Origin of the sequence: Pseudoalteromonas sp. SS15, from assembly GCF_049257195.1 — a bacterium.
In the GTDB taxonomy this organism is placed as follows: Bacteria; Pseudomonadota; Gammaproteobacteria; order Enterobacterales; family Alteromonadaceae; genus Pseudoalteromonas.
On sequence record NZ_JBMMUD010000001.1, the window covers coordinates 1 to 115,343 of the forward strand.

The 115,343-nt window shown below is 39.3% G+C and carries 99 protein-coding genes, 2 rRNA genes and 1 riboswitch (1 of these 102 running past the window's edge); of the genes, 49 read left to right on the top strand and 52 right to left on the bottom strand.

The genetic code is table 11. From position 1 onward, the window contains the following. The 4 genes from AAEU28_RS00005 to AAEU28_RS00020 all read left to right on the top strand — a co-directional run. Positions 1–2,354 (top strand): 23S ribosomal RNA (locus AAEU28_RS00005); the annotation flags it as partial. 117 nt (positions 2,355–2,471) lie between these two features. After that, positions 2,472–2,585 (top strand): 5S ribosomal RNA (rrf, locus tag AAEU28_RS00010). A gap of 430 nt (positions 2,586–3,015) precedes the next feature. Further along, on the top strand, positions 3,016–3,417 hold the full coding sequence (locus AAEU28_RS00015; protein WP_421962411.1) for a hypothetical protein: 402 nt from the start codon (positions 3,016–3,018) through the stop codon (positions 3,415–3,417). Between the two features lie 141 nt (positions 3,418–3,558). Beyond that, positions 3,559–4,221 carry a GntR family transcriptional regulator gene (locus AAEU28_RS00020; protein WP_421962412.1) on the top strand — a complete coding sequence of 221 codons (663 nt, stop codon included), beginning with the start codon at positions 3,559–3,561 and terminating at the stop codon, positions 4,219–4,221. Between the two features lie 26 nt (positions 4,222–4,247). Here the strand turns inward: AAEU28_RS00020 and AAEU28_RS00025 are convergent, their stop codons facing one another. The 7 genes from AAEU28_RS00025 to AAEU28_RS00055 all read right to left on the bottom strand — a co-directional run bounded on the left by AAEU28_RS00025 (position 4,248) and on the right by AAEU28_RS00055 (position 13,299). After that, on the bottom strand, positions 4,248–4,622 hold the full coding sequence (locus AAEU28_RS00025) for a PH domain-containing protein (RefSeq protein WP_421962413.1): 375 nt from the start codon (positions 4,620–4,622) through the stop codon (positions 4,248–4,250). Positions 4,623–4,624: 2 nt separating this feature from the next. Further along, positions 4,625–5,527, bottom strand: coding sequence for an ABC transporter ATP-binding protein (locus AAEU28_RS00030; RefSeq protein ID WP_421962414.1), 903 nt, complete (start codon positions 5,525–5,527; stop codon positions 4,625–4,627). Further along, positions 5,524–6,333, bottom strand: a complete 810-nt coding sequence (locus AAEU28_RS00035) for an ABC transporter permease (protein WP_421962415.1) — start codon at positions 6,331–6,333, stop codon at positions 5,524–5,526. The genes AAEU28_RS00030 and AAEU28_RS00035 overlap by 4 nt, the downstream gene beginning before the upstream one ends. Before the next feature lie 116 nt (positions 6,334–6,449). Next, a complete protein-coding gene (locus AAEU28_RS00040) occupies positions 6,450–8,264 on the bottom strand; it encodes a M2 family metallopeptidase (RefSeq protein ID WP_421962416.1) in 1,815 nt (604 codons plus the stop codon). Positions 8,265–8,393: 129 nt separating this feature from the next. Then, the gene (locus AAEU28_RS00045) at positions 8,394–8,831 is read right to left on the bottom strand and encodes a hypothetical protein (RefSeq protein WP_138482511.1); all 438 of its coding nucleotides are present in this window, start codon (positions 8,829–8,831) and stop codon (positions 8,394–8,396) included. Positions 8,832–8,962: 131 nt separating this feature from the next. After that, positions 8,963–12,121, bottom strand: a complete 3,159-nt coding sequence (locus AAEU28_RS00050; RefSeq protein WP_421962417.1) for an efflux RND transporter permease subunit — start codon at positions 12,119–12,121, stop codon at positions 8,963–8,965. Positions 12,122–12,123: 2 nt separating this feature from the next. Continuing rightward, positions 12,124–13,299, bottom strand: coding sequence for an efflux RND transporter periplasmic adaptor subunit (locus tag AAEU28_RS00055; protein WP_421962418.1), 1,176 nt, complete (start codon positions 13,297–13,299; stop codon positions 12,124–12,126). 270 nt (positions 13,300–13,569) lie between these two features. Here AAEU28_RS00055 and AAEU28_RS00060 point away from each other — a divergent pair, with 270 nt between their 5' ends. Then, a complete protein-coding gene (locus AAEU28_RS00060) occupies positions 13,570–13,821 on the top strand; it encodes a YkgJ family cysteine cluster protein (protein WP_421962419.1) in 252 nt (83 codons plus the stop codon). Here the strand turns inward: AAEU28_RS00060 and AAEU28_RS00065 are convergent, their stop codons facing one another. Beyond that, complete coding sequence (locus AAEU28_RS00065) at positions 13,822–14,574, bottom strand: SDR family oxidoreductase (protein WP_421962420.1); 753 nt, start codon at positions 14,572–14,574, stop codon at positions 13,822–13,824. A gap of 129 nt (positions 14,575–14,703) precedes the next feature. On the opposite strand from AAEU28_RS00065, the gene AAEU28_RS00070 reads away from it, so the two are divergent. The 6 genes from AAEU28_RS00070 to AAEU28_RS00095 all read left to right on the top strand — a co-directional run bounded on the left by AAEU28_RS00070 (position 14,704) and on the right by AAEU28_RS00095 (position 22,820). Next, on the top strand, positions 14,704–15,711 hold the full coding sequence (locus tag AAEU28_RS00070) for a tetratricopeptide repeat protein (RefSeq protein ID WP_421962421.1): 1,008 nt from the start codon (positions 14,704–14,706) through the stop codon (positions 15,709–15,711). Positions 15,712–15,840: 129 nt separating this feature from the next. After that, positions 15,841–18,642 (top strand): TonB-dependent receptor, encoded by a 2,802-nt coding sequence (locus AAEU28_RS00075; RefSeq protein ID WP_421962422.1) that lies wholly within the window; start codon positions 15,841–15,843, stop codon positions 18,640–18,642. Between the two features lie 90 nt (positions 18,643–18,732). Continuing rightward, the gene (locus AAEU28_RS00080) at positions 18,733–20,061 is read left to right on the top strand and encodes a DUF5690 family protein (protein WP_421962423.1); all 1,329 of its coding nucleotides are present in this window, start codon (positions 18,733–18,735) and stop codon (positions 20,059–20,061) included. Between the two features lie 17 nt (positions 20,062–20,078). Further along, positions 20,079–20,888, top strand: a complete 810-nt coding sequence (phnX, locus tag AAEU28_RS00085) for a phosphonoacetaldehyde hydrolase (protein ID WP_421962424.1) — start codon at positions 20,079–20,081, stop codon at positions 20,886–20,888. Beyond that, on the top strand, positions 20,888–22,291 hold the full coding sequence (locus tag AAEU28_RS00090) for an FAD-dependent oxidoreductase (protein ID WP_421962425.1): 1,404 nt from the start codon (positions 20,888–20,890) through the stop codon (positions 22,289–22,291). The genes phnX and AAEU28_RS00090 overlap by 1 nt, the downstream gene beginning before the upstream one ends. A 130-nt stretch (positions 22,292–22,421) precedes the next feature. Then, a complete protein-coding gene (locus AAEU28_RS00095; protein WP_421962426.1) occupies positions 22,422–22,820 on the top strand; it encodes a hypothetical protein in 399 nt (132 codons plus the stop codon). Here the strand turns inward: AAEU28_RS00095 and AAEU28_RS00100 are convergent. Then, on the bottom strand, positions 22,817–23,827 hold the full coding sequence (locus AAEU28_RS00100; RefSeq protein WP_421962427.1) for a substrate-binding domain-containing protein: 1,011 nt from the start codon (positions 23,825–23,827) through the stop codon (positions 22,817–22,819). The two genes, AAEU28_RS00095 and AAEU28_RS00100, sit on opposite strands and share 4 nt — an antisense overlap. A gap of 258 nt (positions 23,828–24,085) precedes the next feature. On the opposite strand from AAEU28_RS00100, the gene AAEU28_RS00105 reads away from it, so the two are divergent. Next, a complete protein-coding gene (locus AAEU28_RS00105; protein WP_421962428.1) occupies positions 24,086–24,778 on the top strand; it encodes a UTRA domain-containing protein in 693 nt (230 codons plus the stop codon). A 143-nt stretch (positions 24,779–24,921) separates the two neighbouring features. On the opposite strand, the gene phnW is transcribed toward AAEU28_RS00105, so the two are convergent. Further along, positions 24,922–26,016 (bottom strand): 2-aminoethylphosphonate--pyruvate transaminase, encoded by a 1,095-nt coding sequence (gene phnW, locus AAEU28_RS00110; RefSeq protein ID WP_421962429.1) that lies wholly within the window; start codon positions 26,014–26,016, stop codon positions 24,922–24,924. 170 nt (positions 26,017–26,186) lie between these two features. On the opposite strand from phnW, the gene AAEU28_RS00115 reads away from it, so the two are divergent. Then, a complete protein-coding gene (locus tag AAEU28_RS00115; RefSeq protein ID WP_421962430.1) occupies positions 26,187–26,927 on the top strand; it encodes a hypothetical protein in 741 nt (246 codons plus the stop codon). Here AAEU28_RS00115 and AAEU28_RS00120 read toward each other — a convergent pair. Together AAEU28_RS00120 and AAEU28_RS00125 are read right to left on the bottom strand one after the other, a co-directional pair. Beyond that, positions 26,924–27,283 carry a hypothetical protein gene (locus tag AAEU28_RS00120; RefSeq protein WP_421962431.1) on the bottom strand — a complete coding sequence of 120 codons (360 nt, stop codon included), beginning with the start codon at positions 27,281–27,283 and terminating at the stop codon, positions 26,924–26,926. The two genes, AAEU28_RS00115 and AAEU28_RS00120, sit on opposite strands and share 4 nt — an antisense overlap. A 94-nt stretch (positions 27,284–27,377) precedes the next feature. After that, on the bottom strand, positions 27,378–28,481 hold the full coding sequence (locus AAEU28_RS00125; RefSeq protein ID WP_421962432.1) for an EAL domain-containing protein: 1,104 nt from the start codon (positions 28,479–28,481) through the stop codon (positions 27,378–27,380). 451 nt (positions 28,482–28,932) lie between these two features. On the opposite strand from AAEU28_RS00125, the gene AAEU28_RS00130 reads away from it, so the two are divergent. Both AAEU28_RS00130 and AAEU28_RS00135 read left to right on the top strand, forming a co-directional pair. Further along, the gene (locus AAEU28_RS00130; RefSeq protein ID WP_421962433.1) at positions 28,933–29,976 is read left to right on the top strand and encodes a flavin reductase family protein; all 1,044 of its coding nucleotides are present in this window, start codon (positions 28,933–28,935) and stop codon (positions 29,974–29,976) included. Beyond that, positions 29,973–31,025 (top strand): fatty acid desaturase family protein, encoded by a 1,053-nt coding sequence (locus tag AAEU28_RS00135; RefSeq protein ID WP_421962434.1) that lies wholly within the window; start codon positions 29,973–29,975, stop codon positions 31,023–31,025. The genes AAEU28_RS00130 and AAEU28_RS00135 overlap by 4 nt, the downstream gene beginning before the upstream one ends. Positions 31,026–31,070: 45 nt before the next feature. Here AAEU28_RS00135 and AAEU28_RS00140 read toward each other — a convergent pair whose 3' ends face one another. The 7 genes from AAEU28_RS00140 to AAEU28_RS00170 form a co-directional block, all read right to left on the bottom strand. Further along, positions 31,071–31,325: a pirin-like C-terminal cupin domain-containing protein gene (locus tag AAEU28_RS00140; protein WP_421962435.1), complete on the bottom strand. Its 255-nt coding sequence runs from the start codon at positions 31,323–31,325 to the stop codon at positions 31,071–31,073. Between the two features lie 298 nt (positions 31,326–31,623). After that, positions 31,624–31,953 carry a DMT family transporter gene (locus AAEU28_RS00145; RefSeq protein ID WP_421962436.1) on the bottom strand — a complete coding sequence of 110 codons (330 nt, stop codon included), beginning with the start codon at positions 31,951–31,953 and terminating at the stop codon, positions 31,624–31,626. 63 nt (positions 31,954–32,016) lie between these two features. After that, positions 32,017–32,868 carry a DMT family transporter gene (locus AAEU28_RS00150; RefSeq protein ID WP_421962437.1) on the bottom strand — a complete coding sequence of 284 codons (852 nt, stop codon included), beginning with the start codon at positions 32,866–32,868 and terminating at the stop codon, positions 32,017–32,019. Positions 32,869–32,982: 114 nt separating this feature from the next. Then, the gene (locus AAEU28_RS00155; protein WP_421962438.1) at positions 32,983–33,411 is read right to left on the bottom strand and encodes a hypothetical protein; all 429 of its coding nucleotides are present in this window, start codon (positions 33,409–33,411) and stop codon (positions 32,983–32,985) included. A gap of 130 nt (positions 33,412–33,541) precedes the next feature. Beyond that, a complete protein-coding gene (locus AAEU28_RS00160) occupies positions 33,542–34,048 on the bottom strand; it encodes a GNAT family N-acetyltransferase (RefSeq protein WP_421962439.1) in 507 nt (168 codons plus the stop codon). After that, entirely contained in the window at positions 34,045–34,362 is a 318-nt protein-coding gene (locus AAEU28_RS00165; protein ID WP_421962440.1) for a heavy metal-binding domain-containing protein, read from the bottom strand. The genes AAEU28_RS00160 and AAEU28_RS00165 overlap by 4 nt, the downstream gene beginning before the upstream one ends. 191 nt (positions 34,363–34,553) lie before the next feature. Then, on the bottom strand, positions 34,554–36,506 hold the full coding sequence (locus AAEU28_RS00170; protein ID WP_421962441.1) for a methyl-accepting chemotaxis protein: 1,953 nt from the start codon (positions 36,504–36,506) through the stop codon (positions 34,554–34,556). Between the two features lie 263 nt (positions 36,507–36,769). Between AAEU28_RS00170 and AAEU28_RS00175 the strand changes: the two genes are divergently transcribed. Continuing rightward, positions 36,770–37,954: a MerR family transcriptional regulator gene (locus tag AAEU28_RS00175; protein WP_421962442.1), complete on the top strand. Its 1,185-nt coding sequence runs from the start codon at positions 36,770–36,772 to the stop codon at positions 37,952–37,954. Between the two features lie 28 nt (positions 37,955–37,982). Further along, the gene (locus tag AAEU28_RS00180; RefSeq protein ID WP_421962443.1) at positions 37,983–38,519 is read left to right on the top strand and encodes a DUF924 family protein; all 537 of its coding nucleotides are present in this window, start codon (positions 37,983–37,985) and stop codon (positions 38,517–38,519) included. A 40-nt stretch (positions 38,520–38,559) separates the two neighbouring features. Here AAEU28_RS00180 and AAEU28_RS00185 read toward each other — a convergent pair whose 3' ends face one another. Further along, positions 38,560–38,760: a hypothetical protein gene (locus AAEU28_RS00185; RefSeq protein ID WP_421962444.1), complete on the bottom strand. Its 201-nt coding sequence runs from the start codon at positions 38,758–38,760 to the stop codon at positions 38,560–38,562. Between the two features lie 202 nt (positions 38,761–38,962). On the opposite strand from AAEU28_RS00185, the gene AAEU28_RS00190 reads away from it, so the two are divergent. Further along, complete coding sequence (locus AAEU28_RS00190; RefSeq protein ID WP_421962445.1) at positions 38,963–40,288, top strand: leucine-rich repeat-containing protein kinase family protein; 1,326 nt, start codon at positions 38,963–38,965, stop codon at positions 40,286–40,288. Between the two features lie 55 nt (positions 40,289–40,343). Here the strand turns inward: AAEU28_RS00190 and AAEU28_RS00195 are convergent, their stop codons facing one another. Then, entirely contained in the window at positions 40,344–40,595 is a 252-nt protein-coding gene (locus tag AAEU28_RS00195; protein WP_421962446.1) for a TIGR03643 family protein, read from the bottom strand. 286 nt (positions 40,596–40,881) lie between these two features. On the opposite strand from AAEU28_RS00195, the gene AAEU28_RS00200 reads away from it, so the two are divergent. Beyond that, complete coding sequence (locus AAEU28_RS00200; protein WP_421962447.1) at positions 40,882–41,943, top strand: hypothetical protein; 1,062 nt, start codon at positions 40,882–40,884, stop codon at positions 41,941–41,943. Positions 41,944–42,006: 63 nt separating this feature from the next. Further along, on the top strand, positions 42,007–43,062 hold the full coding sequence (locus AAEU28_RS00205) for a hypothetical protein (protein WP_421962448.1): 1,056 nt from the start codon (positions 42,007–42,009) through the stop codon (positions 43,060–43,062). Between the two features lie 28 nt (positions 43,063–43,090). Here the strand turns inward: AAEU28_RS00205 and AAEU28_RS00210 are convergent, their stop codons facing one another. Further along, a complete protein-coding gene (locus AAEU28_RS00210) occupies positions 43,091–43,843 on the bottom strand; it encodes a substrate-binding periplasmic protein (protein WP_421962449.1) in 753 nt (250 codons plus the stop codon). 223 nt (positions 43,844–44,066) lie between these two features. Here AAEU28_RS00210 and AAEU28_RS00215 point away from each other — a divergent pair, with 223 nt between their 5' ends. Then, positions 44,067–44,906, top strand: coding sequence for a delta-class carbonic anhydrase (locus tag AAEU28_RS00215; protein WP_421962450.1), 840 nt, complete (start codon positions 44,067–44,069; stop codon positions 44,904–44,906). A gap of 62 nt (positions 44,907–44,968) precedes the next feature. Here the strand turns inward: AAEU28_RS00215 and htpX are convergent, their stop codons facing one another. Next, entirely contained in the window at positions 44,969–45,835 is an 867-nt protein-coding gene (htpX, locus tag AAEU28_RS00220; protein WP_421962451.1) for a protease HtpX, read from the bottom strand. Positions 45,836–46,059: 224 nt separating this feature from the next. Next, the gene (locus tag AAEU28_RS00225) at positions 46,060–47,499 is read right to left on the bottom strand and encodes a serine hydrolase domain-containing protein (protein ID WP_421962452.1); all 1,440 of its coding nucleotides are present in this window, start codon (positions 47,497–47,499) and stop codon (positions 46,060–46,062) included. A 153-nt stretch (positions 47,500–47,652) separates the two neighbouring features. On the opposite strand from AAEU28_RS00225, the gene AAEU28_RS00230 reads away from it, so the two are divergent. Beyond that, positions 47,653–49,737: a winged helix-turn-helix domain-containing protein gene (locus AAEU28_RS00230; RefSeq protein ID WP_421962453.1), complete on the top strand. Its 2,085-nt coding sequence runs from the start codon at positions 47,653–47,655 to the stop codon at positions 49,735–49,737. A 45-nt stretch (positions 49,738–49,782) separates the two neighbouring features. Continuing rightward, positions 49,783–50,232: a hypothetical protein gene (locus AAEU28_RS00235; protein WP_421962454.1), complete on the top strand. Its 450-nt coding sequence runs from the start codon at positions 49,783–49,785 to the stop codon at positions 50,230–50,232. A gap of 65 nt (positions 50,233–50,297) precedes the next feature. On the opposite strand, the gene AAEU28_RS00240 is transcribed toward AAEU28_RS00235, so the two are convergent. The 4 genes from AAEU28_RS00240 to AAEU28_RS00255 are packed head-to-tail and all read right to left on the bottom strand — an operon-like array spanning position 50,298 to position 55,492. After that, positions 50,298–50,849, bottom strand: coding sequence for a DUF4136 domain-containing protein (locus AAEU28_RS00240; RefSeq protein WP_421962455.1), 552 nt, complete (start codon positions 50,847–50,849; stop codon positions 50,298–50,300). Between the two features lie 59 nt (positions 50,850–50,908). Then, positions 50,909–53,695: an ATPase gene (locus tag AAEU28_RS00245; RefSeq protein WP_421962456.1), complete on the bottom strand. Its 2,787-nt coding sequence runs from the start codon at positions 53,693–53,695 to the stop codon at positions 50,909–50,911. Then, a complete protein-coding gene (locus AAEU28_RS00250) occupies positions 53,692–54,243 on the bottom strand; it encodes a condensin complex protein MksE (RefSeq protein WP_421962457.1) in 552 nt (183 codons plus the stop codon). The genes AAEU28_RS00245 and AAEU28_RS00250 overlap by 4 nt, the downstream gene beginning before the upstream one ends. Beyond that, a complete protein-coding gene (locus AAEU28_RS00255; protein WP_421962458.1) occupies positions 54,230–55,492 on the bottom strand; it encodes a hypothetical protein in 1,263 nt (420 codons plus the stop codon). The genes AAEU28_RS00250 and AAEU28_RS00255 overlap by 14 nt, the downstream gene beginning before the upstream one ends. 149 nt (positions 55,493–55,641) lie before the next feature. Here AAEU28_RS00255 and nhaD point away from each other — a divergent pair, with 149 nt between their 5' ends. Together nhaD and lysC are read left to right on the top strand one after the other, a co-directional pair. Further along, positions 55,642–56,889: a sodium:proton antiporter NhaD gene (nhaD, locus tag AAEU28_RS00260; protein ID WP_138482439.1), complete on the top strand. Its 1,248-nt coding sequence runs from the start codon at positions 55,642–55,644 to the stop codon at positions 56,887–56,889. Between the two features lie 130 nt (positions 56,890–57,019). Continuing rightward, positions 57,020–57,193: riboswitch (Lysine riboswitch) on the top strand. A gap of 81 nt (positions 57,194–57,274) precedes the next feature. Next, the gene (gene lysC / locus AAEU28_RS00265) at positions 57,275–58,621 is read left to right on the top strand and encodes a lysine-sensitive aspartokinase 3 (RefSeq protein ID WP_421962459.1); all 1,347 of its coding nucleotides are present in this window, start codon (positions 57,275–57,277) and stop codon (positions 58,619–58,621) included. A gap of 43 nt (positions 58,622–58,664) precedes the next feature. On the opposite strand, the gene AAEU28_RS00270 is transcribed toward lysC, so the two are convergent. Continuing rightward, positions 58,665–58,982, bottom strand: coding sequence for a hypothetical protein (locus tag AAEU28_RS00270; RefSeq protein WP_421962460.1), 318 nt, complete (start codon positions 58,980–58,982; stop codon positions 58,665–58,667). Positions 58,983–59,159: 177 nt separating this feature from the next. Here AAEU28_RS00270 and AAEU28_RS00275 point away from each other — a divergent pair, with 177 nt between their 5' ends. Further along, complete coding sequence (locus AAEU28_RS00275; RefSeq protein WP_421962461.1) at positions 59,160–60,482, top strand: sodium-dependent transporter; 1,323 nt, start codon at positions 59,160–59,162, stop codon at positions 60,480–60,482. 630 nt (positions 60,483–61,112) lie between these two features. On the opposite strand, the gene AAEU28_RS00280 is transcribed toward AAEU28_RS00275, so the two are convergent. Continuing rightward, positions 61,113–62,312: a DUF642 domain-containing protein gene (locus AAEU28_RS00280; protein ID WP_421962462.1), complete on the bottom strand. Its 1,200-nt coding sequence runs from the start codon at positions 62,310–62,312 to the stop codon at positions 61,113–61,115. 277 nt (positions 62,313–62,589) lie between these two features. Then, a complete protein-coding gene (locus tag AAEU28_RS00285; protein WP_421962463.1) occupies positions 62,590–64,242 on the bottom strand; it encodes a SulP family inorganic anion transporter in 1,653 nt (550 codons plus the stop codon). Between the two features lie 156 nt (positions 64,243–64,398). On the opposite strand from AAEU28_RS00285, the gene AAEU28_RS00290 reads away from it, so the two are divergent. From AAEU28_RS00290 to AAEU28_RS00305, 4 genes are all read left to right on the top strand, one after another. Next, positions 64,399–65,610 (top strand): lipoprotein-releasing ABC transporter permease subunit, encoded by a 1,212-nt coding sequence (locus tag AAEU28_RS00290; RefSeq protein ID WP_421962464.1) that lies wholly within the window; start codon positions 64,399–64,401, stop codon positions 65,608–65,610. Continuing rightward, positions 65,603–66,292 carry a lipoprotein-releasing ABC transporter ATP-binding protein LolD gene (lolD, locus tag AAEU28_RS00295; RefSeq protein ID WP_421962465.1) on the top strand — a complete coding sequence of 230 codons (690 nt, stop codon included), beginning with the start codon at positions 65,603–65,605 and terminating at the stop codon, positions 66,290–66,292. Before AAEU28_RS00290 ends, lolD begins: the two co-directional genes overlap by 8 nt. Further along, entirely contained in the window at positions 66,285–67,511 is a 1,227-nt protein-coding gene (locus tag AAEU28_RS00300) for a lipoprotein-releasing ABC transporter permease subunit (RefSeq protein ID WP_421962466.1), read from the top strand. Before lolD ends, AAEU28_RS00300 begins: the two co-directional genes overlap by 8 nt. 166 nt (positions 67,512–67,677) lie before the next feature. Continuing rightward, the gene (locus AAEU28_RS00305; protein WP_421962467.1) at positions 67,678–68,109 is read left to right on the top strand and encodes a DUF4826 family protein; all 432 of its coding nucleotides are present in this window, start codon (positions 67,678–67,680) and stop codon (positions 68,107–68,109) included. On the opposite strand, the gene AAEU28_RS00310 is transcribed toward AAEU28_RS00305, so the two are convergent. The 8 genes from AAEU28_RS00310 to cspD form a co-directional block, all read right to left on the bottom strand. Further along, positions 68,093–68,551, bottom strand: coding sequence for a GNAT family N-acetyltransferase (locus AAEU28_RS00310; RefSeq protein ID WP_421962468.1), 459 nt, complete (start codon positions 68,549–68,551; stop codon positions 68,093–68,095). The two genes, AAEU28_RS00305 and AAEU28_RS00310, sit on opposite strands and share 17 nt — an antisense overlap. An 87-nt stretch (positions 68,552–68,638) precedes the next feature. Next, on the bottom strand, positions 68,639–69,790 hold the full coding sequence (locus AAEU28_RS00315) for a JmjC domain-containing protein (protein ID WP_421962469.1): 1,152 nt from the start codon (positions 69,788–69,790) through the stop codon (positions 68,639–68,641). Between the two features lie 62 nt (positions 69,791–69,852). Continuing rightward, entirely contained in the window at positions 69,853–71,223 is a 1,371-nt protein-coding gene (gene purB / locus AAEU28_RS00320) for an adenylosuccinate lyase (RefSeq protein ID WP_421962470.1), read from the bottom strand. A 39-nt stretch (positions 71,224–71,262) separates the two neighbouring features. After that, a complete protein-coding gene (gene hflD, locus AAEU28_RS00325) occupies positions 71,263–71,865 on the bottom strand; it encodes a high frequency lysogenization protein HflD (protein WP_421962471.1) in 603 nt (200 codons plus the stop codon). Beyond that, positions 71,865–72,965 (bottom strand): tRNA 2-thiouridine(34) synthase MnmA, encoded by a 1,101-nt coding sequence (gene mnmA, locus AAEU28_RS00330; protein WP_058029681.1) that lies wholly within the window; start codon positions 72,963–72,965, stop codon positions 71,865–71,867. Before mnmA ends, hflD begins: the two co-directional genes overlap by 1 nt. Positions 72,966–73,052: 87 nt before the next feature. Further along, positions 73,053–73,694 carry a pseudouridine synthase gene (locus tag AAEU28_RS00335; RefSeq protein ID WP_421962472.1) on the bottom strand — a complete coding sequence of 214 codons (642 nt, stop codon included), beginning with the start codon at positions 73,692–73,694 and terminating at the stop codon, positions 73,053–73,055. 118 nt (positions 73,695–73,812) lie between these two features. Continuing rightward, complete coding sequence (locus AAEU28_RS00340; RefSeq protein ID WP_421962473.1) at positions 73,813–76,035, bottom strand: NADP-dependent isocitrate dehydrogenase; 2,223 nt, start codon at positions 76,033–76,035, stop codon at positions 73,813–73,815. A 320-nt stretch (positions 76,036–76,355) separates the two neighbouring features. Further along, positions 76,356–76,574 carry a cold shock domain-containing protein CspD gene (gene cspD, locus AAEU28_RS00345; RefSeq protein WP_138482390.1) on the bottom strand — a complete coding sequence of 73 codons (219 nt, stop codon included), beginning with the start codon at positions 76,572–76,574 and terminating at the stop codon, positions 76,356–76,358. Positions 76,575–76,775: 201 nt separating this feature from the next. Here cspD and clpS point away from each other — a divergent pair, with 201 nt between their 5' ends. Both clpS and clpA read left to right on the top strand, forming a co-directional pair. Beyond that, complete coding sequence (gene clpS, locus AAEU28_RS00350) at positions 76,776–77,093, top strand: ATP-dependent Clp protease adapter ClpS (RefSeq protein ID WP_138482388.1); 318 nt, start codon at positions 76,776–76,778, stop codon at positions 77,091–77,093. Between the two features lie 29 nt (positions 77,094–77,122). Beyond that, entirely contained in the window at positions 77,123–79,390 is a 2,268-nt protein-coding gene (clpA, locus tag AAEU28_RS00355; RefSeq protein ID WP_421962474.1) for an ATP-dependent Clp protease ATP-binding subunit ClpA, read from the top strand. Positions 79,391–79,542: 152 nt separating this feature from the next. Here the strand turns inward: clpA and infA are convergent, their stop codons facing one another. From infA to trxB, 4 genes are all read right to left on the bottom strand, one after another. Next, on the bottom strand, positions 79,543–79,761 hold the full coding sequence (gene infA, locus AAEU28_RS00360) for a translation initiation factor IF-1 (RefSeq protein ID WP_058029687.1): 219 nt from the start codon (positions 79,759–79,761) through the stop codon (positions 79,543–79,545). A gap of 95 nt (positions 79,762–79,856) precedes the next feature. After that, complete coding sequence (locus tag AAEU28_RS00365; protein ID WP_421962475.1) at positions 79,857–80,564, bottom strand: arginyltransferase; 708 nt, start codon at positions 80,562–80,564, stop codon at positions 79,857–79,859. Then, positions 80,557–81,276, bottom strand: coding sequence for a leucyl/phenylalanyl-tRNA--protein transferase (gene aat, locus AAEU28_RS00370; protein WP_421962476.1), 720 nt, complete (start codon positions 81,274–81,276; stop codon positions 80,557–80,559). The genes AAEU28_RS00365 and aat overlap by 8 nt, the downstream gene beginning before the upstream one ends. A 79-nt stretch (positions 81,277–81,355) precedes the next feature. After that, positions 81,356–82,306 carry a thioredoxin-disulfide reductase gene (trxB, locus tag AAEU28_RS00375; RefSeq protein ID WP_138482380.1) on the bottom strand — a complete coding sequence of 317 codons (951 nt, stop codon included), beginning with the start codon at positions 82,304–82,306 and terminating at the stop codon, positions 81,356–81,358. A gap of 252 nt (positions 82,307–82,558) precedes the next feature. Here trxB and pssA point away from each other — a divergent pair, with 252 nt between their 5' ends. The 6 genes from pssA (at position 82,559) to AAEU28_RS00405 (ending at position 90,569) form a co-directional block, all read left to right on the top strand. After that, a complete protein-coding gene (gene pssA / locus AAEU28_RS00380) occupies positions 82,559–83,884 on the top strand; it encodes a CDP-diacylglycerol--serine O-phosphatidyltransferase (protein WP_421962477.1) in 1,326 nt (441 codons plus the stop codon). 117 nt (positions 83,885–84,001) lie between these two features. Beyond that, positions 84,002–85,210 carry an ABC transporter substrate-binding protein gene (locus AAEU28_RS00385; protein ID WP_421962478.1) on the top strand — a complete coding sequence of 403 codons (1,209 nt, stop codon included), beginning with the start codon at positions 84,002–84,004 and terminating at the stop codon, positions 85,208–85,210. 3 nt (positions 85,211–85,213) lie between these two features. Then, complete coding sequence (locus tag AAEU28_RS00390) at positions 85,214–88,519, top strand: response regulator (RefSeq protein WP_421962479.1); 3,306 nt, start codon at positions 85,214–85,216, stop codon at positions 88,517–88,519. 12 nt (positions 88,520–88,531) lie between these two features. Further along, positions 88,532–88,894: a DUF1294 domain-containing protein gene (locus AAEU28_RS00395; RefSeq protein WP_421962480.1), complete on the top strand. Its 363-nt coding sequence runs from the start codon at positions 88,532–88,534 to the stop codon at positions 88,892–88,894. A gap of 88 nt (positions 88,895–88,982) precedes the next feature. Then, the gene (locus tag AAEU28_RS00400; RefSeq protein ID WP_421962481.1) at positions 88,983–89,738 is read left to right on the top strand and encodes a Nif3-like dinuclear metal center hexameric protein; all 756 of its coding nucleotides are present in this window, start codon (positions 88,983–88,985) and stop codon (positions 89,736–89,738) included. Positions 89,739–89,747: 9 nt separating this feature from the next. After that, positions 89,748–90,569, top strand: a complete 822-nt coding sequence (locus AAEU28_RS00405) for a methyltransferase domain-containing protein (protein ID WP_421962482.1) — start codon at positions 89,748–89,750, stop codon at positions 90,567–90,569. A 71-nt stretch (positions 90,570–90,640) separates the two neighbouring features. Here AAEU28_RS00405 and AAEU28_RS00410 read toward each other — a convergent pair whose 3' ends face one another. Together AAEU28_RS00410 and soxR are read right to left on the bottom strand one after the other, a co-directional pair. After that, on the bottom strand, positions 90,641–92,413 hold the full coding sequence (locus tag AAEU28_RS00410; RefSeq protein ID WP_421962483.1) for a DUF885 domain-containing protein: 1,773 nt from the start codon (positions 92,411–92,413) through the stop codon (positions 90,641–90,643). A gap of 12 nt (positions 92,414–92,425) precedes the next feature. Continuing rightward, positions 92,426–92,929: a redox-sensitive transcriptional activator SoxR gene (gene soxR / locus AAEU28_RS00415; RefSeq protein WP_421962484.1), complete on the bottom strand. Its 504-nt coding sequence runs from the start codon at positions 92,927–92,929 to the stop codon at positions 92,426–92,428. A gap of 112 nt (positions 92,930–93,041) precedes the next feature. On the opposite strand from soxR, the gene AAEU28_RS00420 reads away from it, so the two are divergent. After that, complete coding sequence (locus AAEU28_RS00420) at positions 93,042–94,478, top strand: sigma-54 interaction domain-containing protein (RefSeq protein ID WP_421962485.1); 1,437 nt, start codon at positions 93,042–93,044, stop codon at positions 94,476–94,478. 134 nt (positions 94,479–94,612) lie between these two features. After that, a complete protein-coding gene (gene ccoG / locus AAEU28_RS00425) occupies positions 94,613–95,995 on the top strand; it encodes a cytochrome c oxidase accessory protein CcoG (protein ID WP_421962486.1) in 1,383 nt (460 codons plus the stop codon). Between the two features lie 205 nt (positions 95,996–96,200). Here ccoG and AAEU28_RS00430 read toward each other — a convergent pair whose 3' ends face one another. After that, entirely contained in the window at positions 96,201–97,037 is an 837-nt protein-coding gene (locus tag AAEU28_RS00430; RefSeq protein ID WP_421962487.1) for a transporter substrate-binding domain-containing protein, read from the bottom strand. 188 nt (positions 97,038–97,225) lie between these two features. Between AAEU28_RS00430 and AAEU28_RS00435 the strand changes: the two genes are divergently transcribed. The 4 genes from AAEU28_RS00435 (at position 97,226) to AAEU28_RS00450 (ending at position 104,750) form a co-directional block, all read left to right on the top strand. Then, positions 97,226–97,822 carry a hypothetical protein gene (locus AAEU28_RS00435; RefSeq protein ID WP_421962488.1) on the top strand — a complete coding sequence of 199 codons (597 nt, stop codon included), beginning with the start codon at positions 97,226–97,228 and terminating at the stop codon, positions 97,820–97,822. Positions 97,823–97,944: 122 nt separating this feature from the next. Next, entirely contained in the window at positions 97,945–100,188 is a 2,244-nt protein-coding gene (locus AAEU28_RS00440; protein ID WP_421962489.1) for a TonB-dependent receptor, read from the top strand. A 42-nt stretch (positions 100,189–100,230) separates the two neighbouring features. Next, positions 100,231–102,900, top strand: coding sequence for a 7TM diverse intracellular signaling domain-containing protein (locus tag AAEU28_RS00445; RefSeq protein ID WP_421962490.1), 2,670 nt, complete (start codon positions 100,231–100,233; stop codon positions 102,898–102,900). Positions 102,901–103,082: 182 nt separating this feature from the next. Further along, the gene (locus AAEU28_RS00450; protein ID WP_421963084.1) at positions 103,083–104,750 is read left to right on the top strand and encodes an MFS transporter; all 1,668 of its coding nucleotides are present in this window, start codon (positions 103,083–103,085) and stop codon (positions 104,748–104,750) included. Between the two features lie 83 nt (positions 104,751–104,833). On the opposite strand, the gene AAEU28_RS00455 is transcribed toward AAEU28_RS00450, so the two are convergent. Both AAEU28_RS00455 and AAEU28_RS00460 read right to left on the bottom strand, forming a co-directional pair. Then, complete coding sequence (locus AAEU28_RS00455; protein WP_421962491.1) at positions 104,834–105,994, bottom strand: putative manganese transporter; 1,161 nt, start codon at positions 105,992–105,994, stop codon at positions 104,834–104,836. A 71-nt stretch (positions 105,995–106,065) separates the two neighbouring features. Further along, complete coding sequence (locus AAEU28_RS00460) at positions 106,066–107,691, bottom strand: M28 family peptidase (RefSeq protein WP_421962492.1); 1,626 nt, start codon at positions 107,689–107,691, stop codon at positions 106,066–106,068. Positions 107,692–107,832: 141 nt separating this feature from the next. On the opposite strand from AAEU28_RS00460, the gene AAEU28_RS00465 reads away from it, so the two are divergent. Continuing rightward, positions 107,833–108,633, top strand: a complete 801-nt coding sequence (locus AAEU28_RS00465) for a DUF3025 domain-containing protein (protein ID WP_421962493.1) — start codon at positions 107,833–107,835, stop codon at positions 108,631–108,633. A gap of 59 nt (positions 108,634–108,692) precedes the next feature. Here AAEU28_RS00465 and AAEU28_RS00470 read toward each other — a convergent pair whose 3' ends face one another. Together AAEU28_RS00470 and tsaA are read right to left on the bottom strand one after the other, a co-directional pair. Then, positions 108,693–110,417, bottom strand: a complete 1,725-nt coding sequence (locus AAEU28_RS00470) for a proline--tRNA ligase (protein ID WP_421962494.1) — start codon at positions 110,415–110,417, stop codon at positions 108,693–108,695. 83 nt (positions 110,418–110,500) lie between these two features. Next, entirely contained in the window at positions 110,501–111,205 is a 705-nt protein-coding gene (tsaA, locus tag AAEU28_RS00475) for a tRNA (N6-threonylcarbamoyladenosine(37)-N6)-methyltransferase TrmO (RefSeq protein ID WP_421962495.1), read from the bottom strand. 148 nt (positions 111,206–111,353) lie between these two features. Here tsaA and AAEU28_RS00480 point away from each other — a divergent pair, with 148 nt between their 5' ends. Next, positions 111,354–111,542 carry a hypothetical protein gene (locus AAEU28_RS00480; protein ID WP_421962496.1) on the top strand — a complete coding sequence of 63 codons (189 nt, stop codon included), beginning with the start codon at positions 111,354–111,356 and terminating at the stop codon, positions 111,540–111,542. Next, entirely contained in the window at positions 111,532–111,825 is a 294-nt protein-coding gene (locus tag AAEU28_RS00485) for a hypothetical protein (protein ID WP_421962497.1), read from the top strand. Before AAEU28_RS00480 ends, AAEU28_RS00485 begins: the two co-directional genes overlap by 11 nt. Positions 111,826–111,831: 6 nt before the next feature. On the opposite strand, the gene AAEU28_RS00490 is transcribed toward AAEU28_RS00485, so the two are convergent. After that, a complete protein-coding gene (locus tag AAEU28_RS00490) occupies positions 111,832–112,308 on the bottom strand; it encodes an acyl-CoA thioesterase (protein ID WP_421962498.1) in 477 nt (158 codons plus the stop codon). A gap of 105 nt (positions 112,309–112,413) precedes the next feature. Further along, on the bottom strand, positions 112,414–114,060 hold the full coding sequence (locus tag AAEU28_RS00495; RefSeq protein WP_421962499.1) for an electron transfer flavoprotein-ubiquinone oxidoreductase: 1,647 nt from the start codon (positions 114,058–114,060) through the stop codon (positions 112,414–112,416). A 284-nt stretch (positions 114,061–114,344) separates the two neighbouring features. Between AAEU28_RS00495 and AAEU28_RS00500 the strand changes: the two genes are divergently transcribed. Beyond that, a complete protein-coding gene (locus AAEU28_RS00500; RefSeq protein WP_138482334.1) occupies positions 114,345–115,097 on the top strand; it encodes an electron transfer flavoprotein subunit beta/FixA family protein in 753 nt (250 codons plus the stop codon). After that, positions 115,094–115,343, top strand: the start of a protein-coding gene (locus AAEU28_RS00505; protein ID WP_421962500.1) for an electron transfer flavoprotein subunit alpha/FixB family protein. 677 nt of this gene lie beyond the right edge of the window; only the first 250 of its 927 coding nucleotides appear in the window; its start codon is at positions 115,094–115,096; its stop codon lies beyond the right edge, outside the window. Before AAEU28_RS00500 ends, AAEU28_RS00505 begins: the two co-directional genes overlap by 4 nt.

The window sequence follows — 115,343 nt, forward strand, 5'->3', positions numbered from 1 at the left end:
TCGAGGGTGACTGCGTACCTTTTGTATAATGGGTCAGCGACTTATATTTTGTAGCGAGGTTAACCGTTTAGGGTAGCCGTAGCGAAAGCGAGTCTTAACTGGGCGTTGAGTTGCAAGGTATAGACCCGAAACCCGGTGATCTAGCCATGGGCAGGTTGAAGGTTGAGTAACATCAACTGGAGGACCGAACCCACTAACGTTGAAAAGTTAGGGGATGACCTGTGGCTTGGAGTGAAAGGCTAATCAAACCGGGAGATAGCTGGTTCTCCCCGAAATCTATTTAGGTAGAGCCTCGGACGAATACTTACGGGGGTAGAGCACTGTTAAGGCTAGGGGGTCATCCCGACTTACCAACCCTTTGCAAACTCCGAATACCGTAAAGTAATATCCGGGAGACACACGGTGGGTGCTAACGTCCATCGTGGAGAGGGAAACAACCCAGACCGTCAGCTAAGGTCCCAAAGTGTATGTTAAGTGGGAAACGATGTGGGAAGGCTAAAACAGCTAGGAGGTTGGCTTAGAAGCAGCCATCCTTTAAAGAAAGCGTAATAGCTCACTAGTCGAGTCGGCCTGCGCGGAAGATGTAACGGGGCTAAACATACCACCGAAGCTACGGCTGCATACATTAGTATGCGGGGTAGGGGAGCGTTCTGTAAGTGGCTGAAGGTGTGCCGGGAGGCATGCTGGACATATCAGAAGTGCGAATGCTGACATGAGTAACGATAATGCGGGTGAAAAACCCGCACGCCGGAAGACCAAGGGTTCCTATCCCATGTTAATCAGGGTAGGGTAAGTCGACCCCTAAGGCGAGGCTGAAGAGCGTAGTCGATGGGAAACGGGTTAATATTCCCGTACTTGGAATAATTGCGATGGGGGGACGGAGCAGGCTAATCAAGCATGGCGTTGGTTGTCCATGTGAAAGGCTGTAGGCTGGTGACTTAGGAAAATCCGGGTCGCTAAGGCTGAGAGTCGAGACGAGCTACTACGGTAGTGAAGTTGATGATGCCCTACTTCCAGGAAAAGCCTCTAAGCTTCAGATTATTTCGAATCGTACCCCAAACCGACACAGGTGGTCAGGTAGAGAATACTAAGGCGCTTGAGAGAACTCGGGTGAAGGAACTAGGCAAAATTGTACCGTAACTTCGGGAGAAGGTACGCTCCTATCTGTGATGAGATTTACTCTCTAAGCGGACGGGAGCCGCAGTGACCAGGTGGCTGGGACTGTTTATTAAAAACACAGCACTGTGCAAAATCGTAAGATGACGTATACGGTGTGACACCTGCCCGGTGCCGGAAGGTTAATTGATGGGGTTAGTCTTCGGACGAAGCTCTTGATCGAAGCCCCGGTAAACGGCGGCCGTAACTATAACGGTCCTAAGGTAGCGAAATTCCTTGTCGGGTAAGTTCCGACCTGCACGAATGGTGTAACCATGGCCACGCTGTCTCCACCCGAGACTCAGTGAAATTGAAATCGCAGTGAAGATGCTGTGTACCCGCGGCTAGACGGAAAGACCCCGTGAACCTTTACTACAGCTTGGCACTGAACATTGAGCCTACATGTGTAGGATAGGTGGGAGGCTTTGAAGTGGCGTCGCCAGATGTCATGGAGCCATCCTTGAAATACCACCCTTGTATGTTTGATGTTCTAACATAGGTCCCTTATCGGGATTGTGGACAGTGCCTGGTGGGTAGTTTGACTGGGGCGGTCTCCTCCCAAAGAGTAACGGAGGAGCACGAAGGTTGGCTAAGTACGGTCGGACATCGTACGGTTAGTGTAATGGTAGAAGCCAGCTTAACTGCGAGACAGACACGTCGAGCAGGTACGAAAGTAGGTCATAGTGATCCGGTGGTTCTGAATGGAAGGGCCATCGCTCAACGGATAAAAGGTACTCCGGGGATAACAGGCTGATACCGCCCAAGAGTTCATATCGACGGCGGTGTTTGGCACCTCGATGTCGGCTCATCACATCCTGGGGCTGAAGTCGGTCCCAAGGGTATGGCTGTTCGCCATTTAAAGTGGTACGCGAGCTGGGTTTAGAACGTCGTGAGACAGTTCGGTCCCTATCTGCCGTGGGCGTTTGAGAATTGAGAGGGGCTGCTCCTAGTACGAGAGGACCGGAGTGGACGAACCGCTGGTGTTCGGGTTGTGATGCCAATTGCATTGCCCGGTAGCTACGTTCGGAATCGATAACCGCTGAAAGCATCTAAGCGGGAAGCGAGCCTCGAGATGAGTTCTCACTTTAACTTTAAGTTAACTGAAGGGCCGTTGGAGACTACAACGTTGATAGGCTGGGTGTGGAAGTGTAGTGATACATTAAGCTAACCAGTACTAATTACCCGTGAGGCTTAACCATACAACGCCAAAGTGGTTTTAGCTCAGAAGCTAATATGAACTAGAGTAGAAAGTTTTAGAATTATCAGATTTTTCCAGATTTTAAGTTAATTGCGAAAGCGATTAGCGCACCGAATTTCCTGGTGACTATAGCGTTTTGGAACCACCTGACCCCATGCCGAACTCAGAAGTGAAACGAAACAGCGTCGATGATAGTGTGGGCTTCCCATGTGAAAGTAGAACATCGCCAGGGCCTAATTAGAGAAAGCCCGATTCGAAAGAGTCGGGCTTTTTTGCGTTTAAGTCCCTTTGCAATAGCTAAAATAGCTCACTTCACCTTGCGCAAAAGAAGCGCTCTCACTGCGTTCGCTGTCGCTAACTTTGCACTATAAGCGCAAGGTGAAGAGAGCAGCCTTCACAGTGGTTCGTCTTTTATTGTTGAATCAGTTTCCATGTAGATAAACCTCGTTTGCTAATTCATCCTTGAAGTAGTGCCCTTCGCGTATCCATGCGCTCACTTCCTCATGCTGCGAAACTTCGTTTCGGTCATTCGTCACCCTTGCGCAAAAGAACCGTACTCACTACGTTCGATGCCGGTAACCTTTTGCACTATGAAACATTCTCATGAGCTTTTATCTATCTAATATGCTGTAATGGTTAAACAATAATCATAAGGAACTCTAATGAAATCAATCTTGTATGTTTTTTTCCTAACTATTTCATTATCAGCTTTTGCTAATCCATTGAAGGGTACTTGGGAGTACGTCAGTGGTGAATATGCAACACCAGATGGAAATGTTAAAGCTGAAGCCCCGGCAGTAACTTCGACTCGAATCGTTTCAGATACGCACTTTAGTTATATTACACGACACTCAAATAAGTTTGCTTATGCAGGTGGAGGAACTTATGTTATCAAAGATAACTACTTTATTGAGACAGTGGAATATGGCAATTTAGAAGATTATATTGGTAGGACTATGGCCTTTACATTTAAAGTCGAAGGTGATCTTTGGTATCACACCCTGTATGAAAATGGTAAGTTCGTTGAGAGTGAAATCTGGAAAAGGGTACCGAGCAAACTTTAAAAATGCCTTTATTACTTTGAATCCTAGAAAGTTATTGAAAATGTTCTGTAATTAAGTAAAGTACACTATCGCTTTTTAGAAGTTATATTGTAAGCAGTATTTACGTGTATATTGAATGCCAAATGCTGTTCAGGGGTTAGTATGAGCATAGAGCATAAGACAAGAACTCAACTTGTTGCAGAAGCAATTAGAGAGAAAATACTTTCTGGTGAGATTAAAGCTGGTGAACCATTAAGACAAGCTGCTTTAGCAGAAGAATTGAACGTGAGCAGAATCCCTGTTCGAGAAGCTTTACTTCAATTAGAAGCTGAAGGGCTTGTTAATTTTGAAGCTCACAAAGGTGCAACAGCGACACAATTAAGTGCAGACCAAATAGATGAAATTTTTGATTTACGTGCTTTATTAGAGGCAGAGTTATTAAGCCACTCTATACAGAAGCTTACACCTCGTGATTTATTAGAAGCTGAAGCCATTTTGTATGACTTAGAAGAGGCTGTTGAGCGAGGTGATACGCAACTTGCCACTGGTAAGTTGAATGCAGAGTTTCACGGAAAACTATATTGTAAAGCTGAGAGACCGCAAACTGCTGAATTGGTAGATATGTATAGTAAGAACTCTGAACGTTATGTACGTATGCATATATTACTGGCAGGTGGTTTTGCAACTGCGCCTGAGGAGCACCGCACGTTATTAGATTTATGTAAGCAAAAAGACATAGATGCAGCTTGCGCCTTCTTGAAAAAACATATTCTAAGTGCAAAAGAAGACATTAAAGAGCTTCTTATTAAAATGGAACAAGAATAGAAAGAGCGGCTAGGCCGCTTTTTTTTTTACAATGTATATTTACTTATTATTCTGTAAACTTCGTTAATATTATCTCCGGCTTTAAATTCTTTAACAAGCGGCTCAGTCTCAGAGCCAATCCACAGTTTCAGTTCAGCATCCATGTCAAAATGACCCGCAGACTCTTTACTAAATTTAGTAATCTTGTTGTATGAGATAGTCAATATTTCCATTTTGGAACCAGTTACCCCTTGCTTATCAACTAATATCAAACGTTTATTAGTGAAAACAAACATATCGCGTATGACTTGATATGCTTTTTCTATTACTTCACCTTCGATCAAGCTATCTGCTAGTAACTCTTCTGTTTTACCACTATCTGCTTCACTTGCATTGCCTAATAAACCACTTAGTAAACCCATAGTTACTCCTTATTGAATAGTTCGTTTTCTAACGTGTTACCGTTAATTAACTGTCGGTATTGCCAATTTAGTTTATGACAATATTTTAGTAACTGTATATCGAATTGTTTATTTTCTGCTTTGTACTCAATGACAAACTCTTTAATTTGAGTTTGTTGTACATGGGTCACGTCTTGTAATTGTTTTAAGTAATCTAATGCCTGATGAGGTTCAGTTATTAGCTGTAGTGTTAAATAACTGTGTTCACCTTGATAGCTATGTGTTTTGTGTTCTGATAGAACGCCTTGCTCTAGATATAAGATATTTGAACACAGTCTTTCAAGTTCATTTAGGTCATGTGAGCTTAAGATAAAAGTTGCTTGGTCGCTCAAATCCGAAATTATATTTCTTATCTCTCTCGCATTTGCAGGATCTAAGCCTGCAGTTGCTTCATCAAGTAGAATAATTTCAGGTTTATTAATCAAGGCTTGTGCAATACAGACCCTTTTCCTCATACCATGAGACAACTCAGATACTCTGGCTGTGAGGTTATCTTTTAAACGTACTAATTCAAGTACTCTGTGGGTTTCACTGTTTGCATTGGATTTTGATAAGCCCTGGAGTCTGCCAAAGAAATTAAGCTGTTTTTCTAAAGAGAACCTTGGGTCTAATTGCGCATCTTGTGGCAAGGCTGAGAGTTTACTGAATAGTTTTGGATCTTCGAGGTCATAACCCAGTATTTCTACTTGCCCAGAGTCAGGTTTAAGGTATCCACACAGAATACTAAAAAGTGTTGTTTTCCCTGCACCATTTGGCCCTATAAGCGCCGTTGTTTTGCCTTTTTCTATTTCAAAAGAAACACCTTTCAAAGCGGCTTTTGATCCAAAACTTTTATTTAAATTTGTTACTTTTATTACTGAACTCATAATGCACGTTTCCTTAAAGCAACAATCGAAATGAGTAACCAACCCACACTTTGCACAACGGGTAATAGCCAATCAATAAAAGATGTATTCTTTTGTCCAGCTACATCTGTAATTTGCTCACCAGGAAAGACATAGAACAAAACATCAATAAACGGAATATAATGCGCAAGATAGGCAATGACAGCTGAGCCTAATGTGAATAACAAAATTGCCATTACGATACTCAATCTTGATGAGCTAGTGACTATGTTAAGAAATGCCATCAGTGCAATAAAAGGCATGCTTATTAAAGTTAACTGTATACTGAGTTTTAAACCGAGTAATAAGCCACTTGTAAAGAGAGACGAGTCTCTATACGACATTATGATCAAAGTGGCCAAGGCTGTTGCAGTAATTAAAGTAGCGATAATCAAAAGTTGACCAAGATAACGACCAAGCAGTATTTCTTCTCTTGTACTTCTTAATGATAAAAATCTGAGCGTGCCTCTCTGTCTGTCTCCTACAGTTTGATCTGAGCTTACAAACAATGAAAACAGTGGGAAGCAATAGAGTGAAATTACCCAATAAATTGAAAACTCGGCTTCAGGCCAAGATATTAGTTCCTGAAAGCCTATTCCGCCTGCAAGTTGCCTAGCAATATCTTTAAACATTGGGCCACTTAAAAAAGGTACGGCTTCGGCAATGAGATATTTAAAAATCATGAACCAAACCATTGCGAATGCGGCGAGGGCCAATAAGCCTCTTTTTGTTGCAAATAAACGCGTTAATTCAAATTGCGTAATTTGCCATACTCGAAACAATGACATAAATTCTCCTTTAACTTACGGTAACATTAGCTGTTACTCTAAGTAAATTAAAGACTTAAATTGTTTCAGAGTATGGCAGTTGTAACAAAGTTATCTATTCAAGAGTAACTTTGAAATTACCAGCCACACTGTCGGCCTTGGTTTTGCTCATCTAAATATTTTTGCAGTGGTGCAAAGTAATCTAGGATTGCAGTTGCATCCATTTGTTCGCTGCCCGTCAGGGTCGCTAATGCTTCTTGCCATGGGCGACTACTACCCATCTCAAGCATAGTATTTAAACGTTCACCAGCTTCTTTAGAGTTATAAACAGAGCAACGATGAATTGAACCTTTGTCACCGGCTATTTCACACAGTGCTTTATGGAACTCAAATTGTAAGATATGTGCTAAGAAGTAACGTGTGTAAGGTACATTACCTGGAACATGATACTTTGCACCTGGATCGAAATCGTTTTCAGTTCTGGCTATTGGCGCTTTAATTCCTTGATATTTTTCACGAAGCTCCCACCAAGCTTGGTTGTACTGTGCAGGGCTGATTTCACCATTGAATACTTTCCAACGCCATTGATCTACTAGTAATCCAAAAGGAATAAATGCAACTTTGTCTAGCGCCATCTTCATTAGTAAACCAATGTCTTTTGACTCGTCAGGTACTTCATCTAATAGACCAATTTCTTTTAAATACCCAGGTGTTACAGAAAGCGCAATTGTATCACCAATGGCTTCATGGAAACCGTCATTTGCACTTTCTTGGTAATATACTGGTTGTGTATTGTAAGCACGTTGATAGAAATTATGTCCTAACTCATGGTGAATAACTGAAAACTCTTCACCTGTACGTTGAATACACATCTTGATGCGTAAGTCATCCTTAGCATCTAGATTCCACGCCGAAGCATGGCATTGTACATCTCTATCTTTTGGCTTAGTGAATAGGGAGCGGCTATAAAATGTCTCAGGTAATGGAGCAAAGCCCATCGAAGTGAAAAACTTCTCAGCACCTTTAACCATAGTAAGCTCGTCATAATTATGTTTCGCTAATAGCTCTGTCACATCATAGCCAGGATCTGCATTTTCAGGTGCAACAACGTCGTATATATTGCCCCAAGTTTGTGCCCACATGTTACCTAGTAAATGAGCAGGAATAGGTTGATTTTGAGGTACTTTATCTTCTCCATATTTCTCACCAAGTTTGGCACGAACATGACAATGTAAAGAGTCATAAAGTGGCTTTACTTGGCCCCAAATTCTGTCTAGTTCATCTGCAAAATCATCTGCTGGCATATCATATTTGCTTCTCCACATAGCCCCTGTATCGGCATAGCCTAGTTCTTTTGCCCCTTCATTTGTTAGAGCAACTTGCTTTTCATAGAGGGGGCGCATTGGTTTTGCAACTTGTCGCCAACCTTGCCAGATATCTAACAACTCCTCGTAATCTCGAGACGTAGCCATTTTAGATGTCATTTCACCAAGGCTCATGCACTTTTCGCCCTTACAGTATTTGCCTTTACCGTACATGCCGTCTAACTCGGCTAGAATATTTGCCAACTCTTTAGATTTCTCTGCATTCTGAGGAGCTGGCAGGGTTAGAGCCAATTTTAGTTTGTCCATTTTTCGACGATTATCCTCACTTAGAGTAAGTGAGTCGAATTTTGCTGCTTCATTAGCCAAACGAACAACTACATCTGTATATTCACGATTAACATCTGCAGAGAGTGACGCTGTATCTTCAGTAATAAAGTTTGCATAAATCCAAGCTGCACGAGAAGCTCTGGCGTTAAGGTCTACTAATGTTTCAGCAGAGCTAGCTAGAAAGGTTTCTGCATCTTGCTCAGTGACTGTTTTATTTTGGCTTACGGTATTACAAGCTGTCAGGGCGAGTGTACTTGAAACGATTAACGCTCCGATACTCAATTTAAATTTTGTTGTCATTATTTTTTCTCAGTTGTATTTATTCGGAGGAATAATAGCAGTGGTTGTTTGGTGCGACAATGTGATGCTGTTGGGAAGTGAGGTAATGAAAAATAAAAAAGGCTGGATAACCAGCCATATGTTTAAGTCTTATCTTGCAAATGGGTCTGGGTTAATCTTATCGACGTACCATTTGCCTTTCTTACGTATCATTTGAACGCTGCGCATATCGTCAACCTGTTCACCTCGTAGCATACCAGTGAATACTAAATTGACTTTGGCATCATCGCCATATTGCTCTCGAAGGCTTTGATTGGTCATATCAACTTCAATTGTGACAGAGTCATACTGAAGGTTTACTAAGTTTCTTGCAAATTGTTTTGCTGTTCCATAAGAGCGCATGATCCTGCCCATTTTAGGCGTTGCAAGCTGTATCGCTGCATCAAAATCTTTTTTGTTATAGATGGCATCAAAATACATAGTCGCTGCATAACCGGGGCTACTTTTGTCGCCCCTTGCAGATTCATCCGAGCCACAGCCGAAAAATGTAACTAGAACAAGAAGAAGCAGTGTAGTGATTTTTGTCATAGTGAGAAAATATTTTTAAACAACTTAACTTAGTGTGTCTCGTTAAGTTTATTTTGTAAAGTGAATGAGAAAACTTTGAGAAACAAAAAAGCTCGGCATTTACAATGCCGAGCTTTTATCAGCCTTAAGACTTAGTTATTTAGCGAATTTTCTAAATTCGCATTTACTGTATTATCGGTTTGTTTGTTTTTCTTACGAAACAAACCTTTGATATCTTCTAACACTACATACTGACACGGTATTAATATCAAAGTAATGACTGTTGCAAACAAAACGCCAAACGCAAGAGATACTGCCATTGGAATAACAATTTGAGCTTGCAAACTCGTTTCTGTGATAATTGGGACTAAGCCAATAAATGTTGTTAAGGATGTAAGTAAAATAGCTCTGAAACGTTTACAGCCGGCCTCAACAACAGCTTGTTTTAGCGCAATACCTTCTTCTCTAGCTTTGTTAACAAAATCAACCATGACCAGTGAGTCATTTACTACCACACCTGCAACCGCGATGATCCCGAAGAAAGAGAGGCTACTCATTGTCATGCCCATCACAACATGACCAAAGACAGCGCCAACAACACCAAATGGGATCACAGACATGATCAATATAGGTTGTGAGTAAGAGCGAAGCGGAATAGCAAGTAGCGCAAAAATGATCATCATTGATAGCGCAAAATCACGAATTTGCTCAGCAACACTGTCCATTTCTTCTTGAATTCGACCAGCAACACTACTTTGTACACCAGGGTAGTTTTTCAACAAAGAAGGCAGGTATTCATCACGGATTTCTTCAGCAATTTTGAACGGCTCAGCTTGGTTTGTATCTACTGCTGCCCAAACATTAATAGTACGTTTCGCATTTTCACGACGAATACGACTCACACCATCGACTAGATTAATTTTAGCAACTTCTACAAGTGGTACTTCAGCACCCGCTGGAGTGATAATACGTACATTTTGTATATCACTGATAGAGTTACGAGACTCTTTAGGGTAGCGGATCATGACTTTTATTTCTTCACCTTCACGAAGAATACGTTGTGCTTCTAACCCGTAATAACTAAAGTTAACCTGAGATGCAACATCAGCCAGAGTTAAGCCCATACTATAAGCGAGTGGTTTTAATTCCAACTGTACTTCGTCTGTAGCACTTTGCATAGAGTCGTTCACGTCACCTACGCCAGCCATAGAGTTCAGTTTAGCTTTAAGTTGTTCAGCAACTTCTTTCAACTCATCTTTATTCTTACCTTCCAGTCTGAAGCTGATGTCGCCATCATCTCGGCCACCATTCATGATGCTATCTTCGATGTTAAGTGTTTTAACACCTGGTAAAGGCGGCATTTGTTCGCGCCACATGGCACTTAACGCGAAAGTGTCGATAGGGCGAAGGTCAGGTTCAACTAGGATTGCCATGATCTGAGCATTGGTTCTACCTCGTAGGCTAACCGACAGGTCACGTACCATTTTCTGGCCATACTTAGCTTCGATTTGTTTATCGACTTCTAAAATAAGCGCTTCAACTTTTTGCGCAGTTTCAAGTGTCGCAGTTTCAGAGCTTGAGAGGTTCATCTCTATTCTTACTTGAGGGAAGTCATGCGGAATTTTAGGATTTGCGACAAACTTCACTAATCCACCTGCAAACATACCTGCAGCGACTATAAGCACAGTTAAGAAACCAACAATTACGGTGTAACGGTAGTGAATACAGCGTTCAATAAATGGGCGGTAAAGGTTTTCGATAAAGTTCTTAAGACCTCCGTCTAAAATTTCACGTAAACGGTGGAATGGGTTTTTAGGGTTACTCGGCTTATCTTTCATCGCTGCTAAGTGAGCAGGTAAGATTAGCTTTGACTCAACTAGAGAGAAGAGTAGGCAAAGAATGATGACACCACCAATGGCCTTTGAAAATGCCGCTGCTGGGCCGGTCGCTAGTGTTTGTGGTAAAAACGCGGCAACCGTTGTCAAAACACCAAAAGTTGCTGGAATAGCAACGCGTTTTACACCACGTACTACGTTATCAAGGCTATGACCTTTCTTTTCTATTTCTGCATGGACAGATTCGCCGACCACAATGGCATCGTCAACCACAATTCCGAGCACTAGAATGAATGCGAATAATGAAGCGAGGTTAATGGTCACATCTAAAAAGCCCATCGGCATAAATAAAAATGCACCAAGGAACGAAACTGGCAAGCCCATCATTACCCAAAATGCTAAGCGTACACGCAAGAACAGCGCAAGCATTAACATAACCAGAATACCACCCCAAATCATATTCTCGATCATCATATTCAAACGACCATCTAGGTAGTAAGTTAAATCAATGAACGGTTCTATTTGAACGTCAGCTGGTAACGTTTTATTGCGTTCAGCTAGGTATCTCTTAACTGTATCAGCGACTTTGGTAATATCTTGATCTTTTGACGCTCTTAGCTCAAAAGTCAGTGAATTTTTGCCATTGTATTTTGAAAATTGTAAACCTTCTTCAAAGCCATCTTTAACTACTGCAACATCTCTTAAGAAAATCTGAGCGCCATCTTCTAGTGTCTTTAATGGTAAATTTTCAAATTCATGGCCCCGATATGCCTGATTTTCAACACGCATTGAAATGTAACCATTATCAGAGCGTATTTGACCTGCCGACATATTGGCTGAAAAGGCACGTACAGCTGAAGATATATCTCGGAAAGTTAAGCCATACTCGCGAAGCTTATCTGGGCTAACCTCGATACCAATTTCATAGTTTAAACCACTGAAAAAACTTAACAGGTTTACACCAGGAAGGGCTAACATTTCGTCATGTAAGGTATTGCCAAGCTCTTTTAGTTCGGCATTACTCAAGCTGCCACTCAGTGACATCCACATCACTTCTTGTTCGAACTTGTCGTATCGAACGATAGGGCGCTCCATGCCTATTGGAAAACTCGAAATCGAATCAACCTGCATTTTCACTTCATCAAGTACTTCCTGCGGGTTGTAACCTTCTTGAACTTGTATCCAAGTTTGCGAAAAACCACGGTTAGAATAGGTGATGAGTCGTTTGATCCCTTCAAGGCCTTCCATTGATTCTTCGACCTTAATGGTTATGCCTTCTTCAACCTCTTGTGGCGCCGCCCCAGGGTAAACTGCTTGAATACTTAACCATGGGCTTTCAAATTGCGGAAACATTTGTTTGCGAATAGAAAAAGCCGTTAAGATCCCGCCGACTAATATAAATATCATTAATAAATTTGCAGCAACGGGGTTGCGTGCAAACCAGGCAATTAAGCCTTTTTCAGTTGATGTACTCATGCTTATTCCTCCTTAAGCGCAAGCTGCGTTTCAGGAGAAGAAATAGGAGAGTCATCAGTACGAAGTTGCATTCCCTCTGTTGGATACTCTAGTGCAGACGTAATGATTTGAGCGCCATTCATCAGGCCTTGATCTATGATTGCCATGCCATTTGTTTCACGGATGATATTGACGCCCTTAAAGCTCAGGGTTAAATCATCATTTAGAACGGCAACCTTATTATCTTTAATTAAGTGTTGTGGTACTTGAATGGCATTTTCAACTAAAGCGCCCTCAATAGAGGCATTCAAGTAAGCACCAAAACGAAGTTGTTTTGAACTATCAGAATAAGGCTGCGAAACTTGTGCAACTAAATAAGTCATACGGCTGCGCTGATCAATGACACCTTCGCTACGCACCACTGTACCTTGCCAAGTAACAGTTTTACCCGCAACTTGTGCAGTTAAAGCGACATTTGCGTCAACACCTTGTTGAGGTAAGTATTGCAATTCATGATCAGCGACAGGAAGGCGAATTTCAGCTACTGAAGTAGAGTTCAGGGTACCAAATTTACTGCCAGGGTTTACAACACTACCTAAACTGACAACGCGGCTTTCAATAATTGAATCATATGGTGCTTTTATGTAAGTGCGTTCAAGGTTTCGTTTTGCGCGTTTTACACTTGCTTGAGCGGCCTTAAAGCGGGCAAGTTTTTCAGCAAGTTGAGGTTTACGCAAATAAAGTTCAGAAGGGATGGTCTCATTGGCATTATTCTTAATACGCTGCCACTCTTTTTTAGCAACATGTGCTTGAGCCTGTTCAATTTCAAGTGCAGAGCTTGCTTGTGCAAGGCTAGCCTCTGCTTCAATTAAAGCTGCTTCATAGTCGTTAGGATCTATGCGAGCTAAAATATCACCTTGTTGAACAAAGCCACCTTTCACAAATTTATCCGAAAGTTCGATAATTTGTCCGCTAACTTGCGCAACTAGCTCTGTTGTGTACTTAGGTTTAACAATTCCATAGGACTCTACGTTTAGTCTCATATCAGAGATTGTGATAGGCGCAGCCTGTACAAGAGGGTGAATGATTTTCTCTGGTTTCTTTTCAGGTGCTTGTTTCATAGATGAAAGTCCAATGAAAACAGCAACACCACCAGCTAAAACCGCTAAGGGTAAGAGAATTTGTTTTTTACTAGCCACAATAATAGTCCTTCCGACGGTAGAATGACGCTTCAGCATTCTATTTTATTAATCTACACAATGAGCATACTCGATCAGATGTTTCTAGGTATTTATATGCAGTAAGAAGATGTAACAATCCGTGTATTCATGACATAGTTATTTACATTTGCAGGTACAACCTAGATTGTAAATATAGTTGATATTTTCAGGATAATTGATTCAGTGATTAATAAGGCTTGTTTAGCGTGTTAAACTATCTTTCTTATCACTTTTAAAGGCCGTCTTAACGTGGAGTGTCGATTACACTGTGGGGCTTGTTGCATAGCGCCAAGCATAAGTACAAGTTTTCCGAATCACCCAAATGGTAAAAAAGCAGGGGAACGTTGTAAAAACTTGACCGATGATAACTTGTGTAAGTTATTTGGTCAGCCGGAACGCCCTCCTGTTTGCCATGATTTTAAGGCGGTGGAGTGGGCATGTGGTAAAAACCAAACTGAAGCATTTCAGATTCTAACTGAGCTTGAAACCCTGACAAGTTGATCACAATCCTCCTGCTAGATCTATGAAGTTTCCTGTTGCATAAGATGATTTGTCTGAAGCTAACCAATAAATGGCGTCAGCGACTTCTTCCGGCTTTCCACCGCGCTTCATAGGCAGTTTTTCTTTTAATCTATTTACTCGGTCTGGCTCTCCGCCGTCTGCATGAATGTCTGTGTAGATTAACCCAGGCCTGACACAATTAACGCGAATGCCATTTGCAGCAACTTCTTTTGCAAGGCCGACAGTGAGCGTATCAATAGCGCCTTTGCTTGCAGCATAATCTACATACTCGTTAGGGGAGCCCGTTCTTGATGCAGCCGAAGAGACATTAATAATACTGCCACCAATGCCGCCAAATTCTGTCGACATGAGCTTAACCGCGTATTTAGAGCAAAGAAAGTAACTCATGACGTTACTCGTCAATACATCTCTTACTCGCTCCTCAGTTAACTCAATGAGTTTTGCCTGAGGTTTTAAAATACCCGCATTATTCACCAGAACGTCGATTACGCCCAGCTGTTCGGTGGCAACTTCAAATAGTTTTTGTACTTCTTTTTCTTTATTGACGTCGGCTTGCACTGCTATGGCTGTTCCACCCATTGCTTTAATTTTGCAGACTACTTCATTCGCGGCATCAGCCTTGTTAAGGTAATTAACACAAACGGCATAATTGTTTTTAGCAAATAGCATAGCTGTAGCTGCACCAATACCACGGCTTGCACCTGTAATTAATACGACTTGTTTTTTTTCCATTATACTTCCATATAACTTATAAGCGCATGAAGAGTGTTTGTTTGAATTTTAGTCTTTATACAATTCATGCTGATGAACTAATGTAAATTTACTATTATTTATAGACTTTAGTAAATTTAAGCTTCTTACATGATACGTTTTATTTTCAGTGTTATTTTCATTCTGTCATTTGCTTCAGTAGCCAAGGTTAGTTTTGAAGAAAAGATCACTGAGGCTGAAGACTACTTGACGGTCAACCCAGCAACATCTTTGCTAAAATTAGAGAAAATAAACAAAGATGGAATAGCTGTCGAGCAATTGATCAGGTGGCATTTGATCAGAATGAGAGCCGCTGTACCTACAAACCAATTAGATAAACTTAGTGAGTCTTTAGAAACCGTATTTCACCACAAAGAGCATCCCTACTTTAAAGCCCATCTAACTTCGTTTCTGAGTGGAACTGGGATCTATCTTAGGAAAAAGCAATTTCTGGCCGATGCGCAAAAAAGTTTAGAGTGTGCTTATAAATATGCGCAAAATGGAACACAAAGGTTAACTTTAACGAATAGTTTGGCATTGGTTGCACGCCAACAAAGCGATTATCACAGCGCTAGGTTACTTTATAAAAAAGCCCGCGCATTGGCAGTAGAGACAAATCGAGGAAACATCATTGCAATGATAGATAATAACCTCGGAATGATTGAATTTGATGTAGGCAATATTAAAGAGGCTGAAGCGTATTACCGACAAGCATTAAAAGGCTATCAACTAATTGATAAGCGCTCAGGCATAGTGACAGCTAGCATTAATTTACTTTTTTCATTCTTACTACAAGACAAGTTTTTAGATTATCAGCGCTTGTATTCACCAACGGCAACCTTGACCCTCGCTTTTCCGAATCAATCTAAACAATCTCTTTTGTACTGGATCCATCAAAGGTATTTACAGCTTCAGGGAGGAAAAATTACCGCTCAGCAAATTCAAAAACTAAAAGAGGCATATTCGAATTTAGAAGACATTAAGGTCAAAATACACATATATAAGTATCTTGCCGAATTCATGAACATCTCTTTACAAGCACCAGAAAATAAAGCTAATCAAGAGTTTAATCGCCCATGGTTTGTGGCTGTTAAGCAGTGCGATTGGGTTTTGAATTAGTTTTACTCTACATATTTCTACAATAAAGCCTTAACTAAAGCGTCACGAGTTTGTAAGAAATCACGTTTACTCTATGCAAAATCAATCTGGACTAGACCAGATTTAAACCCAAAATTAGAGATAAATGTAATGAAAAAACTATCCTATGTAGCAGCTGCAATATTGCTGGCTCAAAGCGCACATTCTTTTGCATCAAATGGCAAACTTGTTGGTTCAGTAAAAGATCTGCATAGTCATTTGTCAGGTGTAATGATCACCGTGAAGGGGCAAAAAGCAACGGCGGTAACAGATTATCGCGGTCGATTTGAATTGCCGAATGTGAAAAGTGGCGAATATACACTTTTAGTGAGCTACATAGGATATGACAGCGCGGAAGTAAAAGTAAAAGTACTAGACTCTGAAATTACTTTACTCGAACCAATCACCTTAAACTCGCAACAACAAATAGAAGAGGTTGTGAGTGTGGGTCAAATTTTTCGGGGCGAAATGGCAGCTGCCAACAATCAAAAAAATGCCTCGAATATTATCAGTGTTATAGCCGCTGACGGTATCGGAAAGTTACCTGACAGAAATGCAGCAGAAGCGGTGCAACGTATTCCTGGTGTATCAATTGAACGTGATCAAGGGGAAGGGCGCTTTGTAGCAGTTCGTGGCTTACCATCGCAATGGAGCTCGGCAAGTATCAACGGCAATCGGCTTCCAACTGCAGAAGAAGAAACAACCAGTAGGGCAACGGCATTTGATTTTTTCCCGAGCGAGTTAATTGAGTTTGTTGAAGTATCTAAAGCCATCACCCCAGATATGGAAGGCGATGCAATTGGTGGCAGCGTTAATTTCATAACTAAAAAATCGGCGGATGACTTTGTGTTTAAAACAAACTTTGCATTAGGTCAGAACGAGCTAGCAGAGGGGACAAATTACTCGGCAAATGTGGTTTATGGAGACCGCTTACTTGATGACAAACTCGGTTTTATTGTCAATGCCACGGCTTGGAAGCGAGATTGGGCAACCGATAATTACGAACCAAGACGTCGAGGTGAAAGCGAAAGCTTCGGTATTTATCGACTAGAGCTGAGAGATTACACAGGAACCCGCGAAACATATGGTTTAAATGGTTCTATTGAATACGACTTGGAGAATGGCAGTATCAGTGCAAGTGCATTATATGGCACCTTGATTGATGATGAAACGCACTACAAACATCGACTTCGTTTTGATAAAGACAGAGTAGAACTGCAGCATATTCGCAATGAACTAATTACAGAAATGAATGGCTTAGAGTTCGCGGGTGTCCACAATATTGGCTTTGACAAAACCATAAACTGGCAGTTAGCGAGCTATGAAAATGAGTTCAAATATGGTGATAAACCAAATGGTAAAGATAACAGCTATTTTGTTATGCGTTTTGACCAGAAAAACGTTGGTTATGTTGGTTTGCAAGAAGCGCAAAATGGAAAAAACTACGCGTATAACTTAGTTGATGGGGGCGCAGATCCTTGGAATGCTATCAGTAACCATTTTGCAAATGGTTTCGCACTGGATGCAACTCAAGCAGGCTTGTCTTGGGTTGAGCTCTATAAAGTGTATGTTAAGGAAAAGGACAGACTGGTTGCTAACCTTGATTTTGAATGGCAAAGAGATTCAGACCTAACCTATCAATTCGGTGCTAAGTACAGAGATAAAGTACGTTATGCGGATTTTTCGGATGAGTTTTACGAGTGGAATAGTGATGAATTCGGTACAGCGCCAACACTTGCTGATTTTACACTTGTTGATCAACCCGGTCGAAGCGATTACCTATCAGAAGCTAATTTCAATTACCAAGCACAGTTTTCTCAAGTGGCCACAACTGAAGATGCAATGGCATTTTGGAATACAAACCGCGAGAAATTTAGATTGGTTGATGGTGAATCAGCACTCATCAGCAATGGTGGCGCACTCGGTCGAAATTTTGATGTAGACGAAACCCATACTTCACTCTACGGTATGGCAACGTATCAAATGAGCGCGCAGTTAGAAATACTCGCAGGACTCCGACTGACGCAAACTAAGACCAGTGTATCCGGCTACACCTACTTAGCTGACCAACAACAAACTGTAGAAACTATGCAGAGTAATGAATATCTTTCTGTGCTGCCAGCATTACATCTTACCTATCGTGCTGATGAGTCAACGAATTATCGTGTTGCATTAACAAGAAGCTTTGCTCGACCAGACTTTGGCTCATTGACTCCTGGGGCAACTTATCTAGAAGCAGACAACAAGCTTGATTCAGGTAACCCTGCGCTAGAGCCAACTTATTCTAACAACTTAGATTTAATGTTAGAGCACTACTTTGACAGAGTAGGTTTAGTGTCTGCAGGTGTGTTTTATAAAGACATTCAAGATCCAATTTTCGAAAAACGTTCGATTGGCAATTACAACGGCCGTGATGGCGTTAATATTGTTCGCCCAGAAAATGGCGACAGCGCGTGGCTTGCAGGAATAGAGTTTGCGTTTAATCGTGACCTTGGTTTCATTTCTCCACAGTTAGAAAACTTTGGTGTTATGACTAATGCTACATTTATGGACTCAGAAATGACCATTCCTGAGCGGGTAGGCAAGGTAGCAATTCCAAGACAAGCAAAAGAATTATATAACTTTACCCTTTATTACGATGACACAAAATTTGCAGCTCGTATCGCTTTGAATCATAAAGGTGCTTATATCGAAGAGCATGGCAAATCAGCACAAAGCGACAGTTATTATGGCGCAAATACCAGTGTTGATTTTACCACTTCTTATCAAATCAACGAACAAGCTTTGATTTATCTAGAGCTTAATAATCTCACCAATGAAGCACTTGAATACTACATGGGCGAAAAGGGCCGACCGCTGCAAGTTGAGTACTACGGTATGCGCGCAATGGTTGGCTTTAACTACCAATTTTAACGGTAACTTCAACGCCTAGTTTTAGTTTCTTTTATTTTTAAGCTGTTTTACGAGGTCAGAAACTGGCCTCTTAATTCTCAAGGTTTACTTATGAACTCTTTATCGCTTTGGCAAGTGCCGCCAAAATGGTTAAGGCCAACTCAAGGGCTCGCTTTTGTCGCATTTGCTGCCTGTAGTGCGTTTATGACGTATTTCTGTATGTATGCATTTCGAAAGCCCTTTTCGGTTAATAGTTATACTGAGCTGGATCAAGACAACTGGCTCGTGAGTTTCAAAATAGCTTTGATTTTATCGCAAGTATTTGGCTACTTAGTGGCTAAATTTATCGGTGTAAAAGTCATTGCTGAGATGCAGCATGCAAACCGAGCAAAAACCATTCTATGGATGATAGTGAGTGCCGAACTTGCCTTGATCTTATTTGCTATCTCACCTTCACCACTCAATGTGATTTGGTTATTTTTTAATGGCTTATCGCTTGGCATGATCTGGGGTCTGGTTTTTAGTTATCTAGAAGGACGTAAAACCACCGAGTTACTTGGTGCAGTGTTAAGTGTGACATTTATTCTTGCGTCGGGCTTAGTTCGTACTGTGGGGAAATGGCTTATGGTTGAAATACAGGTATCGGAAATGTGGATGCCTGCAGTAACCGGCGCCATTTTCTTACCTCTTTTGGTTATCTCTGTGTTGTGTTTGAACAGTTTACCGGCGCCTACAGAATCAGACGAGCAAGCCAGACAAAAAAGAGCCCCAATGAACGGCGCGCAAAGGTGGGCATTTTTCAAAGAGTACGGGGTTGGCATAACCTTACTGGTATTAAGCTTTTTACTCTTCACTGGGTTTCGAGATTTTCGAGATAACTTTTCTTCAGAAATTTGGCACGCACTTGGGTATGGACAAGAGCCTGCAATTTTTGCTTATGCAGGCGTTCGAATAGCTTTAATTGTCTTAATTGCGTTAGCGGCTTTGGTATTGATTAAAAATAACCGTATCGCATTTTTTGCCAATCACGGTTTTATATTACTGGGCACGGCTTTATTGGCAATAAGCACATGGGCGTTCGAGCAGAGTTTGCTGGATGCTAAAGCGTGGATGGTGCTGCTTGGCGCAGGACTTTACATCAGTTACATCCCCTATAATTGCTTTTTATTTGACCGAATGATCTCAGCAGTTGGTTCAACGGCTAACGCAGGTTTTTTACTTTATCTCGCCGATTCAGCAGGTTATGTCGGCTCAGTTGGCATTTTACTGTACAAAACTTTTGCATCACCAGAATTAAGCTGGTTGAACTTTTTTATTATGGCTTGTTACTGGGTAGCGGCTATTGCCAGTGTGCTGGTGGTGAGCTCTTTACTGTATTTCAGTTTCAAACTTAAACCTTTTAAGCCTGGTTACTCTCTACAACCAGCACATCAAAACTAACGAACAGGAACATCAAAATGAAACATATTGAAGCGCTAATTTTAGATTGGGCGGGCACCGTCGTGGATTATGGCTCAATCGCACCCACGAGTATTTTTGTTGAGGCTTTTAAGCAAGGCTTTGATTTTGAGATTAGTCTTGAAGAAGCTCGTGGCCCAATGGGAATGGGGAAGTGGGACCATATTCATACATTGTTAAATACAGGTTCAATTCGAGAGCGTTGGCAAAATCAATTCGGTCGTTTACCTAATAAAGAAGATGTCGACCACATTTACAATACATTTATGCCTTTACAGCAGGCTAAGGTAGCTGATCGTGCTGCACCAATCGAAGGTGTTCTACCTGTGATACATCGATTGCAATCTGATAACGTCAAAATAGGCAGTTGCTCAGGGTATCCAAAACCTGTGATGGATGTCTTGGTGCCTGCTGCGGCAGAATATGGTTATAAACCAGATTGTGTGGTTGCAAGTGATGAGTGCGAAGCTGGCTCTCGTCCTGGGCCTTGGATGGCATTAGAAAATGTGCAAAGACTGGGTATTTCTCGAGTAAGTGCCTGCGTAAAGGTAGATGATTCAATACATGGTATTAGTGAAGGGTTAAATGCAGGGATGTGGACAGTAGGCATAGCCGTTACAGGTAATGCCATTGGCTTGAGCGAGCAGGAATGGGCAAATGAGAGTGAAGCAACACTGGCGTCGCTTACTCGAAAAGCTTATGCGCAATTGGCTTCGGCGGGTGCCCATTATGTTATTGATTCGCTAGCTGATATTGAGCCGATTTTACATGCGATAGAAGCCAGAATAGCAAGAGGAGAAAGACCTTAATGCGATATGTGCCTTTTTGGTTCGATGAGGCGATAACTGAGGCAGATGAAAAATCTGCCTCACACTTGACTCATGATATAACCACAGATGTATGTATTATTGGTGGTGGTTTTACAGGGCTTTGGACAGCAATTAATCTGAAGCTTACAAAGCCCGAGCTTGATGTTGTGATTATCGAAAAGGACTTGTGCGGACAAGGTGCCTCAGGCAGAAATGGCGGTGCTATGCTCACTTGGTCTACAAAGTTTGGTAGCTTAATTAAGCAAGTTGGTTTAGAGCGGGCGATTAATTTGGTTAAAGCCTCTGAACAAGCAGTACATGAGATTAAAGCGTTCACTGAAAAATATGCCATTGACTGTGATTGTCGAGTCGATGGTACGTTTTATACGGCATCGAACGCCTCACAGCAAAATGCCTTTAAACCTGTGCTCGATTTACTTGCTACACATCAACTCAATGCTTGGCAAAGTGTTACACAAGATAAGCTTAAAATGACAGGCTCTAAAGCGAATTTATCTTCAATATTTTCACCTCATGCAGGCAGTGTTCAGCCTGCCAAATTAGTCCGAGGTTTATTTAGAGTGGCCAAGCAACTTGGAGTGAAAATATATGAACGGACCAAGTATATTCACTATCAGGGCGATGAAACTTTGAATATAAAAACCGACCGAGGCATGATCAAAGCCAATAAAATGGTGTTTGCAGTGAATGCTTGGCTCCCTAAACTTGAGCCACAATTTGCGCGTTCTGTGGTGTTAGTTTCAAGTGATATGGTTATCAGCAAAGCCAACCCAGAAGCCATTAAAGCAATGAGGCTGGATCATGGTGCTCCGATTATAGATAGCCGAATTTTCGTAAATTATTATCGAACCACGACATCTGGTAGACTAATGCTTGGCAAAGGCGGCAACTATTTTAGCTATGCAAATCATGTGTCAAAGAGGTTTGAACAGCCAAGTAGATATTTAGAAATGATGAAGCATTACTGGCACTATTTTTTTAATCATAGCGGCTTAGAAATCGAGAGAAGTTGGACAGGACCGTCTGATAGAAGTGTCAGTGGACTGCCTTTTTTTGGGCAATTAAAAACTCAGAAGAACATTTATTATGGCAGCGGATACTCAGGTAATGGCGTTGTGCAGAGCTACCTTGGCGGTAACATTTTGGCGAGTTTAATTCTGAACAAAGCAGATAAGTGGCGAGATTGTGGCTTAGTTAATCAACCTATTGCACAGTTTCCTGTTGAGCCTGTTAGAACCATAGGGGCATACATGGTGCGAAATGCTATTCGTCGAAAGGAATATGCCGAAGATTTGAATAAACAAGTGGCACCTTGGGACAATTATCTAAGTAAACTCAGTGGTTCAGCCGCTAAAGTGGATACTTCATTGAACAAGCGATAATACAAAGGGTTTTCATCAAGTGGTAGAACCTTGCATTTATAAATATGTACTTGTACCTTATTAGGTAAATTAAGAGAGGATTCATATATCATTGGTTATAAACACCATTTGATTTGAGGTGCATTAGGATATGTATAAATACGTTATTTCAATATTATTGCTGGTTGCGTGCTTTAGTTTAGCTGCAAATAATGATGTCTTGTCTTTGGATAGAGTTGATGTCAGCCAAGTTAAATTTGCTTTTGAAAACGACGCTAATGTGTATCCAGACGAGAGTGAATTTGCCATTGACCATTTTGTGTTAATGAGTAATGACAATGGAGAGCGTTGGGGAATTTTAACCATTACTAATCAATCGAGCGGCCGCAGAGAGTTACAAGCAAAACACATCATGGCGTTGTTCGCAGACGGTTCAAGGTATTCCCCCATAAACTTCAAACAGCCATTTAGTGGCAATGAAACACAGTCTATTACTTTGAGTTTTGGTGAAAATAAATTTCCAATTTTGTCGGTTTACACGAGAAATTAATAATTTACTGTACAGGTCTCAAAATTAGATTTATCGCACAAGTGATAATCTAAATAGTATTTGTCTAGTTCAGGTTTTGCGCCCTGCGTGAGGTAGTTGTACATTAGCTCGGCGCTTTTCCTGCCCATCTCGAATGGCTTTTGTCCTAAATTTACTGTCGAGAGGCCGTGCTTGAGCGCATCAAGTTGAATTTGCTCTGTGTCAGCTGAGATCATCACAAAGTTACCGTCGGCTATTTTATCCTTTGCTGCTTTCATCGTCTCTATATAGTCAGGGTTAAACTGAGCAAACCCTGCCACAGCCAAGAATATTGGCGGATTTTTTAGAGAAGAAAACCGCTTTACTTGTTCCAACGAAGCATGTCTTTTCCCCATGGTATAAAGCGGGCAGCGAGGGTGCTCTACCCAACCACTGTCACCAGACAGACGCTTTTTACTTTGACCAGATAAGGCATGACGCACCCCTGCAAGGCGGGCGTTCAGGTTTGGGGTAGTTTGATGCCCCGACTGTAGACAAATGCTTTGTTTTTCAGCTGTTTTGTATTTTATTGCCAACTTACCTAGGGCGACACCAAAATCAAAATTATTCGTGCCTATGTAAGCAAGCCTGTATTGTTGATGTTTGGACAATAAGTCAGAGTCGAATGTGATAACTGGAATATTTTTCTTTTTTAAGTTTTTGAGGGCATGCGTCACTAAATATTCAGAGTCAGTGGTTGAGACTAAAAAAGCATCGACACTTTGCTCAGCCAATTCACTAATCACTAAAGATTGAGTTCTTACATCTTGATAATCATCAGCGCCATCATAGATGCATTTTAGATTATTAACCTTGCTGGCGAAATTTAGGCATCCTTTAAAAGATTGCTCGTAAAATGAATCATTTTTGGTTTTACCTATCACTGCAATTGTGAATTGCTCGTTTGCATAAGCTGGGTTCAAAGTGCAACAAAATAAACTGAAAACACAGATAGGTAGGTAAATAAATTGACGAAAAGAAAATTTCATTAATCAGACTTCAATGATGTAAAAATGACGATACTGAAACAATTATACATAATAAAATCACTAAACCATTAAGGTACAAAATATTTATTTATGTAAGTTAATATTTCTGAATTGTTTCACGTTAAGATATCAGTTTAATTATTACAACTTAGACAACAAATTCGCTTTGTTCAAATTATCACTAGATTCTGTTTGTCATAAAACTGCAGTAAGCTAGCGCTGTTCAGTCAATTAAATAGTTAGTTAAATAAGTTGCTTATGTTGTTGTATCAAATCATCAGAAATCATATTCAAAATCTGGTCAATGAAGGGCGTTTAAAAGCCGGTTCTAAACTTCCTTCGGAGCGCAGTTTGCAAGAGCAGTTTAACTCTACAAGGATCACAGTGAGAGAAGCACTAGCCAGGTTAGAATCTGAAGGCGTGATCTACAGTCAAAAACGCAGAGGCTGGTTTGTTACCCCTGAAAAGTTAAAATGGCATCCAGCACGCAAAGTGAATTTTAACGCTTTATCTGAATCTCAAGGATTTACGCCCTCTACCAAAGTCATCGAGCTGGTGGCCCCCTCCAATGAGCACAGCATTGCATTTACTCACTTTGATGATAAGCCAATTTACAAATTGACCCGAACTAGATATTTAGATGGCAGAGGTGTACTAGTTGAAGAAATTCACTGTCTTGCTGCGCGTTTCACCCATCTCGAAAAACAAATTTTAAATGGCTCAATTACAGATGTTATGAAACAACATTATCAGGTTGATATTTCTCATGAGCAGTGCAATATCAGTGTCACGGTGCTCCCTGATTATGCGGCTGAATTGCTTGAAAAAAATAGCGGTACGCCTTGCTTAAAAGTGCAAAGGGCGCGTTATGATAACGAAGATAGCTTGGTCGACTTTAACATTGAATTCTGGCTACATGATTGTATTGAAATGGTAGTGGAAGGGTGTTGATGACCCACTTAAATTTTACACAGAACTTCTGAGCCCATACCGATTAGAAATTCGGATGATAAAAAAAGCAAAAGCGACTGGTCAGTTATACATAGGCTTTTGCTTTACTTTCCGGGAAATTTTTCATTTAAAGATAGTAAAAACTACCAGTATTTCGCTTCATTAACGGCGTATAATAAGCCTTCTATGTCTTTTTGATACACTTCACCAATATTGCCTATTCTAAAGCAGTCAGCGTCTGACACTTTTCCTGGATAGATAACAAAGCCAAGCGACTTTAGCTTTTCATAAAATTGTTTAAAGTCATATTCAGGTTCGTTTGGCGAATAAAACGAGGTAATTATTGGTGAATGCAACGGATCGGGCAAAAGTGTCTCAAAGCCAAGATCTCTCATTCCACTGATAAGTAAAGACTGGTTTGATTTATAACGGCTATACCTTGCATCAATCCCCCCTTCTTGTTCAAGTTCAATCAATGCTTGTGAAAATGCTCTCACTACGTGTGTAGGTGAAGTAAAGCGCCATTTACCATTATTCTGTTCCATAGTTTGCCATTGATCATACAGATCTAAAGATAGAGAGTGGGCATTGCCTTTGCACTGTGAAATTAATGCGTGTTTGCAGATCACAAAGCCAAAGCCAGGAACCCCTTGAATGCACTTATTCGAAGAGCTAATTAAAACATCAACACCTAGCTTTATCATATCGATGGGTATTCCACCAAAACTACTCATTGCATCTAAAATAAACGTTTTATTGTAATGGTTCACAAGCTCTGCCACTGCTTCTAGTGGGTTAAGCATGCCAGTCGTCGTTTCGCAATGAACCATGGCAACATGACTGATGTGAGGGTTATCTTTAAGCGTTTGCTCAATTTGACCAACGTCAGGATAGTGCGTCTCTGCAAAATCTAAACTAATGACGTTGAGGTTGAGATAGTCTGAGATTTGTTTAATACGCGCACCATAAGCGCCATTATTTATAACAAGTAAAGTGTCTTTTTTTGAGATAAAAGTGCCCAGGGCCGCTTCAACAGAAGCTGTGCCACTGCCTTGCATTAAAGTGGCAGTTAATAGTTCAGTGCTACCGGCAAGAGAACATAGCTGGGTTCTAATTTTTTCTACAATCCCAATGTTGTAATCGTCATCCCAAGTGCACCAATCTTGTAACATGGCTTCTTTCACTGTTTTTGATGTGCTGAGTGGGCCGGGGGTCAGTAATAAATAGTTATTTTTCATAAAAACTCCATCTGGTCTATACCAGCAATTAAAACATATGTTTTATGATGTTTTGATGATGTAAATGTGACAGTTTGCGATGCATTGAGTTAGATGAAAGGATTAAAAATAACTGTTCATTGTGAAATATAAGGCTAAAATTACGGTAATTGTCAAAGTTTAAAAATCATATGTTTCAACGTTTTTTGTATTTAATCTGTTTGACTGCTTGCGTAACTGCTCAGGCAACAACGCTCAAGTTTTGCTATGAGAGTAAAGAGCTTTTGCCTCATTATCGTGGTGAAGGTGTCTTAACACCTAGTGAAAAACCAGGCGCCGCAATCGAGATTATGCAAAAACTTGATGAAATGCTCTCCAATATACAAATTGAGTTTGTTCGTGAGCCATGGAAACGTTGTTTAAACGATTTAAAGCTTGGTAAAGTTGATGCCTTGATTGCAAGGCACTCAGTCAGCAGAGAGGCGTTTGCAAAGTACCCTAAAACTATAAACAATGAGCTCGATAATGAGCGAGCAATTTCAAGCACTGCAACTTGTTTTATCCATAAAAAAAATGTGCCCTTAAAATGGAATGGTCATGAATTATTAGTAGACATGCCACAAGGTATCTCTGTGCCAAGAGGCTATTCGCTTGTTGAAGATTTGAAGAAAAAAGGTTTTCAAATCTACGAAACCGTGTCGGTTAAGCAAGCCCACGAGTTACTTTTTAATGGTCGAGTAGGTATTTCACTGAGTGACTGCCAACATAAAAACCTGCCCATAAATTTTGTTGAAAATAGAATTCCTATCGTAGAAAATTATGGTTATTTAGTTTTCAGTCACCAGTTTTACTCGCTATATCCAAATCTATCTGAACAATTGTGGAACCAGCTAATGAAAATAGATGACAAAGTTTTCTATGATAAATACTAAAAATATCTCAATTGATCTTGTCTCACCAAGTGTGCAAGTTTACAAATAGTGATGTATTCGCTGTCATCTAAGATAACTGGCGATTCTTCTATAATTTGAAACTTAAAACTTTTTCTATTTTTATTGCATTCAATCCAAAATTCTTGTGTGCCATCATCATAAATGAATATGGTCTGTTTGTTGGTAACATTGATTTTTTCTATGTGGTTGTCGACCATATACTTTATTGATGCGTGAATAAAATCAACGCTCTTTAAGAATTTTTGAGGGTCTTTGCTATATAGCTGTTTTTGATGCTCGTCTAGCGAGTTTTCTGGGGGAATTGGTAGATTTAAAGTTTCTTTTTCTAAGTACATGTATCGCTCCAAATAGAGTCAATATGTACGATTGAAAGGAGTGAATGGATTGCTAATTATAAAATTTTAGCAATCCAATTTTTAAACATGTGTATTACTTAATTCCTCGTAAAATATTGTCTATTTCTTTGGATCTTTCATCACTGACATTAGATTCAAACAAAGCTGGTTTTTGTAGTAAAAAGCCTTGATAAAAGTCTGTGTTGTAAGACTTTAAAATCTCAAATTCGCCTTGGGTCTCGATTCCTTCCGCGATCACTTTGATGTTGTTGTCTTTTGCTATATGAACTAAATGTTTAACTATGGTTTGTTTGTAAGGTTCTGTATCTAAATCTCTTACTAAATCCATATCAATTTTTACATAATCAGGGCGGTATTTGTGCAGCATATTTAGCCCTGACCAGCCTGAGCCTATGTCATCTAGTGCAACACCGAATCCTGCATTTCTGTAAAAATTAAGTATGCCACGCATTACAGACTCGTCTTGAACACTATGAGTTTCGGTAATTTCAAACACTACGTCTTCGGGTTTTATGCCTAAAGCATTAATTGCTGAAGCGGTCGCTCGTAGGCAATATGAGGGGTCATAGATGCTTGATGGGTCAAAGTTTATAAAGAGTTTGCCATTTAATTGTGATTTACTGAAATGAGACACCGCTGAGCGTCTAGCAACTAAATCAACAGAGAATAACAGATCTGAGCTTTCAGCTAATTTAAAGACATGCGCAGGTGGCACTATGTTGTCAAATTCATCTTTGATCCTAAAAAGCCCCTCGAAGGCAAAAGGCTTTATCTCGTTATTCTCAAGTTTAAAAATCGGTTGAAAGTGCGTTTCATACTTTTCGTCATCAATAGATTGTGAGATCCACGTACTGTTGAAACGGTTGATAAGCACATCTGCCGTGACGATTTTCCCCATGTCACTAATTGAAAGTTCACTACCATCTGTCGTCGTTATTTTCGTGCAGGCCAGTTCAGAAGGTTCAAATTCACCATACAAACCAAAAAGAAAGCGTTTTATTTGCGCATGTTTAATGGCAATTGCAAGGCATTTTTCATCTTTTTGTACTGCTTGGTAATGATTTTGTCCGCAAAACACAATGGCTTTGTTGATGCTTTCTATTGTAGGGAAAAATATCCAAAAACATGTTTCGCTGTAAAAATAATTTTCTATCTTTTCGCAATCTGCACAGTACATCAGGTGTCTCCTTTAAGAATAACCTTAAAACCTTACGGTCTGATAATGAGTTTAGATCCATATAAAAGTTTTACTGTTCAAATTACAAAAAACAAATTTATTCCTTTAGAGTTATTAACCTGATCTTTGGATAATAAATCTATCTCCAGAGGCTACCTTCAACGTTAACTGCGTTGAATTTACTTGCAATAGACCAGCTATTGACGCGTAAATTCGCCTTGCCTACATGGATGTAGGTACCTTGGCGATAGCAGGACGCGTGAGCGGTGTTATCACTAAAAGTCTCCGGCTGCAGACTTGAAAAATCACTTACCATTTTCAGTATTAATACGTTAGTAAATCTCTTAACCAAAGCTCAGGTTAAATATTCAAAAAAATTTGCATTTAGAAAATTTGAGCTTACACTTGTGCGCTCAATGGGTGTACACGTGTAAGCTAAAATGGTTTGGACATGCAAAATATCTCACGATTTATTTCAAACAATTTATTTCATCACAGAGACTTATCAGGTTATTTCGAACCTGTGATACAAGTATTTAAGCCTGCTTGGAGAAGCGGATTTTTTCGGGCACAGGTTAAAGGTATTCGAGTGCTTAGCGAAAATGCACTTAAAATAACCTTAAAACCAGAGGGAAAATGGCCAATACATACAGCCGGCCAGCACATTTCTCTGACAATAGAGCAACATGGTCGGTTGGTTTCTCGGGTATTCACCATCGCGTCTGGCGCGAAAAAATTAAAAGAAACGGGCTTGATTGATCTGGTGATCCGCACTCACGATAAGGGGAGTTTCACTCCATACCTTGGAAAGTTAGCATTGAATTGCTGGGTTAATATTTCAAATCCCATAGGTGAATTCATATTTGATCAGCAAAGCAATCATACGACTTTTTTAGCTGGCGGCTCTGGTATTACCCCATTCATAGCAATGTTGGATGACCTACAGGCAAATACTCAGAATCACATTCATTTGTTGTATTACGCAAAGCCTAATGCGCATTTAATGGTGGAAGTTTTAGAGAAGTATTTAACTAGACTTCCTAATTTTAGTTTTGAACTACTTAATCGTAGTGAACACGGCGCGTTTACAAAGTATGTTTCAGTAGAACACACCGACGAGTTCTTCGTTTGTGGACCAGAAGAAATGTTCTTTGAAGCTGAGGAGTTTTGTAAGTCACGTCAAATACCCATCAGAGCAGAGCACTTTCAAGCAATTAAGCCAACTAAATCCTTAAATGAAGCTGCAAGATTCACAGTAAAACTCAATCATGGTGACTTAGAAGTCAGCAACCAAGATTCTTTATTAAGTGAATTTCAATCACAAAATAAGCCTGTGATATATGGCTGTGGTATGGGCATTTGCCATCAATGTCAGTGTTTGAAAAAGAAAGGTATTGTTCGAGATATGCGTGATGGCCGCTTATCAGATAACAGCGAAGAGTTGATCCAATTGTGTGTAACTCAAGCAGTGACAGATTTGGAGTTAGAGCTATGAAACAAGTGAATTTTGACCAGTTAGCCTTGCAACTTGATGAAGTAAAACAACAAGTAAAAGCAAAAGTCGGACAAGAAGATGCGAATTACATTCGTAAAGTTATTGTCTGGCAGAGAGTGTTTGAGTGGAGCGGCAGAATTTTACTGATGTTGGGATTCTGGCAGCCATTACTTTGGGTCGTGGGGGTCTTAAGTCTTGCAGTCGGCAAGATCTTAGACAACATGGAAATTGGTCATAACGTGATGCATGGCCAATATGACTGGATGAACGATAAGTTCATTAATTCTCGTGCCTATGAATGGGATATTGCCTGTGATGGCAGCAGTTGGAATAGGGTTCATAACTACGAACATCATACTTATACCAATATTATCGGCAAAGACAGAGATTTTGGTTATGGCCTTTTGAGGTTATCGAATGACTTCAGGTGGCGTGTGAAAAACCTTTGGCAGTTTATTACTTATGTTTTGTTGAGCGTGCTTTTTCAGTGGGGGGTGTCATATCATGAGATGGCAGCAGAGCGAGTTTTCTTTGGTAAAAAGAAAGACAACCGAGATAACAAAGTATCACACGCAGAGCTAAAAAAACGCTTCTTTAGCAAAGGGGCTAGGCAACTGGTTAAAGATTATGTCATTTTTCCACTTCTAGCAGGACCGCTCTTTCTATGGGTTTTTTGTGGCAACTTAATTGCAAACTTATTAAGAAATTTATGGACTTCAACCATTATCTTTTGCGGTCATTTTACGGAGCATGTTCATACTTTCACAGAAGAAGAGTGTAAAAACGAAAGCAAAGGGCAGTGGTATTATCGTCAAGCTTTAGGTTCATCTAATCTCAAGGGTCGCACATGGTTTCACATTTTAACAGGGCATTTAAGCTTTCAGATTGAACACCATTTGTTTCCAGACTTACCGGCGAAGCGTTACCCAGAAATAGCCCCGAAAGTACAAAAAATCTTTCAGCAGCATGGTATTCATTACAATACGGGCGGATTTTGGCGCCAATACGGCTCAGTCTTAAAACGTATTATTCGATATTCATTCCCTTAGAAAAGTGTCTCCCTCAGTTAAAATTTGGCTGAGGGAGGTTTATCCTTAATACTCTACTCGCTCTAGGTTATCAGATGGGATCTTTGGGAATTTACCATCTATCCAGTTTTGCTTTGCTTGTTCTATTTTTTCTTTACTAAACGATACAAAGTTCCAATGAATATAAGGCACATGCTGCCATTTTTCTCCACCCAGTAAAATAACGCGGCTGTTATTAGAAAACTTAATTGTCGTTTCTGTGTCTTCTAATAATACAAGCTCATAGGGCGAGATAGTCTCTTCGTTGACAGTGACTTTCAACCTCTTGACCAGCTCCCCAGTTTTGTAAAATGTGTCTGCCTTCTAGCAAAACCCCAAAACCGACTAATAATATTGCAATACCTTCTTCGTCTTCTTTGATCTCATGGAGGTGTTCGAGAGTATGGTCTGATAGCAGCAACTGCAATTCATGAAACATTAGCATGGCAATAATGGTCGAAACCACAAGACTGATGAGAAGTAAAAATTGTCTATGAGCGAGGAGTTTAGGTATAAACATAACTTGTCCATTGTATTAATTTTTATTGAGATATTAATTCAACAATGTGGAGACAATATGTTAGTGAGACACTGATTTTGAAAAGATGTTGATGACAATCACTCCGGCAATAATCAGTGTCATGCCGACTAATGCAGCAAAGTCAGGGATCTGCTTAAATAACAAAGCACTTAATGCTGTAATTAAAACAATACCTGCGCCAGACCAAATAGCATAAGCAATTCCTACCGACACATCTTTTACAACTAAAGAGAGACAATAAAAGGCAATAGAGTAGGCAATAATGCAAAGTGTACTAGAAGGCAAATGAGTAAAACCATCAGATGATTTTAGCGCTAGTGTGCCAATAACCTCAGATACAATCGCAATACTTAAATAAAACCAAGCCATGTAAAGTCCAATAATAAAAAGTTGAATTTTACTATTTATTGAATGGTTTTTATAACAAATAACTTAATCTGGCGATTTATTATTTGATTTGGTGAACGAGACTAAAAAAACACCTCCTAAAATGAGGAGAGAAGCTATCACAAGACGGGTTGTAAATGGCTCTGACAGAAACAAAAAGCCGCCAATAGCAGCGATAACAGGCACTAAGAGCTGAGAGGCGGCTGCTTGAATACCAGTTAATAGTGGCAAAGCCTTATACCAAATTATATAACCGATACCTGATGTGACAACGCCAGATACGATTGCAGAGATAAGACCTTTAGTTGTGATAATGCTGAAGTCAACGAATGGCAGTGCTATAAGTGCTAATGGTAGAGTTCTGATGAAATTCATAGAAGTCTCGGCACTTGGTTGCTTTACTCCTTTACCTGCAAGTGTATATAAACCCCACGCGACCCCAGACAACGACATAAGAACAAAGCCAATGAGAGAGGGGGTTGTTAACGTTGGAAATACCAGATAAATAAACCCGATAAGTGCAGTCAACAAGCCTATCAATGCAAGCGATGAGAAGCGCTCTCCTGATAACTTAGAAATAGTTAACATGCACAGTTGAACTGAACCAAAAAGTATTAATGCACCGGTGCCAGTATCTAAAGTGAGATAGGCAAAAGAAAAACAAATTGCATAGATAAACAACATAATTGATGACCACCAACTACCATAATTCAGAGGTGATTTATCAGTACGTTTATTAAAGAAAACCAAAAAATATAAGAATATAGCTGCAGAAATTAACCGTATTACTGTGAAGCCAGCAGCATCAATTTGTTTTTCGCCTAATGCAATTCTGCACAATATAGAGTTTCCTGCGAATGCGATAAGCGCAATAAATGTCAGAACACTTGATTTCAATATTCAGGCCTTTTTTCTCATATCCGAGCAGAATAAGACAGTTAATGGATTAAGTTTATTTCGTGGTTTTGAGATTTTTTGAAAAATTATGAATACTGCTGTACTTGGTACTCATTAAGAAATAAAAGTAACCGTTGCTGGTAATCCATTCTTCAAGTGAGATTTCAAATCTTCAAACTGCTCAGGTGGAAATTCAAATGCCGGCACAACACCGGGTTTTATTTGATTATAAGGCAATGAGAAAAAACTGGTTTCTCCACAAGTATCTAGCGCAACCTTTCGGATCTGATCCACAGGTACGCTGTCAGACCCAATATATAATACGTTGTCGTTAAAAGTCAGGTGATTAATTGGATCTTTTACGATCTGTTGCTTTTGATTTTTCATTAAACTGTTTCCTGATTTAAATAAAACCGGTAGCAAAGTCAGATTTGAGATGGCTGTAAGAGTGAGTAATTCAAAATCGATAAGCCCGGCAGTTGTTATCAGGAGGTAGCAAGCAATAGAGCCCAGCCAGAATAAGGTATATTTATCTATTTTCATCTAATTATCCTTTTAATGGTTGTGAGTGTGTAAGTGTCTGCAAGTGCATCATTTTATTTTATAAAATTTTTACACTGTCTGTTAGTTTCAGTAATGCACGCTGACTTAGTCTTGAATTAAATAAATCAATCTAGATTTTCAACTTTACGAACAAGTGGTTATCGTAAAATGTACCACCTTTAAATATCGCACTTTTCAAAACTGCTTCTTGGTGGAATCCGGATTTAAGCAACACTTTCTTTGAAGGCATATTTGGTTCAAATACGGCTGCAAAAATTCTGACAATAGGCGTCGTTCTAAAAACTTCGGTAGTTATTAACTCGATAGCTTGAGACATAATGCCTTTTCCCCAATACGCATTATCTAACCAATAACCTAATTCGCCCGCGCGCTGGTATTCAAACTCACCAGGGTTAACGCCTATACAGCCAACAAATTTACCTTGATAGCAAATCGCTTTTACAAAACCTTGTTTACTTCCCTCATCGATCCACCAAATGGCATCTTCTTCTTTGTAAGGGGAAGGTATTTTGCTAGATAAATAGCGAGTTACATCAGGGTGATTTAACACTGATATCAATTGAGTTTTGTCAGAAATTACAAAATCTCTTAGAGTAATGTCTTGCTGATTATTCATGGTTTAAGTTTAACTGCTGTACCAAAAACCATAATTTCAGAAGAACCATCCATAATGGTACTGGTTGTAAATCTAATACCAACGATGGCGTCTGCGCCTTTGTCAGCGGCACTTTGCACTAAACGCTCAATAGCAATGTCTCGCGCTTCACTTAGCATTTCTGTGTAGCCACGGATCTCTCCGCCGACAATGCCTTTTAAGCCAGCCATGATGTCACGGCCAATGTGTTTTGCTTGAACAACGTTGCCGGTTACAACACCAACGATACTTTCTATTTCTTTTCCTGGAATGGTTTCAGTGGTCGAAAAAATCATAAATCTCCAAAAATCTGATACTTAGTTTTTGAAATAAAAACACTTATCTCAATGATTGTAAATAATCTTCTTATATAGAGATGGTTGATTAACCTTAGAAAGCTTATAAAGGATTTAACTGGATAGAAAAGGTGATACAAAATTGTAAATAACAATAAGGTGAAGCTACTATTTAGCTTCACCTTGAAGAGTCAGTTTATATCAAAGCGACCTACGAGCCTGTTAAGGCTATTTGCAAGTTCTACTAATTGAGTTGCACCAGTAGAGAGGTTATCAGCAGCTTCGCCTACATGTTGGGCTGAGTCATTAACCCCAGAAATAGTATGCTTGGTCTCACTTGCTGTATCACCTTGTTGTTTAGCTTGCTCAGCAATTTGCGCAATAAAGTTTTGTACCAAACGAACAGATTCAGCGATTTCATCAAAACTTTGATGTGCTTGTTCCGAGCATTCAATGGCCTGCTCTGAGTCAGCAACACTAGATGTCATTTGTTGTGAAACACTTCGCGTTTGATCAATTAATTCGGTTAGTACTTTTTCAATATCTTGCGTCGCATCATGAGAGCGTTGTGCCAGTGTTCTTACTTCGTCGGCAACAACCGCAAAGCCTCGACCTTGTTCTCCTGCACGGGCAGCTTCAATAGCGGCATTGAGTGCTAATAAGTTAGTCTGTTCCGCGATATTTCTGATTACTTCTAGAATATTGGTGATGTTATTTGATTGCTTCTCAAGGTCACTCATAGCGCCGGCTGATTCGCCCAAAGAACCATGAAGTTGTGCAACTTGTGAAACAGTCTGCTTAATTAAATCATTACCATTTTGAGCATGAGAATCAGTCGTTTCAATGGCATTCAAAGCATCACCACAGTTTTGACTAATGGTTATGGCCATGCTTTCAACTGACTCGGTTGTATGTGTTGCTTGCTGCGCTTGGTCTAGTTGCGTTTGGCAGCGTTCTCGAATCTCACTGATGCGTGATTTTGAGCTTTGAGCTTCGTCGTTTAATGTGGCAGCGTTGTTTTGAATGTCTTTAACCAACTCATTTATTGAGTTTAAGAATTGGTTGAACCATGAGGCCAGTTCGCTGATTTCATCATTACCTATGACTTTAAGGCGTTTCGACAAATTACCTTCGCCTTGTGCTATTTCTTTTAAGCCTTCAGATACCATTTCGATTGGGTAAACAATTTTATTTGCTAACACCACTGCAATAATGACAAAGACGATTAGCATGACAACAGCAATCACACTAATACTGTAAGACATGTTGTAGGCAGAAGACAGAATTTCGTCTTCATCAATGATGGCGACAAACGTCCAATTCAATGCATCTGAATGATACAACTGAGCAACCATTGTTTTATTGCTTGATTCGATATTGATCAAAGGCTGATTTATATTCGCTTTGATCGCATTGAAAATAGGTGAGTTTAACTTGTTGATTGATTTGAAGTTGTTATCAGGATTTTTAGGATCTGCTAGGACTGTACCTTGGCCATCTAATAACATTAAATACCCTGTTTCACCTAAACGAATGTTGCTCACAATATCAGTGAGTGTAGATAAGGTAACATCTAACGACTGTACACCTATCGTTTGCCCTGACTTTTTAATTGCCGTTGCTACACTCACCATAGCCTGTCCTGTTACACCTTGATATGGCTCAGTTACAATGACTTCACTTGGATTTTGCGTAACTTGTTTGTACCAAGGGCGTTTACGAGGGTCGTAATTTCCTAAGGGTTCGGCAGGATATTGAATAAACCCACCGTATTGGGTGCCTAAGTAAACAAACAGAAGCTCCTCATGGGTTTGACCGAAAGATTCAAACAATTCAAAAATTTCAGCTTCTTCTTTTCCTGCTGAACGCGGATCCATCATTTTCTCAGCATCAAAGTAAGTAGAGGTGTTTTTTGAAACAGAAGTAACAGTGCTACTTTGCGCTAAAAATCGCGCATTATTTTTCATTTGATCAAAAAATAAATTGAAGGTGTTTTCTACCTGTCGTATCTCACTGTTTGAGCTATCGATAAAGCGCTCTAAAGATTCGGTTTTGGTTTGTGAAATGCTTACAATTGAAATTGCTAAGATAGGGACAATCACGGTTAATACAAAGCTGGCTATCAGCTTTTGGCGCATTCTCATAAATATCACCTCCCGGGTTATTATTTTTATTGTAGATGATTAATTAAGATACTGTGGCATTGAGCTCAATTTGGCAATAGTTAACACTTGATAAACTGATACATTAGTATTTTTTAAATGATTTAGGTATGTATTGAAACTACTGATGAGCAGTAGATATGAATTTTTCGCTGACCTGTCTACAGCTATACACTTTATGCTCTCATTATCAAAACAAGCTAATCTTAAATACGCTTTAATTAATTTATTCAGAATGGGCTTATATGTTTTTAATCTCAGAGCTTGCAAAAAGAGTAGGTGTATCAAGAACGACCTTGTTGTACTACGAGAAATTAGGTGTCATTAGTGGTCAACGTTTAGACAATGGTTACCGGATTTACACCGAATTGGATGCTCAGCGTTTAACTTTAGCCATGCAGTTACAAGCTGGTGGATTATCACTTAAAGAATGTGTCGCCTGTCTGAATGGCAAAATAGATAAAGATATTTTAAGTGAAAGGCTGCGCTTGTTAGATGAAGAAATAGTGCAAAAACAGAAAGCGAGAAAATTACTTTCTGGTTTACTGGGTGAGAGTTCTAATCGTGATTTTCATGCGCAATTAAATGAACTTGCTCCACAAGCGCACTATGAATGGTTATTACAGCAGGGCTTTACTGAAAGAGAAGCGCAAAGAATAAGGTGGTTATCAAAAGATATGAATACACACGACCAATATATGCAAGACTTCCTCACCGTTTTTGAACCTTTGACTCGTTGGGGACCCGGAGACGACAGTGATACGCTCAAAGCGATTTCACATATTCCGAGTAAGGCTGATCGCATTTTAGAAATCGGCAGTGGTAAAGGTTTATCGACTTGTTTATTGGCAGAGTACTCTAATGCTCAGATCACAGCCATTGATAACGAACCCATTGCAGTAACAAACTTAGCAGAGTTGATTGAAAGCAAGGGTTACGCTGAACAGGTTACTCCCATGTGTGCGAGTATGTCTGAACTGCCATTTAAGACACATAGTTTTGATGCAATTTTGGCAGAAAGCTGTGTCTATATAATGGGTTTTGAAGAGGCCCTAAAGCAGTGGCAAACAGTGCTCAAGGCAGATGGTCTGATTATTGTCAGTGATTTAGTTTGGCTAAATTCGAAGCCAAATGAAAAGTATCAATCATTTTGGTCGACTGAATATCCAGCAATGACAAACGTTGATACGCGTTTGATGCAAGCTAAAAAGCTGGGTTTTGAGGTGTTAGATGACTTCATAATTAGTGCAAATGCCTGGCAAAACTATTGGCAGCCTTTGCAAGCAAGGGTAAATGAACTTAAAGCCAGTATGCCAGACTCACAGGCAATCAAAGATATTCAGAGAGAGCTCGATATTTATCAGTCCCATGATGGAACGCAGTTTGGTTATCATTTCTTTGTGCTAAAAAGAAATGCGTTATACAGTTAAGCATTAATAGTTTGTTAGGATGTATGTCATGTACCAGCAAGTACTCGATTTTTGGTTTAATGAAATCTCCCCAAAGATGTGGTGGCAAAAAGATTTGGAATTTGATGCTGAGATTGTTCGACGCTTTGGCGCATTACATCAACAAGCGGTTCTAGGAGAGTTGTTTGAATGGCGAGAGCATACCGAATCGAGCCTAGCAGAAGTGATTGTCTTAGACCAATTTTCACGGAATATTTATCGAGATACGCCACAAGCTTTTGCTGCCGATCCGCTCGCCTTGGCACTTGCTCAGCAAGCCATTAAAAATGGTTTTGATAAATTAGTTGAGGTTGAGAAACGCAGTTTCTTTTATCTGCCATTCATGCACAGTGAGTCAAAACGCATTCATGAAGAAGCGGTAAAACTCTATACGGCACATGGCAATGAAAATAATCTCGAGTTCGAGCTTAAACATAAAGTGATCATAGACAGATTTGGTCGTTATCCACATCGAAATAAAATTTTAGGCAGAGAATCTACCCAAGAAGAAATCGCTTTTTTGCAAGAGCCAGATTCAAGCTTTTAAAATTGAATCTAAAAAAGCCCAAGAGGGCTTTTGTTATTTTTTATGCACATACCGTTACGTGTTGTGAAGGTGCACAGGCATTAGGGTGTGCGGATTCTGCACAATACTCGATATTAGACCAACAAAAATTCTTGTCAGTATAATTAAACGTTCCACCTACAATTGCTGGCGTTGCTTTATTTGCGATCACATTGTGATGTGAAAGTTGCTTGATTGATTTTTTATTTAAATTTAATTTCATTTTCTTCTCCTTGAAGTTTTACATACACCTAAATCATAGTTAAACCGAGTTTGGTTATGCAGTTAGGTTGCTTGTTACTTTATTGTTAATTTTTGTTCTGGTAAAGCATGTTTTCTTCTAAAAAATCATTCTTTAAGAATTTACTGATTACGTGATGTAGATAAGTTAAACTCTCGCCTTTATTTTTAGGAGGCGAATAAGCGTGATCTCAGGACTAACAGCAGCAGAGCAACAATGTCATAATCTAAATGATTTAAAAGCAGGGAAGTACCAAGGTTATAAAAGGCTGCAATTAGTTGAGGGCTTATCTGAATTCCCTGAAGAAATCCTTTCTTTATCAGACACACTTGAGGTGTTAGATCTTTCAAATAATCTGCTTTCAGAATTACCAGACAGTTTTGTTCAACTCAAAAATTTAAAAGTATTATTTTTATCGTTTAATCAGTTTAAAGTTTTCCCTGACGTGTTAGGAAAATGCCTTAATTTAGATATGGTTGGGTTTAAATCGAACCAAATCGAGTCAATCAGTGAAACGGCACTACCAAGAAACGTACGCTGGTTAATTTTAACCGATAATTGTCTAACTCAATTACCACACAGCTTTGGTCAATTAAGTCAGCTCAAAAAGTTAGCGTTGGCAGGTAATAAACTCACTGCAATACCTGAAAGTTTTACACAGTGTAAGCAATTAGAGTTAGTTAGGCTTTCAGCAAATGAACTAACTTCAGTCCCTGCGGGGTTATTTAAACTGCCCAAATTGGCTTGGTTGGCGCTATCTGGTAATCCATTGGTTGGCCAGCACAAAGCCCATTCAGGTATTGCCCAGTATGAACAGCAAGATATTGTACTCAATGAGCAGATAGGTCTGGGCGCATCGGGTGTAATTTACCAAGGTAAATTAAATAATGCTGACACAGACATTGCCATTAAGGTGTTTAAAGGCGGTAAAACCAGTGATGGTTACCCAGAAGATGAGTTAAATGCTTGTTTAACAGCAGGTCACCATGAGAATTTAATCAATACATTTGCGCATATTTCAGAACCAGATTTCTTGGCGCTACTTATGGATTTAATACCGAAAGGCTATGAAAACCTTGGCCTACCACCAAACTATGAAACCTGTACAAGAGACACATTTGTCGAAGGCACGCAATTTTCTATTGAAACAATCTTTAACATTGCTAGACAGTTAGCAGATGTATTGTCGCATTTACATAATCAGCAAGTCAGTCATGGTGATTTCTACGCGCATAATACGATGATTAATGCTCAAGGGCATGTGATGTTTGGTGACTTTGGTGCCGCGACGCAATTACATAACCTTTCTGAGATTCAGCAACAGCAATTTGAACGCATTGAAGTGAGGGCGTTTGGTAATTTGCTAGATGATTTATTGGCACAAAGCCAGTTAAATGAAAGTGAAAACAGCACATTAGCTAAGCTTATACCCCTCAGAGATGCATGTTTGAATGACAATATTACGCTTCGACCAAACTTTGCAGACATCAAAGTTTTATTGGATGAATAAGCTCTCAAACTATATTTGCAAAATAACTCAATCAGAAACGTAATATGGGCACTCTTTAGCGGTGCTTATATTGCGTTTTACAATATCCGCGTGAGATGTCTGGGTTGCGTAATTTTAGATGTTTAGTTTCACGACCCGCCATACGTTTACGCCACATTTTAAAGCTGCTGGGTTTCATTTCTTTTCTCATTAAATTAACGACTTGCGTTTCATTTAAGCCATATAAGGTATTAATTGCTTCAAATGGTGTTCTATCTTCCCACGCCATTTCGATTATGCGGGAAATTTCATGCTCTAATAAATCCATACTTTTTAAATTCTATAAAATTGACTTTGTTTCTACGGAAAATTCTCAGTTTTAGATTTATAAATTTTCTTTATTTTAATGAGTCAGTTAAGTCCCTGTCTCTTCAATAAACTTGCAAATTCCAGACATAAAACGTGAACAAATGTAAATGAAATATTGCAAATGTTTATATTTCGATCTAATACTCTAATTGCATCTGGACTGATGTCATACCAGATGTCGCACGGGAAACCTGATTTCGTGTAATCGAAATCAGGTTATTTTTGCAAGAAACTTGGAGGTTGCAATGGGCAATCTGAACACAATGAAAATAACAAGCTTAGTTTTTGCAGTATGGGCTTTAACACTATCTAATGTTGCAAGCGCAACTAGTTATAAAACCGTTTTAATTCACGGTTTTCAGCCACAGCAATTGTTGTTCGGTTCACCTAATACAGTTAGCAGTGATGGCGAAAGCTATTGGGCTGATTATTGGGGGGCTTTGGCTGATGAAAGAATAGATTGGCCTTCGTTCGAACGCGTAAAAGGTAAAATCGCCACAGACTACGTTTGGCCAAAATTAAAGTCGATGAGTGAGCGCGGCGTATGTGATCAAGGTTGTGTACTTGTTACGCACTCAACGGGTGATTTGGTCGCACGCTATATTATTGATAACCAAGCAAACTGGTTAACTACAGCAGGGCTCAAGCCGCTCAATATCATTGCAACATTCGATATTGCAGGCGCTGGTGGCGGCAGTGAATTGGCAGATTTAGCAGTGAATGTAACTCAAGGAGCGACATCTTGGAACCCATTGATTGAAGCGGCTTTGCAAGCTTGGTTAGGTGGCCCATTAACCGATAAGTTAGGTGTTTTGAACGACCTTAAAGTCAATAATGCGCGTCAATTGGCTGCACTTCCGAGTGACCGTGCACCTAGACTTAGATTCGTAGGCGAGGGCGATCTCTTCCTTGGTGCGACCAAATTATTTTTAAAAGGCAAAGATGACAGTGTGGTTGCTTCGCACTCAAGTTGCGGCTCTAGCAAAGCTGGAGACTTCGGTAGCTGCTCTTCAAGCATCGCTTTTGATGGCAAGATTTCATCACAGGGTGATGCAGTGACAAGCTTTATGCCCAATCATTATCCAATGTTGATGTCTGATAACTATGATCACTTATCAATCATTCTTAATAAGCAAAAAGGCAAAGTGACAGCAGCGAATGACGCTTTAAGATTGGATAATGGCGATACAATTTCATTTTCCACTTACCAAAAAGATTATGGGTTTTGGATTTTTAAAACTCATTACAAATATGTGAGTCAGTCTGATTCTCAAAGCATGTCTAAGTTAATTTATAACACGTTATAAAATTTCAAATTGAGTAATTTTATTAAGGCCGTATAATTTTTACGGCCTTATATGGTCGACACTATGAAAAAAAACAAAATCGTCATTGGACTAGTTGCTATTGGCTGTATAAGCATTTGGTATTTTCTTGGGTCAAAACAAAAAAGCGATAATGAATTAGATACTGTGATAAAAGCAGCTCATGTACTCAATCAAGTTGATGATAAGGAGTCTTCGCAAAAAATCATTCAAGAAATTACTCAAGAAGGTAAGAAGCCTCAGCCTACAAGTTTTGATCAATCCATTATTGAGTCAGCAAAAATCATCGCAAATAAATACGAGCAAACGTTGAAATTCCCGCCATATTCACAACCTCTTTCTTTAAATGACTTTAGCTTATTAAATCCAAATTATTTCGAACCGGTGACCATGATCACGCAAGATAGTAATGTGAAAATATCCATGATGCTAAATAAATATCATTTTGTTGCACCTGAGGCTATTAAGGTTCTGGTCAAAGGAAGCGATATATACGGCGTGAAATTGAAAGTGCAGGATGCTGAAACACGTAAGACCTTGTCAAACCATACGATGCAATTTTCAGAAGATGGATACTTAGCTCAAATTAAAGGGAATAGTGACTACCCAGCAAACTTGCAGATCACCGCATTAGTTAATGTAAATGGTGATGAAATCCCCATTGTTGCGCAAATTAATTACAACCAAAAAAGTGCGGCAATTATAGGTGGAGCAAAACCATTTGTTGAAATCGCTGACCTAGTTTTCCCTATAGATATTAAGGTTGAAAGAGGTGGCCTTTACAGAGTGAGAGCAAATTTGTTTTCAGGCGGGCAACCCATTGCTTCTTTAGTTTCTGAAACTAAATTAGATGTAGGGCAAAAACAGGCTTTGTTACGAGCACATCAAAGTATACTGCCTAACGCAAGTGAATTTGAGCTGTCCACTTTCATCATAGAAAAGCGCTCAACGCACCCCGCAGAGCCATCTCGCTTTGGTAACTCAGAGATTGAAAAATTGATATTCGATGGTGTTGACCTGTCAGGTATAGAAAAAACGGACTACCAACCTAATGAAACAGAGAAAAAGCGACTGACATTTTTAAAAGGCATGACAAAATAGCGTTAGCGAGTCAGCCCGAAATTAAAATTTAATTGTTAACCAAATAACTCATCATTATGGCATCAATCTTAGGTTGTAACTCGTTTATTGCTTTATTAATTATTTTAACTTCGCATGATGTGAAAGACTTGTGGCTTAGTAGAAGGTGTACAGGATTATCATGCACTATGTAAGGCCATACTTTAATGATGTCATGGCCGAGTTCATTCTTGTAGTAATGTGCACTGATAATGTCATCAATAATAAAATCGACACGGTTTTTAATCAGCATTGAGATCCGACTGTTAGCACTTGCCAAACTCACAAACTGTTCTTTGAATTTTTGGTGTTCGAGTAGTTTTTTTAATTCCTTTCCATAATAAGACCCAATGCTTAAGCCAATGGTATGATCTTTTCTGAGAAGTGCTTTGAGGTTTTGTATAGGTCTAGGTTTTGACATAGATATTAATCTCATCTTCTCATCTCGATAGCTTTCTGAGAAAACACCATACTTTTGTCTTTCGATTGTAAAGCTTGTCATGGTGGAAACATCAATGACGCCTTTGCCCATTTCTTCAAAGGTTCTTGCACTGGAGGGAAGCCGCACAAATTTGTAGCACAAACCAGCTTTCTCAAATATTGCTTGTACAACCTCAACATCAAGACCCGTTGCACCTGTACTATCGAAAACGGTTAAAGGGGGCCAGCTAGCTACTACACCAATCTTTTTACAGTTTTGTGCAAATAAAATCTGAGGAAAAATCAGGCAAGTAAAAGAAAGTAGAAACGTAATTCGCCTCATTGAGAACACCATCGTCAACTTTTATTTAAGCATAGAGCAAAAAACACCGAATGATAGATGAAATCTAATAATTGTAGTTCCTAATTTGTTGTTTTTTACATGTGTTTTTATACCTAAAAAAGGTATTTCCAATTACTTTTAGATATAATTCCATCGTAAGTCATTATTTAAATTACTAATAATTTTATTGCGAATTTTTTAATCATTAATAACTGAGAGAAATATGAAATTAAAAACACTATGTGCAATGGGCATCTTCACATCTACTTCATTTGCTGTGATGGCAGACGTGTCTGATAAAGTGATCGCAGATCAGCGTGCTAACCTTGCTAAAAATACTGAGGGTAAAGGTTTTGGCCCGCAATCTCCGCGTGATATTGACACTTTAGAAGGTGAAAACAACATCGCTTTTAATGCTGCGCCTTCACATAAAGAAATGAACTTGTGTAACATCCACTTCCACAAAAATGCTGAGCATAAAGGCGGCGAGTTCACAAAATATGCTGGCAATGGTAATGGTAAAGGCTTTGAAACTGGATTCGTTTATAACGGTGAACTTTCAAAGAAAGAGCTAAAAGCAGTAAAAGGCCAAATTTGTCCATCTAAAACGGGTGGTCTATTCCCAGGTGACACCATTGAACTTCACTACGTTCATACAACAGCACAAGTTAAACCAGGTCCAACATTGGGCGCTTGTTTAAGCGAATCGATTGCTAATCCGCAATTACGAGTAGAAGCACAAGTGTATGTACTTGTAAACGACAAAAATGCATTAGATTTTGCTGATCTAACAAAATTTGGTAAGCAAAATGGCTACTATCAAGCGCTTAATATTCCTAACTTTACTGGTGCACCAGTACAGTATGCTGGTTCAACAACAGGTCCTAGCTACAATGAGCAAGGTTCACCATTACAAGTGAGCTGGAGCGTTCGTCCACGTGTTGCTAAGGTAAATATCGAGACAGTAGGTGAGTGGTGTAAAGATAACGCATTCAACGAAGACCACGCTCATGGTGTGCGTAACCTAGTTGTTAATCCAGCGCTTATTTCAGACATTGAATAAGATAGACTGAGAAATATTAAAAAGGAGTACTAGTTAATACTCCTTTTTTAATAAATTGATGCTTATTTTAATGCATCAATACGTTGCTCAAGTGATGGGTGAGACGCGAACATATCAGCTATGCTCTTACCTGACGCAATACCAAAAGCCATCATTGAGCCTTCAAGTTGCGATTCGTGATTGTTACGCAGGCGCTCAAGTGCCGCGCGCATCTTATGTGCGCCAACTAATTGTGCAGCACCACTGTCTGCGGCAAATTCACGTTTACGGCTAAAGTAGGCAACGACAACTGAAGCTAAAATACCGAAAATCACTTGGAAAATCATATCAAAGATGAAATAAGTCCAGCTTCCTCCACTATTTTCACCTTCTTCGTCACTATTTAAGAAGTTATCAACGATGCCAGCAAGCACTTTTGAGATGAAGATAACAAAGGTATTTACAACACCTTGGATCAAAGTCAGGGTAACCATGTCACCATTTGCAACGTGAGATACCTCATGAGCAAGTACTGCTTCTGCTTCATCACGGGTCATGTTGTGCATTAAACCTGTGCTTACAGCAACAAGGCTATTGTTTTTACTTGGCCCAGTTGCGAACGCATTCATTTCTGGGCTGTCGTAAATTGCCACTTCAGGCATTTTAATACCGACTTGCTCTGCTTGACGCGCAACCGTTGTCATTAACCAATGTTCAGTTTCATTTCTTGGTTGCTCAATGACATAAGCGCCAGTGGACTTCTTGGCCATCCATTTCGACATGAATAGTGAAATGAAAGCACCACCAAAACCAAACACCGTAGATATCATTAAAATCCCACCTAGGCTTCGGTTGCTAATGCCAAAGACACTCATTAGTATGGATAAGACAACACCTAACACGATCATCACCGCTAGGTTTGTAATCAAAAACAACACGACTCGTTTCATAACACCCCTCAAAAAATAAAAGCCAATCAGTAATTTGTGCGATTATTTGTATTAAAGTTCAATATTTATCAATATATGGGCGAAATGTTTCGTTTAAATAGTTTCAAACAAAAATTTGGGTTTGTTGATGTCTAAATACGTTAAATTTGAGGTTTAGGTTTGAAATAGTGTGACCATAAGTAGCCAGGTTTAAACCCTAGCTGCTTATGGTTAGGAGAAAGGGGTTACAGTCTTTTCATAAGTTGATTGACTTTGGCGATAACAGGCCAAGCTGAAGACTCATAATTACCTAACACAACTAAGATATAGCCTTTTTCTTGGTACATATTTAAACGAGCGGTCATACCAAGATGCTGGCCGTTATGACCAATAATGGTATTTTCTTCGTCGCCTCTTATTGAAAAGCCGTATCCCCAGTTATTGGCATTAAGCTCAGGTTTTGCGCTTAGTGCTTGTTGAGCGAGGGATTTGCTTATTAATTTGCCATTTTGTAATGAAATCGCAAATTTATGTAGATCTGACACTGTAGAGTACCCCCCGCCAGCCGGGCCACCTTTCACAGACTGAAACATTAAATTCTCGGTTATTTGGCCGGTTTCTACTGAAAACCAATAATTCCTTGCCGTGTTCTTGACGGGCACGTCTAAGTCAAAACTGCCACTATTACGCATATCTGCTTTGGCATAAACGTATTTGTTAATGTAGTCGAAATAGCTTTCACCGGTCACATTTTCGATGATTTTCCCAAGTAGCATCATACCATTATTGCTGTATCGCCATCTTGAACCAGGTTCAAAGGTTGTATCGATGGAAGAAAGTAGGGGGGTTATATCTTTTAATGATCGGACTTTATTTTGAATTGCATTAAAGCCTTCTCCATTTCCAATACCCGATGTATGACTCAGCAAATGTTTAATTTTAATTTTTGAGAAATCTCCTTCACCTAAAAGGTTTGGGTCAATAAACTTTGTCATAGGGTCGTCTAGTGAGATTTTACCTTGTTCAACTAGCTGCAAAATAGCGGTACTGGTAAACATCTTATTCATCGAACCAATTTGAAATTTCGTATTTAAATTATTTGGAACATCGTAACGTCTCGAAGCTAAGCCGTGTGCCGCAGAAAAAAGTACTTTGTCACCTTTAGCGAGTAAAATAGCGCCGGAGAATGCGCCATTATTTGCCAGTTTGGTACTGTAGCTTTTAACTTCTTCGACAAATCTATCATCTGATAGTTTAGAAAGATGAGAGGCGTCTTTCGGGTTTTCTCCAATATACCAACCTGTGATAGCGCGCTCTTGCTCATTATTGAAATAGATCACCATGCGGTATTGCATATCAATGTTTTTAGAATAAAGCGTACTAATATGTTGCAAGCCGTTATCTGTTTTTTCCAACTTAGAATCTAAGACTTCTAAATTGCCAAGGTAAAGTGCTTTATTCATTGAGTAGCCAACATACCTGTCTTTGCCCGTTCCTTCCCAACGTGATAGCGCATCTTTTGAGAAATGAGAAACAACAAAGTTTTCTATGTTAGACAGGTTTTGACTATTCAGTGCGGTTAAAAACGTATCTGCCAATTTATTGTGATTTAGGGTGTTTTCAGCAGCAACTGAGGCGCTGCTAACAACTGCTAATAGAGAAAGTGCAATAAAAGTTCGCTTCATGTTGTATTCCTTTTGTTTTTAATTGATTAATATGGCTGTCTGCCTTGGTGACTGTTTTACTTTTTTATTCGCAAGCAGGCGATGATGAAGCCATTAAGAACAGATTAAGAAAGGCTTAAGGGAAATATAACTAATAATTACAAAGAGATAAGATTGGATTCATCATATAAAAATTTACCAGGAAAAATTTCTATCAATGAATTTAGGGTTGATTTTGGAACCGGACAGATTTCGACAGATACGAAAATAGAGGTGATAGAGCCAAAAGTAATGGATTTGCTAAGGGTACTTTGTGGTGCACCTAAACAGGTTCATAGCGCAGAAGCACTATTTGAAAAAGTTTGGCCCAAATCTATTTACAGCCCTAACTCAGTAAGAAGAAATATCGCTTTGCTGAGACAAGCATTATCTGATGAAGATAAAACGCTAATTAAAACCCACCCCAAAAGAGGATACAGTTTAGAAGCCTCGATTAAATTGATTGATAGTGCAAATGAAAAAACACAGCAGCAAGTTTCATGTTTAGATACTGAAAAGTCTACATTACTCAAGACAAAGTCATCGCACTTAGCTTTGATATTCTTAATCGTATGTATTGTTGCGGTTTCTAGTGTGGTTTTATTCAATACTAAAAAGTCAAATATCCAGCTTTTAAACCTGAGTCCGATAACATCTAGTAATGATAAAGAGCGTTATATGCAGGTTAGTCCAGATGGTCGATATATGGCTTATATTCAAAGCGGACCTAATCAACGAAGATTATTGTTGAAAGACCTTGTCACACAAAAGGAGTGGCCTTTAAGTCAAAAGGCAAAAACTTATACGTATCTTGCATGGGACATGCATTTGAATAGCCTTGTCTACTCTTCAAAAGCGCAAAATGGCATTTCTTTCAATCGTATTTTGCTGGACGCACAACGAAAGCCGGTGTCTGAGGAAATATTATTTGAGCGCCAAGATATCACTTGGAATAGTGTGTTTTTTATTGACGACAATCAAAACCTATATTACCTAGCTAATCAAAACAGTTCTGAGCACAGTCGTAATGTGAGCTTATATAAACATAATTTAAACACGGGACTTTCAGAGATACTGTTAGATCCGAATGATGATTATAAGCCATATAAAATTTCCCTTTCTCCAACACAGTCTCGTCTAGCCATATTAGGATTTAATAAGGATGGCATTTCTGAAGTCAAGAGCTTAGACCTGAACTCTAAGCGCATAACGGCCATCGCTGAGGTTGATCACAACTGGCACTTCTTATCCTGGTTTGAGAACGAAAATGCTCTGCTTTTAAGTAATGGAAGCCAGCTAAAACAATTAAATTTGTCTGGCGAGATAACAACACTCGACTATAAGAGTTATAACTTTCTTATTTACCCGCAAATCGTTAAAAGCAAGTTATATTTTATTGAGGCCAAATCAGATCAAGACATTCTGAAAACAGATCTTCAAACGCTGGCAGAGCCGGTAAAAGTTGTAGATTCAAATACCGTTGATATGAAGCCGAGTTTGTCACCCGATAGTTCTAGTATTGCTTATATATCTCTCAAAAATGGATTGCCGCAAATATTTATAAGGGACACTTCAACGGGGCAAGAACGCCTAGTATTTCAAAATAAAGAAAATGAATATGCTTTGACTCAGGCATTTTGGGATAAACAGGGGAAATGGCTTGTAAGTAGCATCAACAATAAACCTTTTATTATTCATCTTGAAGAAACCCATCATTCTTTGCAGTGGCTAGATAAAATAATAGGTGTGCCAAAAGCATGGTACCAACACTCAGAAGCAATCTTATTTGTAGATAAAAGTACTCATAATGACAAACTCAAAAGATTTAATTTAAATACCGAAGTATCTCAAAGCTTGCATGTTGAGTTAGCAAAAAAACTGGTTTTCTTAGACGCTAAAGACAATTTAATAAGCTTGTCAGAGGGTCAAATCATTGATCACACTAATGACCAAGAACTTCTGAAAGGTGTTGAGGGTATCAAACGTGTTTATCCGCATTACCAAGGCTTTTCTTATCTGGTAAAAAAAGGCTCCGAAACACACCTTGGCTTTTATGAGTATTACCCCTTTACTTATAACAACAATGAAATACGAAGAGAATTACTAAAGTTCTGTGATTCATGGTGTGAAAGAATTACTACTATATCTAACAAAATAATTTTGCTAGAACAAAGTAACAATTCAGCTGATATTCTTGGGCTTGATATTAAGAGCCTTTAGTGATGAAGGCTTAAAGCTATTAAAGGTTAGATAGTAAAGTTCGATATGATGAGAAATTATTTAAACCGCATTAAATTTGATGTAGCCGTTGTTTTGATGCTATCAGCTGTCGTTTATCTCCTGTTTGAAATTGAGTACGCTGACATTGAAGTAAATAGAATTGATTTATCAAACGCAACTTTACAGTGTAGTGAAGCGGATAAATTTAACAGAGTAAACGGCTATATAAAATTTCACGGCTTACAATTAAGACTAAGAGATTCATTTGCCCGTTGTTCAGATTTTGTAAATGAGTTTCAAAATAAAGTGATAGAGGTGGAATACCATAAAGATGATGGTCTTATCACAAAATTAAAGATAAACGAGGAGGTGTATTACACACGCTCTGTATTATTGACTTCATTTATAAGTTTATTTATCTCAGTAATTGTATGGGTTTATTGTCGCAGTTTTGTACTTGGGTTATTTAAGCTTGCGACCAAGAGAAAGTTGTAGATACTTTGATCTTTTGTTCAAGTAAAAAAGGCGCTAAATGAAGCGCCTTTTAACTTTATCGATTGTTAAAACTGAGGCTTTGGCGGAAAGTTTTTTAAAATCTCAGCTATTGTTTTGTTAATTGCTTCAGTACGTTGCTCTGGTGTTTGTTTTTTTCGTAAACGACCTTCTTTTGCACCACGCCATACCAGTTGATTTGATTTAGCATCTACAATATCAACTACGAGAGTGCCTACATCATATTCACGTGTTGTCGTTTGAGTTTGATAACCCCAGCCCCAATAATTCCAGCGCGCAGAGTAGGTGGTTTGCATAGTGTCCGATTCTAATTTTTGATCAACAGATGCATGATAATTCACTAATACATCCGCGTTTTTAGCGTCAACAAACTTGATCCCTTGCGCAGCTAAATTATCAACAATGGCTTTACGAATACGTTTTTCCATTAAGTCATTAATTTGATAGTCACTGCCGTGATTTTTAATATCAGCATGTTCTGACCATGCAAATGTTTTGTAGTTAGCAAACTCAACAGAGGTATCATAATCCCAATCCGGTGTGCTACCACAAGCTGCAACGAGCGTGAGCAATACTGCAACAAATAAATGCTTTAACATAGCGTTCTCCTAGTTTCTGGGCTCCATCCCAGTTGATAATGTCATTTGCCTTCTGAGACCTAACTGGCCTCAGAATGTTCCACTTCAATCCAATCTTTTTCGTCAACCCAGTTCTGACTGCCATCTTTTACACTACGAATAGGCACTAGGTAGTCACAACTGATTTGCGGTTTAACCGAAGCAAAAATTGGAACAAAGCCGAAACTCAATGCGGTTTCTATAATGGCTTTTTGGTTTTGCGGGTCGATATCTGCCGCTTCATCTATATAGATAGGAATACGATACAATGTCTGTTCCTGATCTGACAATAGATAACGAATAAACAACATACCACATAACAGCTTGATTGTAATACGTGTTCCGTTAGAACCGGCAGAATCGATTTTATCGAAATGTTCAGTCTCACCGGCGCGGTTAACCACCTCAAAGCGAATGTCGAATAGATCGGTAAGCGTTAAACCGGCTTTTTCGCTTGCGAGCTTGATTAAATGATCTTTTGCTGCGTTGACGGCTTTTTCGTCCGTAGGTGAGTCACTTAACAGGTCAAGATTATCACCTTTCTCATAACTGTCAGACGTGCTAATAATGGTATCGATAGAATCAACCAGCATCTTACGAGGGATCACGTTGATCTTAAACGCTTGTAAATTTGAGATCCTATGCTGACTGATCCCTTTGTTAAAGCTGTTCATTTCACGACGTAAACGATCTAAATCTTCACGAAGGCCTTTAATGGTTGCAGCAACTTCAGTGAGCGCAACACGTGCTTGTTTTTCAACCGCGTCACGTTCATTGTCGATATTGTGATATGCGCTGATGAGCTTCTGATATTTTGTAAATTCATCAGATTCATTATCAAACTTCGTGATACCGGCATTGTAAATATGCAAATAGGTATTACGTACATTGACAGCTAGATTACGCAGCTCATGGCAATCTTTATTGAATTGATGGATCACATCGGCCAAGTTATCGAAATCAAGATTTATCTCAACAGGGTAAGGGGTTTGTTGCTCGCTCACTATGTCTAGTGTGTGATCAATACGCTCAGATTTAACCTGTTTTAATCGGTCCCCTTGACGTTTTATTAAGTCTTGCTTCGATAAAATAATTGAACGTCTATCTGAGATTGAGCTCGCGTTGCGTTGAATATCTTGAAGATAGCTGTCTACTTGCTCGCGCTCAGCGTCTAATTGCTCTTTGAGTAATGATTGCGCTTCAACAGATTGCAACATGGTTTGGTATTGTTCGAAGCGTTTTAACGTTGCTTCTAATGCCATTAGCTCGTCATATAATGCATCACGCTCTTGCTGCTTTTGTACTACGTTTGCAGCAACTTCACGCTGTTGTTTGAGCTCGGCTAATGATTGCTGTAACGATTCCAACTGCGCTTTTAATTGTGCTTTGTTCTCGCCACTTTGCATTTGCACTGGGCTCAGTTTTTTAAGCTTAATGGTTGCACCAGGCAGTTTTAATTCACCGCCTTTAACGCTGTTCGATAAGTTAGCCAAGAACTCACCGAAAGCGTCTTCATCATGAATGTCAACTTCACCTTGGCTTGTTGTTGCAAAGCTCAGAATATCCGGATTCAAAATACGAGAAATTTCTTCTACTTCTTTTAAAGACAGATCTTCACGCATACGAGTAAATAAATTGAACTCAAGGTTTTTAAGTTGTAGCTTGAGGCTCTTGATCTGTTTGTTGTTCTCGTTAATACGATAATCAAGGGTATGTAAGCTTTGCCCTTGCGCGCTATTAATAGAAAACGACAATTGCTCATATTCTTTTTTGAGTAATTGCAGATTGGTTTTTAAGGTCGCGTGATTGGTTAATTCAAACTCAGTTTTTAGGGCTGAGTAGTCAATAAACCACTGTTCAATTTGCGCTTGTCGACGGGCAATGTCGCCAGACTGTTGTAAATAAAGCTGTTGTTTTTGTTCAAAGTCGTGTTTTTCTTGCTCAATGTCTTCTAGTTGAACTTCAAGCTCACTCATTTGTGATTCTTGATAATCGGCAAATTCCACCAATGCCATATCAATTTTAGGGGCGTAGGCGGCAAGTTTACCTTTTATGCTACTCTCGCTATCGAGCATTTGTTCAAGGGCTGCAATGGGCTCTTGCATTGACTCAAGGGCTGCAAGTTCGCGACGAGAGTGGTTTACTTTATCAAAAGCGCGACGCCATACTTCATAAAAGTCGACTTTTGAGTTTGACATGTGGCGTTCAAATACACGCAGCATAAAGCGTTTTACGTCTTGTGCACCTAACTTATGTAAGTTAAGAATTCGTCTGAAAATCTCTTTATAAATAGACGCATCTTGCACGTTATTTAATGGGATCATTTTTAGATTAATATCACCATCAAATTGTGTTGCGCCACCAATGAGTAGGGCATTTAGTTCTTGCGCTTTTAATTCGACCGCTTTTTTGCCTTTGCTCTCAAGGTGATTAAACAGCTTGGTATATTTAATGATGCTTTTATCTTGCGTGAAATCATTTAAATCTAGCTTACCTGGGTAGCAGAAAAACTGGTGGGCGTAACCTGCAATCTTGCCTAAACCTGCAACACCGATGACGACATCACCGTGGGGTAGATTAGCTTCAAGTAAGATATAACTTTGATCGCTAGAGAAATAGAACTTACGTGTTTCTTCTAAATCGTGACCATCCCACTCAGTTAAACGCAGGTCGTTGATCAGTGGAAATTGCAGTGCATTAATCACCGAGCTTTTACCAGTATTGTTCGGTGCACAAATAGAGGCACTCTTATTTAGCGGGATCACACATTTTGCATAGCCCGCAGTATTTAGCAGTGCAAGCTTACTTAATCCATATAACTTACTCATACTTCTTCCTCGAGTTCGTCAAAGTTGTTGTCATTTACTTCCATTAATGCGTCTATATACCTATATACTGGTGCGAGTAATACAAAGCCTTGCTCAACTTCTTTAGCCAGCCCTAAGCGCACCATGCGTAAATACACGTCTTTACGAAGCTCTGAGCCTGAAAAAATTTCGAGCTGGTCAAATAGGTGTTTATTCATTTGTACCAGTGTCTGCATCAGCTCTAAATCGGCGATGTTATCAAATAGGGCACGAAGGGGATCTTTTCCTTGGTTCGCATAATGCTCAATAAGAATATAAATAGTTAATGCAATGGCACGAGAAATTTTACCCATGTTTGGGGTGCTCTCATCACTACCTAAATAATAAAAACCTCGGGCATCATGAATAAGATCGTGACCTAGCGCAGTAAATAAGGCTTGGTAAGCATCAATGTTTTGGTCTAGTTGCTGCCATAAGGTGGTGTCTTGTTCACTGATGTGATACCCGCTAACCAATTTTTTATTGATGGTTTGTAATTCTGATAAATCAGTTAAATTAATGTTTGTCATTCTTTTGTTCTTGCTTGTTGGCGGCATTAAATGGATACAGTTTGAATGTCTGTCCCGAAATAGACACGCTTGTGCGTTGTTCGTCCTGTTGTAATTCGAGATCTGTATCGTTGATTAACTTTTGATATAAAAACAGCATTTCATCGGCTTCGAGATCTGGGTACTGTTCAGATAAGAAACCTAAAATCGCCGTTCGTTTTTTGCCTGTTTTTGAGAAAGTTGTTCTTACATTGTTGTAATCTGGAATATTTGGGCTCTGATAGGCTGGCACATCGTTTTGATCGGGAAGTTCGTATTCGTCATGCTCAAACTCTACTAGGCTTGCCATGTAGGCGACCATGTGGCGTTGTTGGCCTAATGAAAAGCGTTGAATATCAGAGACAAACTCAGGCTGTACGGCACTTAATGTACGATCAACGCCGTTTTTACGAATAAGACCTAGTACTTTAGATGCTTGTCGCGTAATCAGGTTGTTACGTCTTAGTTCTTCTCGCAATGGCATCAGCATATCAGCACTTTTACGCAGACTTTCTCGACCAACTAGATGCATATCAAGAATTCGAGTACGAAGTTGCTCTAGCATACGCTTATCAACACTGCCACGGCCAAAGAGTTCAATGTGTTCTATCTGAGCACTAATTTGCATTTCTATGCGGCTAAAGCAGCGGTGAAAGTCACCTCGTATATCGACCATTTCCAGCATGGGCTCAATATACTCGTCGAATGCCTCTATCACGGCTTTATAACGCTTTTGGAGTGAAACATGGCTAGTATCAGACTTTGCTTGCTCCACAATGTTAAAGATAGCGTTTTCATTGTGATTAAACAGCTTGACGATTTTACGCACTCGCTCGTCCATAATGCGGCTAAAGCGACGTAACTCAGTAAAGTCTCCATCTTCCCCCGATTGTGCTAGGCGGTTACCGAGTCGTTCAAGATCTGTGACTAAAACCGTTATTTCTGCAGCAAGGCCTAAGTCCTCTTCTTGTAATAAGAAACTGATGAACTCAGCAATCGCTCTGTTGATTTCTAATTGTGACGATTTTGCCAGTGGTATGATTATTTCCTGATTTAATAATTTATTAGTTTCCTTGAATATTTTGTCACTTTTCCAATGAGGATTTTTGTTTTTTATGATGTTTTGAACGTCTTTGATGCTGAAGTCAGTCATTTTGAAACGTTTAAACAAAAGCTCAATGACTGACCAGTGTTCAGTGAGCGTATTTAAAACTTTCTTCGCTGGGATCATATTTTTCCACTTTGTGTCTTTTTTGTGAAAAAAGACCGTATTTTATACTTATATTGATAGCTTACATGTACCTGAAATGCTAGAATCTGCGCCGACTTACGTTACCCCACCATTTTTGTTAATTTTTAAACACAGGTTGTTTACGCATTATGGTTACTACTATAATCCTAACACTGATAGCGATAGCTTTTGTGCTCATCGTTATAGAGGATATAATCCATGTAAACAAGGCCAAAACTACACTTTTTTTTGGTACTTTATGTTGGATTATCGCCTTTATCTCTCCGATACATGGTCAAAGCCCAGAAAATGTACAACATGAGCTAAACCACAACATATTAGAGATAGCAACCTTGTGGCTATTTTTAATGGCCACCATGACTTTCGTCGCTTATCTAAACTCTAAAGGCTTTATACAAAATATCGTGCACCGTGTCATGCCATCACAAATCAGTGAACGTAAACTCATGTTCCTGGTGGGCATTGCCGCTTTTGTATTTTCGTCAATTTCAGACAATATTACAGCAACGCTTATTTCATTAGCTGTTGTTATGTCGTTGAAATTAGACCCTAAGAAGCTTATTAAATATGCAACTTTAATCATATTTAGTGTCAACTCAGGGGGAGTATCATTGATCACAGGCGATGTGACAACACTTATGATATTTCTTGCCGATAAAGTAACCATTCCAGACTTATTATTGCTTGTAGCTCCAGCTATTGTGAGTGTAATAGTGTTGGCTACATTGCTGTCATTTGGTATGAATGAAACGATTGTGTTTGAAAAAGAACAAACACGTCGCATTGAGAAAACGGATGTGACAATAGCGTGTATTTTTGCATTAACGGTATTTTCTACTTTATTCTTGAGTGTTGAGTATCAAGTTCCACCTTTGTTAACCATGTTATTTGGTTTGTCACTGATGTTCTTAGTTGCTCAGTTCTTAATGCGTAAAAAAGACGTAAACCGCAAAATTATCGACTACATTCGCGAGATAGAATACGACACGTTACTTTTCTTCGTCGGTATCTTACTGGTCGTTGGCGCATTGAAAGAAGTGGGTTTCTTGGTTAAATTCACTCAGTTGTATGACTATCTAAAACCCGAGTATGCGAATTACATTGTTGGTATTATGTCTGCAGCAGTAGATAACGTGCCTTTAACTGCGGCGCTTTTAAAAGCCGATATCACTATGTCTACACAGCAGTGGCTAATGTTTACCTATGCAACGGGTGTTGGTGGTTCAATGCTAATAATCGGCTCTGCTGCGGGTATAATTGCGATGAACAAGGTTAAAGCACTGACATTTGTGAGCTACTTACGTATGTTCTTTTATCTACTTATAGCTTATTCAGTAGGGTATGTAGGTGCTTATTACGCAGGCATGATGATTTAGAAGCGTTAAGTACAAATTTGTTAAAACAGTACTTGACACCTAGACGTCTAAAAGTTACTTTTTAAAAACCCGCACAAACTTGCTTTTGCGCGGGTTTTATTTTGCCTAAGTTCAGCTTAGATTACGCAAAATAAACAGAAGAGGCGCGAAACTTAGGTAGCTGGTTTGAGGTGACGTATACCGATGACAGTCAGTGAGGGAAGTGTTCGCCGAGAAGAATATCAGTACGTCGCTGCTATTTTTCGGTTTACGAGGCTGAATCCTCGGAACTGTCACCGATTTATGGTGGAGAGCTTCTGGCAATGAGCATATCAAATCTATCCGTATATTCTTGCCGAGTTCTCCTTATTGATGTTGAACACACAGTGTTCATAAAGGAGATAAAATGACTTCCCAGTTCACAGTTGCTAAGTTTGGTGGTACAAGTGTCGCCAATTTTGAAGCAATGCATCGCTGTGCACAAATTATTCATGATGATAATCAAGTACGTATTGTAGTAGTGAGTGCCAGTGCTGGTGTTACTAATCACCTAGTGACATTAACTCAGCAAAAAGCTGATTTAGCAGAGCGTAAAACCCTTGTTAAAGCTGTACTTGATATCCAGGACGCCATTTTAGAAAAACTGACACTAGATGCAGACTTAGCAACCGGCTTTTCTCAAACAATTATCGAGTTTGAGCAACTGGCTGAACTCCCTGCGTTAAGCGCACAGCAGTGTGATGAAATGCTTAGTTTTGGTGAGCGCTTATCATCTTTTTTATTTACTCAAGTGTTACGTAACCTAGGTGTTGCTGCTGACAGGTTTGATGTACGCCAAGTACTTAAAACTGATAACCAATTTGGTAAAGCAACGCCTGACGTGAGTGCAACTGCAAACGCAGCAGAGCAGCATTTAATGCCACAACTTGCAGACAAAGTGCTAGTCACCCAAGGTTTTATTGGCAGTGATACGTATGGTCAGACAACAACGCTAGGTCGAGGTGGTTCAGATTATAGTGCTGCGTTACTGGCTGAAGCGATAGGTGCACAAAGTGTACAGATATGGACTGATGTTGTAGGCATATTCAGCACAGATCCTCGTTTATGTAAAAAAGCGTCACCGATTGCACGATTGAGCTTTGATGAAGCGGCTGAGATGGCCACTTTTGGTGCAAAGGTATTACACCCAGCAACCATTTTACCAGCTAGTCGCAGTGGTATTGCAGTCTTTGTTGGTTCTAGCCGCGAACCTCAAGCTGGCGGTACTTGGATTGAAAAAGAAACTGAATCAAAAGCTGGGATCAGAGCTGTTACACAACGTAAGAATCAGATTCTTTTAACATTAAAGAGCCCAGAAATGTTATTAGCAAGTGGTTTTTTAGCGCGAATTTTTACTATTTTAAGTAAATATAATATCTCGGTAGATTTGGTAACCACTTCTGAGATCAGTGTTGCCATCACACTTGATAATGCATTGAGTTCATCTAGACCTGAACTTGATCAAGCGTGTTTAGAAGAGCTGAGTGAATTCTGTCATGTAACTGTAGAAACAAATCTGACATTGGTTGCCCTGATAGGTTCTGAGATCCAGCTTCGTCAACACGAAGTGAATTTTATGAATGTACTTAAAGACTTCAATATTCGATTAATTTGCCATGGCGCTAGTAAACACAATTTGTGTTTCTTAGTTGAGCAAAGTGAATCAGATAAGGTTGTTCAATCAATTCATGCGCAACTTTTAGAAGCTTGCTGATAACCTGCTTACAATTTAAAAGCATTATGATCGGTCATTCTGTTCAACTTTGACCGATTTTTTGTTTATACATGCCATAGCCAATTATCACAAATACTATAGAGATTGCTATACATTGCTCGATTAATGTAATTGATGATTCATTCTCAATGAAACGTAACGTATCGTTGACTATAAATACATTAACTACAGAAAGGTTGCTTGCGAGCAAAAAGCACATTGGCGCACTTTGACTGTAACTCACGCAAACAATTAGCCCAATTAGAGTGATGAAATAACCGAATACCGACATTGCGCCCGGCACAAAAGCGGGGAGTAAAGAAAGTAAAGCGAGTCTATGCCCTAATTTTGGTAATAACATTGCGAATTCCTTGTGAGTGGATCTGGCGAAAATCAGATTACAGAAGATTTTCTTCACTATGCAAATTTATTTAGCCTTATTACTAATAGCTTGTAGTAATTAAACGCAGTCTATTAGCAAAATCAGCTAAGTTGCGTATAATCGTCACTTAACAATAATAAACATATAGATGTATAAATGGCTCAATTGCGTGATGGCTTTCAAAGTCGCTTAGGCTTTGTTTTGGCAGCAGCTGGTGCTGCTGTAGGGCTTGGAAATATTTGGGGCTTTCCCACCCAAGCTGCAAACCATGGTGGTGGTGCATTCTTATTAGTGTACTTTGTGGTTATATTTCTCTTGGCATTACCAGCTTTGTACACTGAGTTGTATATAGGTCACCAAGCACAATCTAATCCAGTTAAAGCACTTAAACAAGCATGGCAGGATAGCAACCCTAAAGTGGGCGCTACAGCAGGTTATGTAGGCCTATGTGGTGCCATTGTGATGTTAAGTTTTTATTCGATCGTTGCTGGTTGGATGCTGGCCTTTTCACTTGAGCCACTTGCAAGGCTATTAGAACTAGATGAATTCGCAACATTCTTAAAAGGTGATTCAACATTGCGGAATTTCATTTTCACCCCGCTTATGTTGTTGCTTACTGCCAGTATCATTTTGCAAGGTGTTAAGTCTGGTATAGAGGCATGGTCTAGAAGATTAATGCCTTTATTATTGTTATTACTTGTAGGTTTAATCGGCTATATGGCAACGCTTGACGGTGCTATAGAAGGCTTTAAGGCTTATTTAGTACCAGATTTTTCAAAAGTAACAGATCCTGATTTGGTTATTGCTGCTATGGGTCAAGCTTTCTTCTCACTTTCATTAGGGGTTGGCTGCATGATGATCTATGGCTCGTATTTAAAACCAAATGAAAATTTACCTAAATTAACAGCAAGTGTTGCCTTGCTTGATACTGGTGTTGCTTTTCTTGCAGGTTTATTAATCATTCCTGCAATATTTGTTGCACAGCAAAGTGGCGTTGAGGTTTTTCAAGATGGTAAGTTGATCGGGGAAGGGCGCTTGATTTTTGCTGTTTTGCCAGAGCTATTTATAAACATGGGGCAAATTGGCTTATTTGTAGGTCTAACCTTTTTCGTACTTATGTCTATTGCTTCATTAACTTCTACAATATCTTCTACTGAAATACCCGTTTCTTTTTTAGTAGAAAACCATGGTTTGAAACGAAAAAGTGCCACAATTTGGGTAACTCTAGTGATTATGTTGGTTTCAACGACGATTATACTTAATTTTGAATGGCTATTTGGTTTAATTATCAGTGTCTTCACACAATATCAATTACCTTTAATGGGACTGTTCTACTTTTTGACAGTCGGCTGGATGTGGCAAAGAGGCAATAAGCTTTTAGAAGCAAGTAGCGGTTTTCATTATTACTTTGCGCAATATGTTCGCTTTGTATGCCCGGTATTAATGACCGCGGTGTTTGTGAATGTAGCTTTGAAATAGGCAATATGATCAAGCAAAGCCAAGCTAGTTTGTATTAAGTAGAAAGCACTTACACATTAAAAATTTATAATTTAGCCCTGACATTTGTTGGGGCTTTTTTATGTTTATTAATTTATTTAAAAACCAATTAAGAATATAAAGAGCATTCCTAAATCGCCTAAGCTGTGAATAACAAATTAAATGACAGCGGCTAATCTCAATTAAAACGGCTTGTACTTACACAAAAAACTGATGTGTAAATTCGCCTTGTTTTCTAAAGATTATAGTCTGATGGTGTGGATTTTTTAAGCAATGTTTCAGGGGTTATTTCAAACAGACTGAGGTTGAAACTTATCCAAGTTTAGAGGAATTTAAACTGCTGTGAGCAGAGCCAAAAGTAATAGGCTTCTTAGTGGAACTGAAATTAAAGCTGCGAACTGTAGTTTATTAATCTTCGAGGGTAATCAGGGCTTTTGTGCATAATCTCTAAATTTTTTACTGCTCGATAGGTAGGGTATCAAAAGAAGTTATAAGAGAGCACTAATGTTTATCGATAACGTAAAATGAAGCGTGCTAAATGATTAAGTCAGTTTAAGATAAATTTGGCGCAAAAAAATAGCCAGTGAAAACTGGCTATTTTCTGATGAATATTTAGTTGCAGTAGTTGTCTACAAACGTTAGGTCATTAATGTGTTCAGGTGCATCCATGACATAGGTTGCAACCGCTGTTTGTGGGTTTACACTGTAAATTTTAGCGTTCTCTCCAGACACTCGACCTGATACGTATAGCGTACCGTTATCAGAAATTGCCAAGCCAGACGCCCAATTAATACCGTGATGACCGATTAATGTCAGCGCCATAGTACTGTCATCAATCGTGTAAAGTGACTTGCCAGTTAACACATAAAGCGTGTTGTTGTCTGCAGAGTAGGCAACATCACCGTGTGAGAATGTGTCACCTGAAAAACGCATTTTACCTAAAACTGTTTTCTCGCCAGTTTGTAAGTCGTAGTCGTACATATATGTTTTGCTGGTAGCACGCAGAGATTGACCGTCAGCTGTAACTGCAGAACGATAGATAGGCCATGAAGTGGCATCAGCTTCAGCAGTTTGAGTACCGGTTTCAAGATCTATTGACCATAGCTTAGATGCTTTAGTTTTTGAATCTAATTGTTCCATGAAATATAGCTTGCCGTTGTGGCTAGCAATGTTAGATGCGGTGTTTTGTGCGCCAGCAACAACACTGAAAGTTTTAGATTCAAGATCGAATTTGTATACGTAACCTGTTTCTAGGTCGCCATAGTTATTGATACCAAAAATACCAGTATGGCATGCTTGCTTTTTAACAACAGAAACGTTGTCAATGAATGCGCCAAGGCTATCGCTTGTGCCAGCACCTGTAAATCGTAATTCTGAGATATCAGAATCAGCAGTAACTGTGATATTAAAAGACTGCCAACCACGAGATGACGCATTAAGATTTAGAACAGTTTCACCATTCCACTTTACTTTTGCCTTGTTTGTTTTGTTGTTGCCCTCAATACGAGGAGAGTAATAAAAAGAAACTTCGTAGCTTTGGCCTGCTTCTGTAGCAATATTTTGGAAAATACTATAGTTCGCAGTCGAGTCTAACTCAATGTACTGATTGCCGTCTTGTGCATCTATGATGCCCAGTCTTGAAGTTTGAATTTCAAATTTTGCGCCTTGATTTTGCCATCCAGTGACTGAATTCAATAGAGTCCATTTTGAGCTTACAACATCTTGTTCAAACGAACCGTTTGTTACTAAATTGTCTGCAACAGCGATTTGAGAGGCAAAAATGGTTGAGATTGCTAATAATGACAATTTCATGCGGGTAACTCCAAGATTAAGGAACAGCTTACAACAAAGCTTGAGTTATAAAGTAGTCCTATTTTCTTATTTGTACGTGGCTCTGTCAACAATAAAATAACAATTACCTCAATAATTTGTTTTATTAAATAGTGTGGTTTTAGGAATATTGTTGTTTGTAAGCTATTTTTCGACTTTTGTAAGGAAGTGGATAAATATAAAAGTTTTCTAAAAAGTCTTTTTAGTCAGGATAAAGGGGGGAGAGGCATTATTCACGTTATGAGTAATGCCTTGTGTTTTAATTTGCAGGTTTCATTGCCTCTAAAGCAAGTTCTAGCGCATCAGCCCTAGAATTACAAAATGCATTTTCACCAAGTTTTTCGTTAATTTGAAAACGATGGAGTTGATCAGATGTTTCTGAGTTTGGAGAGTAGATAAAGACTTTACAGTCTGCATCTAACGCGTCAGTAATCGCATTTTCAAGCGCTAGGCTCACAGTGACATCAAGCATTGGCACATCACTTAAGTCTAAAACCATGGCTTTGTATTTACTTATATCACGGTGTTGGCGAGCAATAGCTTTGGATACACTGAAAATCATAGGACCAGATAAGTAAAAATAGAGCAGCTGGCCGTTCGCTTGTTCAAATAACGCTTGTTCTGATTTATTCATCGGAACATCGTCATCAGAGTCGCTTATGGCTTTCACTTGTTCAGATTGGACACGGCTAAGTCGCTCAATCACCATGATATTTGAGATAAAGACACCTAAGCCTACAGCGGCAATGAGGTCTACAAATACAGTGAGTAACATTACACCATACATAATTGCCATTTGAGAGATGCTCAATTTATGTGCTCTTTGAATAAAGCTCCAATCAAGAATATTTATACCAACATATACGGCAATACCGGCTAAAACAGCTAGGGGAATTGGTTCTGTTAAGCCTCCGGCTACAAAGACAACCGCCATTAAAATCAATGCTCGGAAAATACCAGCCAGTGGAGAACGCGCACCGACTTGAATATTTACCACTGTGCCCATAGTTGCACCTGCACCAGGTAATGCACCAAATAAGCCAGAGATGATATTTGCAACACCTTGACCTCTTAACTCTTTATCAGAATCGTGCTCAGTTCGGGTTAAGCTGTCTCCAATAACGGCAGTTAATAAGGTATCAATGCAACCCAGAGTACCCAGCACTAGGGCATCGATTACCATTGATTGAAATTGGTCAGCAGTAAAAGTCGGGATAACTATAGAGGGTAGGCCACTTGGTATCTCACCGATCCTACGAATGCTATCAGTATCAAAAATGATTACTGACACTAAGGTCACTGCAACGAGTGCGACTAATTGAGCTGGCACATATTGGCGATATTTTTTAGGGAAATAAAACAATATTGCTAATGTGGCCGCGCCTAATAACAACTCTGAAAACTGAATATTTAACAGAAGTTCAGGAAGTTGACCTAAAGTACCTGTGACGCCTCCAGCGGGAGCTTGGTGGCCTAATAAAGGTGCAAGCTGCAATATGATTAGGATTACGCCAATACCTGACATAAACCCGGAGATAACTGAGTAGGGCATTAATGTTACGTATTTACCGAGCTTTAAGGTACCTAGTAACACTTGAAAAGCACCGGCCATCATCACAACTGTGAAGCCCATAGCCAGACCAGATTCAGGATATTTAGCCATCATTGAGGTCAAAACTGCGGTCATAATAACCGTCATTGGACCAGTTGGCTCAGAAATCAGGGAAGTAGAACCACCAAACAAGGCAGCGAAAAGACCGACTAAAATTGCACCCCACATACCTGCTTCAGCACCGGCTCCTGAAGCAACACCAAACGCGAGGGCAAGCGGGAGAGATATTATGGCAGTGGTCACACCACCAAATAAATCGCCCTTTAAATTCATATGCTTATATCGAGATAGAGATAACATAGAACTTCCATACCGCGAGATTTCACGCATTTTACACCAAATTTTCTTTTTAACTATCGGATTTACAAACTTTTTTACAAGTTAGTATTTATATATGTGATGTGACTTTGTGGTAGTATGCAGACATGTCTAATATGAAAGTTGAATTTATTATATATGTTTCAACCAGTTAGCCTTTTTGTTGGGCTTAGGTATGCCAAAGCGAGCAAAGGAAATGCGTTTATTTCATTTATTTCTTTTTTTTCTATCGCAGGTATCGCATTAGGACTTATGTCCTTGATCACAGTGAGCTCTGTGATGAATGGCTTTGAGCAAACACTAAAAAACGCCATGCTTGATATGATCCCCCATGTGCAGCTTAAACCTGAAGGGGAAGTAAAATCATCTAATAATTTAAAGGTGCAATTAGCCGAGTTAAGTACGGTTAAGCGAGTGCAATCTTATCTGACCTCAGACGTTATTCTACAAACTAATGAAGAACTTTTAGGCGTTAGATTACAGGGCGTTTTTGAGGGCGGGACCTCGCTGTTAGAGAGTCATATTGAATCAGGCAGTATCAAGCAATTTCAATCGGGTAAGTATCAATTAGCCATTAGCCGTTACTTGGCAAATAGTTTGAAAGTTCAGGTGGGTAGTCAAATTCGAGTGATTATGCCCGAGGTCACAACTTATTCGCCTATGGGCAGGGTGCCTGCACAAAGGCTATTTACTGTGGCCCTTATTTATAATTCAAGAAGTGAAGCTGATACACAACTTGCCTTCGCAAACGGTCAAAGCCTAGCAAGATTAATGCGAAAAAAGTCGCAATCTCAATTAGATATCAGTATTTCGTTACATGATGCCTTTTCTCTTGAAGACTTTTATAAAGAGCTTTCTAGCCTAGATACCTCAGGCTACACAAGGATTGATTGGCAAGTCCAACAAGGTGCTTTGTTTGCAGCTGTTGCAATGGAAAAAAGAGTGATGTCTTTGTTGCTAGGGCTCATTGTTTTAGTTGCGATCTTCAATATTATTTCGGGTCTTTCAATGATGGTCAAAGAAAAGCAAGGTGAAGTAGCCATATTGCAAACCTTAGGTTTTACACCCGTGATGATATCGAAAGTGTTTATGGTTCAAGGACTTTATAATGGGGTTATCGGTACTTTATTGGGGTTATTTGCTGGTTTATTACTGGCAAATTATATCAATGAAGTGATGTCACTGGTCGGCTTGTCTTTACTGGGGGGGATGACCTTACCCGTTAAGTTTGAAATGACAGGTCTAATAATCATGGCCACATTGAGTGTTTTATTAAGTTTTATAGCTACCCTTTATCCAGCCAAACAAGCTGCGAAAGTAATGCCTGCTGAGGTTTTAAGATATGAGTAATTTAGTAATTGATTGTCAAAACTTAGGCAAAGTTTACCAAGATGGAAAGAACAAAGTCGAAGTGTTGAAAGGTGTAAACTTAGAGTTAGAGCAAGGACAAATGCTTGCAATAGTTGGCAGCTCTGGATCGGGTAAAAGTACCTTATTACATATTCTTGGTACCTTAGATCATGCAACAACTGGCTATGCCAAAATTAAAAGTACAAATGTTGCGGAGCTATCTAGAAATCAACAAGCTGAATTTAGAAATAAACACATGGGGTTTATTTACCAATTTCACCATTTATTGATGGAATTTACTGCGCTTGAAAATGTTGCCATGCCACTACTCATTCAAGGCGCCAAAGTAAATCGTGCGCATTCTGAAGCACTCAATATGCTAGTGAAGGTGGGATTGGGACATAGGGCTGAACATAAACCCTCAGAGTTATCAGGCGGTGAGCGTCAACGAGTGGCAATCGCTCGTGCATTGGTTACAAAACCTGCATTGGTTTTGGCTGATGAGCCCACTGGTAATCTAGATAAGCAAAATGCCATAAAAATTTATGATTTATTAAATGAGCTCAATCAACAACTTCAGACAAGTTTTGTCATTGTTACTCATGACTTGGAGCTTGCAGAAAAACTTGGTCGAAGTGTGCAATTAAATGATGGTGTGTTGACTGAGGTTAGTCATGCTTAGCCTGTTTTTATCAAAGCGCTTTAGCCAATCTCGGCAGAAGGGTTTCGCTTCAATCTTAAATAAAGCGTCTACTATCGGCGTTTTACTTGGGGTTAGTGTGTTAATCGTGGCCTTGTCGGTTATTAATGGTTTTGAAGAGCAACTTGAAAAGCGACTTTTATCTGTTGTTTCTCATGTCACCTATGATGCGCCATATGATCCAATCAATGACTGGCAATCAAAGGTAAATATACTTGAGCAGCAACAGGGTGTTGTTGCAGCTGTGCCAGAAATAAACGTGACTGGTATGGTGCAATTTAAAGGTAAGTTAAAAGCTGCTCAAATAAAAGGTGTTGATGTTCGCTCACATGAAGATGTTTCAAGCGTCGGTAAGTTTATAAAAGATGTCACCATAAAGAACTTGGCACAAAATGAAGTGATTTTAGGTGCTCAGATAGCTGAGAGTCTTAACCTTTCTATTGGTGATAGTTTTACTTTATTAATCGCGAATAAAAATGCGAAATCAATGTTGTCAGCACCTAAACGCTTAAAAGTGACGTTAGTCGGTTTAGTTAAAATGGGCGGCCCGATAGATCAATCTATGGCGCTGATTGGCTTAGAGTCTTTACAAACGGTATTAAACTTAAAACCACATCAAGTCACAAGCTTGAGAGTCACAGTGACGGATGTATTTGAAGCTCATACTATTGCTATGTCTGCAGGCAGAAGCTTACCCGATTTAGTGTATGTAAATAGTTGGTTCAGAACACAAGGCAGTCTGTATCAAGATATTCAAATGGTTCGTACTATTGTATTTCTAGTGGTTATTTTGATTATTGCTGTAGCAAGTTTTAATATCGTTTCGTCTATGGTGATGGAAGTTAAAGATAAGCAATCAGATATCGCAATACTCAAAACAATGGGCGCCAAAGACAGCACGATATTTTCTACTTTTGCCTTTAAAGGTGTTGGTAATGCGTTACTAGGTTCATTAGTTGGCAGTGCGTTAGGTGTTGTAATATCTCTTTATCTGCCTGAATTATTTGTCTGGTTTTATGGTGAGGGTACACAAAACCCACTTTCAGGTGTCTATTTTGTTGAGTTTCTTCCATCAAAACTTATTTGGACCGACATCGCTATCACCTTAGGCATCACGTTAATTCTCGCACTTTTAGCCAGTATTTATCCTGCTTGGCAAGCAACAAAAACTGATCCAGCGAAGGTATTAGGCAACGGTTAAGAATCAAAGTTTGGTTGCTAGAAGCAATATACTTATATGATAGACAAGCTCCGTAATGAATGTTTTTTGTGCAAACAAATCAATAAATAAATTTTTAGGCGTACATATGTTGACAAGATGTTGTTAGGAAGTAGAGTGGCTGCAAGAAAAATTTTGAGAAAACGACATGTCTGAAGAAAATAAAGCACCGGTTGAACTGACTGAAGCGCAAGTTAATCAGTGGCAAAGAGAATGTTTAGGAAATGCACAAAAGTTTTTGGCAGACAAAGGTGTACTGCCTGTTAGCATTTTAGAGAAGGAATGTAGGATTCTTCCACCTCTGTGTGCTGTTTGGAAAATAAAGGGCAATGATGGCAACACTTATTGGGTTATCACAGGCCGTTTACCTACTGATGCAGTTCAAGTTAGTGCAGCAGAAAATGCAAGAGATGTGTTACGTCATTTTTCATTTCAGTGGCAACTGAAGGCCGATGGGATTATAGCAAATAAACCAATCGACAAGACTCAAGTTGACTTCGCAAACTTGCTTGTTAACAGAGCGCATGGTATTTACGAGTTATTTGAGAACGAACAGCTTTGGGCTAATGTAGCATCGTAAAAGGTTCTGCATTAAAGTCATTTACAGGGCAGTATAATTGCTGCCTTGGAATGCCAGCCTCCATAAAAACACAGCCTTTTTTACAAAAACCGTATTCAATAAAAGATGGTACCTCATCTAACACTGAGTTGATAAAAATATTGCTCAAGCCCTTTTCTTTTGCGATCACGACTAGATAATTCAGTATTGAATAATATGCATCTTTATTTCTATGCTGACTTATAATTGCAACTCTACTAATTAGACCATTAGGGCACAGTCTTCCGGTGCCAACTGGCGTATTAGAATCGTCGTATATAATTGCATGCTCAGATTGCTTATCAAGCGAATCAAACTCAACTTTCTTAGGTAGGTTGAGCTCGTACACAAATACCTTTTCTCTCAGTTCGGTCAACAATGTTTGTTGTTCAAACCAGTTAACCTTTGATACATGGTAAACCATGTTCCCTCCAGTAAGATTCAAATCAAATGTGCAAGTCTGAGCGCTCAAAAGTAAATTTGCTAGGCTTTGCTTGCACATGGGAGATTTTTATTCTTCCTCTAGGATATAATAAAAGCCTTCATTAATAAGCTTAGTTAACATTTCGGCAAACTCCAAACATTCTAGCGCCGAGATTATCTCGTCAGCAGCAAAGCTTGTTTTATCTGTGAGTAATTTAACTGCACTTAATGTATTGAAAGGAAATTGAAAACTTTCATTGTTGACACTGAGAAGTAAGCAATCTTCTATGCTTTGGAAAAAGGTTCTAACACCACCAGCTCTGTTAATTACTTGTGATGATAAGTAGTTAGCTAACTCATCTGATGAGATTGGTTCATCTAATGGCAGTAAATCCATATCATGTTTTGGCTGGCTTAAATAATTACCAAGCCAACGCTTGATTACTTCTTTGTCTTGAATTGCATCAAGCATTAAGTTTTGGATCTGCTCGACTTCATCGTTTTTGAGCTCGCCAGATGATTCTCTGAGAGTAAGTGTTTTGTCTGAATAGCGTGTTTTACCGAGCTCATTATCTATTAAGTAATCCGCAAAGTTACTTAAGAAATCTTTCGTGTCAGGGGCTCTAAAGCCAACAGAGTAGTTTAATGCATTCTCAACAGCATAGCCTTCGTGCGGGCAGCCTGGTGGAATATAAAGAATATCGCCAGGTTCCAGAACCTCATCAATGATTGCATTGAATTGCTCAACTTGAAGTAGACTCTTATTTTGTGCAAACTCTTTTAGGTTTGCGTCAGGCATACCCACTCGCCAATGTCTTTTACCTTCACCTTGAATTATGAACACATCATACTGATCAAGGTGAGGCCCAACACCGCCGCCTGGCGTTGAGTAGCTGATCATCAAGTCATCAATTCGCCAGTTAGGAATAAATCGAAATGGCTCTAACAATTCAGCAGCAACAGGGTGCCAATGGTCCACTGCTTGAACAAGTAGGGTACTATTAGTTTCTGTTAATAATGAAAAGTCTTCGAATGGGCCATGGTAAGATTCCCATTTATCGTCATGGTTTGTGATAAGGCGAGACTCAATGTCATCTTCCATGGCTAGGCCCGCTAATTCTTCAGGCTCAATCGGATCTTCAAAATCAGCAAAACCACCTTTGATCAATAACGGCTTTTTTTGCCAATACTCTTTTAGAAATTCGGCGTGAGTTAATGCGTTAATTTTTAAATCAAACATATTTTTTCCATAAAAAAAGCGAAAGGAAACCCTTTCGCTTTATAAACTAAATTTGTGTGTAATTACACTAATTCGTCAATGAAAGCTTCAGCACGGCCGATGTAGTTAGCCGGTGTCATTAGCTTCATTTCAGCTTTTACAGTATCAGGTAATTCTAAACCATCAATGAAATCAGCCATGATTTCTTGGTTTACACGCTTACCACGAGTTAACTCTTTAAGCTTCTCGTAAGGCTTTTCGATACCGTATTTACGCATAACTGTTTGGATTGGTTCTGCAAGCAGTTCCCAGTTTTGATCTAGCTCTTCTAGAAGACGATCAGCGTTCACTTCTAATTTGCTTACACCTTTTAATGTTGCTTGGTACGCAATCAGTGTATAGCCCATACCAACGCCAAGGTTACGAAGAACTGTTGAGTCAGTTAGGTCACGTTGCCAGCGAGATACTGGAAGTTTTTGCGCTAGGTGAGCAAAAATTGCGTTAGCTAGACCTAGGTTGCCTTCTGAGTTTTCAAAGTCGATAGGGTTAACTTTGTGTGGCATAGTTGATGAACCAATCTCACCAGCAACTGTTTTTTGCTTGAAGTGGTTTAGTGCAATGTAACCCCAAACGTCACGGTCGAAGTCTAATAAGATAGTGTTGAAACGCGCGATTGCATCGAATAGCTCAGCAATGTAATCGTGTGGTTCGATTTGCGTTGTGAATGCATTCCAAGTTAAGCCAAGGCTAGTTACGAATTGCTCTGCATGTGCATGCCAGTCGTAATCCGGGTACGCGCTCAAGTGCGCATTGTAGTTACCTACAGCACCATTAATTTTACCTAGTAATTCTACGTTTGCGATTTGCTGACGTTGACGTTGTAAACGAACATACACGTTTGCAAATTCTTTACCCATTGTTGAAGGAGAAGCTGGCTGACCGTGTGTACGAGTCATCATAGGTACACTTTTGTACTCAATTGCTTTTGCTTTGATAGCAGCAAGTAGCTCATCACAGTAAGGTAAAAGTACTTTGTCACGCGCTTCTGATAACATTAAACCGTGAGACAGGTTATTGATGTCTTCAGATGTACATGCAAAGTGAATGAATTCATTGATTGCATTTAATTCTGCATTATCTGCAACTTTCTCTTTTAGAAGATACTCAACCGCTTTAACGTCATGGTTCGTTGTGCGCTCGATTTCTTTAACGCGTGCAGCATCTGCTTCGCTAAAGTTATCAACAATGCTATCTAAAAGCGCATTAGCTTCGTCACTGAAAGCTGGTACTTCATCAATACCTTGTGCTTTAGCTAGGGCTTGTAACCAACGAACTTCTACGGTTACGCGGTACTTGATAAGGCCGAACTCACTGAAAATGCCACGCAATTCAGTAGTTTTACTACCATAGCGGCCATCCACTGGAGAGATAGCGGTTAACGCTGAAAGCTCCATAATTTCTCCTAAACTAATTGGTTTGTTTGAACGATTTCTTTAAATACTGTTTTTCGCGATGTCGATAATTTTCTTTTTGCCAAAGAAAAATTGACGTCGCTTACCACCAAGTTGTCGCCAAAGTACAGCACTGCGTATGCCTGCTAATAAAAGCGCTCGGATCTTATGTTGGTAACTTGGTTGTTTTAATAAATCTGGTTGGCCAAATACTTGAATTTTTTGTCCAAGGGGACTGAGTACTTGACTGTAGATATCAGCAAAAGCAGCAACTATAGTGCTGTCGCAAATATCAAAATGTAATAGTTGTCTTTCAACTTGATTCAAACGGCTTGCCAGCTCTTCTAACGCTTTGGGGTTGGCTGAAAGTGCACGTTCTAGTTGCATCAAACTGCCAACATATTTAACCAGCTCAACATCTTTTTCGCCTTCAGGAGAGAGTTGTTGAATAAGCGTTTTATAACCGTCTTTAATCACCCATTTGTCGTCATAGACGTCTTCTGGCTGAGCAGGATTGAGGTTAACAATACTTTTTAGAAAAGTACTGACTTCAGCTTCATTAAACTGGCCGTATTTTGCTGTTTTTTGAACAAGTTTGCTGATTTGGCACATGGCCGCCAGCGGTAAAACATAACTTGTTGACATTATTTGATCACCGAGTCGATGATACCACCGCCTAAGCAGACGTCGTCAGCATAAAATACAGCTGATTGACCAGGGGTTACTGCTTTTTGAGGCTCGTCAAATAAAACCCGTGCCATCCCGTCTTCACCGACAAGTAAAGTACATGGTATGTCAGTTTGTCTGTAACGAGTTTTTACTGTGCAACGTGTTGTGCCTTTAGGGCCAACACGGTCAACCCAGTGTAATTGATTTGCGTTAAGGCCGTTACTAAATAGGCGAGGGTGGTTTTTGCCTTGGCCAACAATTAATACGTTACGCTCTACGTCTTTATCAACTACATACCAAGGCTCGCCACTGCCTTCTTTCATACCACCAATTAATAGGCCTTTTCTCTGACCAAGGGTGTGGTACATTAAACCTTCATGTTCACCCACTTCATGACCGTCAGTGTCTTCAATTTTACCTGGTTGCGCTGGTAAGAATTTTTGCAAGAAGTCTTTGAACTTACGCTCACCAATAAAGCAGATACCGGTACTGTCTTTTTTGTCGTGTGTAATTAAACCTTGCTCTTCAGCAATACGACGTACTTCAGGCTTTTCTACTTGGCCTACAGGAAATAGCGTTTGAGCAATGTGCTCATGGCTAAGTGTATAAAGGAAGTAGCTTTGGTCTTTGTTATCATCAAGACCACGTTGCATCACAAACTTACCATCACGTTCTTCTCGACGAACATAGTGACCAGTTGCAATGTAGTCTGCACCAAGAGCTTGTGCAGCGAATTCTAAGAAAGCTTTGAATTTGATTTCTTTGTTACACATGATGTCCGGGTTTGGCGTGCGGCCCGCTTTGTATTCCTCTAAGAAATACTCAAATACGTTGTCCCAGTACTCAGCGGCAAAGTTTACGGTATGAAGCTCAATACCTAACTTATCGCAGACAGCTTGTGCATCTTTAAGATCTTCAGCAGCAGCACAATATTCGTCATTGTCATCTTCTTCCCAGTTCTTCATGAACAGGCCTTCTACCTGATAGCCTTGTTGTTTTAATAAGTAAGCTGAAACTGAAGAATCTACACCACCGGACATACCAACGATGACTTTAATCTGACTATTATCGCTCATATTTTTTGCTGTTAATCTCTTTGATTTTGAAAGGCGTGAGTATAGCACGATATTTTAAGAGGCTGAATCCTAAGTTGGCGTTTAACGCTAAAGCACTTTATATTCGCCATTGTTAATGCCATCAAGGGTGTATTTTCCAATACGATATCGTATCAAGCGAAGTGTAGGGTGACCAATATGGGCTGTCATTCTGCGAACTTGTCGGTTTTTGCCTTCAGAAATGGTAATTTCAAGCCAAGTAGTTGGAATATTTTTGCGTTCTCGTATTGGTGGATTACGAGGCCAAATATTTGGTTCGTTAATAATTCTGACTTTTGCAGGCTTAGTAAGGCCATCTTTTAATTCGACGCCTTTATTGAGTGCATAAATTGACTCATCGCTTGGCACACCCTCAACTTGCACCCAGTAGGTTTTATCTGTGTCTTTTTTCGGATTCGTCAGAGTGTGTTGTAATTTTCCGCAGTTTGTTAAGAGTAATAATCCTTCACTGTCTCGGTCTAATCGACCTGCTGCATATACGCCTTTTTCTTTTACGTAGTCTGCCAAAGTTGCACGGTTTTGATCATCGGTGAACTGGCAAAGTACATCAAAAGGTTTATTAAACAGGACAATTTTAACTTGATCTGCAGGAAGCGCTTCTTTGACCACGCGTTTTTTATTAAATGGTTTTTTGTTATGAGGTTTCTTTTGGAATGTTTTGTTAGTGCGATTAGGCGCGCGATTTTGCATTGGTTATATGAGGTAAAAACATTGATGTGAGCATAATAGCAAATTATAGCCTTGCTACTAAGTAAAACACTCATAAAAAAAGGGCATCAAACGATGCCCTTAATCATTCAAATTAGTATTAAGCTAGTTTCGCTAACACTGCATTGAAAGTTTCACTAGGACGCATAGCAGCAAAAGCAAGCTCGTCATTAGGCTGGAAATAACCGCCAACATCTTTGCTTACGCCTTGCGCAGCGTTAAGTTCTTCAACAATTGTTTGCTCTTTAGCGGTTAACTCTTCAGCGATTGGCGCGAACAACGCTTGTAGTTCAGCATCGTCTGATTGAGCTGCAAGAGCTTGTGCCCAGTACAGAGACAGATAGAAGTGGCTACCACGGTTATCAAGTTCGTTTACTTTACGAGACGGTGACTTGTTTTCATCTAGGAATTTACCAGTCGCTGCGTCTAGTGTATCAGCAAGCACTTGTGCTTTAGCATTACCATTCACTTGGCTTAAGTGCTCTAGTGATGCCGCAAGTGCTAAGAACTCACCTAAAGAATCCCAACGTAAGTGGTTTTCTTTTTCGAACTGTTGAACGTGCTTAGGTGCAGAACCACCAGCACCTGTTTCGAATAAGCCACCACCGTTCATTAGCGGAACGATTGAAAGCATTTTCGCACTTGTGCCCAGTTCAAGAATTGGGAATAAGTCAGTTAGGTAGTCACGTAATACGTTACCTGTTACTGAAATCGTATCTTGACCGTCTTTCATGCGAGCAAGAGAGTATTCTGTTGCTTCAACTGGTGCTTTGATAAGAATTTCAAGGCCCGCAGTGTCGTGGTCAGCTAGATATGTGTTTACTTTCTTGATTAGTTGCGCATCGTGAGCACGGTTTTCGTCTAACCAGAAAACAGCAGGTGTGTTTGTAGCGCGAGCACGGTTAACAGCAAGTTTTACCCAATCTTTGATTGGTGCATCTTTAACCTGACACATACGCCAGATATCACCTTGTGCAACGTCATGTTGAAGAAGTACATTGCCGTCAGTGTCTACTACGCAGATCGTACCAGCAGAAGCCGCTTCAAATGTCTTATCATGTGAACCATATTCTTCTGCTTTTTGAGCCATTAGACCAACGTTAGGAATTGTACCCATAGTACGAGGGTCGAAAGCACCATTTTTCTTACAGAAGTCGATAGTTGCTTGGTAAACACCAGAGTAACAACGATCTGGAATAACAAAGCTAGTGTCTTGTTGCTTGCCTTCAGCATTCCACATTTGACCGCTTGTACGAATAGCAGCAGGCATAGATGCATCAATGATCACATCACTTGGTACATGTAGGTTAGTGATACCACGATCAGAATCAACCATAGCAATGCTAGGGCGCTCAGCGTATACCGCTTGAATGTCAGCTTCAACTTCAGCACGCTTTGCGTCGTCTAATTGCGCGATTTTAGCGTAAACGTCACCAAGACCGTTGTTAACATCAACACCTAGCTCTTCAAATAATTCGCCATGTTTAGCAAATACATCTTTGTAGAATACTTTTACAGCGTGGCCAAAGATGATTGGATCAGACACTTTCATCATCGTTGCTTTCATATGCAGAGAGAAAAGAACGCCTTTCTCTTTAGCTGCATTGATTTCTTGTTCTAGGAAAGCTTGTAAGTCAGCTGCGCGCATGCGTGATGCATCGATGATTTCACCAGCAAGAAGAGGTGTGCTTGCTTTAAGTACAGTAACGTCGCCATTCTCTGCAACGTGTTCGATGCGAACGTCAGTTGCATTTTCTACAGTTGTTGATTGCTCAGAACCAAAGAAGTCACCATCAGTCATGCTAGCAACGTATGATTGTGAGTCTGCAGCCCATGCACCCATTGAGTGAGGGTTTTTACGTGCGTATGCTTTTACAGAAGCAGGTGCACGACGGTCAGAGTTACCTTCACGTAAAACAGGGTTTACTGCAGAACCTTTGATTTTGTCATAAGTCGCTTTAATTGCAGCTTCTTCATCTGACTTTGGTTCTTCAGGGTAGTTAGGCAGTGCGTAACCTTTATCTTGAAGCTCTTTGATTGTTGCTTTTAATTGAGGTACTGACGCAGAGATATTTGGAAGCTTGATGATATTAGCTTCTGGTGTTTTAGCTAATTCGCCTAGCTCTGCAAGTGCATCGCCAATGCGCTGCTCTTCAGTTAAAAACTCAGGGAAGTTTGCAATTACACGACCTGCAAGTGAAATATCACGAGTTTCAACTTCAACGCCTGCAGCATTAGTGTAAGCTTGAATGATTGGAAGCAGCGAGTATGTAGCTAAAGCCGGTGCTTCGTCAGTTTTTGTATATATAATTTTAGATGTCATTATCATTCCTAGATCAGGGGCACAGAGTGCCTATCAAAACGCAATGGGAATGCTATGTTGCCTAAGGCAACTTTATATAGCAAGTTTGATAGTTATAACTACTCTAAAAGTCTATATGCACCATTGAAGGTGATATCTTAAAGGTTAATCAAAATAATTGTGTAAACCTAAATAGGCATAACTAACAAGCCTGAAAACAGACACTAGTTTAACAAGCAATTTATATATGGGCTAATTTAAAAATTTAAAGTGGAGAAGAGAAATAAAAAATAAGGGGGGTGAAGCGAGTTAAAACCCGCTTTATTAATGAGATAATAACATCAAGCGAGTTCAGTCTCTCTAGGAGCGATGTTCGTTGCATGAAGTCCTTTTGGACCTTGTTGCAACTCGAAGGTTACATCTTGACCGGCTTTAAGTGTTTTGTATCCATCCATCACAATCGTTGAGTAATGGGCGAAGATATCTTCTTCACTGCCGTCTTCTACGATGAAACCAAACCCTTTGGCGTTATTGAACCATTTGACTTTTCCGCAAGCCATACTTCCACATCCTTCTATAAGTTGACTAATTTAGTTAATCTAAACTTTATAATTTGCTAGACTGCCCATAGATTAGACAATCTAATAACGACTGTAGTTTAAATGAGCAATCAGTCAAGGCTTTTAGACAAATTTTTAACAAAAAATTTATTTTTTCAATTCAAGTTTGCTTGAGTTAACAACACAAGACTATATTTTATTATGAGTGGTATTAAAGATTCTGGTGTAATCGATACAGTTAGAGAGAAGCAAAAGCAAAAGCTAAGCCCACCTCGAAAGTATAAAGTCATTTTAAATAATGATGATTACACTCCAATGGACTTTGTAATCGAAGTATTAATGACGTTTTTTAATATGGACAGCGAAAAAGCAACTGACGTGATGCTGCGCGTGCATCACGAGGGAAAGGCAGTATGTGGCTTGTATCCTTCAGATATTGCACATACTAAGGCGGAACAAGTAAATCGTTACGCTCGCGACCATGAACATCCACTGCTATGTAGTTGTGAGCAGGAATAACCGATATAAATCTCGTTTGGGGGTTGCTTATGCTAAACAAAGATCTTGAAATTACCTTAAATGCAGCGTTTCGTGAGGCAAGAACACGTCGTCACGAATTTATGACTGTTGAGCATTTATTACTTGCATTAATAGATAACCCATCAGCAGGTGAAGCATTAGGCGCATGCGGTGTTGATACAGAAACGCTCAAACGAGAGCTTTCTGAGTTTATCGATGAAACAACACCATTATTACCTGAAAGTGAAAATGATAGAGAAACGCAGCCGACACTAGGTTTTCAGCGTGTTTTACAAAGAGCTGTATTTCATGTGCAATCATCTGGGCGCACAGAAGTTACAGGTGTGAACGTATTAGTTGCAATATTTTCTGAACAAGAAAGCCAAGCTGTTTATCTACTGAAAAAGAGTGATATCAGTCGCTTAGATATAGTGAACTTCATTTCTCACGGTGTGGCTAAGTCAGATGACGAGCATCACGAAGATGACCATGAAGACATCAATAGTGATGACTCTAACGACGTACAAGGTGAAGAGAAGACTAAACTTGAAAACTTCACAACTAACCTGAACGCGATGGCACAAGCGGGCCAGTTAGATCCATTAGTAGGTCGAGATCAAGAAGTAGAACGCACTGTTCAGGTTTTATGTCGTCGTAAAAAGAATAACCCTTTACTTGTAGGCGAAGCTGGTGTTGGAAAAACCGCGATTGCAGAAGGGCTTGCCTATAGAATCGTAAATGAGCAAGTACCCGATGTGATTGCCGATGCGGTGGTATATTCACTTGATATGGGCGCATTATTAGCGGGAACTAAATATCGCGGTGATTTTGAAAAGCGTTTTAAAGCGTTGTTGAAAGAGCTACAAGCAAAACCACATTCAATTCTATTTATTGATGAGATCCATACAATCATAGGTGCAGGTGCTGCGTCGGGTGGTGTGATGGATGCCTCGAATCTGATTAAACCATTACTGTCTAGTGGTCAATTAAGATGTATGGGTTCAACGACTTATAACGAGTTTAAAAATATTTTTGAAAAAGACAGAGCACTTGTTCGTCGCTTCCAAAAGATAGATGTACTCGAGCCAAGTGTTGAAGATACAACAAAGATCCTAATGGGCTTGAAAGACCGTTACGAAGATCACCATGGTATTCGCTATACTCAAAAAGCACTTCGTGCGGCTGCAGAATTGAGCGCGAAATATATTAACGAGCGTCACTTACCAGATAAAGCCATTGATGTGATAGATGAAGCGGGGGCAAACCAGCGTTTGCTACCAGTATCTAAGCGTAAGAAAACCATCAACGTTGCAGATATTGAGCAGATTGTATCTAAGATTGCACGTATTCCTCAGCAGAGTGTGTCTTCAAGCGATAAAGAAACACTCAAAAACTTAGATAGAAACTTAAAAATGTTGGTGTTTGGTCAAGATCAATCTATTGATGCATTAACATCTGCAATTAGACTTTCTCGTTCAGGCCTTTCAAATGAAGACAAACCAATTGGTTCTTTCTTGTTTGCTGGCCCAACTGGTGTTGGTAAAACAGAAGTTACAAAGCAACTTGCAAAATGTATGGGCGTGGAGTTCATTCGTTTTGATATGTCAGAGTACTCTGAACGTCACGCGGTTAGCCGGTTAATCGGCGCGCCTCCAGGCTATGTGGGTTATGAGCAGGGCGGTTTGCTAACTGATTCTGTGATCAAACACCCTCATGCTGTTGTACTTTTAGATGAGATTGAAAAAGCGCACCCAGATATTTATAACATTTTGCTACAAGTTATGGACCATGGCACGTTAACAGACAACAATGGCCGCAAAGCAGACTTTAGAAATGTTGTACTTGTCATGACCACGAATGCGGGGGTTCAAGAAACCATTCGTCAGTCAATAGGATTTGCGCAGCAAGATCATTCGCACGATGCGATGGTTGAGATAAATAAGGTGTTCACACCAGAATTTAGAAACCGCTTAGACAATATCATTTGGTTTAACCATTTAGATAAAGAGGTTATTTTACAAGTTGTAGATAAATTCTTAGTTGAACTTCAAGCGCAACTTGACCGTAAATCTGTGAACCTAGAGCTGACAGCAGCGGCTAGAGAATGGTTAGCTGATCTAGGCTACGACAAAGCAATGGGTGCTAGACCAATGTCACGAGTTATTCAAGAGCAATTGAAAAAGCCACTTGCAAATGAAATCCTGTTTGGCAAGTTAGCCGAAGGCGGCACAGTTAAAGTGGGCCTGAAGAGTAATAAACTTAACTTCCAATTTGATGTTGAAATGGCGGAAGCTTAAAGGTGAGAAGGTGTAAACCCACCTTCCATGAGACCATTAAAAAAGCCTAGCTAAGCTAGGCTTTTTTATTTAACACATCGAATGAAATCACCCTGATGGGTTAAAGGTAAAACGAATGAACTTAACCAATACGCTTTACAATCACGGCGTAATTAACGCGCGCGGAAAACGATACGACCTTTAGTTAAATCGTATGGCGTCATTTCAACAGTTACTTTATCGCCTGTTAAAATACGAATGTAGTTTTTGCGCATTTTACCAGAAATATGAGCAACCACTACGTGGCCGTTTTCAAGTTCAACGCGGAACATTGTGTTTGGTAAAGTATCAAGGACCGTGCCTTGCATTTCAATTACGTCTTCTTTCGCCATGTGTAGCGTAACACCTCTTTGATTAGATTAACGCTGCAGATTTTGCCGAAAACCACACAATAAGTAAAGGTAAGGGGGGAAATTAGTTAATTTAATTACAGCTTCAGTTGCCAAACATCCGATATAAAACGCTCTGCAGGTTTAAATTGAGACTTGTAAGACATCTTTCTGCATTCATCAATTTGATAACCCAAATACACGAAATCTAAACCAGAGCTTTTTGCGAATTCTATTTGAAGCAATATCATCACAACACCAAGGCTAAACTTGTCATAGTCAGGGTGATAAAAGGTATAAATCGCAGATAAAGAATTTGGCATAGTGTCTGTGACTGCAACAGCGATAAGTTCATCTTGATCCCACAACTCAATAAAGGTAACTGGTAACCAATTACAAAATAAAAAACTTTCATATTGTAGGCGGTTTGGAGGGAACATAGTCCCGTCATGATGCTTTTGATTTATATAGTTCTCATATAATGCGTAATAATTTGATTGCTCTTTATCACTCACCTTAATATAGAAATTGTTTTTCGCTGTTTTTAGCTTTCGCTTTTGTGATTTTGATAGCACAAAATCTTTAACAGGAATACGCATTGACTCACAGGCATGGCAACTAGGACAATGAGGGCGATAAATTTGATCACCGCTGCGTCTGAAACCTAATTCTAATAAGTCTTGAAACCGTGCTGCGTTGTAGCATTGACTATCGAGGATGACGAGCAGCTGTTCTTGTTTATCAGGTAAATAACTGCAATCAAACTGTTGGCTTAATCCAATCTTTGAAGGAAAATGTTCAGTCATAAATCTCTTCCAATACCTGTGGTTTCCACATCGAACTGGGTATATCAAAGCTCTGAGCTAACTTAAGTTTAGCTAAAAACTCAGACCTTGAAATTAATTTTGCACCTAAAGTGGTTAAATAGGGGTTTTCCAACTGACAATCTACAAAATGGGCGTTGTGCTTTTTAAGCCAATTAACTAACGCCCACATGGCTAACTTTGAGCCGTTTGGTTGATTAAAAAACATAGACTCTCCACAGAAAACACCTGAGTTCATAACTCCATAAAGACCACCCATCAGATTATTGTTTTGATCCCAGACTTCGAGGCTATGTGCAAAACCTAACGTATGCATATGAGTGTAGGCAGCCAACATCTGATGGTTTATCCAGGTACCTTCTGCATGTAACCTTTGCTCTCGGCAGGCATTGATAACAGTGTCAAATGCTTTATTAACAGTGACGATAGGTTTTGTTCTTCTTGCCACTTTTTTTAATGAACGACTGACATGGAAATCATGCAGTTCAATCACACCTCTGTCACTTGGCGACCACCACATGATGGGCTCTTTTTCATTAAACCAAGGGAAAATACCTGACTTATATGCAAGGTTGAGTCTTGCAGGTGTAAGACAGCCTCCGATAGCAAGTAAGCCATCAGGTTCATTTAAAGCCAAAGTTGGTGAAGGAAAATCGATTGTTTCAGTTGATAGCTGATATAGGCGTGGTGTCATTTAAGAAATTAATCATATTTTTAATGAAAAACATCTTAAAGTGAAAGCGGAGGGTTAAACAACCCTCCAGGTCTGAAATTTATTGGTTATCTAGGAAGCGCTCAGCATCTAGTGCTGCCATACAACCAGTACCAGCTGACGTAATTGCTTGACGATAGATGTGATCAGATACATCACCAGCTGCAAACACACCTTCAACAGAAGTTTGCGTTGCATTACCATTTAGACCTGACTGGACTACTAAATAACCATCTTTCATTTCAAGTTGGCCTTCAAACATATCTGTGTTTGGTTTGTGACCGATTGCGATGAACACACCAGCTAAATCAAGTTGCTCAACATTATCTGAGTCTGTATCTTTAATTTTGATGCCAGTTACACCCATTTCATCACCAACTACTTCATCTAAAGTACGATTGAAATGAAGTGTTACGTTGCCGTTTTTTGCTTTTTCCATTAAACGGTCAGATAAAATCTTTTCACTGCGGAATGAGTCGCGACGGTGAATAACATGAACTTCATCTGCAATGTTAGAAAGGTATAGAGCTTCTTCAACAGCAGTGTTACCACCACCAACAACCGCTACTTTTTGTCCGCGGTAAAAGAAACCGTCACATGTAGCACATGCAGAAACACCACGACCTTGGAAAGCTGTCTCAGATTCAAGGCCTAAATATTTAGCAGAAGCGCCAGTAGCAATGATAAGTGCGTCACAAGTGTATGTACCTTGATCGCCTGTTAGCGTAAATGGACGCTTTGTAACGTCTACTTTGTTGATATGGTCGAAAACGATTTCAGTTTCGAAACGTTCTGCATGTTCTTTCATACGATCCATCAAAGCAGGACCAGTTAAGCCGTGTGCGTCACCAGGCCAATTCTCAACTTCAGTTGTTGTTGTAAGCTGACCACCTTGCTGCATACCAGTAATTAGCACAGGGTTTAAATTTGCGCGTGCAGCATAAACTGCAGCAGTGTAACCAGCAGGACCCGAGCCTAAAATTAAAAGTTTACAGTGTTTTGCATCACTCATGAGGTATTCCTAATCAATTATCTTTTTAATGAAGTGAGGACGATTCTATGTAAAACAAGTGAGAAGTAAAATAAATTAGGAATATTGAAAATTAATAAATTTAAAAGGTGTCAAATAATCTGTACTTGTTGAAAAAAACATCCAAAAATCGATGTTTTATCAGAAATTCATGACCTAATAATATTTTTTTGATATGTTCTTACTAATTTTGTGTGAGACTCTGGATTGAGTCACCTTTATTTATAGGTTGTTATGGCATTTTGGCAGGACATTCCAAGCTTTGAGTTAGCAGACAAAGACGTTGAAGTACTAAATAGCGCAAAGCAATATCATGAAAGACTGTTAAGTCTCATTGAAAGCGCTAAATATCGGATTTATATCACTGCTTTGTATTTACAAGACGATGAAGCGGGTAGAGAAGTGCTTTTAGCACTTCATAAAGCTTCACTAGCAAACCCAACGCTTGAGATTAATGTATTAGTTGATTTTCACCGAGCTCAACGTGGCCTTATAGGTGCTGCGAAATCGGAGGGAAATGCAGCCTTATATTGTGATGAATTAGAAAAACATCAAAGTAATGTAAAAGTATTTGGTGTACCAGTTAAAGGCAAAGAACTATTCGGCGTTCTACATTTAAAAGGCATCGTTATCGACGATATCTTGCTTTATAGCGGTGCGAGCATAAACAATGTGTATATGAATGTGGGTGAAAAGTACCGACTTGATAGATACTTCATTTTACAACAACCAGGGTTAGCGGATTCTTTTTGTAACTTCACAAATGATTTTTTATTGTCGTCAGAAGCTGTACCAAGAATAGATAGTCGCCCAATACCTAAATACAATGAGATTAAAGTTTCTCAGCGTCAATTGATGAAAGAGTTGAGAAAAGGTCGATACAATATAGAATCAAGTAACTCTGATTCTACCTTGAGTGTTCGACCATTCTTAGGGTTTGGTAGACGTGCAAATAAGTTGAATAGGTTAATTAAAGCCTTGTTTGACACAACAGAAAAAGAACTATTGCTTTATACGCCATACTTTAATTTTCCAGCGCCATTACTTCGCTCTTTACGTCGTTTACTAAAGCAAGGTAAAGAAGTAACCATCGTTGTTGGTGATAAAACAGCGAATGATTTTTATATTTCTCCAGAACAACCATTTAGCAAAATAGGTGCGTTACCTTATCTCTATGAAACGATTTTATTTAAATTCTTAAAATCTAATAAAAGGTTCATTCAGTCAGGGTTGCTTAAGGTATACCTTTGGAAACATGAAAATAACTCTTTTCATTTGAAAGGCGTGAGTAAAGATGGTCAGCTACATCTTCTAAGTGGTCATAACCTAAATCCAAGAGCCTGGGGATTAGATATTGAAAATGGAATTTTGATCGAAGATAAAGCGCATAAGCTCGATCAATTGTTATTGACAGAGAAGCAAGACATTCTTCAACACTGCCGATTATTATCTAGTCATGAAGATCTGGAATCAGTTCAAGATTACCCGCAGCCAGTCAGGAAATTACTAGGCCAGGCGAAGCGTGTAAAAGTTGATTTCATAATTAAACGATTTATTTAGAAAAGGCCAGATATGGCCTTTTTTATTATGTGTTTTTTATCTATATACACGCTTAAATTTCTACAAAGTTGATTTTTTGAACTAAGGTTAAAAAAACAAAATCAACCAGATGAAATTATGAAGGCCATCCAATATTGTTTTATTATTTGTTTTTTTGCCTATAGTTCATCAAATTGGGCGCAATCAGTTCACCAATTCAATATTTATCATGACTCAGATTACTCAAACCATTTTGCATCTGCCAATGCAATCAAAATGGGATTTATGTCTGCGTTAGAATCTGAAAAAAATAGGCTAGAAAACGTCGAGTTTAATTTTTTAGAAATGGATCATCGAGGTAATAGCAACCGTAGCTTGTTACATATGAAAAAATTCCTCAAGGATCCTAAAGCATTATTCATATTGGGGGGCCTTCATTCTCCTCCTTACATAAAAAATAGGACCTTCATAAACAAAGAACAGATCTTACTATTGGTGCCTTGGGCTGCAGGTGGTTCTATCACTCGCTATGAACATGGGACAAACTGGGTTTTTAGATTATCTGTAGACGACACTAAAGCGGGCTACCGGATTATCCAATTCGCAAAAGAAGCACGTTCTTGTGAACAGCCTCATTTACTCCTTGAAAACACGCCATGGGGCAAATCAAACGAACGAACCATGCAAGATGCTTTAGGGAAAAATAAAGCTGAAGTGACTTGGTTCAATTGGAATACGAGACTAAAAAAATCAAAGTTAATTTTGAGGGGGATCATAAATACAGGTGCGGACTGTATTGTTTTTGTTGGCAATGCTATTGAAGGTAAATACTTTACTCAGGCAATGGCAGAAATAGATAAAACTTTGCAAAAACCAATCATTAGTCATTGGGGAATTACAGGAGGTAATTTTTTCGATACGACTAAGCAATACCTTAAGGGGGGTATTGAGCTTAATTTTATTCAATCCTGCTTCTCCTTTGATGAACTACCTCATTCAGATAGTGTAAAGAAAGCAATTAAGTCTGCTAAGAAGTTGTTTAAGCAAGATTTTGACGTTGAAACGCTGCAAGCCCCCGCAGGTTTTGTGCACGGCTACGATTTGGGATTACTGTTTGTTCAGGCCATGACACAAATTGAGGCGACAAAAGATACAGCCAGTACAAGACGGTCGTTAAGACATGCGCTCGAGAATCTCAACTTACCAGTAGATGGCTTGGTCAAGGTTTATTCAAAACCATTTTCAAATAAGGGTGAAGATTCGCATGAGGCTTTAGGTTTAGAAGATCTTTGTATGGCCAAATACAAAGAGAATGGCTCTATTTCTATCATCAAGAATAAAGGCTAGTGTGTGAAGTCACAATTCTTAAAGATGCAGCTTGATGCCAACAAAGCTTTCATTGTCTTTGTAGTGATGAGCCTTTTTTTATCGGTTTTGATAAGCGTGATGCTAGTAGGGAGGGAAGCTTCATCTGTATTAAATGGCTACAAGCAACAAGCATCAGAAACAGAAGCGAAACTCAGTGCAAAATATATAGAAAACTTTTTAGAAACGAGAATTTTGCTGCTGAAAGATTTATCAAGTCAACCCATCATTATTAACGGCGTTATGGGTTCAGGTGTGTCAGAAGCGTCTTTAAATGATTATTTGTCAGAGTTTAAGATTCTAGGGATAAAGGAACAACTTTGGGTCTTCAATGTCCTTGGTGATTATGTCTATAGAAATAGCGAAGAGCAGGCTATTAGGGAAACTCCAAGTGACTGGCTTGAAGATTTACTTAATGGGGAGCTTTCACATGCCGTATTGCTTGATCAAAGCCAAGGGCAAGCATATTTCAAATTGGCAGTGCCTATAAACTATAATGGATTCACCGAAGGGGCACTGATTGTCAAGTTTGAAACTCCTATTGATGTTTTATTATCTGAAGTCCTTGAGTCAAATACACATGGCGTTAAACTATCAGGCCCTTGGTTAAGTTATTCAAATTTAAGTACAAATAATAAGTACGATTCAGTGTTAAAGTCTGACCTTCATAGTTCGGGCTTAATGCTTAATTACTTAGTTGATTCTACTTTGGTAGAAAAACAAGTGAAGCAAGTCATCATAAGTATTGCTAGTGCAATTTTTGTAAGCCTGTTTTTATCTTCTTTATTTTTATTCTTAGTTGGTCAGAAACTACTTTTAAACCCCTATAGAAAGCTTGAACTGTCTCAACAAGCAACAAAGTTGAGTGAAGAAAGGTTAAACCTTGCTATAAATGGGAGTCTAGATGGTATTTGGGACTGGGATATAAAAACAGGAAAGGTATTTTGTTCTGAACGTTTCAGGGAATTACTCGGTTATGCACCTCATGATGAGTTTCCCGAGGACTATACGGTCTTAGAAAGAATGGTTCATATTGAAGATCGTGAGTTTGTAAAAAGCAGCTTAAAGGCACACCTTCAGCAAAAAGCAATTTATGATGTGCAACACAGATTCATGACCAAAAAAGGGGAATTTAGAGTTTACAGAGTGAAGGGCGATGCCCTATTTGATAGTACTAACAAAGCGATCAGGATGGCAGGGTCAATGACTGATGTCACAGAGCAAATACAAGCCCAACAAGCGCTGAAAAAAGCAAAAGAAGAAAATGATTTATTAGCCCTTTCTATTGATGCTAGTAACCTAGGAGTAACAATAAGCTCAGTATCTGATCCAGAGCTACCTCTCATATACATAAACCAAGCTTTTACCAACATTACAGGTTATGGAGAAGAGATCCTAGGGAAAAGCTGTCGTTTATTACAAGGGGAGCAAACGTGTCAGCTCTCAGTTGATAAGATCAGGAAGGCTTTGAAAAATCATGACATAGTGAAAGTTGACCTCTTAAATTACAAAAAGAATGGCCAACCATTTTGGAATAGTTTACAGCTTTTTCCTGTACATAATGAAGCAGGAGAGCTCACCGCTTATGTGGGTATTCAACAAGACATAACAGATAGAGTTGCTTCAGAAAAAGCGTTAAAAGAAGCCAAAATGATGGCGGAGCAAGCCAGTATTGCCAAAAGCGAGTTTTTGGCCTCAATGAGTCATGAAATACGTACCCCAATGAATGGGGTGCTAGGCATGCTCAATTTACTGCTTAATAGTGACTTAAATGCAGAACAACAACACCGAATAAACGTTGCAATGAGCAGTGCTAATTCTCTTTTAACCTTAATCAATGACATTTTAGACTTTTCAAAGGTGGATGCAGGAAAGCTCGAGCTAGAACACTTAGAGTTTGATTTGCGAGGGTTGCTCGGTGATTTTGCGGAGTCAGCCGTTATACAAGCACACAACAAAAGCATAGAACTTATTTTAGATGTAACAAACATAGATGAAGCCGTTGTAGTTGGTGATCCTGGTAGGTTGAGGCAAATCTTAAGCAATTTGGTTGGTAATGCCATTAAGTTCACTTCAGATGGTGAAGTGCTGATTGAAGCGTCTTTGATTGAGTATGACACTGATAATTGGCAGTTAAATTGTAATATCAAAGATACAGGCATTGGAATATCATCTGAGCAGCAGGCAAAATTGTTTCAATCATTCAGTCAGGTTGATGCCTCAACAACCAGAAAATATGGCGGAACTGGACTTGGACTGGCAATTGTAAAAAAACTCTGTGAACTGATGGATGGTGCAGTTTCTGTGTCAAGTCAGGCTGGTAAAGGTTCCTGTTTTAGCTTTTCGATTCTACTAGGAAAGAGTAATGCGTCATTTCATGTTATTCCAGATGTTGAGATGAAGCACCTTAATATTTTACTGGTAGATGATAACAAAACTAATCGTGAAGTACTTAGGGCACAGCTTGAACATTGGGGCGCGACTGTAACAGAGGCGCGTTCAGGCATCGAAGCTTTAACCATCAGCGAAAGTTATTTTGCAAAGCACAATAACTGCTTCGATATCGCATTTTTGGATATGCAAATGCCTGTCATGGATGGTGCACAGTTAGGGGAACATATAAAAGCAAACGAACACTTAAAAGCCATGAAGTTAATTATGATGACTTCGATGTGTCATAAAGGCGATGCAAAGTTTTTTGCTAACTTGGGGTTTGATGGATATTTTCCGAAACCTGCGACAACATTTGATTTATTTGCAGCGCTTTCAATCGTTGCAGAAAATGGAGAAGCCCTCAAAGGCGCTAAGCCTTTAGTGACGACTCATTACATAAAGTCGCTTAAAGCTCAGTCAGCTTTGAAGCCTGAAGAGATAAGCTGGGGAGAGGGGATCCGTATTCTTTTAGCTGAAGATAATCGTGTTAATCAAATTGTTGCGCAAAGTATGCTGGCAAAACTAAATTTAACGCATGTAGATATTGCGGCAAATGGTGAAGAAGTGATCCAAGGCTTACTTAATACAACAAGAGATACTAAATACACCGTCATTCTTATGGATTGCCAAATGCCAGAAATGGATGGATATGAGGCCACAATAGAAGTTAGAAATGGAAAAGCAGGGGAGCTTTATAAAGATATTCCGATAATAGCAATGACCGCGAACGCGATGGTTGGTGATAAAGATAAATGTCTAGAAGCTGGTATGGATGACTATATTTCTAAACCAATAAAACCCGAAGTTCTATTTGAACGTTTGTTACAATGGCTTCCTTACAAAGAAATAGAATCATGAGATTAACAGAGCTTGAACTTATTTTTTCGAAGTGCGAACCACTCCCTGCTTATACTAACCCTTTTTTTAGTCACGATTTCTATCGCCTCTAATGACAAACTTGTACCGCTTGTTTTTACCTATTTATTCATAACCAATTCGATCTTTTGTTTTTTATTTTTACTTGATAAAAAGCGGGCAAAAGTGGATGGGCAAAGAATCAGTGAATTAAGTTTAAGTGTCACGGCGCTGCTATCGCTCAACCTTTCAACTTTATTGATGCAAGAGTTAATACGGCATAAGACAATAAAATGGCAGTTCAACGGTAAGCTCTTTATTACATTTGTAATTCAAAACATTCTTTTACTCTCTTATTTTGTTGTTACGATATTTTAATTTTATTAATTAGTAGGTTGTTGTTGCGCTTTATCATCATGACTAAGCTGTTAAAATACGCCCTAAATTTCAAGGGCTGAGGAATCAAATGAAAAGAACAAAACTTGTTAATCAATTAACCGAACTATTAAAACCATTTTCTATTAGTGACTATTGCCCGAATGGTTTACAAGTTGAAGGGGCTGAAGAAGTTAAAAAAATTGTGACGGGTGTTACTGCCAGTCAGGCGCTGATCGATGCTGCCATAGAAGCTGGAGCTGACACGATTTTAGTTCATCATGGCTTCTTCTGGAAAGGTGAAGATCAAACTATTACGGGCATGAAGCAAAGACGTATTAAAGCGTTATTAGAAAACAACATCAATTTACTTGCTTATCATTTACCTCTAGATGTTCACCCAGAACTTGGCAACAATGCGCAATTGGCTGAGTTACTAGATATTACTTACGAAAGGCCTCTGGAGCCTTGGAATAAAAACTGTGTTGCAGTGAAAGGCAAACTCAAGACACCAATGAGCTTAGAAGCATTTGCGCAACTGGTAGACGAGAAACTTGATAGAAAACCATTAGTAAATCAAGCGGGCGATCATCTAATTAAAACCATCGCTTGGTGTACAGGTGGAGGCCAAAGTTTTATCGATATGGCCGCAACCCAAGGTATTGATGCCTACTTAACCGGTGAGGCTTCTGAGCAGACAATCCATAGCTCAAATGAACAAAACATCCACTTTATAGCAGCAGGCCATCATGCTACTGAACGTTATGGTGCCAAAGCTTTAGGTGAGTATCTTGCTAAAACCTATGATTTAGACGTTGAATTTATTGATATCAATAATCCGGTTTAACCGCTAAATATGAGTAACAAAAACAAAAGCTACAAAGATAAATTAGCGCGCGATAGAAGCTTTAATGCTATCTCGGAAAAATTTAAGAAGAATATTTACGGTACACCTAAGGGCAAAATACGAGAAGCCATTTTAAAGCGTGATTTTTCTCAGCATATTCCATGGCTAGATAATGCGACTGCACCAATACGAATAATAGATATTGGTGGTGGGCAAGGTCAGTTAGCGATTTATTTGGCTAGTTTAGGCCATCACATCACGCTGGTGGATATATCGGAAGATATGCTACAACTTGCAAAAGAGCATGTGGAGCAAGCGGGTTTAAGTGCTCAATTTGAATTTATTCACGCACCATTACTGGCATTGCCTGAATTAGAGTTAGGTACTTTCGATTTTGTCCTGTGCCATGCTGTGCTTGAATGGTTAGTTGATCAAGTTGAGGCGATTACGATTTTGTCAAAACTTGTCAACGATGCGGGTTATTTGTCTTTAATGTACTTCAATAAAGACGCACACTTATTTGCAAATATGGTCTATGGAAATTTTGATTATGTAAATCAAGGGTTGCATGTAAAACAAAAAGTTGGTTTAAGCCCTAACCACCCTGTAGAGCCAGAAGTTGTAGACAAAGCTTTAAATCAAGAAAACTTCCATCGTCTCTGCAAAACGGGTGTGCGTTGTTTTCATGATTATTTGCGAGAGCTTGAAAAAGGTAAAACGCAATTTGATGATTTACTTGCATTAGAGCTTAAATATAACCAACAAGAGCCTTATGCGTCGCTCGGTCGTTATACGCATTTATTGCTGCAAGCTAAGTCGAGAAACTCATAACTAAAAATTATATTAACCAGAACTTAAATAAAAAGCCCTTAAACAAGGGCTTTTTCAATTCAGTTTTGGTGTTATTTATCTGTCATTAACGCCTTGACGTATTTGACTGGTGTACTGCCATAGCTTAAAAACTGCTCATGGAACGCTTTTAGGTTAAAGTCATCACCTTGAGCGGCTTTTAACGATTCTCTGAAATCATAAATCTCTCTGTAACCGCTGTAGTAGCTGGTTAACTGAACTTGGCTTAATGTCGCACGACGCCATTTGCCTTCAGCTTCTGCTTTTTCTTGGAATGCACCGTTCATTAATAGGTCTAAGCCTTCTTCTTTGCTGATCCCTTTTACTTGAATAGCATAATCTAGGATAGTGTTGCAGATAACACGAAGGTTCCACTTATAGTACATAAGCCACATTTCTGGCTCAAAATCACCATAGCCTTCTTCTAGCATCATACGCTCTGTATACACAGCCCAACCTTCGATCATCGCGCCATTTGCAAAAATACTCTTAATTAAAGAAGGAGACTCGTTTGAGTAAACTAATTGTGTATAGTGACCTGGGATCGCTTCGTGAATATTTAAGATCTGTAAAATCCAGTGGTTATATTCTCTTAAATATGACTCAGCTTGCTCATCAGACATGTTATCTAGTGGTGTTACATTGTAATAGGTGTTTTCTTTTTTATCATATGGGCCCGGCGCACTAATAGACGCACCAGCAAAGCCACGCATATACTCTGGTGTTTCACGGACAACAAGCGGCTTTTCAGGGTCTAGCGTGATCAGATCTTTTTCTCTGACGAATGCTTCTAAGTCTGGAATTTGGCGCTTAATTTCAGGCACGAATTCGTCACGAGCAACATGCTTGACTGAAAGGTGTTTAATGAGTTTAGCTACCGCATCTCTGTCGTTTGATGGGCGCTTAGTGTTCGGGAAATACTTCGGCCACAGCTTATCTGTGATCTTTACCATCTCAGCTGTCACACGATCTTTGTCTGCAACCGCTTTGTGATACATCTCTTTTGCGCTGTACCCAGATTGAATATCTAGTTCGAACTTTTCTTCATAAAGCTTTTCACCAATTCTAAATGAACGCGCGTTACCATTTTCTACCAGAGATTTTTCAAGTTCAGTTAAAAAGTCGATGTAGCCATTGATTGCGTCTTTTGCAGCATTGAAACGCTTAACAAACAGTGCTTTATCACTTGAAGATAAATTTGAACCTTCAACTTGCGTTAATAGCTCATCTTTTAGCACACTGAAAGCGCCTTTGTTTTGGCCGATTGCAAGCTGTGTATATTCTAAAGTGGGGTTATCAATATTTGCTTTCGCTGCATCGTAATATGCAGGCACGTATTGAAGACGTTTTAAAACGGTCGCAAATTTTTCGTCATCAGTTTTAAAGCGGCTGTTTAAAATTGTCGCAAAGCCGCCAGATACATTGTAGTTAGATGGGTTCCATTGCCAGCTTTTGAAGGTTTCTGAGTGCCAAATGGTACGTTTTAAAGCATTTTCAATTAGGTAATAATCCGTCTTTTGCGCTGTTGGCAATGAGTCTAAATCAAATTTTGCTAGTTCGTTTAATTTTGCGTTAGCAAAAGACAAAGTGCTGTCACGATAGGCTTGATTTGGAATACTGATAATATCATCGTATTTACCATAGCCTGCCCAAGCAGAATGTTCAGGGAACTGTTTCCAATAATCATGGATAAACTGTTCAGAGAAGTTAGCGAAATTTTGTTGTACTTGAACGCTGTTATTTTCAGCTTGTTGTGTACTTGTTTGCGAACAAGCAGTCAGTCCAAGCGCTGCGACAAGTGCGAGCGAGAGTGCAGTTTTTTTCATGGGTGTTCCTTGTTAGTGATTCTTATCTATTTTATCAGTTTTTTTATGATTAGCCTGCGCATCAGGGTTAGAAGGCAAAAAAGCTGCGCCGGATTGCGATTTGCCACAGACATCATCTGGGTTATACATAGGGCATTGCGTCATAGATAAACAGCCACAGCCAATACAACCATCGACTTTGTCTCTGATCTGCTCTAAATACTCAATTTGCTTGGTCAGCTGTGCACGCCATCGCTGAGATAAATTTGCCCAATCTTTTTTAGTCGGGGTTCTATTATCAGGCAACGCATCTAGAGTAACTTTGATGTCTTGTAATGTGACGCCCATTTGCTGGGCTGCTTTGATCACAGCAATTCGCCTGAGCACATCGGGTTTATAGCGACGTTGATTTCCTTGATTTCGCCAACTTCGGATCAGCCCTTTGGTTTCATAAAAATGCAGAGTTGACACTTTTACGCCTGCACGCTTGGCAATATATCCGACAGACAAGGTCGCGTCTTGAAGTGGTTTGCTCATTTTAGTCTCATAAAAAACGTGTTTTAGCGACTTTAAACACATTTGTCAGAATTTGCTAATGGTATAACGTGTCAATATGTTACAGTTTACGTGATATTTCACGAGGAATGCTATGTCTCATTTACTTAAACGTTTACTAAATGACCCTGAACTACTACTTAACTCTGTTGGCGAAGGCATTTACGGTTTCGACCTATCTGGTAATGCAGTATTTATAAACCCCGCAGCTGAGCGTATGACAGGTTGGAAAGCAGAGGAACTAATAGGTAAAAAAATTCATCAATACCATCATCATAGCCATGCTGATGGTTCACCGTATCCGGCAGATGAGTGCAACATCTACTGCACTATGTTTGATGGCAAAGTAAGGCAAATATCTGACGAAGTGTTCTGGAGAAAAGATGGCAGTAGTTTCCCTGTAGAATATACCTCTACACCGGTGTTTAAAGACGGACAAATAATTGGGGCAGTCGCGATATTTCGCGACGTAACAAAGCAACACGAAGCAGAAAGCGCACTAAGAGCAGCACTAGAGCAAGTTCAAACCTTAACTGAGCAATTAAAGGAAGAAAACTCTTACTTGTTGGAAGAATTAAATGCAGATTGGCAAGAGTCAGGTTTAGTTGGGCAAAGTCATATCTTCCAAACTATGCTTGAACAGATCAACCTGGTTGCACAGACCAGCAGTACCGTATTGATTTTAGGAGAAAATGGCACGGGTAAAGAGCTCGTTGCCAGAAACCTGCACAGATTGAGTAATCGAAGCTCGAAGCCATTTGTAAAAGTAAATTGTGCTGCGTTTACACCTAGTTTATTAGAGTCAGAATTATTTGGTCATGAAAAAGGGGCGTTTACTGGTGCCAATGAGAGAAGAAAAGGGCGCTTTGAACTCGCAGACACAGGCACTTTATTCTTAGATGAAATTGCGGAGCTGTCGCTAGAGGCACAAAGTAAACTTTTGCGCGTACTGCAAGAGCAAGAGTTTGAGCGAGTAGGTGGGAGTAAAACGCTAAAAGTAGATATTCGTATCATAGCGGCAACCAATAAAGATTTGTGGCAAATGGTTGGAAAAGGTGAGTTTAGAATGGACCTTTATTATCGCCTCAATGTCTTTCCTATCAGAGTACCAAGCCTAAAAGAGCGAAAAGAAGACATTCCATTACTGTGCACAAACCTCATTAATCAGCTCAATAAAAGGCTAGGTAAACACTTAATGGGGCTGACAAAGGCAGCGATAGACAAACTTCAAGCTTATGATTGGCCGGGAAATATCAGAGAGTTACAAAATATACTAGAGCGAGAGGCTATCTTGTCTAAAGGACGATTAGTGTCAATTACTCAGCCACTCAATATGACTGATGAACAAATGCTTGAAGGTCAAAGTTTAAGGCTCGATGAGACAGAGAGACTTCATATCGAACACGTATTAGAACTTTCTAATTGGCGAATAGCCGGCCCAAAAGGCGCTGCGATTAAATTAGGGCTTCCCGAGAGCACACTACGCTCTAAAATGAAAAAGTTGAAAATAACTAAAAATCGCGAAATATAACGCTGTTCGCGACATTTCGCGTATGTGCATTTTCTTCATAAAATAAAATATATAAAAAACAGTGGCTTATAAACTTTCAGATTGGACTGAAACTTGCTCTATAGACATTAACCAATGTTAGTAGAGCAAGTACTATGAAGTTTGATATTAAAGAAGAAGACATGATCATTAAGCCACATAAATCGGAGGGCCCGATTTATGTGCGAGAACAAAAAGGTTTTTTCCAAAAAATACGCCGTAATCTTGGTTGGCTTTTAATGCTGACCTTTATTGCTATTCCTTGGCTGCAATATAACGGCCAGCAGGCGATATTGTTTGATGTAGGCAGTCAACATTTTAGAATTTTCGGCCTCACATTTTTACCACAAGACTTTATGATTTTAGCTTGGGTATTTATGGCTGGGGCGTTTGCACTTTTTTTTGTGACCAATTGGCTGGGCCGAGTATGGTGTGGTTATGTATGCCCACAAACCATTTGGATGCTAATGTTTACTTGGGTGGAGCACCGTATTGAAGGCAGTCGCAATAAACGCATTAAACTAGATAAAAGCCCTTGGGATGCAAAAAAAATTGCTTTAAAAACAGCAAAGCATAGTGCTTGGTTAGCTATCTCTCTCTTCACTGCTACGTCATTTATGGCGTATTTTATACCTGCACAAAAATTATATATCGACATGTTCACACTAGAATGGTCAGGTCTAGTGAGTTTTTGGGTCTTCTTATTTGCATTCTGTACCTATGGTAATGCTGGGTTTTTAAGAGAAAAAATGTGTACGGTTGCTTGCCCATATTCGCGTTTTCAATCTGTGATGTTTGATAAAGACACGCTATTAGTCACCTATGATGCACAGCGCGGCGAATCACGAGGCAAACGTAAACGTAAACAAGACCCAAAAGAGCTCGGCCTCGGTGACTGTGTTGACTGTAACTTGTGTGTTGAAGTTTGCCCAGCAGGCATTGATATTCGAAATGGTCTGCAATATGAATGTATAAACTGTGGTTTGTGTATTGATGCTTGTGATGACACCATGGATAAATTTGGCTATGCCAAAGGGTTAATTAAATATCAAAGTGAACATGAAGCAAATGGCAAAAAAACCAATCCGTTTAGGCTAAAACTACTTGGATATGCAACCCTTACTGCGTTGATTATTTTAACTATGGTGGTGTGGGCGTTTAATCGTACGCCAATTGAAGCATCGGTGATCCGAGACCGCAATGCGTTATATCGTGTTAACTATGAAGGCTTAGTTGAAAACCCTTATACGTTAAGCGTGATCAATAAAACGCAAACCACCATGACCTACACGGTCAGTCTTGAAGGGTTAGAAGATGCTCAGCTCAATGTGCCTGCTGTGATTGAAATTGAAGGGGGAGAAATGCTGCAAATACCTGTTACCGTTATTAAAGACGGTTACGACTTAAAGCTCAAAGCGACTCCAATTAGTTTTACCATTGAATCTAAGCAAAGAGCAGACATAAAAATAACGAAAGAAAGTTATTTTTATAAAAACTAGTTAGACATATGGGGCTTATATTAGCCCCTTTTTTGAAGCAGTTGCGTACGTATTGGTTAACTTATTGACCATTACGACTGGATACTAAGAATTAAAACTGCATATTTTTTTGAAAAATATATTTCAGGTCATAAAAGCTAAAGCTTAAGTACCATATCCGCAAAGATGGTTTATTTAATAATTCATCATTGTTACCAGTTAAAATTTATTGATTGTTTAATTCATTGACTAAGTTGTGTTGTAAATTTACTGGAACCCATCTCAACATTAACGAAGTGTATTCTGATGATGCCTTGATCGTACTAAAGCTCATATCAACTTTCGTTAAAAATTGCTGGCTTTCTTTAGACTTATTACATCCAATGAATCCTAAAACGGTTTTTGGCGATTCAGAGATTTGCAATTGAATAAACTGACTCTCTTTTTTTAGTTTGGATTGAAGATAAAGGTGCTCACCGGGATAGCCAATAATTAAATCGACTCTTTTCTTGAGTAGCATATAAGTTAGACTTTGTAAGGAATCTTTACCTGCACGAATTATCATATCGTCTTTCGGAATTTTAAGGATAATCTTATCAACATGTTGCCCATACGAACGTTCAGTTGATTTGCCAAGGATAAGATCGTTTTTAAAGATGAGGTCTTTTAACGAAGTGGTAGTAATACCTTTGGGTATTACTTTTTCAGCAACATCTTTGTGCATTGCAATGGTTGGTGCTAGGCCAATCGTGGAGTATTGATCAGAAAAATAAAATTGCTGTTTTCTTTGCTCTGTTTTATACAGTGACAACATGCATGTTGTTTGTTTGCTATGCTGTAATTCAAATAAAGCTCGACTAGATGGAATAAATACCTGTTTAAATTTGTATTCAGGAAGCGACTGCTCTAGTAAATTTATGACAGCTTCATCCCTACCTTGTCCTTTCTCTTCCCCTTCTAAAATATAATATGGCGCAAAGTCTACTTTTAAAAAAGTGACTGTTTTAGCAACTGATTCAAAATCCAATAGCAGAAAAAAAATAATAACTAGGAACTTAAACATTCTTCTACATTTCAAGTATACAGATGTTAAGTGTAGCAAATGGTGGATATAAAATTACGGATAAACAAAATCTTTACAATTATTTATCAAGTGGTAGATTGTAGAAAAGTTAATTTCACATCACCAATACGTTGTCAGTGGTAGAATATGAAAGTTTAATAAGAGTCTGTAAATAAGGGCCCGCAGCTATGAGAACATTAATTGTATCCGATATCTTTGGTTGTACAAACCAGCTTAAAGATTTTTGTGAGCAGTTTTCAGGTAAAGTGCTAATTGTTTCACCTTATGATGTAACGGCATCAGATGATGAACTGCATGAACAATTAATGTACGATAAGTTCATAGACAGGTTAGGCCACGACGGGTATGCAAATAAAGTTCAAGAGGCTCTGATTAAATTTAGCCCTGATTTTATAATTGGTTTCAGTGCAGGTGCGACCGCTGCCTGGCGTGCTTTAGCTATGACCCCCTTGAAGCGAGTACAGAAGATGATCGCTTTTTATCCTGGCCAAATTAGACATTTCACAAGTTTAAATCCAAACTGCCATGTAGATATTTACTTTCCTGATGTTGAAAAGCATTTTGATCTAAACCCTGTTATTACCACACTTAAGACAATTCCATGCCTTTATGTGATTAAATCACGGTATAAACATGGCTTTATGAATGCACTATCTGAGAACTTTAACCATGATGCGTATCAGCACTATGCAAATATTTGTTTGAATGAGCAACAAAACTTACAAGAGATAACAGACAATCATCTTCTTTCATGTCAGGCGTAGATTATTTTTTGTAATTTACAAGTAGCTTATTGAAAAACAAAGTTAAGTATCTCCTTTGGTCACATAAGACATTTAAACTATACTTCGACTTGCACACCTAAATCTGCACTGAGAGTATGGAAATGTCTAACTTATCTCCGAAAAGCCTTTTATCAACACTGATATCTTTGTCTTTAATGCAATCGTGTTATTCATACGCAAAAGAAAGTATTGAAGTCATCGAAGTGTATGCGCAAAAAAGAAAGCAACTTGAAAGTAAAGTCAGTGTGACTGTTAGTCAGCTAAAAGGGGAGCAGATAAGTAGTACTGGTTTAAAAGATACAACAGACCTAGGCTTGCTTATTTCAGGTCTTAAAATCAGTCAAAATGCAGCAGAAGGCACGCCACCCGCAATAAATATCCGGGGAATAGGCTTAATAGATTACAACACTGCAAATACATCCCCGATAGCCATGTATGTAGATGGTGCATCTGTTGGCTCTGCTAATAATCAATTATTAAACCTATTTGATATTGAACAAGTAGAAGTTTTGAAAGGCCCTCAAGGTACTTTGTTTGGGCGAAATAGCACAGGCGGTGCAATATTGATTAGAAGTAAACGTCCGGATGCAGGTGATTATGGGCAACTTACAGTCGGTGCTGGTACCGATGGTTTTTATAAAAGTAATGGCTTTTATAATGTACAGCTAGATGATACATCAGCGTTTAGGGCTTCGTTTAATCATAATCGCTACGACTATACGAGCTATAATGTATTTCCTTCTTCACCAGAAGCGGGAATGGAACAAAATGATCTGCGATTGAGCTATCTGGGTCAGTGGGATGAGTTGGAATGGTACTTAAAGTTAAATTACAGTCACTGGAATGGTATTGCTCAACCGGTCGGTAATATAGGTATATTCGCAGATCCTATTAATCGTGTTATGTGCTCTGTTGGTGATATTAATGCCGGAAACTGTGTAGATGCATTTGGGTTTAATGATGGCGTTGATGACTTCTGGGCTGTGAGCGTAAATAATGACTCTCCTCATCATGGTATAAGTAAAGGTTGGACAAGTGAATTAACTTGGCAATTAAGTGATGATTCATCAGTCATTTGGCTTAACAGCTTTAACCGCTTAGATAGAGAGCATGCATTCAATTGTGATGGCTCTCCAGCGAGGTTATGTGAAGGTCAATTGGGTGTTAAAGCAGAAGTGTTAAATAACGAAGTACGTTTGAACTATGAATTAGGTGATGATCATTTCACACTTGGTCTATTCTCATTACATGAAAGAATTTATCAAGACAACTACAATGACATTCTGAGAGATTTACGTGGCACGCAATTTGGCAGTAACTCCGCCAATTTCTTTTATGATAATGACTTAGTCAGTAAGTCATTCGCAGTATTTGGACAATATGATTGGCAACTGTCTGAACACTTAATCCTCACAGCAGGCCTTCGTTACTCTGACGAAGTGTTTGAATACGATTCAATAAGCAACATTAACGTTGTAGTAGACCCTAACTCATTAGAGGGGGTTTTATTGCCTTTCTATCGCGTTGAAGGCGAAGTTAAAGATGATGACATTTCAGGCAAACTTTCACTCATTTACTCATTGAGTAACAATCATTCAGTATTTTATAGTCTAAGCAATGGCTATAAAAGTGGTGGTTATTATGGGGGATACTTATCAAGCCCTGAGCAAGCTATGCTTGCAGATTATGGTCCAGAAGAACTTATTTCGAATGAAGTCGGTGGTAAGTATATTAATGACAATAGAACGTTAAAAGTAAACTGGGCCTTGTTTCACTATGACTATAAAGGTCAACAAGTCTTCATGAATCAGCCCTCTCTCATTGAAGGTGCTCCGCCGATACAACTTTTAGAAAATGTCGGTGACTCAAAAATTATCGGTTCAGATATTGATGTTAAGTATAAATTAACAGATGAAGTTAACACCACCTTAGGGTTTAGCTATATTCCACATGCCGAATTTGAAAAATTTATTGACCCACTTGGCAATGAACTGACAAACCATCGCTTACCTTTTACTTCAGAAATGAACATAAATGGCGCGCTTACTTATGAAACAGACCTACAAGCTAACCTAAGGATGACAGCAACGTTGGGTTTTGATTACCAGTCGGATTATTATTTTGATCAAAACCAAAATATCCTGGCTCATCAACCAAGTTATACCTTATGGTATTTGAATAGCCAAATTTCTTTTGAAGACTATCAGCTAAGATTTTGGGCTAAAAATCTATTTGATAAAGAATATAGTCACTTAAAATTCGATTTATCTAGCTTCTTAGGTATGTTAGAAGACTTTAAAGGTGAGGGCAGGCGTGTTGGGCTAGAGGTTTCATATAACTTTTGATTGATACGATGAATAAATATAGAAGAGTAGTTGGCTGACTAAATGCGTAAATTGATATTTTCTATTACGCTAATTATATTGAGTATTGTGTGTGCTGTGTCACACGCACAGACATTTAATTATCACCATAACATGCAAGAAACAAACTTGCATGATTTTGCCTTACTTTTAAAGTCGAAAGAAAGTGTGGTTTTCCCTTCAGAATATCAGTCTGTAAAAGCGTGGCAACAAGGCCTTGAGATACTGCCAAAGAGGGCGCTTTTCGGAGGAAAGTACTGGCTTGTTACAGAACTTGTAAATCATACCAATGACACAGAGTTTGTCTTATATCCCTACAATACCGTTGTATCAAGAATAGAAAGTAAGCTATTCAGTGAAGAAGGCGAAATTCAAACTATTGTGACTGGGGGGGAAGTCAATAATGAATTTGCCTTTCATTACGGTAACTCGATTCGACTCAACCCGAATGAAAAGTATATATTGGTGACTTCTTTTGAAAGTGATTATTTTTACACACCTATCAAATTTGTCATTAAACCGAAAGCTGAGTTTGAGCGTTTAGTCGTTACTGAAAACTTGGTAATGATTCTATGCTTTGGTGTAGGCTTAGTTCTAGGCTTGTACAATCTACTTATTTACTTCGGGTCAAAAGACAAAACGCATTTATATTACGCATTATTTGCTATTTGCTGGGTCTTTGCATGGAGTCACTTTTTCCATATTTCTGATCAACTATTTGGCCTTTATTCGCCGAACTTACACTGGCTTGGTTTTGCCTTAACGCCGCTAACGAATATCCTGTTTTATATCAACTTACTTAAACTTAAAGAAACCCATCCAAAATTAGCCAATGGGTCACTGGTACTTGGTGTTATAGCAGCGTGTGGGATACCAATGGCGATGTTGTTTCCAAGTTTTGGTTTTCTCTGGGCCACAGTTGTAACTGGAATAGCACTTTGTTTGGGACTCTATGTGGGTTTTTTGCGAATAAGCGAAGGCTTTAAACCAGCAAGATATTTTGTACTTGCGTATGTCGCAATGGCCATTCCAAACATGATTGGTAACCTAACTAACCTTGGCGTGTTGCCTCCATCTAGTTTAAACCTCTATCTACTTGGGCTAATAGGGACAGCAATGGATGCGTTGTTACTGGCATTTGCTGTTGCAGATAAGTTTAGATTAACCAATTTAGAAAATATTGAGCTTAATAAAAATCTAGAATTGAAAGTACTACAAAGGACTCAGGAGTTAGAAGATTTAGCTTCTGAATTACGTGATGCCAGTGAAGCAAAAAGTCGATTTTTAGCAAATATGAGTCACGAAATTAGAACGCCGATGACTTCAATTATCGGTTATGCAGATGGCATGTTGCTAGGTGACATAAAGCCCTCTGAAAAAGGACATGCTATCAATGTCATTCTCCAAAATGCCAGACATGTACAAAACCTGATAAACGACATTTTGGATATGTCTAAGATTGAAGCTAATAGGTTGGAAGTAGAATTAATTGAAGCAGATATGTTTAGATGTATTGCTGAAATTGAATCACTCCTCGGTAAACAGATAAGAGATAAAGGCTTAGAATTTGAGTTAAATTATCATTTTCCTTTACCGAACTTAATTGTTATTGACCCGACTAGATTTAGACAAATATTGCTAAATCTAACTTCAAACGCATTAAAATTTACCAGTGTGGGTAAGATCTGTATTGATGTGTCATGTGGTGACGAGAAGTTGAAAATCTCGGTGAGAGATACCGGAATAGGCATGACCAAAGATGAAATTAAATCATTATTTACTGCTTTCCATCAGGCTGATACTTCTACCACACGGCGTTATGGCGGTACAGGCTTAGGTCTTAACATATCCAAGAGTTTAGCTCGTAAGCTTGATGGTGATATTACCGTTGAAAGTAATGTTGGCTCTGGGACTACATTTACACTTGAGTTAGGTTTATATACAACTAAAGATACTCAATGGGTGAGCAACCTAAATGAGCTGCCGCAATCTCAATTAGATTTACAATCTATAGATACATCTGGCACGCTTAAAGGTAAAGTATTACTTGCTGAAGACCACCCTGATAACAGAAAGCTTATTGCCATTATACTTGAAGGCATGGGACTTCAGGTGATCTCAGCAGAAAATGGGCAAGAAGCCGTTCAAGCTGTTTTAGATCATGAGTTTGATTTAATATTATTGGATATACAAATGCCTGTAATGGATGGTGAAGAAGCATTTAAGTTTATCCAAGCAACAGGGGTTAGTTCACCTGTATTAGCATTAACCGCCAATACCATGACTCATGAAGTAGAGCGTTATCTAAAAATGGGTTTTACAGATCATTTGTCAAAACCCATCGACAGAACAAAGTTCCATAAGAAAATCAGTCACTATCTTAATCTAGAAGTGGAAGAGTTAAACCTGCCTATCGGTGAATTTGAAGCACTACAAAATAACTATCTTCAGGGGTTAGAGGAACAAAAACACCTATTGCACTCAAGTTATGAAAATAGTGATTTCGTGGCTCTGAAAAGGCATGTACATGCCATCAAAGGGACTGCAGGTATGTTTGAGTGTCACGAAATTCATAACTATGCGACACAACTAGATGAGTTACTTAAAAGCGGTAGCTTGGAAGGTGTTGATGTACTGCTAGATCTTTTAATCAATGCGATGTCTGATGCTTCAAAAGCAGTTCTGAGTGAATAACTCTGCAAACTTCTCCTGTTTTTTAAAGTAATAGTTTTTTTATAAGATCTCCCTCTAAGAATTAATGCTTTACATTGCTTTATGTTTTGATGGTATATTGTATGCAAAAATAAAAAGGGGAAGTTAAAGTGTACTCTAATCATAAAGCTGGATTTGGAAAGAGCTTTTATATTGCCAATATCATGGAAATTTTTGAGCGATTAGCTTGGTATGGCTTTTTTGCAGTGTCATCTATTTATATGACAACACCAAAGTCACAAGGGGGGGTCGGATTTTCTGATATTGAGAGAGGAGCAATTCAAGGGATCATTCCTTTCTTTTTGTATTTATTGCCTGTTCTAACTGGTGCACTTGGCGATCGAATTGGTTATAAAAAAATGTTTATCATTTCTTTTGTCATTATGGCGCCGAGCTATTTCTTACTTGGGCAAGTGAAAGACTTCTGGCCATTTTTTATAGTACTTAGCTTTGTCGCTTTAGGTGCTGCATGCTTTAAGCCAGTCGTTGTTGGCACGATTGCTCATAGCACCAATGAGCAAAATAGAGGGCTTGGTTTTGGTATATTCTATACCATGGTTAACGTCGGTGGGTTTCTAGGTCCGCTAATAGCCGGTGCTATGCGAGCGATAAGTTGGGATGCGGTCTTTATGATGTCAGCGGCTTGGATATTACTAAACTTTGTGCCTGTTTTATTTTTCTACAAAAACCCGCCATCACTTAAGAAGCAAAACGATAAAAGCTTAAAAGAAACAATAAATGAGGCACAAAGTGTGTTAGGAAATGGTCGTTTTGCTTTGGTTTTATTTGTTTCTATCGTATTACTAATGTGTGCGGGTGTAGAGTGGTTAACTTACCCTCAAGCGTTTTTGGCCATTGCACTTTGGCTTATATCAAATGTAGTTTGGAATTTATTTGCAAAAGAAAGTGCATCATACTGGTGGCAAGAGAAAATAAAAGTCAGTAATGCTAAATTCGCGATTTATCTTGCGATATTAACGGGTTTTTGGACTGTCTATAACCAACTTTTTTACACCGTACCGCTGTTTATTCGTGACTTTGTTGATACCAAAGATTTAGTTCAGTTCTTATCATTATTTGGGCAGGGTGCTGTTGATTTCTTTGCCTACGTAGATGAAGAAAAAATATCTGCAGCGATAGTGGCTTTGTTTAATGATATAAAGTTGAACAACACTATTGAATTTGAAACATTGAGGCTCGAGTGGGTGCATTTAAAAGTAAATGTACCAACTAATGAATTAGCGAATCTGGTCACAGAATTACGTTTAATTACCAACAATACAGACGAATTAAATAGTAAACAAATACAAAACTATACAGCTCACCTTTTGGCATACCGACAGGTTAACCCAGAGTATCTAATTAATTTAGACTTTGCTGCAATCGTTTTGCTACAAATATTTGTGAGTTTGCTTTGTCAAAGGTTTAAATCTATCTATGTGCTAATTGCTGGACTCATCATCATTGCGGCTGCATTCATATTCTTAATTGGCTCTCAACACAATATGGTTGGCTGGGTGATTACAGTTGTGATTTTATTAATTGCATTAGGTGAAATGCTTACCTCACCAAAGAGTCAAGAATATGTGGCAAGCATAGCACCGAAAGAGCAAGCAGCCTTGTATATGGGTTATTACTTTGTTTCTATGGCATTAGGTTTTTTGTGTGCAGGATTTTTGTCAGGTTGGAGTTATGCGAATCTAGCATTAGGTATGAATAAACCAGAACTGATGTGGTTACTATTTGCTGCTATTGCCGGCATCACATCTATTGCGTTGTGGTGTTTTAATCTTTACTCGAAAAATAAGGCCCCAGAACCTGTGATGAATTAACGTCGAATACTTTAACAAAAAATGAAGCCTTTATAGCTAACCCTAAAGGCTTTTTTCTTGTCTATACAAGTGTTAAACCTTGATTATAAATACCAAAACAAAAGGTAACTCACTAATAATGCGGGTATTGCTGAATATAGCGTGGCAATTAAAGCTGCCTTAGGTGCCATTGCTAAAGCAGGGAAAAGCGCGTCTCCATCATTAGATATGGCATTACCAACTAAAGCACTAAATGGGATAATACCTTGTATATACAATGTGGTGATGACGATTTGAGGGCCGCAACCAGGTAATAAGCCGATTGCAACAGCAATGAGCGGTGCATAAATCGCATATTCACTAAACCAAGCTCTAAGGTCTAGGCCAAACACACTCACTGCAATTTCATAAAGCATAAAGCTCGTGATGACCCAGGCTGTTACAAAGTGGGTATCTTGTATTATTCGAGAAAACTTACTTGGCGGTGATACTTCCTCATCTTCAGCAGCAATTTGTTGATAGGTTTTCCCTTCTGAAGAAAATGCCCAAATGGTGACTGCGATAGCTGCAAACAAAGCACCAAAATAAGTGATGGCATTATCAAATTCGCCGAAATCTACATTAAATGCAATGAGTAAAGATATAACCACACAAGGCGCTAGAAAGTACTTCCATAACTTTTCACCAACATGAATGGCCTTATTAGATTTCATGCAATCATGTGCATAGTTTGCAGCTTTTTGAGGATAGCAAAATGAATCAGCATGGAACAAATGGACAATTAAACCACTTATTATACCTGTAACAACGCCGATACTAATTACACTTAAAGCAGCAAAAGGATCTTTAGCTAACAGTAGAAAAGCAGCATCTCCCATGGTTGCAGTTAATACAGCGACAACAGAAGCAAAACTGGCTTGTTTTTTGGTAAATTGTGTCACAACGATAATTGCACCGCCACAGCCAGGTAGTGCGCCGAGTATTGCTGCGAATGTAATTTCTAATGAAGGTGATTTTGCTTTTAAGTAACTGAGTTCAAGTTGAGGTAACCTATCGACTAAATAGTAATAGATGAATAAGGTTGCGGCGACAAAAACAGTAACCTGAAAAAATGCATCTGCAAGAGTAGGTATTGTAATCGATCTTATTGGTTCATAGAGTAAAGACAGAAGTATAAAAACAGGTAAAACAAGTCGCTTGTTGGCAAGCATGAATGTAAGCGAATTGAGAACAGGTGAATGCCTTAACGTTGTGAGAGTGATCATAAAGTGCAACCAATAAATATTATCAGTTGCACTTTAGTGTTAATTCAAATAAAAATCAATCTCATTTAAATTTATTTGCGTTTGAATTCAGCGCCGGCTTTCCATGTTGGCCATTCAGCTTGTTGAGAAACGTCATAACCGACTTGGAAGAACAACTGCAAATCTTGAACTGCACCGCTTAAGTCCCATTCATCACGGTATCTGTCACATGGTTGATGATAACAACCACGAAGTACTAAACTCATTTTCTTACGATAGTTTGCCGTTGCTTCATCTAGTGCTTCTGTACCGCCACCAGCGTACATCGCAGGTACGCCCATATTTGCGAATGCAAAGTGATCTGAGCGGTAATAACCACCTGATGCCGGGCGTGGATCTCCAGAAACTACACGACCCTGAGCTTTAGCAGCATCAGCCAACATTTCGTCTAGGCTTGATTTGCCGATACCCACTACGCTGATATCTTTCACTTTACCAAGTAGGTTTAAGCTATCCATGTTGATGTTAGCAACGGTTTGTTTTGCTGGAATGACCGGCGTATTCGCATAGAATTTTGAACCAAGTAAGCCTTGCTCTTCTGCGGTTACTGCTAAGAAGGTGATGGAACGGTCTGGACGAGTTGGCAACTTAGCGAATGCTTCTGCTACTTCAATCATACCACCAGTACCCGTCGCATTATCATGCGCGCCGTTATAGATTTGGTCACCTTTACGGTTTTTATCTATTCCTAAGTGGTCCCAGTGAGCAGAGTACACAATGTGCTCTTCTGGTTTTTTGCTACCAGGTAAAGTCGCAATAAAGTTATAAGACGTTGAGGTTTTAATTTGGCTCTTCACAGTAACGGACGCGGTTAAGTCACCCATATCAACATGATAGGCGCCTTGTGCCGCTTTTTTCTTAGCATCCTCAAAGTTTAGACCAGCTTTTTCGAACAGCTCTTTAGCTACATCGACAGTTACCCAGCCTTCAACGGCTACACGGTCCATGTTTTTATTCTCTTTTTGGAAGCCAAATTGCTCGCCACTCCAAGAGTTCTCAACAACGCTCCAAGGGTAAGAAGCAGGTGCTGTTTCATGAATGATGATGGCACCCGCAGCACCTTGACGGCTCGCTTCTTCGTATTTGTATGTCCAACGACCGTAGTAGGTCATGGCTTCACCGGTGAACATGCTCGGATCTTTAGTCGCAAAGCCAGGATCATTAACCAGCATTACAACCGTTTTACCTTTAACATCTAGGCCTTCGTAATCGTTCCAGCCATACTCAGGTGCATTCACACCATAGCCAACAAACACCATTTCAGAGTTGTTGATAGACTCAAGTTCGCTAATGCGACCAGTGCCCATCACCATTTCTTTCTTATATTGGTAAGCTTTACCACCAATCACTAACTCCATGTCAGAGTCAGCTTCAATTGAAACAAGCGGTACTTCTTGGAAGAAACTATCGCCATTACCTGGCTCATAACCGAGTGCTTTAAAGTGTTTTGTTAAGTAGGCTAGAGTAAGTTCTTCACCTTTTGAAGAAGGTGCACGGCCTTCAAACTCATCAGAAGCCAGTGTTTTAATGTGCTCTGCAAGTTGTGTTTCGTTGATGCTGTTATAAGCGGCTTGAATATCGTTAGATGTGTTACTTGTTGATACGCAACCTGCAAGCACGGCTGCTGCAATTGCGCTAAGTGTTATTCTCAGTTTCATAATCACTTTTTTCTTTTAATTAAAATCGCTTAAGTATACACATTTCTAGACTGCTTGTTCGAGTTAAAGCGATTAAGCGACTTGGTTGGCGTGAAGACAAGTTTACGATAAAATCGCGAAAATTTTTAAGTCTGTAGCCCTATGAAAAGATTTGTTGCCTCAGAGACATTTTCTCAATCCTGTCTTAATAATGGTGCTTTTGAGCATCTAAATACATTGTTTAACCTCAACTCACATACAGACTGGCCAAGTTTTGACTGGTTAAACGGGTTAAAAGACTTAAAAAACCCGCAAGGATTAAATATTCGTTTTACGCCTAACTCTGAATTAGAAAATGAAACCCGATACTACGAAGCGATTATCTTCGAAACAGGGCAAGTGCCAACACGAGAGCAAAACTGGCATGACTTATTCGGCGCTTTCATTTGGTGTCTATTTCCAAAAACCAAAGCACTTCTGAATGAATTGCATATTGAAGAAATAGAAGCGCATGGCACTAAACAAAGAAGTAAAAAAAGAAATGCAATCACATTATTTGACGAGTGTGGCGTTATATTAGTGGTTGATAATGATGAAATAATTTCTCAGCTTAAATCACATCAATGGTCTGAAGCTTTTGTGGAACAAAGAGCACAGTGGGGTAAAAACTATTTACCTTTTACATTTGGCCATGCTAACTACGAAATGATGACCAACCCATTTATCGGGCTTACAGGTAAGCTAGTTTGCATTAAAGCTGCAGAAAGTTTTTACGAATTAAGCTTAGAACAGCAATATCACTATTTAGACACGCAGCTTTATCAAATGATTAAAGATGGTTTATTAGAAGATAATAAAAAGATGTCACCCGTACCATTATTGGGTGTTCCTTCCTGGTATGAAGAAAACCAAGAGGCAAGTTTTTATGCTAATACCGATTACTTCCGTCCAAAGCGAAAATAATAGGGTGTTAAGACAATAAAAAAAGCGGCTGTATTGCCGCTTTTTTTGATGCTGTAAGATTAAGCTTTTATTGCTTTCGTGATTTCAGCAACTGCTGAATCAATATCCAGCATGAGCTTTTCACCAGTTATACGGTTCTTAAGCTCAACCTTATTTTCGTCAAGGTTACGCTCACCAATTACAAGTGTGTATGGAATACCAACCAGTTCCATGTCATTAAACATGACACCAGGACGCTCTTTACGGTCATCGAATAACACATCAACATCTGCAGCTTGGAATTCGCTGTATAAACGCTCTGCAATATCAGGAATACGATGCGACTTGTGCATGTTCATTGGCACAATAGCAAGTTCGAATGGCGCAAGCGTTTTTGGCCACTTAATACCAAACTTATCATTGTTTTGCTCAATCGCAGCAGCAACGATACGCGATACACCAATACCATAACAACCCATGGTCATGATTTGGTTTTTACCGTTTTCGCCAAGCACACCTGCATTCATTGCTTCAGAATATTTACTGCCAAGTTGGAAAATATGGCCAACTTCAATACCACGTTTGATATGTAAAGTGCCCTTACCACATGGGCTTGCATCGCCTTCAACCACGTTGCGAATATCTTCTACAGTGTAGTCAGTTACATCACGGTCGAAGTTGATACCACTGTAATGCACACCATCTTTGTTTGCACCCGCAACAAAATCAGCCATTACAGCAGCACTACGGTCAACAATAATTGGCATATCAAGACCTACAGGGCCTAATGAACCTGGACGAGCACCAATTGCTGCAACGATGTCTTCTTCTTTCGCCATTTCAAGCGGTGAATCGACAAGAGATAGCTTTTCAGCTTTTAACTCATTTAATTCATGGTCACCACGAACGATAAGTGCAACTAAACCACGTTCTTCATTTTCATCAGGTGCACCATAAACAATAAGGGTTTTAACACCACGATGTGGTTTAACACCATGTTTTGCTTTAAGCTCTTCAATGGTTTTTGCTTCTGGCGTATCGAATGTGTTTAATTCTTTAGATGGAGCAGGGCGTGCTTCGCTAGGTGCAACTGCCTCGGCTTTTTCAATATTTGCTGCATAATCACTTGCATCACTGAATGCAATTGCATCTTCACCTGATTCTGCTAACACGTGGAATTCATGGGAAACACTACCACCAATTGAACCTGTGTCTGCAATTACTGGACGGTAATCTAGACCTAAACGCTCAAAAATATTGCAGTACGCTTGATGCATACGTTGGTAGGTATTATCTAGACACTCTTCTGTCATATGGAAAGAGTAAGCATCTTTCATGGTGAATTCACGCGCGCGCATTACACCAAAACGAGGACGTACTTCGTCGCGTACTTTAGTTTGAATTTGGTAGAAATTAATTGGTAGCTGTTTGTAGCTGTTAATTTCTTTACGTACGAGATCTGTGATCACTTCTTCGTGTGTAGGACCAAGCGCAAACGGACGATTATGTCTGTCGTTGATACGCAATAGCTCAGGGCCAAACTGTTCCCAGCGGCCAGACTCTTCCCAAAGATCAGCAGGTTGAATAACCGGCATAAGTAACTCGATTGCACCGGCTTTGTTCATTTCTTCACGAACTACTTGTTCAACTTTACGTAAAACTTTTAAGCCTGATGGCAACCAAGTGTACAAACCTGATGCAAGTTTACGGATCATGCCTGCACGAAGCATAAGTTGGTGGCTGATAATTTCAGCATCAGAAGGCGTCTCTTTTAGAGTCGCAAGAATATATTGACTGGTACGCATGGTGGTTCCGTTCGTATAGTATTTTGTTTTTCTAGAAAATGGCCGTTAGTTTAGCAGTGCTAACGAGCCATACAAAGTGTTTATTAACGTTCAATACTGATTTCTGTGACAAGATTGTGCTCACCGTCGACTTGCCATCGAATATTGTAATGATACAAGTTCATTCCGTAAGTCTGTGTGCCTGATTTTTGCTTTTTGTAAGCAGGTCGAGGATCTTGTTTAAGTACATTGGCAATAAACTCTGGCAGTGATTTATCTGTTTGCTTTGCCAAAAACTCAGCCGCTTGCTCTGAAAACTCAACGGTCATTAAGGTTTCTGGACGTGTATCGGCAAAACCTGCTGAAGCTTGAGGCATGGCATCTGAATAGGGTAAATAGGGCTTTATATCGAGAATTGGCGTGCCATCAAGTAAATCTATACCAGATAAAAGTAGCGCAAGTTGACCATTCTTATATTCAACACCCTCTAATTTCACCGCACTCATGCCAATGCCATTAGGTCGAAAAGTGGCCCTGGTTGCAAATACGCCTTTTTTTTCATTTCCGCCTAAACGCGGTGGACGGACAAGTGCAGAATAGCCTTTGTCAGCGGTTTCGTGAAAACGAAACAACAACCATAAGTGTGTAAACTCTTCGATACCTCGAACAAACTCTTCGCGGCTAAATTCTTTACTAAAGATAAGTTTGGCTTTTGCCTCAGGCACTAAACGGGGCTGTCTAGGTATAGCAAACTTTTGTTTATAAGGAGATTGAATAAAACCGATAGGCTCAATTTGGTAGTTTTCCACAAGCAACTAAATATAAAAACATAGATGTTCGGATTGTAACTTTTCTTAAGCAAATAAACCATGTAATGAAGGTGTAATGGCGTGTAATTGGATTATTTTGCAAACCGACATAATCTAATATCTGAATTATCATTTAAGTTACAGAAAAATGACCGATAAAAAAAACGCATCTAGGTTTATTGCCAGTAATCATCAACCTCCTGAGCATGAGCGAGAATTATTGATGAGTGCAAGAGCTTCAGCATTAAAAGATCATTTTGCTTCTAGAACAATATTTAACCTTAAGGGCACGATTAATAACTCAAAAGGGAGTGATGAGAGTGAACATGGGATTTGAGCACAATATTGATGTCGTATGTAGAAAGGTAATCTTAAAATATAGTTGTGAAGAGTTACACAATTCGATTAAAGATTCACTTATATCGAGAAAAACAAAGCTAAATGAGCTTGTTTCACAGATCCAAGATGGCTTAGTGAGTCCTAAAAACTTTGAACTCTTGATTGAAGAACAAAAATCACTATTAATTCATGATTTAAAAACGAGCAAACATAATCAGCAGCAAATAAATGACATTGCAAATATGGCCATTTATGAACTTGCTAAGCATGCTCTTAATTAAAACGTTTTATTCATCTACTGTGCGATGAAGCAAGGATTCAGTTTCAATCGCTATTTCTTTCATTTTAATTGCATATAGCTCTAACTTTTTCTGCTCTTTGGTTTTTGCTACAAACTGAGGCACTGGCACTGGGTAACCTGCTTTATCCATCGCAATAAAACTAATAATGCAGTGATTACTTTCAGATAGAATATTGTTTTGTGGATCGCCACATTTTACTCGAATGAAAATTTGCATGCTTGTTTTACCCGTATGTGCGATTTGCGCTGTGACTTCTACAACTTGGCCGACAAGAATAGGGCGTTTAAACCTGACACCTGCAACCGAAACGGTGACACAATAACTGCCACTCCAGCCCGCAGCGCATGCATAACCGGCTTGATCTATCCACTTCATAACAATGCCGCCATGCACTTTACCGCCAAAATTGACATCAGTGGGTTCTGCTAAAAATCGAAAAACAAGCTCAGATTGCTGATTCATATATTTAAACCTTTTACGATGTGTAATGTTAAGTATAGTCAACAGGCTGTAAAACGAAAAAAGGGCCATAAGGCCCTTGTGCAATTTAGGTATAGGAATATAGCTTTACATATTCGGGTAGTTTGGACCTCCGGTCCCTTCAGGCGTCACCCAAGTGATGTTTTGACTAGGATCTTTGATGTCGCAGGTCTTACAATGAATACAGTTTTGGGCGTTAATGACAAACTGCTTCTCACCTTCATTTTCAGAAATCTCATATACACCAGCAGGGCAATAGCGTTGTGCAGGCTCATCAAATTTAGCAAGATTCACGCTAATAGGAATAGCATTATCTTTTAACTGCAAGTGACAAGGTTGCACTTCTTCATGGTTAGTATTTGATAAAAATACAGAAGATAATTTATCAAAACTTAGTTTTCCATCAGGTTTCGGGTAGCTAATGGTGTCACATTCACTCGCAGGTTTCATGCATGCATGGTCGAAGGTTGTGTCTTTAAATGTGAATGGCAAAGAGCCATTAAAAAAGTTTTGGTCTAGCGTGTTATACGCGCCACCTAAAATACTGCCAAATTTATGAATGACAGGGCCGAAGTTGCGCGATTGGTATAGCTCATCATACAACCAGCTTGATTTGAATAACTCGGCAAATGTACTTAGATCAGCAGATGGGTTTTCTTGCGATAGCGCATCAACAATAGCATCGGCAGCTAACATGCCTGACTTCATTGCGGTGTGATTACCTTTGATTTTGGCAAAGTTTAACGTGCCCGCATCACAGCCAATTAATAATCCACCAGGGAAATGCATTTTAGGTAGTGAATGGAAACCACCTTTTGCAATAGCTCTTGCACCATAGGCGATGCGCTCACCACCTTCTAGTGTTTCTTTAAAGACAGGATGGTGTTTCATTCGCTGGAATTCATCAAATGGACTCAAATGTGGATTCGAGTAATTCAAGTCAACGATAAGACCCACAACGACCTGATTATTTTCAGCATGGTACATAAATGAACCACCCGTTGTATCGCCAGTTAGGGGCCAACCTGTGCCGTGTACAACCGTGCCTTCTTTGTGCTTACTCGGATCAATTTGCCAGATCTCTTTAAAGCCTAAGCCATAATGCTGTGGTGTTGCATCTTTATCTAGTTCAAACTCTTTAATTAATTGTTTACCTAAATGACCACGGCAACCTTCTGCAAACACAGTATATTTTGCTCTAAGCTCCATACCCGGCATGTAGCTATCTTTCGGCTGACCTTCTCTGTCTAGGCCCATATCACCTGTGACAATGCCTTTCACTTGATTGTCTTCAATAATGAGAGAGTGGGCACTGAAACCTGGGAATACCTCAATACCCAAGCTTTCAGCTTGTTCAGCAAGCCAACGACATACATTACCCATAGATACAATGTAGTTGCCATCATTCTTGAATGTCTTTGGGATCGCAAAATGAGGAATGCTGGTGGCATTTTCTTCATTTTTGAATAAATATATTTCGTCTTCGGTGACTTGCGTATTTAAAGGTGCACCTAAAGTTTTCCATTCAGGTAATAATTCATCCAGTGCTTTGGTTTCAAATACAGCACCAGATAAAATATGTGCGCCGACTTCAGAGCCTTTCTCAACAACGCAGATCATTAATTCTTGTTCTTTTTGTTGTGCTTGTTGAGCCAGACGAATTGCACATGAAAGGCCTGCAGGTCCTGCGCCAACAATTACAACGTCAAACTCCATCGTTTCGCGTTCGACCATATTATCCTCACTTATCTTGACGGTAGCGTAAACGTTTAAATGTTTTATTGTGACCTAGTTATATGATGCAATCTTGATCTTGACCGCAATTAAATGACTCTGAACACATTAAAATGGCTGACGGATTGCCAAATAAACGTTTATTTAAATATTAAGTTTTTTATAAGTTAATCTAAGGTTATTTTAGGTTGACGTTTACGTCAACAGGAAGTAGGCTGATTGCATTAAATAAATGTATTGACGTTAGCGTCATCTTCAAGAATTAACCAGATCATGGAGTAACTATGAAAGTACTTGTGCCAATCAAACGCGTGATTGACTACAACGTCAAGGCAAGAGTAAAGCCTGATAACAGTGATGTTGATCTAACGAATGTAAAAATGGCGATGAACCCTTTCTGTGAGATTGCGGTAGAAGAAGCCATCCGATTAAAAGAAGCGGGCATTGCGACAGAAGTGATTGCTGTGTCTATTGGTGATAAAGCTTGTCAAGAGCAGCTACGTACCGCACTAGCACTAGGCGCTGACAAAGCCATTCAAATTGATACAGATGCAAAGCTTGAGTCAATTCACGTTGCTAAGCTACTAAGTAAGCTTGTAGAACAAGAACAACCTGAATTAGTTATTTTAGGTAAGCAGTCGATTGATTCTGACAATAACCAAACTGGTCAAATGCTTGCAGCATTAACAGGTCGTAGCCAAGGTACATTCGCTTCAAAAGTAGTTGTTGAAGGTGGTAAAGCATTAGTTACTCGTGAAGTGGACGGTGGTTTACAAACTGTGTCGCTATCACTTCCAGCAGTTGTTACAACAGACTTACGATTAAATGAACCGCGTTATGCTTCTCTACCAAACATTATGAAAGCAAAGCGTAAGCCATTAGACGTAATTGCAGCTGACAGCCTAGGTGTTGATTTAGCACCTCGAACTGAACTTTTGAAAGTTGAAGAGCCAGCTAAGCGTGAAGCAGGTATCATAGTTGAAGATGTAGCAGAGCTTGTAAATAAATTAAAAACTGAAGCTAAGGTGATCTCATGAGTGTATTAGTAATTGCAGAGCACGAGCAGGGCGCTCTTAAACCTGAAACAGCTAAAGTTATCAATGCAGCTGCAAAGATTTCAGACAATATCACAGTGTTAGTTGCAGGCCATTCAGTAGCAACTGTCGCTGAATCTGCTGCTAAAATCGCAGGTGTTACATCAGTAATTGTTGCTGATAGGCCTGTCTTTGAACATCAGCTAGCAGAAAGTACAGCGGACTTAGTTGTAGAGCTTGCTGCTGATT

Coding starts and splice junctions, on each gene's coding strand:
- AAEU28_RS00245 (WP_421962456.1), bottom strand. CDS start 53,695: ATGAGTAAGTTATATGGATTAAGTAAGCTTGCACTGCTAAATACTGCG.
- clpA (WP_421962474.1), top strand. CDS start 77,123: ATGCTAAACAAAGATCTTGAAATTACCTTAAATGCAGCGTTTCGTGAG.
- phnW (WP_421962429.1), bottom strand. CDS start 26,016: ATGAAAAATAACTATTTATTACTGACCCCCGGCCCACTCAGCACATCA.
- AAEU28_RS00135 (WP_421962434.1), top strand. CDS start 29,973: ATGAAACAAGTGAATTTTGACCAGTTAGCCTTGCAACTTGATGAAGTA.
- AAEU28_RS00490 (WP_421962498.1), bottom strand. CDS start 112,308: ATGAATCAGCAATCTGAGCTTGTTTTTCGATTTTTAGCAGAACCCACT.
- AAEU28_RS00455 (WP_421962491.1), bottom strand. CDS start 105,994: ATGATCACTCTCACAACGTTAAGGCATTCACCTGTTCTCAATTCGCTT.
- AAEU28_RS00250 (WP_421962457.1), bottom strand. CDS start 54,243: ATGACAAACATTAATTTAACTGATTTATCAGAATTACAAACCATCAAT.
- aat (WP_421962476.1), bottom strand. CDS start 81,276: ATGACACCACGCCTATATCAGCTATCAACTGAAACAATCGATTTTCCT.
- AAEU28_RS00195 (WP_421962446.1), bottom strand. CDS start 40,595: ATGGATTTATTAGAGCATGAAATTTCCCGCATAATCGAAATGGCGTGG.
- AAEU28_RS00100 (WP_421962427.1), bottom strand. CDS start 23,827: ATGAAATTTTCTTTTCGTCAATTTATTTACCTACCTATCTGTGTTTTC.
- soxR (WP_421962484.1), bottom strand. CDS start 92,929: ATGAGCAAACCACTTCAAGACGCGACCTTGTCTGTCGGATATATTGCC.
- AAEU28_RS00200 (WP_421962447.1), top strand. CDS start 40,882: ATGGGCAATCTGAACACAATGAAAATAACAAGCTTAGTTTTTGCAGTA.
- AAEU28_RS00040 (WP_421962416.1), bottom strand. CDS start 8,264: ATGACAACAAAATTTAAATTGAGTATCGGAGCGTTAATCGTTTCAAGT.
- lolD (WP_421962465.1), top strand. CDS start 65,603: ATGAGTAATTTAGTAATTGATTGTCAAAACTTAGGCAAAGTTTACCAA.
- AAEU28_RS00485 (WP_421962497.1), top strand. CDS start 111,532: ATGGGATTTGAGCACAATATTGATGTCGTATGTAGAAAGGTAATCTTA.
- AAEU28_RS00300 (WP_421962466.1), top strand. CDS start 66,285: ATGCTTAGCCTGTTTTTATCAAAGCGCTTTAGCCAATCTCGGCAGAAG.
- mnmA (WP_058029681.1), bottom strand. CDS start 72,965: ATGAGCGATAATAGTCAGATTAAAGTCATCGTTGGTATGTCCGGTGGT.
- AAEU28_RS00030 (WP_421962414.1), bottom strand. CDS start 5,527: ATGAGTTCAGTAATAAAAGTAACAAATTTAAATAAAAGTTTTGGATCA.
- AAEU28_RS00315 (WP_421962469.1), bottom strand. CDS start 69,790: ATGTTTGATTTAAAAATTAACGCATTAACTCACGCCGAATTTCTAAAA.
- AAEU28_RS00120 (WP_421962431.1), bottom strand. CDS start 27,283: ATGTACTTAGAAAAAGAAACTTTAAATCTACCAATTCCCCCAGAAAAC.
- purB (WP_421962470.1), bottom strand. CDS start 71,223: ATGGAGCTTTCAGCGTTAACCGCTATCTCTCCAGTGGATGGCCGCTAT.
- AAEU28_RS00495 (WP_421962499.1), bottom strand. CDS start 114,060: ATGGTCGAACGCGAAACGATGGAGTTTGACGTTGTAATTGTTGGCGCA.
- AAEU28_RS00185 (WP_421962444.1), bottom strand. CDS start 38,760: ATGAAATTAAATTTAAATAAAAAATCAATCAAGCAACTTTCACATCAC.
- AAEU28_RS00080 (WP_421962423.1), top strand. CDS start 18,733: ATGAACTCTTTATCGCTTTGGCAAGTGCCGCCAAAATGGTTAAGGCCA.
- AAEU28_RS00145 (WP_421962436.1), bottom strand. CDS start 31,953: ATGGCTTGGTTTTATTTAAGTATTGCGATTGTATCTGAGGTTATTGGC.
- AAEU28_RS00165 (WP_421962440.1), bottom strand. CDS start 34,362: ATGATTTTTTCGACCACTGAAACCATTCCAGGAAAAGAAATAGAAAGT.
- AAEU28_RS00225 (WP_421962452.1), bottom strand. CDS start 47,499: ATGAAGCGAACTTTTATTGCACTTTCTCTATTAGCAGTTGTTAGCAGC.
- AAEU28_RS00310 (WP_421962468.1), bottom strand. CDS start 68,551: ATGGTTTACCATGTATCAAAGGTTAACTGGTTTGAACAACAAACATTG.
- AAEU28_RS00130 (WP_421962433.1), top strand. CDS start 28,933: ATGCAAAATATCTCACGATTTATTTCAAACAATTTATTTCATCACAGA.
- AAEU28_RS00215 (WP_421962450.1), top strand. CDS start 44,067: ATGAAATTAAAAACACTATGTGCAATGGGCATCTTCACATCTACTTCA.
- AAEU28_RS00470 (WP_421962494.1), bottom strand. CDS start 110,417: ATGCGTACCAGTCAATATATTCTTGCGACTCTAAAAGAGACGCCTTCT.
- clpS (WP_138482388.1), top strand. CDS start 76,776: ATGAGTGGTATTAAAGATTCTGGTGTAATCGATACAGTTAGAGAGAAG.
- AAEU28_RS00465 (WP_421962493.1), top strand. CDS start 107,833: ATGAAAAGATTTGTTGCCTCAGAGACATTTTCTCAATCCTGTCTTAAT.
- AAEU28_RS00400 (WP_421962481.1), top strand. CDS start 88,983: ATGAAAAGAACAAAACTTGTTAATCAATTAACCGAACTATTAAAACCA.
- AAEU28_RS00290 (WP_421962464.1), top strand. CDS start 64,399: ATGTTTCAACCAGTTAGCCTTTTTGTTGGGCTTAGGTATGCCAAAGCG.
- AAEU28_RS00115 (WP_421962430.1), top strand. CDS start 26,187: ATGTTTCAACGTTTTTTGTATTTAATCTGTTTGACTGCTTGCGTAACT.
- pssA (WP_421962477.1), top strand. CDS start 82,559: ATGGCATTTTGGCAGGACATTCCAAGCTTTGAGTTAGCAGACAAAGAC.
- AAEU28_RS00105 (WP_421962428.1), top strand. CDS start 24,086: ATGTTGTTGTATCAAATCATCAGAAATCATATTCAAAATCTGGTCAAT.
- AAEU28_RS00025 (WP_421962413.1), bottom strand. CDS start 4,622: ATGGGTTTACTAAGTGGTTTATTAGGCAATGCAAGTGAAGCAGATAGT.
- cspD (WP_138482390.1), bottom strand. CDS start 76,574: ATGGCTTGCGGAAAAGTCAAATGGTTCAATAACGCCAAAGGGTTTGGT.
- AAEU28_RS00020 (WP_421962412.1), top strand. CDS start 3,559: ATGAGCATAGAGCATAAGACAAGAACTCAACTTGTTGCAGAAGCAATT.
- AAEU28_RS00255 (WP_421962458.1), bottom strand. CDS start 55,492: ATGATCCCAGCGAAGAAAGTTTTAAATACGCTCACTGAACACTGGTCA.
- ccoG (WP_421962486.1), top strand. CDS start 94,613: ATGAAGTTTGATATTAAAGAAGAAGACATGATCATTAAGCCACATAAA.
- hflD (WP_421962471.1), bottom strand. CDS start 71,865: ATGTCAACAAGTTATGTTTTACCGCTGGCGGCCATGTGCCAAATCAGC.
- lysC (WP_421962459.1), top strand. CDS start 57,275: ATGACTTCCCAGTTCACAGTTGCTAAGTTTGGTGGTACAAGTGTCGCC.
- phnX (WP_421962424.1), top strand. CDS start 20,079: ATGAAACATATTGAAGCGCTAATTTTAGATTGGGCGGGCACCGTCGTG.
- AAEU28_RS00270 (WP_421962460.1), bottom strand. CDS start 58,982: ATGTTATTACCAAAATTAGGGCATAGACTCGCTTTACTTTCTTTACTC.
- AAEU28_RS00435 (WP_421962488.1), top strand. CDS start 97,226: ATGAGAACATTAATTGTATCCGATATCTTTGGTTGTACAAACCAGCTT.
- AAEU28_RS00280 (WP_421962462.1), bottom strand. CDS start 62,312: ATGAAATTGTCATTATTAGCAATCTCAACCATTTTTGCCTCTCAAATC.
- AAEU28_RS00335 (WP_421962472.1), bottom strand. CDS start 73,694: ATGCAAAATCGCGCGCCTAATCGCACTAACAAAACATTCCAAAAGAAA.
- AAEU28_RS00095 (WP_421962426.1), top strand. CDS start 22,422: ATGTATAAATACGTTATTTCAATATTATTGCTGGTTGCGTGCTTTAGT.
- AAEU28_RS00205 (WP_421962448.1), top strand. CDS start 42,007: ATGAAAAAAAACAAAATCGTCATTGGACTAGTTGCTATTGGCTGTATA.
- AAEU28_RS00175 (WP_421962442.1), top strand. CDS start 36,770: ATGTTTTTAATCTCAGAGCTTGCAAAAAGAGTAGGTGTATCAAGAACG.
- AAEU28_RS00090 (WP_421962425.1), top strand. CDS start 20,888: ATGCGATATGTGCCTTTTTGGTTCGATGAGGCGATAACTGAGGCAGAT.
- AAEU28_RS00070 (WP_421962421.1), top strand. CDS start 14,704: ATGATACGTTTTATTTTCAGTGTTATTTTCATTCTGTCATTTGCTTCA.
- AAEU28_RS00285 (WP_421962463.1), bottom strand. CDS start 64,242: ATGTTATCTCTATCTCGATATAAGCATATGAATTTAAAGGGCGATTTA.
- AAEU28_RS00340 (WP_421962473.1), bottom strand. CDS start 76,035: ATGACATCTAAAATTATATATACAAAAACTGACGAAGCACCGGCTTTA.
- AAEU28_RS00440 (WP_421962489.1), top strand. CDS start 97,945: ATGTCTAACTTATCTCCGAAAAGCCTTTTATCAACACTGATATCTTTG.
- AAEU28_RS00180 (WP_421962443.1), top strand. CDS start 37,983: ATGTACCAGCAAGTACTCGATTTTTGGTTTAATGAAATCTCCCCAAAG.
- AAEU28_RS00275 (WP_421962461.1), top strand. CDS start 59,160: ATGGCTCAATTGCGTGATGGCTTTCAAAGTCGCTTAGGCTTTGTTTTG.
- AAEU28_RS00050 (WP_421962417.1), bottom strand. CDS start 12,121: ATGAGTACATCAACTGAAAAAGGCTTAATTGCCTGGTTTGCACGCAAC.
- AAEU28_RS00235 (WP_421962454.1), top strand. CDS start 49,783: ATGATGAGAAATTATTTAAACCGCATTAAATTTGATGTAGCCGTTGTT.
- AAEU28_RS00160 (WP_421962439.1), bottom strand. CDS start 34,048: ATGAATAATCAGCAAGACATTACTCTAAGAGATTTTGTAATTTCTGAC.
- AAEU28_RS00410 (WP_421962483.1), bottom strand. CDS start 92,413: ATGAAAAAAACTGCACTCTCGCTCGCACTTGTCGCAGCGCTTGGACTG.
- AAEU28_RS00035 (WP_421962415.1), bottom strand. CDS start 6,333: ATGTCATTGTTTCGAGTATGGCAAATTACGCAATTTGAATTAACGCGT.
- AAEU28_RS00385 (WP_421962478.1), top strand. CDS start 84,002: ATGAAGGCCATCCAATATTGTTTTATTATTTGTTTTTTTGCCTATAGT.
- infA (WP_058029687.1), bottom strand. CDS start 79,761: ATGGCGAAAGAAGACGTAATTGAAATGCAAGGCACGGTCCTTGATACT.
- AAEU28_RS00430 (WP_421962487.1), bottom strand. CDS start 97,037: ATGTTTAAGTTCCTAGTTATTATTTTTTTTCTGCTATTGGATTTTGAA.
- AAEU28_RS00240 (WP_421962455.1), bottom strand. CDS start 50,849: ATGTTAAAGCATTTATTTGTTGCAGTATTGCTCACGCTCGTTGCAGCT.
- AAEU28_RS00460 (WP_421962492.1), bottom strand. CDS start 107,691: ATGAAACTGAGAATAACACTTAGCGCAATTGCAGCAGCCGTGCTTGCA.
- trxB (WP_138482380.1), bottom strand. CDS start 82,306: ATGAGTGATGCAAAACACTGTAAACTTTTAATTTTAGGCTCGGGTCCT.
- AAEU28_RS00405 (WP_421962482.1), top strand. CDS start 89,748: ATGAGTAACAAAAACAAAAGCTACAAAGATAAATTAGCGCGCGATAGA.
- AAEU28_RS00500 (WP_138482334.1), top strand. CDS start 114,345: ATGAAAGTACTTGTGCCAATCAAACGCGTGATTGACTACAACGTCAAG.
- AAEU28_RS00155 (WP_421962438.1), bottom strand. CDS start 33,411: ATGAAAATAGATAAATATACCTTATTCTGGCTGGGCTCTATTGCTTGC.
- AAEU28_RS00015 (WP_421962411.1), top strand. CDS start 3,016: ATGAAATCAATCTTGTATGTTTTTTTCCTAACTATTTCATTATCAGCT.
- AAEU28_RS00075 (WP_421962422.1), top strand. CDS start 15,841: ATGAAAAAACTATCCTATGTAGCAGCTGCAATATTGCTGGCTCAAAGC.
- AAEU28_RS00305 (WP_421962467.1), top strand. CDS start 67,678: ATGTCTGAAGAAAATAAAGCACCGGTTGAACTGACTGAAGCGCAAGTT.
- AAEU28_RS00365 (WP_421962475.1), bottom strand. CDS start 80,564: ATGACTGAACATTTTCCTTCAAAGATTGGATTAAGCCAACAGTTTGAT.
- AAEU28_RS00065 (WP_421962420.1), bottom strand. CDS start 14,574: ATGGAAAAAAAACAAGTCGTATTAATTACAGGTGCAAGCCGTGGTATT.
- AAEU28_RS00045 (WP_138482511.1), bottom strand. CDS start 8,831: ATGACAAAAATCACTACACTGCTTCTTCTTGTTCTAGTTACATTTTTC.
- AAEU28_RS00420 (WP_421962485.1), top strand. CDS start 93,042: ATGTCTCATTTACTTAAACGTTTACTAAATGACCCTGAACTACTACTT.
- AAEU28_RS00210 (WP_421962449.1), bottom strand. CDS start 43,843: ATGAGGCGAATTACGTTTCTACTTTCTTTTACTTGCCTGATTTTTCCT.
- AAEU28_RS00445 (WP_421962490.1), top strand. CDS start 100,231: ATGCGTAAATTGATATTTTCTATTACGCTAATTATATTGAGTATTGTG.
- AAEU28_RS00450 (WP_421963084.1), top strand. CDS start 103,083: ATGGAAATTTTTGAGCGATTAGCTTGGTATGGCTTTTTTGCAGTGTCA.
- AAEU28_RS00170 (WP_421962441.1), bottom strand. CDS start 36,506: ATGAGAATGCGCCAAAAGCTGATAGCCAGCTTTGTATTAACCGTGATT.
- AAEU28_RS00480 (WP_421962496.1), top strand. CDS start 111,354: ATGACCGATAAAAAAAACGCATCTAGGTTTATTGCCAGTAATCATCAA.
- nhaD (WP_138482439.1), top strand. CDS start 55,642: ATGGTTACTACTATAATCCTAACACTGATAGCGATAGCTTTTGTGCTC.
- AAEU28_RS00125 (WP_421962432.1), bottom strand. CDS start 28,481: ATGTACTGTGCAGATTGCGAAAAGATAGAAAATTATTTTTACAGCGAA.
- htpX (WP_421962451.1), bottom strand. CDS start 45,835: ATGAAACGAGTCGTGTTGTTTTTGATTACAAACCTAGCGGTGATGATC.